Consider the following 115343-nt stretch of genomic DNA (forward strand, 5'->3'; position numbering starts at 1 on the left):
CATACACGACAACAATATTAACCTCAAAATCATAAACAAGTAATCCTTGCTGCCTTTTGTCCGAATTACGGTATGCTATCGCCCCTACAGCTTCCTCATCAACCGTATTTCCATAATAAAAAGAAAAGTTGGTTAATTCCACGTTTCCCTCCATACATTCCTTGGCGAATTTCAGCCATTTCAGTTATAATGTAATTCTACATGTCCATGTAAGTTCCTTCTTTTAGGAGATAAGATCTTATGAAGACGATAAACGAAAATACAAGATTTCATTTCTCGGTTCACGTTATTTCATAAACAACTATTTGAATGACAGGAGTTTTCGAGCCATGATCTTTAAAAACGCAAAAATCAACGCCTTCCGCACTTGGGGATTGCTGCTGACGATGCTGGGTATGGGCCTTATGGTGCTTGGTACAGCCGGAATCGTATTCTTCGGCCAAGCAGGCAAAATATTTGCCGGAATCGGATTGGTGTTTGGCCTGATTATGATGCTGGGGAGTCTCGGCATTTACTTCTGGGCAGGTATGTTATCCACGAGTGCCGTCCAAATTCAGTGCCCGGAATGCAATAAATTGACCAAGATGTTGGGAAAAACCGACCGCTGCATGTTCTGCCATACGATTTTGACACTGGATCCAGGTCAGGCCAACATCACAGCAGAAGAGCTTGAAGCCCAGCAAACCAAATCCTAAAGGGATTTGCAGAACCTGCATATTCAATAGGATTCGCAACTCGTAAGACGATTAAACACAAAGAACCCGGTTATCCTCGCGATAACCGGGTTCTTTATTATGATATGAAGATAAGTTCTGTTCATCCTTAATCATGTATCGTCTTCAGAACATGCCAGGTTTCCGGAATGGCAAAGCTTCGATTCCACGAAGCAACGCCGCCGAGCTTCAGCTTTTTGGCCATATTCACTCGGGACTGGAGAGAAGTGCCGTCCTCCATCCATATTTTCTTGATGGATTCTCCCTCTGTGAATTGAACATAGTTCTGCCCTGTACTGGCATCAAGTGTACCTTTCACTTTTTGTTCCTTAAGCAGGGTCTGCAGCTTCTCCATTCCAATCGCTTTCGAGGATACCTTCGTCTCTCCCGCTTCGCTTGTTTCCGTCCACACCCGTGTATATAACGGTACGCCCAACACCAGCTTGGACGACGGTACCGCGTCCTCCTCCATGATTCGCCTTACCGACTGCTCGGCCCATGGCAGCGAAGATACGGATCCCGCTTTCGGACTCGCGGCCCAATGCTCGTCATAAGCCATCACCATCATGTAATCAACCGTCTCTCCGAGTCGCTTCCGATCGAGAAAGAGCGACCACATCTCGCTGTTCGATTTTGGCGTAACATCAATAGAAACGATCAGCCCTCTGGCTTTGGCCAGCGGCTTCATTTCCCTCACGAACTGAACGACATGATCTTTATCCTTGGTGTGGACATTTTCAAAGTCGATATTGATTCCGTCGAGTTTATATTGCTTGGCATAAGACAGCATCTGCTTGATAATATGTGATCTTCTATCAAAAGTAGACAGCGCCTCGGTTGTCATATCAGGATCGAAGCTGTTGTCCATCAGACCCCATACCTCCATGTTCCTGTTATGGGCCCAGCTTACATACTGCTTATCAGCTTTGGATTTGACCGTGCCCTCACTATCCACAATGTTGAACCAGGTCGGACTGACCACGTTGACACCGGGCAGTTCGCCAATGCGATCCGTGCTGGGATTTTTGGTATAAACAGCTTCCCATGCCAGATTGACTGACTTATCCTTCCATTCCAGCTCTGCCCGCGAAGGAGTCTGTGCAAGCAGCGGAAGTTCCTTCACGTCCCCAAGTTTAATCTGCTCTTTAAGAGCATATCCCGTATACCCGTTATCTGCCTGGACGAATAACCATCCCTCTTCTTCACGCCATACGCGAAGCCGCTCACCGGCCGGCATGTCCAGTACAATCGGAGACCTTTTCTCCCCGCTCTCGCGCAGAGCCACGGTGTCCTCAGGGTTACCGGGTGCTGCCTCGGCAAGCTGAATCGAATCCCCCGCACGCATCAGAATGATGGCGCCTGTCGCCTTGTCCTCGTGAATGGCCACACCATAATGCTGTTTGAGCGGCTTAATCGGAACATAGGCAATGCCGTCAATCAGCTTAGGTGCGTAGGGAATAGTGACCGCCTTGCCGTTCAGCTCACCCTTCGTGCTGTCCATCTTCATGCGGAATACCGATTCCGAAGTCGTTACAATGACGGATTCCGTTTTCTGCTCATAACGGATGTTGGCATCCACGCTCTCCTGAATCACCGTTATCGGCAGCAGCAGCTCTTCCCCGGAGCCCTGTGCAGGCTGTTCCTTCAGTTCCCCCTGAACAAAAATCGGCTTGTCCATTCCACGCCAGTCCGGCACGGTATAGGTCTGGTTCGGAAATAATGTAGTAACAACCCACCAGACCCCGGCCGCAATCAACAACAACCCCAGAAAGAAAGAGCTTCCTCTCGTACGCCGCTTCTTTCCCCGATATCTTCTTCTTGCCAACCTACTCCCCCATTTCACTCTTGCTCATGACTAATCCCTTGATACAGAATAACGCCCTTAAAAATAAAAACGTGTGGAATGGTTCATTCCGCACGTTCATTTATAATAACCGGCGTCTATTGGCAGGACTTGCAGAGCCCATACAGCTCCATTCGTAGTCCCTTTACTTCAAACCCGGTGCTTTTCTCAGCTTGTATTCCAACATCTTCAAGGGACGGATAGCTGAAATCTTCGATTTTACCGCAACTCTGACATATAACATGATGATGATCCGATACGTTGGCGTCAAAACGACTCGAGTTATCCCCATACGTCAGCTCACGCACCATGCCGGCTTCAATAAACATTTTTAAATTGTTGTATACTGTGGCTACGCTCATACTAGGAAAATTAGGCTCCAGAGCCCGATAAATATCATCCGCTGTCGGATGGCCCATAGATTCCACCAGATACGTTAAAATCGCATGACGTTGCGGCGTGATGCGGACACCGGTCGTTTTCAGTTGTTCCAGCGCATGCTGTACGGACGTTCCCATGGTTGCCCACCGCCTTCAAGTTTAACTGGTTTTTACAAAACCTATACCGTTCTTAGACTTCATTGTACGGCGTTTCTTGGATTGTTGTCAATCCGGCAGAGGCGTCCAGCCCCCGCTGTTCCGGCCTTCCTCCTGCTCCGGATAGCTTCGGTAGATGTTCAGATTACTGTTTCCCTCAATACGAATGGAATGTTCGCCTGTACCGGATCCACCGGAGATGGTTTTCTGTTCGATCAAGAGATTGGGCAGCGTCGTCAGAATTCTGCCGTAGCTAATCGTCCCTTCTAGCTTGTAATCGCCCTCGAGCGGAATGTGAAGATTCATCTCGCCAACCGCACTGTATACATTCCAATCGCCACCAATGCGGGATGAACGTATAGCCACTCCACCATTGAGAGATTCAGCGTTTAATTGCGACTCTGCCCCGCTGATCAGAATATTGCCGTTCCTCGTCTGAGCCCGGATAAGATCGGTCGTTCGCTTTACCGTCATATTTCCTACTTGCGTGGTTAAATCCGTTTCGCCCGTAATGTCGACGGCCAGCATATTCCCGCGATTAGTGGACATTTTAATATTACCGGTAACGCCGCGCGCCGTAATTTCGCCATTTAAGGTCTTGCCCGTAACATTTCCGTATATCCGATCCATCGTAATTGGCCCACTACCGCTCTCCAGCAAAATATTCTCAATCGCTTCCACCCGGTTTAAGGTAATCGCTCCGTTCATCGTTCGTATCTCAAAATTGAATCGTCGATCATCCGGAACCGCGATGTTCAAGTTCATACGGGGCTGCCGCTTACCCGATTCTCCATAGGTCTTCCCCTTGGAACGAATCGTGATCGTCTTGCCTTCCCCCACTTCGATCGTCGACTGCTCGGCGATCGCTTCAGCTAAACCGGGCTGCTCATGATCGACCCATACTTCCGTCTCCACCTTGATATCGTCGACATCCTGCCGTGTGATGGAGATATCCCCGTTTAAGTGATCAACGATGACTTTCTCGGTTTCAAGCTCCACTGGAATCTCCAATGTGGACTTCTGGAACCGGTTATCTTCAGCTTCGCTGTAATCCACTCCCGCTGCCGTCAAGTTCAGGCTCACCCGGTTCCAGAGATGGAGAAAATGCTCCTGCTGGGAAATGACGAATACGGAGGCCGTAACAGCCACTGCCAGCAAAATCCCCCTCATGTCCGGCCGAAACCGAAATTCTTTGCCTTTGCCTAAGAGACGCGATAGCGTGTACCTGACTAAATATTCAACGCCGAGCAGGATAAATAACAGCGGCCACCAACGCTGGAGCGTAAATATATAATCCGTGCCTCTCCACTCGTCCAGCAGCAATAAAACGCCTGTACATACAAGCAGCAAAGCGGCTGTATATCGTCCCACTCTAATTTTATGTTTCATCCGTCTCCTCCCTCATCTGTTGGGCAGCTATCACCGTACACTGTGTGCATTATAGGAACTTGCCATTGTCTCTTCGGTGCCGGAGAGCTTCCCGGATGCCTGCCCATATCCCGATAACGATCAGCATGATGGCAGAGGCTTCCGCACCATAGTCGCGTATTCCTGTCTGCAGCCAAGGCGGCTTCTGATGAAACAAAATAAGCAGGGTCCCGGTAACAACCAACATGATGCCAAAAGCGATTCCCCGTTCACCCCGAAACGGATGGTTCCGTTCTCTTCCGTCCTCGGAAGCAGCGGCTACCTCACCACGTTTTTTCCGGGAAATAATATATTCTGCTGCCTGCAGCACGTCATACACGTTATAGAAATACCCTACCGGAATCAGAAGACCCAGGACGACAAGCAGCGGTACATTGATCTGCATACCGATGGAAGAGAAATATAAAAGCGCCGATATATCCAGCAGCAGCAACATAATAAATGTGATCCCCTTGCGATACATACCGAGGTATAAATGACCCAGGCCCGGAATGAGAGCGGCTAATAGAAGTGCATATAATTTCCGCTTTTTTCGCTGCAGCCCCGGGTGGCGCTTAACCTGGACCTGATGCCGTTTCTTCTTGCTGACTTCGGTTTGTGGTTCGGGTGTTGGATTCATAACCTTCTCGCCTCCTTCCAAACATCCTGGGACAGGCGTTGTTTTACGATGTTTTTCTTTGATAGTACCCCAACGAGGAGCCGAAGTAACTGGCAAAAAACTGGATAGACTGTCCGCAGAAGGCCGGCAAGCCCGCAAAAAAACGGCACCGCCGGTGGTTCAGCAGTTGCCGTTTGTTATGGTTCATTCCATATCCTATTCAGCCGTTACCATCGTTACATGACCGACTCCCCGTAATTGCCGGGTAATCTCCATCGGTTCGAATTTGCGATCGGTCAAGACGTGCAGCGAAATTTCGAGCCCTAATACCGCAGGCTGCAGCTCCCCGTATGCCACACTGCTTCGTTCGTTAACGATAAGCTTCTTGATCACGAATTCCTGTTCCTCCAGAACAGCGGATATGTCCTCCAAAATATTCGGCGTATTCGCTGCATGGACAGTGATGAGATGGAGTTTGCTGCCGCGGATGTAACGCTGCTCCAGCTTATTGAAGACAACCAGATTAAGAAGAATTAGTACGGTCGATACAATCGAGGCAAAGTAAAATCCAGCCCCGACCGCCAACCCCACGGCTCCCACAACCCAGATGGACGCAGCAGTGGTTAATCCGGTAATGGATTTACCCGTAAACAGAATGGTACCGGCACCCAAGAAGCCAATCCCTGTAATGACGGCCGTTGCCAAGCGCGCAGGGTCAATCCGAACGTTTATCTCGTCTACAAAATCGGAAAAACCGTAAATGGATAACAGCATAATAAGAGTAGAACCCAAGCATACCAATATATGCGTGCGCAATCCTGCAGCATGGTTGGAACGTTCCCGTTCAAAACCGATCAAGCCGCCAAGCAGCATAGCCAGCAGCAATCTTAATAAAATGGATACATTATCTATCACCCAAGGATTATTCAAAAGAACGATACTCCCCTCACGTCGCCTTCAATCGCTTATGCTATATCATTCATTGTATATGAAGATGGAACTCGGTCAATTCCACGCCCGGAGCAACCTCAAAAGCGTGATTCTTTACAAATCCGAATTTCTCATACAACGTTACCGCAGGCGTATTGCGCGTCCCTGTTGAGACCACGAACAATGGCGCTTCCTTGTAGGATTCCAACACATGTCGAATTAAAGTCCCCGCGATCCCTTTGCGAAAATGACCGGGATGGACCATCATCCGTGATATGGTGACCTGCTCCTGTTCCGGCTCTACCGCAATAGCTCCAATAAGGTCGCCTTCTTCATTTGTATAACCAAAAAAAGTTTCCCCGCTCGTACGGATCGTATCGAAAGTATCCTGCAGTGGGGGGATTTCGGAAAATCCGATTAATTCAGCTTCCAAAGGGTACGCCATGTGCTGCAGACTCCATATCTGCTGGACGGTATCCCTATCCTCCAAAGACAATGCTTTTATCATATATTCATCCCCTAACCAAGTTATTATTTCTGATATCTTAAAAAGGAACTTGCCCCTAAATACGGGACAAGCTCCCATTATCTAAATACATTTCGGGAACATGACGGATGAACGTTGATTATCCGTTCAGCACCTCAACCAGTAGTTTGTTGGCCAGCGCAGGATTAGCTTTTCCCTTGCTCTCTTTCATCACTTGACCAACCAGGAAGCCGATTGCTTTCTGTTTACCTGCCTTGTAGTCCTCTACGGATTGCGGATTGTTTGCAACCACCTGCTCGACAATACGCTTGATCGCACCTTCATCGCTGATTTGGACGAGGCCCTTCTCCTCAACGATTTGTGCAGGCAGCTTGCCGCTCTCCAGCATCTCTTTGAAGACGGTTTTGGCGATTTTGCTGCTGATGGTTCCCTTCTCGATCAATCCGATCATCTCGCCCAGGCCTTGGCCCGTGATCTTCACTTCAGACAGCTCCAGATTGTTCGAGTTCAAATAACCCAGCAAATCTCCCATGATCCAGTTCGATATGGATTTGGCATCCTTCGTATAGTTCAAGCTGTCCTCGAAGAAGTCGGCGAGCAGCTTGGACGACGTGATGACCGCAGCATCATACTCCGGCAATCCATACTCCGAAGCATAACGTGCCTTACGGGCATCCGGAAGCTCCGGAATCGTCGCACGAATCGCTTCTTTCCATTCCTCGCTAATATGCACCGATACCAGATCCGGGTCCGGGAAATAACGGTAGTCGTGCGCCTGCTCCTTCCCGCGCATGGAGAAGGTTTTTGCCTGTGCTTCGTCCCAGCGGCGGGTTTCCTGTACGATCACGCCGCCCTCATCAAGAATTTCCGTTTGCCGGTACTGCTCATATTCCAAACCGCGCTGTACGCCGCGGAAGGAGTTCATATTCTTCAGCTCGGCCTTGGTGCCGAATTCTTCCTGTCCCCATGGACGAAGGCTGATGTTGGCGTCGCAGCGAAGCGAACCCTCCTCCATCTTCACGTCGGAGACGTCGCAGTATTGCATAATCGCACGTATTTTCTCCAGATAAGCCTTGGCTTCCTCCGGCGTTGAGATCTCAGGTTCGGACACGATCTCAACAAGAGGCGTGCCTACGCGGTTAAAGTCAACCAGCGATGCATATCCGCCATCCACGTGCGTGAGTTTACCGGCATCTTCCTCCAGATGAAGCCGGGTGATCCCGATTCGCTTCGTCTTTCCGTCCACCTCAATATCGATCCAGCCGTTTTCACCGATCGGCTGATCGTACTGGGAAATCTGGTATGCTTTCGGAGAATCCGGGTAGAAATAGTTCTTGCGGTCAAATTTGCTGATATCGCCGATGGTGCAGTTCAGCGCCATGGCAGCCTTGATAGCATATTCCACAGCCTGGCGGTTTAATACGGGCAGGACGCCGGGATGGCCAAGACAGATGGGACATGTATGTGTGTTCGGCGGGGCTCCAAACGCAGTGGAGCAGCCGCAAAATATTTTGGAATTCGTATGCAGCTCTACGTGCACTTCCAATCCGATAACCGTTTCATATTTTGATGTAGACATCGATTGTTTCCCTCCTTCTCTGCCGCCGGTTTACAGTTCAGGGCGCCGTTTATGGTGTTCAGTATTTTGCTCGTAGGCATGCGCGACGCGCAGTACGGTCGACTCATCAAAGGCTTTGCCGATAATTTGCATGCCAACGGGTAGTCCGTCCGCAAATCCGCAAGGAACACTCACTGCCGGCACACCTGCCAAGCTGACAGGAATCGTCAGGATATCATTCAAATACATCGTCAGCGGATCGTCCACCTGAGCTCCCAGCTTAAAAGCCGTAGTCGGAGCTGTCGGTCCGATGATGACATCATATTGCTCGAATACTTTATCGAAGTCCTGCTTGATGAGCGTACGGGCTTTTTGTGCCTTCAAATAATAGGCATCGTAATAGCCCGAGCTCAGCGCATAGGTTCCCAGCATGATGCGGCGTTTCACCTCATCGCCGAAGCCTTGGCTGCGGGACTCATGATACAGGTCGATCAGGCTGCCTGCATTGTCGGAACGAACGCCATAGCGTACGCCGTCAAAGCGGGCCAGGTTCGAAGAAGCCTCCGAAGAAGCGAGCAAATAATATGTTGCTACCGCATAGTCGGTATGTGGCAGGGAAACTTCGTCCCAGGTAGCGCCCATTGCTTCGAGCACCTTCAGTGCGTTCAGGACGGTTTCCTTCACTTCAGCGTCAACACCCTCGCCCAGGTATTCCTTAGGCACGGCAATGCGAAGACCCGTAACGTCTCCGGATAACGCACTCAGATAGTCGGGCACGTCCACTTTGGCGGATGTCGAATCCATGGGGTCATAACCGGCAATGGCTTGCAGGACATACGCCGAATCTTCCACATTTTTCGTCAAAGGTCCGATCTGATCCAGCGATGATGCAAAGGCAACAAGGCCGAACCGGGATACGAGGCCATAGGTTGGTTTCAGTCCCACGACACCGCAATAAGAGGCAGGCTGCCTGATGGAACCGCCTGTATCCGACCCCAGCGAAAAGTATGCTTCACCTGCAGCTACAGCCGCAGCCGAGCCGCCGCTAGATCCACCGGGCACCCGATCTAAATCCCATGGGTTACGCACCGGGTAGAAGCTGGAGTTCTCATTGGAGCCTCCCATTGCAAATTCATCCATGTTCAGCTTACCGATTGTCACCGTATCCGCTGCACGCAATTTACCGACAACCGTCGCATCATAAACCGGTGTGAAATTGGACAAAAACTGACTTGCGCATGTAGTGCGAAGTCCTTCTGTCACGATATTATCCTTGATTCCGACAGGAAGCCCGAACAACAGACCGCGCGTCCCCTCTGAAGCCAGCTTCTCATCCAAAGCCTTGGCGGATGAACGAGCACCTTCTTCGTCCAAAGTAATAAATGCCTTCACCCGATCCTCACGTTCGGAAATACGAGTAAAAGCTTGGTCAACCAGATCGGTTACGGAAAGCTCCTTATTCTGCAGCTTATTATGTATCTCCGTTAACTTATAATCAAACAGACTCAAGTGTGTATCCTCCCTTCAGGCTATTCCAAAACAGCAGGTACTTTAATTTGATCGTCTTCTTCATCGGGTGCGTTAAGCAGCACTTTCTCGATGGGCAAGCTCTCGCGTACTTCGTCTTCCCGCATGACATTGCTGAGGTGCAGCACGTGCGTAGTCGGCTCAACGCCGTCTGTATCCAATTCGTTTAATTTCTCGGCATATTGTAAAATCGCATTCAGTTGGCCGGTAAACATCTGCTCTTCTTCAGGCGTCAAATTCAAACGGGCCAGCTTTGCTACATGCTGAACATCCTTATCGGTAATGCTCATGGCTTTACATCCTCCTTCATGCCCCTATCCAGTTAAAGGGGTAAAGTCTGTCACGACAACTTTTCTCATTATATTGTAGAAGCATGCAAGATTCAATCCAAACAGCTTGAAGCTTGCCGCTTCGAAGTCACTTTTCCATTCCATCAAAAAAGAGTCGGCCTCAGCCGACTCTTCTAAATCCAAGCACGAAGATTCACTTGTTTGATGAAATCCGCCTGGGATATTGCTTCCTTGGTCTCTTCTTCCTCTTCAACACTTTCCAACTCGCCGTTCATCACTTGATGAAACAGCTTCTCATTATATGTCGACAGGGCGAAATCGATGAGCGCTTCCCGCTCGACCCGCTCGGCTTCCTGCTTCAACACGATTGATTCCAGCTCTACATCATCTGCCGGAACAAAAAAATTACGGTTGAGGCTCGGAATCCGAATGACGTAATCGAACGCATTGTCCGGATTTCGGTCATAAGCGATGATATAACCGTATTGACCGATTGGAAGATTCTGCTCAAAGGCGTCCGCAACGATTGTAATCTTTTCCCCTAAACGCAGCATCGTCTACCTCCTGAGTTGTCTATCCTTTTTTAAGAGATAAGAAAATATAAACTTCAGAGGTTTATCATCCTTATCTCGCAAGAAAAACTTCCGCTAAATACGGTCTCTCTTCTGATAACGTACGTCGATAGACGTTTTTCTTGTCTTCATAGTCTACTAAAAAAAGATAGAGATGTCCATGTGATTCAGATAAAACCTGAATCTCCCATGGAAACTAGGATTGCGGGGATAATGGACTCCTTCTGAGCAGCTTGGCGGCAACGATAATCGACACCACCATAATCAGCATGGCAACGAGTATCGGTAACCACGCGCTGCTCCCTATACCAAGGATTCGCTCCGCGGCCATGCTGCTTAACCGGCCCGGGCTCCATAGAACGCGGGAGGGCAGCAAACCGGATAAGAGCGAAAGTACTCCGGCAACGGCCAAGCTGATGAAGGCCGCAGCTGGCCCGCGAAGGAAGGCGCCGAGCGGCAGTACAAGCGTTACGATCCAGGCCAGCCATACCGCATATAAACCTCCGCCGCTGGTAACCGCTCCCCATTCCAAAGGACCGATGAGCTGATACGTGTAATAAGCAGCACCGCCAAGCCCAAGCGCAAAAGAAACGACCATCAACGTCATCATGGCAGCCCATTTGGCAGACATCATGGGAATCGTGGATACCGAGCGGGCGAGAACAAGCTCAGCCGTGCCGGTGGCCCGCTCCCCTGCTACCGTGTTCATTCCGGCCAGCACAAGCACCAGCAGGCCGATGGTGCTGAATTGGCTCAAGGTTGATGCCATCACGCTCTCAGCGGACGGGACAGTAAATAATGCCGCTGCCTCCGGGGGCAACTCCCCGGCCATGGTAAGAATCTCCGGCAAATAATAAGTGGATACCGGCTGCATAATGCCAAGAAGCAGAAAGACCGCGGGGACCCAAATCCATTTATAGGTCCGACCTGCCTCGAGCATTTCTTTTTGATAATAAATCCAGAACGGCTTCATGAGCCCACCACCTTCATAAACATATCCTCGAGCGAAGACGTGCCCGCTTCAAAACGAAGCAGCTCGATTCCGTCATCGGCAAGCTCCTTGATTAACGCAGCACGCGCAACATCCATATCCGTCACCAACAGCTTGGCGCCTCGTTTGCCGAGCTCGATCTCATGCACATAAGGACGGCTCGCAAGACTGTCGAGCCAAGCAACCTCCCGCTCCCCCGGTTCAACCTCAATCGATAGGACCGGCTGGCGGTATTTCGTGCGAAGTTCACTAAGGGCGCCTTTCTCCGCAATTTCCCCGTCTACCATCAGTACCATGTCATCACAAATTTCCTCCGCATCGTGAAGCACATGGGTAGAGAACAGAACGGTGACTTCCCCGCGCAAGCGATCCAAAAGGTCCATTACCTCACGGCGTCCGATCGGATCAAGCGCCGATACCGGCTCGTCCAGCATAATCAGCTCGGGCTCATGCACAAGTGCCTGAGCAATGCCAAGCCGCTGCTTCATTCCGCCGGAGTAACCGGATATTCGGCGTTTAGCCGCCTGCTGCAGGCCTACCATTTCGATGACTTCCCGACTTCGCTTACTAGCCTCTCGTCCGGATAATCCCGACAGCTTGGCGCTGAAAGACAAGTACTCGATGCCCGACATCCAGCTATAAAACTTGGGGTACTGAGGCAAGTAACCAATACGGTTACGCCAACCGCTCGTTTGCGTATCGGCCGATCCGTATCGGATCTCCCCCCGGGTTGGAGGAATTAATCCAGCCAACATCCGCAGTGTGGTTGTTTTGCCGGCACCATTAGGACCAAGCAGGGCGGTGCAGCTTCCACGCTGCAATTCAAATGAGATGCCCTTGACCGGCGTGATGCTTCCTATGCTTTTGGTCAATTCATGAATGCTTAAAAGCTTCTCTATCAAACTTCTCGCCTCCCCGCAACGAAATAAGCAACGCTACCAATCAGGTTGCCCAGCAGTATAATGAGCACCCACATCCATCTCGGCCCACGTATGCTTGCTGGCTCTGCCCTAAACAGAGATACAAGTCCTGTCACCGCGAGAATCACTTGCAGTGCAAGAATCGGCCAGATCAATCCCCAAATCATATCCATTCTTAATCCCCCTAATTTTCCATATATAATGTAAGAACTTAAGACTAGTGGTCGTCTTCGTCTTTACGAATGACAAAAATCCAGTAAAAAAGCAGCGGCAGCGGCATTGTCGTAGACCCCCATATCCCCCAGAACCAGGCCATCTTGCCAAGCCCCCGTTTCCTGGCATCCAGGAAAAGCCATGTCCCTTGGATCAGCACAAGCACAACGGCAAGGATGATCACTCCCAGCGGGCTCTCGTTAACTTCATTCATCAGATTCCCTTCTTTCCGGCAGATCTCAGACTCTTGGAAAATACAAGAACGGAAATCCCGGCAACCATGCCGAACCCGTGAATAAACAGTAGGATCATCGGCGCCGCCAAGGCAGCCATCAATCCGCCACCAACGATAAAGATTGCAATCAGAAGAAAGAGTATCAACTCGTATTTCATCCGGCGCCGGCGCCGCTCCAAGGTATGAACGGCCAACTTGTGCATTCCTTCCAGAGAGGGCGACGGCACGTCCTCAAACAATTCATCTACTCTTTTCAACTCTTGAGTCAATCCTTCAATCCAAGCATCATCCTCATGCTCAGGCCCTTTGACCATCATCACCCATCTCCTTTCGCAGCTGCTTGATACCGTAGGCTGTTCGTGATTTTACCGTTCCCTCGGGAATGCCAAGCATGGTTCCGATTTCATCATAGCTGTAACCGTAATAATGCTTCAGCAGTATGGCAATCCGGTGATCTTCGGATAAGCGCGATAATCCATCCAGCATGTCTGTCCAATCTTCTCCCCGCCGCTCCATCTGCCAGCGCATCCGCCTTGCCGACTGAAGCGCCTCCTGCTCCAGCCATTTCTTCTCCCGCTTCCTTCGCCGGGTACTATCGATGAACAATCGAGTAGCAATGGTTATCATCCATGAGGAAAAAGATGACGTTCCGTTGTAGCGGTTCATATTCTCCATGCATCGAACAATGGTATCCTGTGCAGTATCTTCTGCAACCATCGGGTCCATCGTTACCTTAAGCAAATATTTATAAAGAAAGGAATAATGCTGCTTGAATAATAGCGCCATAGCCGCTGCATCTCCTAATTGCGCTTGTCGTATCAAACCCTCTTCATCAGGGATCATGATGAAATCATCACCTTCTTTCGCATTCCACCGTAATACGATTACCGACAGCTAATCGTTCAAATGGATATTTATATTTATCGTATACCGAATGATATTATTTATTTAAATTCAATCATGTCGGCAAGAAATTCATCGATATCTGTAAAAAAACTCAAAAAAAAGCAGCCGGTAAATAACCGGCCGCCCTCCCCAATAGAAAGAACACATTCACTTCATGATGAGGGTGTCATGTTCGTATGTCGATCTATTGATTAAATCTTATAACCTGCAGCCGATGATGCCATGGCTGCTGCGCTATCCCTTCATCCTTCACCAGCCTGTCCCAGACAACCGAGGATATTTCCGTCTGGGTCTGCCGGCGGGACTCCGATTGTCGATCAATCGCTTCGCCTCTTGTAGCCCTTCCGTTCAACAGCGATAGATGATCTTTCCTCACTGGCGCTTCCCCCTAATTACGTCCATGCCAAAAAACTCCCCATAAAATAAAAGAACGCAAACCGGGATAAATTCCACAGTCTGCGTGCTTCGCAAGGGTAACATTTAATTAACCGTATTGTATCAATGTTGTCTATGTTTGTCCAGACAAAAATTCCCGATTTATGTCGGAAGCTATCTTATCGGCTGGCAGGGACGTAAGGATTCCGCTGTTTTTCATAGCCAATGGTTGTCCGGGGACCATGGCCGGAGTACACAACGACTTCATCCGGGAAGCTGTACAGCGTATTTTGAATGGAATCAAACAAATCACGTTCACGACCTCCAGGAAGGTCCGTTCGCCCAACGCCTAGACGGAACAGCACATCGCCGGAAAACAGATCATTTCCACATTTGAAGCTCACACTTCCCGGTGAATGGCCCGGTGTATGAAAGACGCTGAAGGTATGTCCGATTAGCTGCAGCTCAAGTCCGTCCGCCAAATCGTACTCAGCCGGCTCGGTGGACAGCGGTTCCGTTACCTGTGGCCACATCATCGAGCCGTTAAGCTTCGGGTTGGACAGCCATTCACTCTCCAGGGTGTGCAGGTAAACAGGACAACCCTTTAGCTTACGGATTTCCTCGACACCGGCCATATGATCAAAATGCGCATGGGTCAGCAGGATCGCTTCAATTTCCAAATCGGCTATTCGCTTCAGCAGCGGCCCCGGGTTCATGCCAGGGTCGATGATGACTGCTTTGCCTTCTACAGGCCCTGTCAGTAAATACGCATTCGTCTGAAGCGGTCCTAAATTAAAAGTCTCAATATGAAGTGTCATGATTAGAACCCTGACATAAGTTCACGCAATTCCTTGATGATGGCAGCGTGAAACTCATACCCTTCCCCGTAGGCTTGAATAATGCTTTGTCGTGTGACTGCAAGGTTGTCCTGATAGTCCGGTGCTTCACGATCCGGATTGTTCTGCTTAAACTCAATCATAAACTTCTGCACATGCGCCGGGCGCGGTCCCCATGTACCGAGAACATGCCCTCCGGTATCTGAAATGATAACAATCGGAATGGAACGACCACCCATGGTCAAGAACTGATCCATGACATCCAGATTCTCTTCCATAATCAGCACTTCGGTCTCAATCCCGGCAGTCTCCATCGCCCGGAATACGACAGGCATATTGCGTGCAACATCACCGCACCAGTCCGCTGCCAGAATGAGGACCCGCAGGTCATCCCGGAAATTCAGACTTTCGAAGAACGCTTTATCCTCTTCATTCTCCCAGACAAACTGTTCATATCCTGCCTTGAACGTCTCCTGGTTCTTCTGCATGCCGTCCATAAATTGCTGTGGAGATATGCCTGTCCCCAAATGATTTGCCATATTCATGCTCATTCGTTATTTCGACCTCGCCTTCGATGATTTTATCCATTTTATCAAAAAATAAAGAATCATGACGGCCAATGCCCCCAGCAGAATTTCCTGCACGTATGGCCCTGCTTTCTCGTCAATATGCTCCCATTGATCACCCAGAAGCAATCCGAGGTATAAGAATAATGCCGTCCATGGAATAACAGCTAGTGTGGTCAGCAGCGTAAACCTTCCCACATGCATCTTGGATATGCCTGCCGGTATGGAAATCGCATGCCGTACCACCGGTACAAACCGTGCCGTAAATATAACGCCAGTGCCGTACTTGCTAAACCACTCCTCGGCGTAATCGATATGCTTCTTCTTAATCAATATGTACTTCCCGTACTTCTCTAAGAAGGGCCTGCCTCCATAACGGCCGATCCAATAAATAAACAACTGTGCGAGCACGCCGCCAGCGGTACCGAAGAGCATGGCTCCGAGAAAATGAACCTCACCCAAAGACACCAGATAACCGCCATAGGCGAGTACGATCTCGCTTGGGATGACCTCCACCATTAATCCGAGCATGATTCCGAAATAACCCAGCTGTTGGATCCATTCAAACAACCGGGCTACAACCTCGTAAAAGAATTCCACGCTTGTCCCCCGCTTTCCTCCTGCGCTGATTTCTAGTACTAGCCTATTCTAACACAGCCCGGGACATGCCTACTACTGCGCCCAATTATAGACGGCACAGTGACTTTCGCCCGTTTCGGGACATATGGTGAAGCAAAGGAGTGAGTCACGCATGCATTCTCCCCATGCCAAACAACCGGGCAGCAAGCCCCCCTCCCCGCGCGGGATACGGCGGGCCTGCAGCAAAGAATTATACCGCACGACCAAACGTCTCAAGCTGTACCTTCCTCCGGAAGCCTTGAAGCAAGGTGAAGAATTGTATTACCGGAAGGTTATCGGTAATTTGATCTGGATCCACGAAAACCACAGCAACAAGAAACTTTTGTGCGACTGGTGGGAAAAGGAAGTCTGCGGCGAACTGGCCGGGCTGTGGGAGGTTCCTGAACGTCAGTTGGCCTCGGCCTTCCGGGATGCCTTCGGCGGATAACGCTGCTCTTCCTTGTTTCGTTACCTGCTGTGAAATGGACAGTACGGCATGATTCGCGCTAGCGTCGGGCCGAGATATCTGCTTTCATGGGCTGCCTTGCCGCATGCTTTTCGTGTTCCCCATTCAGCATTTTTTCCAAACGGTTGGCCTGCCGCGCTGCAAGCATAGACAGATCGAATTCCCGGTCATTTCGATGATCATCCATCTCACGAAAATCGACCGCAAGGGCACGATAGCGCATCAGGATATCCATACCGGCCCGGGCTGCTTCAACCGATCTGGCGGGATCTCCTCCCGTCCGGTGCCAATCTGCGAGGGCAGCCAGCTTCAGCACGGCTCGGGTTTGTTTGACATCATTGAACCGATCCCGATCGATGGCCGCTATATACCAGGCTGTCGCTTCTTCCGATTCACCTCTGAGCGAGTAAGCCTCTGCCAGCTTCCAGCTCAGCCCCGGGTGATTCGGTGCATACACCAAACTTCGCTTCAGCAGCGGGATTCGCTGGCTTGGGGGAAGCCAATCCGCCAGGCTCAGTGCCGCCTCCGTGTTGGCAAGGTTCCACCTTAACGAGGATTGGAGGAGCGCGATCTGCCGTCCGGGCGGTTCCGATGCGGCCCATCGCTCTTTGACCTCGCTGATGCCCAGCGCGGCAGCGAGAAGAACCCAGCATACGAGCAGAACGATCGCTGTAACCCTGAGCAATGGCAGCAACGGCCGATTTCCCCGGTTCCCTTCATAAACGGCTAGCAGCTGCTTCCCTATTTTGAAGGGTTTGCGTCTTTGAGCTGCGATAGGTCCATTCTGCACTTCCCGACCAGAAGAGGCCGCAGCGAAGCCCATTACTGTAAGCCACAACAGCAGCAGCCATACCAGCCCAAAGCTCCAGTCAAAGTCCACCGCCGCGTGTCCGATCAGCACGAAAGCAGCGGGCATGAGTCGGGAGTTCACAGCAATGAGCCCCGCAACGATAAAGCTAACCAGAACAAGGACAAGCAGCAACCCGATCAGGCCCGCATTCAGCAGGATATCCATGTATCCGCTGTGCACCTCGGCACCCACGTAGGGCTGGGACTGAATGGCAAGGTAGGATTGCCGCCACGTCTCCCCTCCCCGTCCCAGCCACAGCGACGACCGGGCCAGCTGCCATGCGTCGCTGTACATGAGGCGGCGCGCGCTCAGCGTTGCCGCGCCGCCCAGAGTCCGATCCTGCACCTGATGCAGGATCACCGCTCCGGCTGCGGCAGCCAGCAGCGCCGCAGCCCCCAGGGTCCCTGGCGCGGCATACCGCCGCCACGGGTCCCCGCTGTGCCGCCAGCGGCACAGCAGCAGGCCGGCGAGGACGCCGCCGGCCCAAAGCCCGGCCAGCCATAGCAGGCCGGGCAGCACGGCTGGCGCCAGCTTGGCCTCAGCCAGCTGGCGGTACAGCAGCGCCGCGCTCTCCAATGGCGCGGCGGCAGCCACCAGGAGCGGCGCGAAAGCACGCCGCTCCTGGGCGAATCCGGCCGCGCACGCGAGGGCGGCCGCGAGCCAGGCGCCGCGCGACTCCGTCAGGAGCAGCGCGGCGGTGTAGGGCAGCAGCGGCAGCAGGGCAGCCGCTGCGCGGAGCGTGCCCGTCCGGGTCCGCAGGACGGACGGCAGCGCGAACAGCCGCTCCAGCAGGAAGGCGGCCATCACGGCCCCGAACACGTTCGGGTACTGAAGCAGGCCACCAAGCCTCGCGCCCGTCGCGCTGATGTCCGCATCCGCCGTATGATAGATCCCATACGGCAGCTCCAAAAGCCCATATACGGCAAGCAAAGCACTGCCGCACAGCACAGCACCCATCAGATGCCAACCCGCCTGCATCATACGTAAGCCATCACCTGCACGGCATATACGCCAGGCGACAGCTGCAAAGGAGCCGTAGCTTCCCCACAGGATGATCTCTTTCATCGTGCCTTCCAGAGAGAGTGGTCGCCCGATTGCATGAAGCACATACATGAGAATCATTCCGCAGATGCACCCAAGCACCACTCGCAAACCTTTATCCAAATTAACCAATCCAGGCATCATGCCAATGCCATGAATCTCCTGACCTTGGATTCCACCATGCCGTTTAGTTCCCATCATAAGCAGCAGAAGCACTCCAAAACAGGCTCCGACCCCATAGATATCTCCATCAAAAAACATTCCGCTCCGGATACCTGCCACCAAGACAAGTGCAATCAGCATCATCCCGCAATTACGATGTAGGGTCTTCCTTGCCATGAACCAACGCCCCCGTTCCCATGCATAACCATTCAACCTCGGCTGCTCCTTACACGGCATCCGTCCTTCTGGCCAAACCAGCTATTAGCCATTGTGGACAAGGACTTACGACGTTATTCTTTGAAGCAGCGTCTGTGATCTCATCGGGCTATAAGGCCGCTTGATCCCCTGGATTAAGGCTTCGAATGCCATCGCTTAGATGTTCCCCCGCAGAATCGGAATCACCGGCAATCGGGGTAAAGATATCTGCTCGATGCCAAACTTTCTTGCGATATCTGGAAGTCCAAGCTTCGAAGTTTATACGTTCTGATCTCTAAAAAAAGCGATGAAAGTGCAGTTGCACTTTCATCGCTTTTCCGGGATCAACATGATGTGATTTTACGTTTCCGGCAGCAAGTCCTTGCACGCCCGCTCAAGATATGGCGAGGCGCTTAAAAAATCGCGGAACGCGGTATATTCCTGCCACAGCTTATCCCGATCTCCGGCAGAACCGCTAACCGCACGGATCAATATGTTTTTCGGTGTATGTTCCATATCAATAAACTCCAGCAGCTGCGTCTTGTAGCCCATCAGATCGAGGAGCTTGGCTCGAATGGCGTCCGTGGCAAGCGCTGAGAATCGTTCCTTCAGAATACCGTGGGACAGCAGCGGCTCCATAACAGGGCTTTGGACTTGAGAGAACAGCTCATGCTGGCAGCAAGGCACCGACAGAATAACCGAAGCACCCCAACGGACCGCTTTTTCCAGCGCAGCATCTGTTGCTGTATCACATGCATGCAGCGTGACCACCATATCCACCTGCTCCAGCTCGTCATATTCCGCAATGTCACCGACAAGAAACTGCAACTGGGTGTAGTTCAGTTTTTTCGCCAGCATACTGCAGTGTTCGATGACATCCGCCTTGAGATCCAATCCGACAATATTCAGCTTTCTGTGCGCGGTTACCGCCAAATAGTGATATAAAGCGAAGGTCAGATAGGATTTGCCGCAGCCAAAATCAACGATCGTCAGTGGACGGTCCTCCGGCAGGTGGGGAAGCACGTCCTCAACCATCTCCAAAAACCGGTTGATCTGTTTGAACTTATCGTACCGGCGAGCAAATACTTTGCCGTCCTCACTCATGATGCCGAGCTCCACCAGAAACGGAACGGGCTCTCCCTCTTCAAGGATGTACGTCTTTTTCCGGTTATGAGACAAATCCGTCTTGGTCTTGGAGGCGGATTTGGTCAGAATCGAAACCTTGTATTTCTTCGAGATCAGTACCTGATAATCTGCTTCCGGCGTATACATCATCGCTTGCCGGAATACATTCTCAAACATGTCAACCAGCACCGCCTCCGCCTCATCCGCTGGCACGTTCTGATGGGTGACTTTGGTTCCGGAATAATAGGCGAACTGGTAGTGCAGCTTATTCTTGAGCTCTACAGGCTTAACCGTTACTTTGCTGTAAGTCATGCCTTCCCGCTTGCGAAGCTGGCTTAGCGTAGCCGTGATCAACGAGCCTTCTTCCATGATGTTATGAATCAATTTTCTTAATGCATCCAAAAGGCACATCTCGCTTTCTTTATGTGATAGACAGGTTAATCCCGCTTAGGTAAACGACTTGTCACCGTTTACCGCTGTATGTGGAAAACGACGGTTAAGCTCATCCATTCCTTCGTGGACTTCCTCCAGCGGAAGCCCGCCCTTCGCCAAATCCTCGGGCAGCTTCAGCTGCAATCTTTGATAGAACTGTACGGCTTCACTATATTCCATCTTGCCGTTATCCAGCAGTTGGTAAAGGGTGTTCTCCGCTTCCGCGTACATCCCCTGCTGCTCCGTATATGCATAGTAATCCCGCATCGCCGTCTCAGGCAATGCGTATGACCTTAAACGTTCTCTCACCATACCGATCCGTTCCGTCAACCCGATCAGTTTGAGATCCGCTCCTTGCAGGGCTGACTTCAAATATAGCTGAAAAACCTTGGTATAGAGCATAACAGCCTCTTCTTCACGCTCCAGGTCAAGCAGCAGGGATGCTTCCTCTTCCATAAGCCTGACGGCGCTTTGCAGCTTGTCCGCTTCCAAATAACCATGAATCCGAAATAACTGTTCAATATCGGCAGCGGACAATGAGCGAAGCAGATCCGAATTCAACCGGAACTGCCGTTTGAAGAGCTCATCCAGCTCCCATAGGGCTTCTGTGTGCTTGCGCTCCTGCTTCAGCGAAAACACCTTGGCAATCATCTGTGTCATATCCTCAATTAGCCGCACGAGATAATCCCTGCGAAACATTCGCCCACCCCCAACCTGCATCCATGACAAATGCAGTGTATTCTGATCTTGCCGGGTCCAGATCCCAACCGGATCACGATTAAATTGTAGGCTATCCGGGGCCAGAATTCCAGTAGCCGGCCCTCCCCCCCATTCTCGGCTCTATTTCAACGGCCGGACAAGCAAACGACGGAGAGTACGCTGGGCACAAAAATAAAACGGATATCCCGCAAGGGGGTATCCGTTCATTATAAACTATCGAAAGACTCTCATGCGTTTATTCATGCTCAAGCCGTCCCAAGAAAGAAGTGATGACTTCGCCGAGCTTCTCCGGCGTCTCCATCATACTCATATGTCCTGCGCCCTCGATTATGATTGGGGTCACGTTGTCATGATCTGTCGTAAAGGTACGCTCTGCCGGAATCAATCCGTCTTTCTCCCCGGCTACCAGCAGAATAGGCAGAATGGACGCCGAGAGCACATCGCGTCGGTCCGGACGCTCACGCATCGCCAGCGCCGCTCCGATCGCTCCCTGAGGTGGCGTTAGATAACCTATCTCCTTCGCGCGCTGAATACATTCCGGCTTGGTATCCTTCGTATCCGGAGCGAATAAGCCGGGCACCAATCCGTCAACAAAAGCCGTAATGCCCTCCCCTTGGATGGTGCTGACCGCCTTCACCCGCTTCTCCTTCGCTTCGTCCGAATCCGGGTAGCCTGTAGAATGAATCAGGCCGAAGGCGTTCAAACGAGAAGCGTAACGCTGGGCGAAGGAGAGCGTGATGTATCCTCCGAGGGAATGACCGAGTAATGTTGCCTTCGGGATGTCGAGCTCATCCATCAATAGCAGCACATCGTCTGCCATCTGTTCAATGGTATACGATCCCATCGGTGCATCAGACCGCCCGTGACCACGGAGATCCGGTACAATGACTCTGAAGCCTTGAAGAAATGGCAGGACCTGTTCCCAGTAGGCGGAGCTTCCGCAGAAACCGTGAAGCAGAATGACTGGCTCACCTTGTCCCTGATCAACATAACAAATCGTGCTGCCGTTGCATTGTACTTTTTCCATAGCGATACCCTTCTTTCTATTCAGCGGATGCCATGTGACAGACACCCATTATTTTATAAAGAATGATCTATTATTAAACAAAAACACCCCCGGCTGAAACGCCGTGTCTTACGGCCTAAGGCCAAAGGCTATAGCGGCTTGCTTCGCTATCTGCTCCGCCATCCCCATGACTTGGTATAGGGACGTCACTTGAAGAGTCCAATACGGTTTCGGTCCATGGACATTCACAACTGCTGCCACGCTGTAATCTCCCACTGCCGGAAGCCTCCCGCCGACGGACTGGGCAGGCGTCAGTGGACCCTCGCATGTAAAAAAATATCCGACTGACGAGGCTTGTCCCAGGCATGCATCAATGGCAATAATCGCCTTATCCTCAGGCAAACCTTGAAGCCTTGACTCAAGATTAAAAGCGTCGCACGGATCAGGCAGCGTCCCGATCACATGCGGAAAACCGTATTCCATGAGCCGGCTTCCTGTAAGCGGTCCGAGTGCATCTCCTGTGGAACGGTCGGTGCCTATACATAAAAATACAATGCTGTCCAGCGAATGCCGCTGCGAAATCGACCGAAAAAAATCCGTCAGTTCATGCCCCGACATTTTAGCTTTTACAGCCTGTACGCCTGGCGTCTTGCCGGCTTGTTCGCTCATGACGGCCCTCCTCCTTGATTACATCGCTTGAAACCTTGTCCCGCAGCCTGAAAAACCTTTTTTTCCTGATTTTAACCTATCTCTGTCTCCGATGGCAAAAACATTGGTCGAGCCACACGGTAACATGGTACAATACAGGGACGAAAATCGTAAATCAGCCTATGAGAGGATGGTGTTAATCCATGGATTTGAGTGAAAAATCCCAAGCCAATGTCGAGTATATGATTGAACAGATTAAAACCAAGCTTCGGATGGCTACAGGAGCTGCTATGCAAGCCTCCGCCTTCTCGGTTAACCAATATGATGACATTTATGATTTGTACGACATGGTCATAAATAAGCAAAACCTTAGTATATCGGAAGTGGAAGCTGTTGTCTCGGAGCTCGGGCAGTTGCGCGGGAACCAGTAGATCATCATTGCCCGAAAAGCTTGAAAAGATCAAAAAGAAGAGCCCTTGTATAGCTAAAAGCCCCCGGAACTTCGCTAATTTAAGCAAAGTTCCGGGGGCTTTCTGTCCTTCTCTACGGCATATCAATCATCACCACTTCTGAGTTCCCCTCACTTGAGTTCCCTCGGAATGTCAGCTCATGACGGCGCTGTATCCTGGCCGCGTCACCCGCTGTAATATCAAACATGCCGTCTTCCGATGATATTTCGACTTGACCGCTAATCACATACAAATGCATTCTCCGACCTTCGGCCAGGCTGTACGTCAGTTCTTGTCCTGTCTCCAGTATGGTACTGTACATTACAACATCCAGCGACTCGGGCAAGCTGCGTTCCCCGTGGCCCGGCCCCATAATCGGAAGCACCTGGTTCAATTGCTGTTCTTTTGTAAAATCGCCTTGATGATGACTGGTCTCAAGGTTCGGCTCCGGAGGTAGAAACCACATTTCCAGATAGCGTACGTCCTCGGAAGATGAGGCATTCTTCTCTGCATGGTACACGCCGGAGCCTGTATTCACGACATGAATCGAACCGGGCGTCAGCTCCATTTCTTTCCCTGTATCATCTTCATACGTTAACGTGCCTTCCAGCACCAAATGGACAATGACCAAGTCATGATGAAATCTTCGATCAAAACCTTCCATCGGTTTAAGCACATATTCATTATGTGCCAGCAAGCTTCCAAAATGCTCGTTATGTGGGTCTGTATAATCACCAAAGGAAAAGCTGAATTCACTATGAATCCCGTCTTTATGGGTCGTATGTCGTTCCGCTGCCGTCATGATTTTAATCATGGCCGGTCACCTCCGCCGTTTTTACTAATCAATACCCCGGCGGTTTCCGGTCTAATCAGTCATGCTTACGTATGAGTCAGCCTAAATGCGGTTTCCACCCTGCCTACTTTAAGGCCTTCATCGTTGTATAAATCCTTGGGATACGCGGCTTTCAAGCGATCGATGGTTGTTTTGTTGTTATACCCGATTTGCTCCAATATGGACTCCGCTACCCAGCCCCATTCTTCTTCAGAGCCATCTGCAATCTTGAACGAAATGCCTAGGTGCTCCTTCTTCAGACCCAAGCAGTACACACCTTTAAAGCCGCCCTTGGCCACAATATTATCATCTTCCAAAAGAAGGGTGTCCACCTTGTGATTTCCCGCCACCATATAAGGAGATGCATGCATGGCCTCCGTAATTCGGATGACCGCCCTTTGTGTTGGCTCATCCTCAATAAGTTCCGGGGATGCGAGCTTCATATAGGCTGTAGCCAGAGCACGAAGCGGCATGGCAAATACCGGCAGGCCGCAACCATCGGTTCCCAACCGGATATCTGAGGGAGCCAGTCCGGCCAAATCGGAAACCGTCTGAAGGATCTCCTGCTGCAGCGGATGTTCCGGCTGATCATATCCCGTCAGCGGATATCCTGCCATCTGGCAATAGGCCAGCATGCCATAATGCTTGCCGGAGCAATTATGGTACCATTTACGCTTGTCTCTCCGCTCTCGCAGAAGAGCTTCTTTATTTTCCTCATCCAGCGGCCAGCTGGACGCGCAAACCATGTGATCTTCGCTAATATTCACCTTGCGGGCAAAGCCTTCCAGCACTTCTATGTGAGCCGGCTCCGCCCGATGCGAGGCCGTCATGATCGCGATTTCCTTATCCGTCAGTCCATAATGGTCAGCAAGCCCGCCGCGGATGGAGGGGATCGCCTGCATCGGCTTGGCCGAAGAGCGCGTAAATGCGACATATTCCGGATCTCCCGCGTAAGCCTGAACGCTTCCTTGTTCATTAACAATACATATATGTCCATTGTGGACGCACTCTAATATGTCCGCCCGATATTCATTCACTAATACAGTGTCCATGTTGAATAACTCCTTCTATAACCGTCTGTGACCGTATTCCCGCCTTAGAAACCTCTTCATGCGTGGTACCTATATTCCTCGCTTATTCGAGGATTATTGCAAATCTGTATTCAGTATAGTACAAAAATCTGCAAATAACAGCAGGCTAAATTCCGCAGGGGACGGACACTCCATTTTATCTCCCGTTTCACGCTGTCCTGTTTCACGATGTGCCCTTAGGTTTAATTACGAGATAAGCAAGCCCACTCGAAAAACATTGCTCTTTAAAAAGGAGGCGATCGTATGTGGGGAATCATCATCAGCATCGTAATGGCAATCATCATCGGGATTATCGGGGATGCACTGGTTGGTCATGAAATGCCGGGCGGAATTATCGGATCCATGATCGCTGGTTTCGTGGGCGCATGGCTTGGACCATGGCTCTTCGGAGCATGGGGACCTGTCATTGGCGGATTTGCCATTGTGCCCGCTATCATCGGTACAGCTATCTTCGTATTCTTGCTCGGTCTTGTTGCCAAGCTATTTAGACGTACAGCCTGATTCTCGTGTCTATATTCTTTTTATATTAACTAAAAGGAGTGAAAGTTATGAATCACACAGAACAAGAACATCCAGTACAAAGCGGTTCCACATTCTTCAAAGGTGCTTTTATCGGTGCCTTGGTCGGAGCGGCAGCAGCTCTGTTGTTCGCTCCAAAGCCAGGCCGCGAACTGCGCGGGGATTTGTCCGAGAAACTGAGCATGGTAACGGATAAAACCAAGGAAGTTGCTTATACCGTAGGCGATAAAGCTTCTGAACTGGCCAAAACCGTGGGTACCAAAGCCTCCGATGTGATGGCCACCGTGAATGAAGGCCGCCAAAGCATTATGTCCAGCGTCAAGGAAGCATCGGCGGACGTGTCCAGCGAGGTTTCTAATGCTTCCAAAGACGTAAAGGATCAAGCGATGGACACTTCTTCCGATGTCAGCCGTGAAATAAAATCGACAACGAATGTTTAATTCGTGAGGTCACGAATAGCCAGCTGACACAGCTGGCTATTTTTGTGCCAGATCGTGACAGTCAGCTTATAAGCATCATATGGATTGATAATTGAAATGAAACGGCGCATTTGCCTAGAAAGCGGGGATAACTCATGAGTAAAGCGAACCCATATCATAGCGGCTCCAGCTTCTCGACCCGGAGCGGCAATCGTTCGACACGACGCGAGGAGCCACGAATGGAATCCGAAACTAGTAAAGAAAGGCGCTCCCGGGAGACGGATGATGTCCAGGAGCATCCCTTCGAACTGCGGCACGAGGTAAAGAAACTGAACACGCGGCTGGACAAAATTGCCACCATGCTGGAGAAATCCGAAATGAGGGACATGATCGATCATTACATGAATCCCAAGAAACGCATCATCGCCAACCTCACAGCCGGACTATCCCGGGGGCTAGGCTTAACGCTTGGCACGGCACTCGTGCTTGGTCTTCTGGGTTACATTCTCAGCTTCTTTGTCAACGTACCGATGATCGGGGATTTCATCTCGGATTTGCAAGGATATATCGATCAATCCAGATCATAGTGTTAACACATGAACACGCCCGGTGCCTTTAGGGGTCACCGGGCGTTGTGATCATTCTTGCTGCCATTCATGCATAACCTTTATGCCTCAAAGGTTTTTATTGCTGGACTTCACTTGAAGCAGGTCTCCCGTCCATCCCTTCGTGCGCATCCAAAGATACATGCCTCCGGTCCACAGCAGCGTAAAGCTGCTGACTACCGTAAATCCCCAAAACGTATTAATGGCGGGCAAATTTACAAAATTCATCCCCCATATGGCTCCGACCACGGTTGCCGGCGTGAATAGGACGGTAAAAATCGTCAGTGTCTTCATAATTTCATTGCCGCGGAACGCCGAGATTGCATCGTCTATCGATACCAGCGTATCGATTTCCCGCTCATAATGATAAATCAGCTTTTCCATTCTTTCCACTCGGTGCAGAAGCTGTTGAAACGAGCGGCTGCTATCCAGCTCGCCATGATACCCTTCCTTTGCAGCAGCGATCAGCTCCTGAAAAGGAATAAACAGATTGCTCCACTCCAGCAGCTCAAACCGGGACGAGAGAATGCTATCCATTAACGACCGGCTGTTGCGCGTGCGCATATCACGCTCGACAAGGCGCAGATTGTGCTCGAATTGATCCATTCCTGCATGGTAATAATGCAAAATGGCTCGAGCCAGCACAAACATCCCGTCGACAGGCTTTTGGCATTGATGAAGCATGGAAGCTCTATCGGACTTAGCCATCACGCTTCGGGTATGCTCATCCAAATTGATGGTGATCAGCACTTGGTGGTCTGTATAAAAATAGAATTGTTCCGACTTGTAATGATCGGCATCATCCGTAACCTTGTAAAGCATGGTTCCCATAATGACCGGCTCCACCCCATCCTTGAATCGGACGGATAAGTAGTTTCGTTCCTTTAACGTCGATGCCAGATCAAACCATTCGGCTGTATAAGGATAGCGCGTCCGAAGTTCACCGATCCAGGAGGATTGCCAGTCATCCGTTCGAACATCGTACCACTTCCATCCCCCTGCAATAGTATAAATATCCTGACCTTCCATCCTATCTGGCCCCAGCATGTTTCCCTGTCACTCCCTTCTATAAATACGAATCGTAGGTTCCAAAAAGGCACGCTTTCCTGTAATGGAGGAAGCGTGCCTTATGTTGCTATACGTCTGTTTCTACGAGGCTTGTCCATATCAGTAAGAAGAATTGGACATGATCTGCTTCAGTTTTTCCGTTGCCCGCTTCTGGATACGCGAGACACTCATTTGCGACACGCCTAACCTCTGAGCGATCGCTCTCTGGGACTGTCCCTCCTGAAATGCCAGCAATAGCACCTTCTGCTCTTGCTCCTTCAACTGGCTCATCGCCTGCTGAAGATCCATGCGCTTCTCAACGGAATCAAAATCATTTACATCCGAACTGATTAGCTCTCCAAGCGTCGCTCCGGTTTCTTCCTGAGATAAAGGGGAATCCAATGATACATAATGATAGCATTCACGTCCGGCTAGCACTTCAACCGTTTCCTCAACGGAAAGATCCAGGTAGGATGCGATCTCATTTACATCGGGAGATCTCTCCAGCTTCACCATCAATTCATCAATCGCTTGCTGAACCAAGGCACCCTTCTCCTTGATTCGTCTTGGTACTTGAATGTACCATGATTTATCACGGAGGAAGTTTTTCATATGCCCGATCATGCTCTTCATGGCATAGGGCTCAAACGGAATCCCCAGGCTGATGTCATATTGCTGCAGAAGGCGAATTAATGCCATTTGGCCAACCTGATACAAATCCTCATACAGGTCGGGCCGATTTCGGGCAATCTTGCCTGCCGCCATTTTAACCATCGGCTCATATTTCTTAATCAGCACCGTCGCGATATCGTTATCCTTCGTTTGCTGATACTGTTCAATTAAATGAACGGCTTCATCTCTGGACTCTTGGGGAGTCGCCTTATCACTCATACCGGCTCCTCGCTTCTTGCGAGCCGCTTTGTCAGCGTAACCTCGGTTCCCTTTCCAGCCTGGTTTGTCACGCTTACCTCATCCATAAGCGCCTCCATCAGGTAGAAGCCTAGTCCTCCGATTTGGACCTCGCTGAGATCTTTATCATGAAGTGTACGGTTGCCAACCGCTCCCACACTGTCGAAACTCTCCCCTTCGTCTCTGACCGTAATGGATAGCGAATCGCTGGTCACTTGAAATAAAACCTCTACCATTCCGCCTTCCTGACTATAAGCATACAAGACCGAGTTATTACAGGCCTCGGACACCGCGACCTTCATATCTTCGATCTCTTCATAGGAAAAGCCCATCTTGGAAGCTATCCCGTACAGATTCAGTCTTACAATATCCACATATTCAGCACTGGCAGGCAAATTAAGCGTTACTCTTTGTACATCTGAATTCATTCTTTTCGATCCTTTCCTATTGGGAATTCTTCTTACGACTGAAAGAACTTCGCAATACCCGTCATATCGAACAGCTTTTGAATTTGCGGCGGAACTTCCTCGACTGCAAAGCGTGCTTCCATGCCATGTCTTGCTTTCAGTATCGACAGAAGAATACCAATACCCGTGCTATCAATATATGTCATGTCCTTCATGTTGACGATCAAGTCTACTTCGGAATTGCCGACAAGAGGCTCCATGACTAACCGAAAATCCGGAGCGACGGACAGATCAAGTTCACCGCTCAAAAATACCGTGCATACGCCCTCGTTCATTTGGGTCTTAGCATTGAACTTATCATTCGTTTTTGTATTCATAGACACTCTCTCCCAATCATTTGTTTTCCCTTTACATAACCCGTTATCTCGCTTGTTGAAACAGGTTAGGTGGGTTGTAGACACGCTAATATATGGAAACCGATTGCTGCGCTAACCGTTGATGATGCGAACAGGGCTTGGGCTGATATCCCATCCTTCCGGTCCTACCGGTACATACCGGGATATCAGATGCTTCACACAGCTGATTTTGACCGGCTTGCTGATATATTCATTCATGCCCGCGTCAAAGCAGCGCTTCTGAATCCCGTCCATCACATTAGCCGTCATCGCAACCAGAACGGGAGGCTCAGCCTCCGGTTTCATCTGGCGGATCAGACGCGCTGCTTCAAGACCATCCATAACTGGCATCTGCAAATCCATGAAGATCATGTCGTAGACTTTAGGACCGGCAACCATATCAACCGCCTGCCTGCCGTCCTCCGCCATATCCGCTTTCATCCCCATCTTTGCCAGCATGCTTTCCATCAGTTTTCGATTAATTGGATGATCGTCCACAATCAGGATGTTTGGCTGCCTCTCCCCATGCACACGATATCTTGCCGAACGCTCCTCTTCCCGGAGTCGATGATACTCTTCCTCATGCGTATGAACGCAGATCGTAAATACGAAGGTGGCTCCCTTGCCTTCTATGGACTCAACCGCGATCTCTCCGCCCATCATCTGTACGAGCGATTTACAGATCGCAAGCCCAAGTCCTGTTCCACCATAGCGCCTTGTCATCGAGGAATCCAATTGAGAGAACGGCTTGAATAACCGATCAAGTTTCTTGGATGAGATTCCGATCCCCGTATCCTTCACTGTGAATTCAAGGGTTAACCGGTTCTCTTCAGCTTGGGCAAGCGAAACAACCAAATACACGCCGCCCTCATTCGTAAACTTCACGGCATTGGATACCAGATTCACCAACACTTGACGAAGGCGTCCCATATCCCCGAATATGATCGCAGGAATTTGATCCTCGATATAATACGTAAGCTCCAGATTCTTCTTGGAGGCTTCTCCAGAGAACAAACCAAACACTTCCTGAACGCAGGACTTGAGATCGAACGGATATTCCTCGAGCTCCATTTTGCCTGATTCCATCTTGGAAAAATCCAGAATGTCATTAATGATGTTAACCAAGGCATCCGCGCTGTTGCGGATAATCGTTGCGTATTCCCGCTGTTCATCCTGGAGGTCGCTGTCCATCAGCAAATCAATCATCCCGATGACGCCATTCATCGGCGTGCGGATCTCGTGACTCATCATCGCCAGAAATTCCGTTTTTGCTTTGGCGGCAATCTCCGCTTCTTCCTTGGCCAGCACAAGTTCCTGATTAATCTTTTCAAGCTCCTGGGTCTTCTGGTGCAACTGCATGGACTGAATTTTCAGCCTGTTATTGGTCCGGTACATATCGACAAAACCCTCGATCTTGGACTTTAAGATTTGAGGGATAAAGGGTTTAACCATATAGTCGATCGCCCCCGCGGAGTATCCTGCAAAAAGATGCTCCGCATCCTTGCTGTTCGCGGAAATGAATATAATCGGAATATCCTTTGTCTTGTCTCTCGCCTTGATCAGCCTTGCTGTTTCGATACCGTCCATGCCGGGCATTTGTACATCAAGAACAATCACGGCAAAATCATACTTCAAGAGATATCGCAAAGCCTCTTCCCCTGAAGTAGCTTTGATGAGCGTGTATTGTTCGCTGTCCAGAACAGCTTCGAGTGCAAGTAAGTTTTCAGGGCGGTCATCTACCAACAGAATATGAATCGGTTCGTGAAACCCCATGAGATCCTCCTACAAAACTTCTATTTAATCTTCCGGTATATTTTCTCCACCCGGTCCAGCGTCTCATAAGCTTCACTATAATTCGTAAAGTGAATAGACTCTTTAGAACCCAGTACGAGAATACCAAAATGGCTTAGACTCTCGTGAAATAATCCATGTACGTGATCCCGCAGCTGATCATTAAAATAAATCATGACATTCCGGCAAAAGATCACATTAAACTCGTTAAAGGAACGGTCTGTTGCCAGATTATGCTCGGCAAATATCATATTTTTCTTCAAAAACGGTTGGAAAATAACCGAATTGTACTTCGCTGTATAGTATTCGGAGAACGAGCGGGTACCGCCCGCCTCCATATAATTCTTGGTGTATTGCTTCATGCGTTTGATGTCGAATACGCCTTCCTTGGCCTGCTGGAGAGAACGTGAATTCATGTCTGTCGCATAAATCCGGGATTTCTCATACAGTCCCTCTTCATGAAGCAAAATAGCCATGGAATACACTTCTTCTCCAGTCGAACAGCCGGCATGCCAAATCCGTATATAAGGATACGTACGAAGCAATGGAACTACCGACTGCCTGAATGTCAGGAATAGTTTCGGATCCCTGAACATTTCCGTAACCGGAATTGATAGATTATATATGAGCCGTTCAAAACAAGAACGGTCGTGAAGTACTTTATCCTGAAGGGCTGAGATTGTGGATACGCCCTCGGCATGAACATGATGCCAGATTCTCCGCCTCAATGAGGGAATAGCGTAATTGCGAAAGTCGTAACCATAGAATCGATGAATTCCTTCCAAAAGAAGCTCAATCTCGATCTGTTCCAGCTCACGTTCGCTTTCCTCTGTTAACAACAGTTGTTCTGATTCCATATGGTCACTAGATGACATTACGCTTGCACCGCTTTCCCCGTGTTTATTTGCTACTTGTACTTTACCCACAAAAGCAGCTTACGAATACAACCAAACCCTCATAAGCGAAAGAAGTTGCTCCGTTTGTATCGGCTTCTTCATATAATCGGAAGCTCCCGCTTCAATACATTTCGCGCGATCCTCTTTCATGGCTTTGGCTGTCAGGGCAATAATCGGCAGTTTCTCGAATTCCGGCATTTCGCGTAAACGTCGCATCGCTTCATAACCGTCCATCTCCGGCATCATCATATCCATTAACACCAGATCATAATCCGGATGTTCCTGAAGCAGCTCGATTGCTTCCCGACCGTTCTCAGCGAAGGTAACTTCCATATGGTATCCCTCCAGCACGCTGGAGAGAGCAAACACGTTGCGGATATCATCGTCCACCAGCAGAATCTTCTTACCTTCAAACAGCTCTTCCTTGTTGTGCAGTTTCTGCAGGATTTTACGCTTATCTTCCGGCAAATCAGCCTCGACCCGATGGAGGAACAGTGTTGTTTCATCCAAAAGCCGCTCCGGCGATTTTACGTCTTTAATGATGATCGACTCCGCATATTTGCGTAGCTGCATCTCTTCCTTCGAATCAAGGTCCTTGCCTGTATAAATAATAATCGGCAGATCCACCAGTTTCTCATCGTCGCGGATCTGATCTAGCAGCTCAAAACCTGTCATGTCCGTCAGCATCAGATCAAGCACCATACAATCATAGTGCTGTTTGTGCAGCTCAGTGAGCGCTTCGGCGCCTGTGGATGCCGCCGTAATCGATACATCGTCATGACCAATCAATTCAATAATGGAATTCCGCTGAATATCATCATCCTCGACAATCAGCAGATGCTTCATCGATTTTTCCGTATAGGATTCGATATGCGTAAACGCGCCCTCCAGCGCTTCCCTGGATGACGGCTTCTTCAAGTAAGCGATCGCTCCCATCATTAATCCTTGTTTCACTTCATCCACGACCGAAATGACATGCACTGGAATGTGGCGCGTAACCGCAGAGCTCTTCAGCTCGCCCATGACAGACCAGCCATCAATAACCGGAAGCTGGATATCCAGGATGATGGCATCCGGTTTGTACGACTTGGCCATCTCCAGACCGATATCCCCCTGCAATGCAACCAACGCCTTGAAGCCGCGTCCTCTGGCCATATCCATAAGAATTCTGGCAAACTTCACGTCATCCTCAATGATAAGCAACACTTTATCTGTCGGTCCGAGCTGGTTGCGATCATCATCCACCTGTACGGATGGCTGAGCCTCTTTCGTAATCATCTTTGCCTTCGGCACGATCAGATTACGCTCCGGTGGTGCCTCAATTGCTGCGGCTGCTTGCTGTGTACCTTCTACCAAATCCGGAGGATTAGCTGGCAGGAAGAGTGTGAAGCAGCTTCCCTTGCCTTCTTCCGATTCAACCAGAATGCCTCCGCCCAGCAGACGGGAAAGCTCGCGGCTGATGGATAAACCAAGCCCGGTTCCCCCGTATTTACGGCTGGTTGTGCCGTCTACCTGCTGGAAGGCTTCAAAGATTAGATCCGTTTTATCAGCCGGGATACCGATACCGGTATCTCTGACAGCAAAGGCCACATAATCCGCTTCGGCATTCAAGTAAAGCGGAAGTTTCTCCTTGTCGGCCTTCTCCACATGCAGCTCGACAGAGCCGCTATTGGTAAATTTAAAGGCGTTCGACAACAGATTACGAAGAATTTGCTTCACACGATGGCTGTCCGTGACAATGCTCTGCGGAATATCTGCACCAATGTGCACACCCAGGTCAATATGCTTGCGGGATGCAACGGCGGCAAAATTCTGCTCCACGAAGGCTTCAATATCCGGAAGCTGAACATCCTCATAATTGATCTCCATTTTCCCTGCATCCACTTTGGACAAATCGAGAATCTCATCAATCATTTTCAGCAGATCGGAGCCCGACATATAAATAGTCTGTGCATATTCAATCTGCTTATTGCTCAGATTTCCATCCTTATTCTCCGACAACAGCTGTGATAATATCAGCAGGCTGTTAAGCGGGGTCCGTAGTTCGTGGGACATATTGGCCATGAACTCCGACTTATATTTGGTTGTAATCGAAAGCTGCTTCGCTTGCTGCTCAAGCTGCATTCTCGCCTTCTCGATTTCATCGTTCTTCTCTTCCACTTCCTGCACCTGTTCCTCAAGCGCACGCGTCTTGGCAACAAGCTCGGTATTGTAATGCTCCAACTCTTCCTGCTGGCGCTGCAGCAAGTCCTCGGAACGCTTGAGGGCATTGGTTTGCTCCTCCAGATTTTCGTTCGTACGGCGAAGCTCTTCTTGCTGGGTCTGCAGCTCTTCCGATTGAACCTGAAGTTCCTCGGTCATGGCTTGCGATTCGCGCAGCAGCTGCTCCACCCGCAGACGGCCTGTAATATTGTTCAGAATAATGCCAAGAGATTGACTCAGCTGAGATATTAGCTGCTGCTGTAATGAGGTTGTTTCCTCAAAGGCTGCCAACTCCATAACACCCATCACTTCATTTTCAAACAGAATCGGATAGATCATGACGGATACCGGCTTCGATGATCCCCATGCGGATTCCACCTTCATGTAATCCTCCGGTGCGCTTCTCAGTACGATCGGTTTCTTGTCGAATGCAACTTGACCAACAAGCCCTTCCCCGATCATGAAAGAAATCTTCGGTTCTTCGCCGCCTTCATGGGCGTAAGAGCCCTTCATCTCCAACTTATTCGGATGTTTGTCTTCTTGACGGATATAGATAGCTCCATAATGCGCACCCAAAATTGGCGTGAACTCGCTGATGAACCGCTGACCGACTTCCTCTAGGGAATTGATCCCCTCCAGCAGCTCCGTGACTCTGGCCATATTCGAGTTCAGCCAAGACTGATCACGCTGCGCCTGGAGATAGGTTTCCTCGATACGCTGCTTCTCAATAATGTCTTCCGACAGGTCTTTAAATACCCGAGCCACATCGCCAAACTCATCCTTGGACGTAACTTTAATACGACGGATCGCCTTCAATCTGCCTTCGCCAAAGCTCTTCAGCATCATGGAGACCACGTTGATGCCCCGGGTAATGCTTGGGAGAATCCATAGAATGACCAGCATTCCGATTAACAATCCGCCAGCCATGATATAGATGAACATTTGGACAGAGCGGTCATATGCCGCTTTTGCTGCTGTTATTTCATCATTGATCTTCTGGTTCTCATAACTGCTAAGCTCGTTCAAACTCGTCAGCATCTCTTCCTGGACAGCTTGTCCAGTCGAGCTGCGTAGCAGATTGGCCTCTGTTGCATTGCTCTTTGCCAATAGTTCCAATGTCTTGTTTTGATAAACGATATATTGATTCACCGCACGATCAATCCGGACTAACAATTGCTGCTCTTCGGCGGTATTTGCACTTTCCTTGATCGCTTTAAAATACGCCTGAGTTTGTGTTGTCATCGTTTCCAGTTCCTGTTCGGACACAGCGTACGTGGACTGGTCATTACTCAGTATCATATTCGTAAGCTCACGCGCCATATCGTTGACCTCTCCGCGCATTGCGCTGGAGTTTCGTACCTTTTGATAGCGCTCCTGATAGACCTGATCCATCTGGTCTTTCATATAAGTGATTCGGTCATAACCAATCAAGGTCAGAACCAGCATGAGCGCCAGTAAAGTCGTAAAACCAATGACTAACTTGCTCCTAAGCTTCATTGATTGGTTTCCTCTCCTTTTTTAAGAGATATCCAAACCAGGCATTTATCGTCCTCTCGCTCCTGCGATGGATCATCCACAAAATATTGCTCCTTCATTTCATCTTCTCGCCAATGATGAGGGCCGCCCAAATGTTCCTTCAAATACTCCAGCTTCTCGTCATGACCCCCCTCTACCAGCTCAAGCAGGCCATCCGTATACATAACCAAGTGTCCTTCGCCTTCATACTGAAAGCTTCTAGGCTCCATGTCTTCGATCCGGTCGAATAACCCCACTGGGCAGCAGCCTTGATCCAAGGTCATCACATCCCCGCTTTCCTGAAAGAAAAGAGCCGGAGGATGGCCTGCATTGACATAGTCCACCCGCTTCAAACGGGTGTCTACAACAAGATAGATCGCTGTAAAATAGTACTGTATCAGCTGTTCGCCGAGGTTTAACTGATTGAACCTGCGGTTCAATTCCTGAACCACCTTCTCCGGTTCGACATAAGTTGTCACCGTGTCCTTCAAAACCGAAGCGATGAACATGCAAAATAGGGACGAAGTAATCCCGTGTCCCATCATATCCAGCAGAATCACGCCATAACGGCCTTCGCCAAGCGGGTACCATGCATACAAATCCCCCGCCAGTTCCGCTGAGGGCTGGTATAACGCATGAATCTCAAGCTGATCATCTTCAATTGGTGAGCTCAAAACGGCATTCTGAACCATGGCCGCAAGCTTCAATTCAGCTTGGACCCGCTGTTCCCTCTCAATATGCCAGTCTTTCTCATGCTTCAACCGGAGCGCCAGACGAATCCGTGCCATAAGCTCCACCTTGTTGATCGGCTTCGTCACATAATCGACGGCTCCGGCATCCAGCGCTTCCGCCAGCTTCTTGGAATCCCCGACGGCAGTGACCATAATGATCGGTATATCTTTCAAATGCTCATATTGCTGTACAATACGGCAAGCTTCAATTCCATCCATCTCGGGCATCATCATATCGAGCAGAATCAAATCGATATCCGCTCTCCGGGGATGCAGCTCACGGCTGCGATCGCCAATCCCCAGATGTTCCAGCATTTCCAAGGCTGAAGATGCAGATAAAGTATTCTGATAGTTTTCCTTTTTTAAGATTTCTCGAATAATAATGACGTTAGTCGGATTGTCATCTACGATTAATATTCTCATTGCCCTCTCCCTTAACGTTACGGATTATACGATAGAAATCCTTTTCCTACTATTATACTATAATAACCTTCTGATCAATTGCCATAGAAAAAGGCTCTGTATCTTGAATCTTCCACCTTTACAAGGTTTATGGAACATTCTTTTAAAACATAGATAAGGAATGAGACGTCCAAGGTCTCATTCCTTATCTATGATTTAAGTCCTATAACGCATACCGTCGATGTTATGTCATTAATCTTTTTTAGCGATGACGAGTACTTTGCCTAGATCCAGCTGTTTCTCATAGAATCCAGCCTCGGCCTCCGTGAAGCCAAGCGATACGATTTTGGCGCGGAGCTCATCGCCGCGGGATCGGAATAAATTCGCAAAGGCATCAAACACGCCTTCTTCCTTGATGCCTACGTTGTTGGCATCGGATGCATCCACGATCCGGCTTGTCTTGTCCGAATCATGAGCCAATACATAAATTCGCTCCTGATCGTAACCGGACTGGCGCAGGTTCTGAACTTCCTGAACCGCTTGCGTACCGTTCTCAACGACTTTGGCATATGACTTCGTATTGGTAAATTCCATTGTGAAAACCTCCCCTAATAGTGTAAAACCTCAGTAGGTTGTAGTCCATTTGTTATTAACCTGATTTCTTAAGGTTGAAACAAATTTACTGGCTATAATCGAAAAACAAATCAATTCCTGTAATTTCACCGGAGTTCCGGTCAATAAACACCTTAAGCGCATGATGGTCCTCAAGGTACACATCCCCGTCCTCCGCTTTAAAATACGGCTTCCCCAGAGATGCCCGAATTTGATTGGTTGTCATACCTATACGCTGGTCTTCAACCTGAAAGGATGCGGCAGAGGGCTTCACATGAACATATTCCGTGTAGCCGTTGCGAACCCCAACCTCCAAATCTTTGTAATCCAGCTTGGTCATTCCGGTCAGCTCCTCATGCTCAATTTGAGCCGGCGCTCCCAGCTTGCGAATGACATCGCGCTTGTTATCCGTTAACGAAATCCCGTTTAAAGTTCGATAGCTCTCCGTAGAGTTGTCGCTGGTCTGTGCTTGTCCAACATCCGATGCGGCATGAATAATAGGCGGTGGCGACATCCCGGCAGAAGGCTGCGGCTCTGCCACAGCACCTCCACCTCCGGAGTAAATCAAGAGCCCTACCATCAACAGTGCGACATTCCACATGCGACCTCCTCCTTTCTTCAGCTTGCAGAGCTATACCCGGGCTTGGCTTTTTTACATTTATCTGGCTTTTTGACGACGAAAGCTGTTCCACAGACCAACCGCTGTATCCACGTAGGCTAACCAATTCCGGCCGCGTGACTTTTCTTCTTCTTCCGTATGCTGGTACACCGCATCATAGGACTGGAATGTACGATCCTGAGCCGTCAAAGGCACTTCCGTACGGGCAGGCTGCTCTTTCTTCTGTTCCATCCGGGATTGCTTAAAGCGGCTAACCATGCCGGAGGATACCTGCTTCACCGCATAGGTGACTTCGCTTAAAGCTTCTCCCAGATTCTTGACGGTATCCAGTACCGGATCGATCTGTCTCATCTTATGCTGAACATCCACCGTAATATCGTTCGTATTTCGAATGGTCTGCTTCACTTCATAAGTCAATTCGTCCACCGTCTTTTGGACATCCTGGAGTGTTTCTGTTACCTTTTCGAGCGATTGTGTCGCAGCCTTTAATGTCTTGATTAAAAAGAAAACCAGAACCGCAAATGCCACAGCAATAATGGCAACACTGATTTGGGTTAGCATACGTTGTCCCTCACTTTCAAGTATGTTGGTTTCGGATACGCAATAGTTACCCTATCCCCCAGCTCACGAAACAAAGGGACGATTGCTATTCCTGCCATTGTTCTGCAGCTTGTTTCATCCTCTGCCGCCCCGGTTAAAGAACACTACGAAGGGCGCTGTGGCAACAGCCGATAGCTCCCTACCGAGCTTCAAATTGGGTATATGCCGCTTCTTGAAGCCTCCTGAGACTGCTTGCTATATCCAATAAAATCGATAAAGAAAGCAGGGTGAATAGGATGTTAAAATGGTCCGTAATTTTTCTAGTTGTTGCACTGATTGCAGGGATCTTTGGCTTCTTCGGCATCGTTGAGGCTGCAGCCAGTATCGCGAAGGTGCTGTTCTTCATCTTCGTTGTCCTGTTTGTGATCTCTCTCTTCACCGGACGCAGACGAAGTATGTGACGCTGTAAGCCCATGCATTGAATATACACATTTGGAAATGAAAAAAAGGGTGTCCTCCGTTTGATAAACGGATTGGACACCCTTTTTATGCGTTATGCGCTGAGCAAAATCGGATCGGGTTACACGTTCGTTCCTGCAACCTCCTGATTTCCTGAAGTCTTCGGCTCTTCCGCCGGTCTCGTCTTCTTAATAAAGAAAGCCAAGATCAAAGAAGCGACGCTGATCCATGTGGCAATAACAAAGGCATAATTAATGCCGTAAATGGTTGCTTCGTTACCCAGCTTGAGCAGGTCAGCCTGATTCTTCGGATCAAATAGTCCCGATTGCATCAGGGCTTCCCCTTTGCTCTCGGCCTGGGTGGACATTACGGTAACAAGAATCGCCGTTCCGATCGAGCCGGAAACCATGCGGAGTGTATTCGACATGGCCGTACCGTGGGCGTTCAAGCTCCGCGGCAGTTGATTTAGTCCGGCCGTCTGGATCGGCATCATAAGCATCGACATCCCGAACATGCGGGCCGTATAGATGATCATGATGTGGTTGTAAGACATTGTTTCGGTCAAATTACTAAACTCCCACGTCGTAATGACCGTAATCGCCAGACCGATAACAGCCAGCCATCTTGCGCCAACCTTATCGAAGATCGCGCCCGTAATCGGTGACATGATCCCCATCAGAATAGCGCCGGGAAGCATGAGAAGTCCTGATTCCACCGGCGTGAATCCACGGATCTGCTGCAGATAAATGGGCAGCAGGATCATGCCGGCATACATTGCCATCGTGACAATGACATTGATTAGGGTCGTTAACGTAAACATGTTGTATTTGAATATCCGGAATTCCAGCATCGGATTGTCGGTCTTCATCTCCCGCCATACAAACAGGATGAGGGCGATCGCCCCGACCGCTAGGGTCGTAACAACCGGCGTGCTGGACCAACCGTCATTCCCGGCATCACTGAAGCCGTACAGCAAACCGCCAAAGCCCAAGGTGGACAAAATGATCGCGATCATATCCAGCTTCGGCCGGCTGACCTCGGTAACGTTTTTCAGGAAGAAAACTCCGATTAATGTAGCAATGATCGAGAAAGGCAGAATCATGTAGAACAGCACACGCCAATCATAGTGCTCCACAATATATCCGGAAAGCGTAGGTCCGATAGCAGGAGCAAATATCATAGCGATCCCCATCATCCCCATCGCCTTGCCGCGATTCTCAACAGGGAAAATATTCAGAAATACAACGGTCATAAGCGGCATCAAAATACCTGCACCCGCAGCCTGAACGAGGCGTCCGGTAAGCAGGAACGCAAAATTGGGGCTGATGGCACACAGCAAGGTGCCAATCGTAAACAGCGTCATCGCACTGATGAACAGCTGCCTTGTCGAGAAACGCGCGATCAGATAAGCGGTAACGGGGATCAAGACCCCGTTCACCAGCATAAAGCCTGTGGTCAGCCACTGGGCTACTGTCGGTTTGATGCTCAAATTTTCCATGATGCTCGGCAGAGCAACATTCATCAATGTCTGGTTAAGAATGGCGACGAAAGCGCCAATCATAAGTGCAGCAATGATAGGGCCTTTCTTAACAGGCTCGCCGGGGCGAACAACGGTATGGGTACTCATGTGCAGCCTTCACTCTCTTTCTAAGTAAAATCATATATATAGCTTGTTTGTTCTATGTGGACATCTGACCTTGGATGTGCTCAACATTCGTCAAAATTTTGCGATATAGGACACTCAACTGCTTAACCTCTTCGTCCGTTAGAAAACCGTATAACAAATCGCTCAACTCGGCACGTTTATTGGCCAACTGTTCGATCAGTTCCCGCCCAAGCGGCGTGATCTCCAGATGGATAACTCTTCGGTCGGCTGTATCCCTTATTCGGCGCGCGAACCCACCTTCGATTAATTTATCGGATATGCCTGTAACCGCTCCGCATGTCACATGAATGGAATCGGCCAAATCCGACAATCTCAAAGCTCCCTGTTCATGAAGCATCTCCAAAGCGGTATACTGGGTTCTGCCTAGTTTAGGAAATCCCTCCTTCTGCCATTCATGATGCACAGTCCGAACCATCTTCTTAAATAGCATCTCCAACTCCAGAATTTCATTCCGCATGGACATGTATTTTTACACTCCCTTAAAAGGTCCAGCACTCCTTCAACAGAGACAGCCATCTTCGCCTCTATATACTTTAGTACTAAAACATTTATTTCTAAACATTTATTGATTATAGTGGCGGATGATTATAGTGTCAATGTTTACATATGTATTTTCTTTATAGTTTTTTTCTGAAAATAATGACATCTCTTGAAAACACAAAAAAAGACCCAGACATTCTTCCCTTGTCTGAGTCTTTAGCCGATTCCCTTGCTTTACTTAAATAGCGACGGAATGGACATCCAATCCATGGTGAAGTTCAATTCCAAGCCATCAGACAGAAACTTCACATTTTTCACAGTTACCAGATCCGGTAAATAGTCCTTGAGCGAAATTTGAATCGGATCCAGGCGGAACATATTCAAAGGGATCTCAACTCCCCGAATCGTCGTCGATTCATGTATCAGGTGAAGATGGCTTCCCTCAGCCGACATTTGAAAGCGCAGCACAGCGCCAAAGGGAAGGATCCCCCATTGCCCGTTCATACGGGCTGTCATTGTGGTGCCATTCATCATGAAATCGGCGCCTGTAATATCTACGCCCAGGTCATGGGTGCTCATATATTTGACCATGTTCTTCTTGCTGAGTTCCCCGACTTCTTCTGTGCTCAGCAGCATGCGGGTATCCCGATTTGATACCATAGTCATCAACTTGTCCTTAAAATCAACGGAACGATATCGCATATCAAGAGATTGCGTAGGATAAACAAACCAGACCAACGCACCGATAATCACAAGCAGAAGGACAAATATACCCAGCAGGAAACGTCCGGCTCTTTTTTTTCGACGTACCATTCAAAGTCCCTCCTCCCATAGGATATTCCTGCAATAACAAGGCTTTTCCCATCTCCAAAGTATATAGGAATCCATGAAACTTGTCACGATTTGAGAAATGTACCCAACTTTCTTGGTTCAAAACATCCAAATCGTGGTTATTACGATAATGTGTTAAAATAATGTGTCAAATCATACTTCGGTCCCAAGGAGGAATTATTCCATGAAAAAAACACTAAGCATTACTGCAGCCCTAGCACTCACCCTGTCCCTGACCGCCGTAGCAAGCGCAGACCCGATTAACGGGACGGTATCCGAAACTTCGGGGACGGTAACTGAAACTTCAGGTCCGGCTCCCATCTCGACGACAGAGCCTATTATAAAACCGGAAGAAGTCGTGTTGGTGCCTACACCTATGATCGAGATTGCGGAAAGAACCTACTTCTATAACGCTCCAAACGGCGAAAAGCTTGGTGCCTTGGCTTCGCAAAAAATCGACACAACCGGTAATCGAACGGGTGTCGTGTTTGGCGGGGAATGGATTGAAGTTTATACATGGCTCGGTAAAGCTTGGATTTATGTAGCGTAATCGTGTATGACTGCCGGACTTCATGATCCTTCATGTATCCTAGCAGGTTAAATGGCAGGTCAAGACAATCTTGGCCTGCCATTTGTATACGTACCTCTTCGGTGCCTCTAGGACGATCCCTTAGGCTCCACATGAATGTGGACACTCATAATATTGTGAATCTTCTCCATCTGTTCTTCGATCCGGTCACTGATCTGATGACCCTCCAGAACACTGATATCCGGGTCGACCTCGATGACAACATCCACCAGCACATGATTGCCGTGAATTCGGGCCTTCATGTCCTTAATCCCCTCGACACCGGGCGTACGGGCAATCGTACTGCGCAAGTCCGACAAACGATTTTCATCAAAACCGTCCGTTAGACTATAGGTGCTATCTCTGAATATTTCCCAAGCCGTTTTGCAAATAATGACACCAACCGCTACCGCCGCTACGGTATCCAGCCAGGGCAGGCCGAATTGAGCGCCGATAATACCAACAGCTGCCCCCACACTGACAAGTGCATCCGATAAATTATCCTTGGCCGCTGCCATGAGTGCCTGGTTATCGATGCGCCGTGCGAGGTTCCGATTGTACCGGTATACGCCAAGCATGGCAACGGCACAGATGCCGGCCACGCCGGCAGACCATAAATTTGGTATTTCCTTAGAGCCTTCAAAAAATGAACGAACGGCTTCAACCAGCACTTGGATACCCACGACCGCCATGATAAATGAAGCAACCAGAGCCGCAATCGTCTCCGCCCTTAAATGCCCATACGCATGATCGGAATCCGGCGGTTTCTGGGAAATTCGCAGTCCGATCAATACGGCGAGTGATGCCACAATATCCGTCAGGTTGTTGAAACCGTCAGCAAGCAAAGCACTGGATGCAAATAAGTATCCACAGAATATTTTAAATGATGACAACACGAGGTAGGCTGCAATACTGATCCAAGCCCCGCGTTCCCCTTGTTTGATGTTTTCATAGGCGTTATTCACTTTATACGTCTCTCCTTTGCTTGCCCTTTTGCAGGCCTCAAGCGATATCCATCATTATCCATATTTAATCCTAGCAAAGGTCATTCGTGTGGGTCTAGAGAAACATAATTGCTTTCGGTCAAAGAACCATGGGCGTAGAAAATGGTATTAATCATTGTTACCCTTGCCGGGCGATTTAAAAACGAATAAAATGAGGACAGGCGAACACAAAGAGGAGGGTGATACTATGCCCGAGAATAATAATGAGTCACGTAAAGTGAATTTGGCTGATGCAATCCGGCAAAAGCTGGAACAAAAGAAACAGCAAAACTCATCCGCGAACAAACCCGGACAATTCCAGGCCGGTTCAGCGCAAAAAATGAAAAGCCAAAACAATAAAAAACCAAACAACCAGCGTCGTCGTACCGGCGGTTCGTAGAAGAGCCCGTCCGTGCATAACGCAAAAAATGCTGCACCTCCCATACTTGGAAGGTGCAGCATTTTTTAATGGATCGTGCGAGATGAAAGCTCGCGCCATCATCTTCGCCGTCGTATCTTATTTCTTAAGCTTCAACCGGGTACATGCTTTCGCGAAGTCCCTTGATCTCTTCACTCTCAAGATACTCATCATAACTCATGCTGCGGTCGATAATGCCATTTGGCGTAATCTCGATAATTCGGTTGGCAATCGTCTGAATGAACTGATGGTCATGCGAGGTGAACAGAATCGTTCCGTCGAAATCGATCAGACCATTGTTGAGTGCCGTGATGGATTCAAGATCCAAGTGGTTCGTCGGCTCATCGAAGATGAGCACATTCGCGCCGTTCAGCATCATTTTGGCCAGCATACAGCGAACCTTCTCGCCCCCGGACAATACGCTTGCTTTCTTCAACGCTTCCTCACCCGAGAACAGCATGCGGCCAAGGAATCCGCGCAAGAATGTCTCATCTTGATCCTTGGAATATTGGCGCAGCCATTCCACAAGGTTGATATCAACACCGTCAAAATAAGCAGAGTTGTCTTTCGGGAAATATGCCTGGGTGGTTGTTACACCCCAGCTGTATTCACCGGCATCCGCTTCGGTTTCTCCTGTAATGACCTGGAACAGCGTCGTTTTCGGCATACCGTTCGGTCCAACAAATGCGATTTTGTCGCCTTTGTTTACAACAAAGCTGACATTATCCAGAACCTTTTCCCCATCCATCGATTTGGTGATGCCATCAACCGTAAGCAACTGCTTGCCCGCCTCGCGTTCAGGCTTGAAATGAAGAAACGGATATTTACGGTTCGAAGGACGAAGATCCTCCAGCGTAATTTTATCGAGCTGTTTCTTACGGGAAGTCGCCTGCTTCGATTTGGAAGCATTCGCCGAGAAGCGTTGAATAAATGCCTGCAATTCCTTGATCTTCTCTTCCTTCTTCTTGTTGGCATCCCGTTGAAGTTCAAGCGCCAGCTTACTGGATTCATACCAGAAATCATAGTTGCCGACATACAGCTGGATTTTACCGAAGTCGATATCCGCAATATGCGTACACACCTTGTTCAGGAAGTGACGGTCATGGGATACCACGATAACGGTGCCTTCATAATCCATAAGGAAGTTCTCGAGCCACTGAATCGATTCCAGGTCCAAGTGGTTGGTAGGCTCATCCAGCAGCAGGTTATGCGGACGGCCAAACAATGCTTGCGCCAAGAGAACGCGTACCTTCTCATTACCGCTCAGCTCCGACATTTTCTTATCGTGCAGCTCACGTGGAATGCCGAGACCGATCAGGAGCGCTGCCGCATCCGGCTCTGCATCCCATCCGTTCAGCTCTGCGAATTCGCCTTCCAGCTCACCCGCACGCATGCCGTCTGCTTCAGAGAAATCGGCTTTCGCATACAGCGCATCTTTCTCTTTCATGATGTTATACAGCCGGGCATGACCCATAATAACCGTCTCCAGGACTGGATACTGGTCGTATTCATAGTGGTTCTGCTTCAGAACCGCCATCCGTTCATTCGGTGTCATATGAACCTCGCCTTGGTTCGGTTCAATCTCACCAGAGAGGATTTTCAGAAATGTAGACTTACCCGCCCCGTTGGCGCCGATGAGGCCGTAGCAGTTGCCCGGGGTGAATTTTATATTGACATCTTCAAATAGTGCTCGTTTGCCATAGCGGAGCGTTACGCCGCTTGTACTGATCATTAAGCATTACCATCCTTTATCACTATTGGTTTCAGCACATTATAGCATAAGTACGACGGTTATCGAAGCTTCTGGACGATATAAAACGGTTTTAAACAAATATAACCTCCTGCTTGCACTCTTTTCTCAAGCGCACAGGACAGGACGCCGTCGATCAAAAACTACTTTTTCTAGTTTAATAGAAAAAGTCTAACTGAAAATGGGCCCGAGAGGTTATAAAAAACCTTCCGGGCCTTCTTTTGCTAGTCTATGGTGTATGAATCTTTCCGTATTATGCATTTGCTTGATCAGAATCGTTTGTACGTTTCAGTTACGATGTCACGCTTCTCCGCTCAGGCTGAACCTTGAAGGTTTCTCCGTACTTTAATACGCAAATACGCTCCTTGGCGATCCCCAGCCGCTCGCGTTCCGCTTCCATCCTATCCAGCGCTTCTCTGGCCGTATCGTCTGCCAGCTTGAAAGTGCCATAATGCATCGGAATCATCGTCTCGGCCTTCACGTCCTGGAACGCCTGCAGCGCCTCTTCCGGATTAACGTGCTGTGACGTCATGAACCATTCCGGCTCATATGCCCCGATCGGCATCAGAGCAAGGTGAATGTTAAAGCGTTCTCCGATCAGCTTAAAGCCCTCGAAATAACCGCTGTCTCCGGCAAAATACAAATTCGGCGGAAGCAGGCGGGTACCATCCTCCGCGACAGGTTCGTTATAGCATAGCGATTCATCGGAAGAACCCGAATCCCTCTTCGCATCCTGCAGCACGGGCTCCATCACGAATCCTCCCCAATGGGATGTATTCGTATCAAACGGCGTACGCCGAGTCCAATGCTGTGTCGGCACGAAGGAGAATTTAACGCCCTTAATGGTTGCAGATTCCCACCACTGCAGTTCGATCACGCGGCGAAAGCCTTTGTTGATCATTTTGCGACGCAGACCAACGGGTACGATGATCGTGGTGTCCGCACGATACAGCTTGCGGATCGAGGCAACATGCATATGGTCATAATGGGAATGCGAGATCAAAATGACATCAATCGGGGGGATCTCATGAATGGGAAGTCCAGGTTCTCCAAGGCGCTTATTAAACCCCATTCTCCGCGCCCATACGGGATCAGTCACGATATTCAAGCCTTCATATTGGATGAAGAACGTAGCGTGCCCGATCCAGGTAACGGAGGTTTCGTGCCGGTTGCTATGCAAATACTGAAGATCCGGCGTCAGGTTCGGAATACAGTAGGAATAATCCTTCTTCTTCTGACGACGTTCGTCGCGCCACTGCTTGAATTGTTTAAGTGTTTTATCCGTGCTGACGTTATCGATATTGTTATAGCGAATTTTTGGCATGCAGCCTCCTCCTTCCATTACCCTGTATTTTACCCCGTATTGACCTCTCCGCTCAACTTTGCGTATGTTGTTCTTTTTACACCGAATGATTCGTGGCGAAACAACCCGTATTTGCCTTTGTCAGAATCAATCCGATGGATCTTTATACTTGACGACATAGATCGCCATAAAGGCTACAGCAGCCAGTACGGTGAGCAGCGGTGCTATGAAAATGGCGAAGTCCTCCACTTGCCTCACCCCTTCTTCGCGGATTTTCCACGAATGTAGTTCGCATCGAACAGAAACAATCGCATCAGCAGGATCAGGGAAGGAACCAATACGCAGAAACCCAGGATAAATGCGGTAATCAAAGCGATCGCCATCGTATCGTTGGTAATACTCTCATGAATATGGATGTAATCATAGAGAACATACGGCAGATGCGAGCGTCCATACCCATACCAGGCAAAGGCAAATTGGAGCATAACCATGATAAAAGCGATGCCGAGCCGGATTCGTTTCCATACAAGATACACCGCAATGACAAAGCAGATGAATGAGGCGATAAACATCCATGCGATATCCAGCATCTGCCCAAAATGCACCGGGTTCTGATGGTTGATCTGGAAAAACGCGAAAACCGAAGCCAGGATCGTCGGTCCGCTCCACCCCAGTGCATAGCCCCGGACCACGCCGAACGCTACCTCATCCCCCGCACGCTGCGCGTAATAAGACAGGAACATCGCCGAGATGTACAGAACGCTCACAAGTGCAAGCAGGATGACCGACCACGTGTACGGGTTCGTGAAAAACGTATACCAATGAAGCTCCACCTTCCCGTTGTCCATATAGATAATGCCACCTTCCGAGATGGCCAATATCGTTGACAATGCGGCCGGGATGAGAAGCCCCGTTGCCCCGTAGAGCCCCATATACACGATATTGTTCCCAGTCTGGCTGCCATACGTGTGATAGGCGTAGTAAGCGCCGCGGATCGCCAGCAGCACAAGGGCCAAGCTGCCCGGCACAAGCAGAGCGGTGCCATAATAATACGCAGCATCCGGAAAGAATCCGACAAGCCCAACCACAAAAAAGATCAGGAATACGTTGGTCACTTCCCAGACGGGAGATAAATACCGCTGGATGATGTTATGAATCTTGTTCTCGTGTCCAGTGAGCACGCTGTAATAGCTGAAAAATCCGGCACCGAAATCAATCGAGGCCACCAGCAAATAGCCAAACAGAAATGTCCACAGCACGGTTATTGCTACCATTGCATAGCTCATTTGCGGTCTCCCCCTTCGATTTTGAGTCCCAGCAGCCGGATTTCCTCTTCGGCGCTTTTATTCCGGAACAATTGGCTCAGCACGCGGATCGCGGATACGGATAGCACCAGATACAGGATAATAAACAGCACTAGCATCCAGCCGACGCTTGATGAAGTGGTTGCTGCATCCGATACCTTCATGTATCCCCGCACAATCCACGGCTGCCTTCCGATCTCGGCAAGGAACCAGCCCAGCCATATGGCTGACATCGAAAGAGGCCCCAAAGCCAATATACTGAGCAGCAGCCATTTTGGATAAGGCCTTTTGCCAGGAAGTTTCTTGCGGAACATATACAGGAGCGGAATCAGAACGATCACGGCGCCGCTGGTCACCTTCAAATCGAAAAAATAATGCACTGACATCGGCGGTCTCTCATTCTCCGGAAATTCATTCAGGCCAACGACTTCCGTGCTGGGGCTGTTTCCCGCTAATATGCTTAACGCATAGGGAATCTTCAATGCATACTTAATCTCGTTATTCTGATCCAGAAAGCCGCCGTAAATGAGCGGGGCTTGTGTCATCGTCTCAAAATGCCACTCGGCCGCCGCCAGCTTCTCGGGCTGGTATTTAGCCAGAAATTTGCCAGAGAAATCTCCGATCATCACGGTAGCCACTGCAAAAACAAAGGTGGACACGACAGTAAGCTTCAGCGCTTTCTTAAAGTAGATGTGCCTGCTTCCCCGCAATAAACTGAAAGCGGCTATGCTGGCCAGCGCAGCCGCACTGGTCGTATACGCTGATGCCAGCACATGGCTCACCTTGGTCGGCGTTGCCGGATTGAACATAGCCACAAACGGATTCACATTCGTAAATACCCCATCTACCAGTTCGAAGCCCTGGGGCTGATTCATAAAAGCATTCATGCTCGTGATAAAGAATGCTGACGCGGAGGAGCCGATCGCCACGGGAATAAGCAGCAGCAAATGGGTCCATTTATTTTTGAATCGATCCCATGTATAGAGATAAATGCCAAGAAAAATCGCCTCCACAAAAAAAGCAAAGGTTTCCATAAACAGCGGCAGCGCAATGGCTTTACCGGCTACACGCATAAAGGTGGGCCATAACAAGCTAAGCTGCAAGCCGATGGCAGTACCTGTCACAACGCCGACGGCCACCGTAATCACGAATCCCCGCGCCCAGCGCCTGGCGAGCAACGTATAATGGTTGTCCCCTGTCCGAATCCCCCTCCATTCCGCCAGGGCCAGCATAATCGGAATCCCAACGCCGATGGTTGCCAGAACAATATGTACAAACAGGGTCAAACCGGTCAGGATCCGGCTCATCAGTACGGGGTCCAGTGAAGACATCAGGTTCACTCCTCAGTTTCTTTATCCAAAATATTTCATATAGCGCAGATACCCTTTCACGGCGCCGTATAGCATTATGGCCGCAACAATAAAGCATAGAATCGCAAGCTTTCGCTCCTGCTTCCTGTGCATCCGTCAGCCTAGCCTCCTTTAGAGGTTGTTCAAAAAGCCCGCTTTTGATCACGAAGCGAATCAGGAAGCAGCTCGGCATCGAATCTTGAATTCAGCCGGGACTTCCGGTGCTCACGTACCCAAAACGTACGCTCCGCTCCTGACGTCCCTAGCTTCATCCAACCTTCTCGGTGCTGAAAATCGACCTTTTTGAACACGCACTTTAAGTATTCCAGCCCTTCTGCAAGGGCGCGGCCCTTCCACGCGTCATTCTCTTGAAACACACAAATGGCATATATCCAATCATTATCAGTTTTACAAACCTTCCCTCTTTTTATCCAAAGTCTGCTTATTTGGTTTGAATCCTTGCCATGATGTTTTTTCCTGCATGGAAAAGAGGTACAATAAGAGGATAAGGAGGCGAGATCATACCATGAAAATTACATTTATTGAACCAACCCCGAGCCCGAACTCCATGATGCTTCACCTTGACGAAACACTGGAGTCCGGGATTCGCAGAACATATACACTGGACAACGAACGGTCGGCTCCCCCCTGGATTAGGCAGCTGCTCCACATCCCAGGTGTAAAGAGCGTCTTTCATACCCTTGATTTCATCGCGCTCGACCGTAAAGGTAATGCCGATTGGCCTTCCATTCTGGGCGCCGTTCAGGAAATATTCGGTCAGGAGGGCCTTGCGGCCGGACTCCAAGAAGGTGCGGATGGTATCGCTTTTGGAGAGGCTCAAGTATTCGTGCAGTACTTCCGGAATATTCCGATGCAAATTCGTGTCAAAAGCGGGAATCAGGAAGAACGCATCGGTCTGTCGGAGCGCTTCGCCAAAGCGGTAGCCGCGGTGGGAACCACGACGCTCATCAAAGAACGCAAGCTCAAGGAGTACGGCGTTCGCTACGGCCAGCTGGAAGGCATCGCACGTGACGTAGAGCAGGAGCTTGAAGCTGCCTTCCCGCAGGAGCGCCTCGATAAGGTCGTTGCCCAGGCGATTGCCCACGGTGCCAGCGACGAGGATTTCGTCGAGCAGCGCCGGAAGCTGACTGACGAGGAAACCGAAGCCGCGCTGCAGAATGAGGACTGGCGCGTCCGTTATGCCGCGCTGGATGCACTGGAGCCATCCGAGAAGCATATTCCGCTTCTCCGCCAAGCGCTTCGGGATCCAAAGATGCAGATCCGCCGGCTGGTCGTCGTCTACTTGGGCGATCTTCGCACCCCTGAAGCGATGGAGCTTCTATATGAAGCCATGCGCGACGAAACACCGGCTGTTCGCCGTACCGCAGGCGATACGCTGTCCGATATCGGCGATGCTGCCGCTACCCCGGTCATGATCGAATCGCTCAAAGACAGCAGCAAAATCGTACGCTGGCGTGCGGCCCGTTTCCTGTATGAAGTGGGTACCGAGGAAGCCCGCTCCGCCCTGGAGGAAGCCGCCAACGATCCGGAATTCGAGGTTAGTCTGCAGGCACGAATGGCACTGGAACGCATCGAATCCGGCGAAGAAGCTGCCGGAACCGTCTGGCAGCAAATGGCCAAACGGAATCAATCGTAATCGTATCAACAGGACCACCTTCATACCGTAAAATTTAACCATTGCCTCTAACATGGAATGTGATTTATACTAGGACTCTCTTGTTAGAATTGAATATATAGATAGCCTCATCATTCCAAGATGAGGTAGAGGTTGCAGACATGATCAGTAGTTGTGCCGAGGCGAAGAGAAGCCGGTGAAGCATAGTGAAAGGCATGAATGCCGAAGTGCAGGGTATACTCTTGTATTCTGTGCTGGGGCCGTTGTCGAAAGAGACGGAACTGTCACGGGGATTTCCCCGTGTTGAGCTATCTTCATGGAGGGTATGGTGCGGATACGATAAAGACCGCAGGTATAATACCTGCGGTCTTTTTGTTTCAACAGGGTATATTTTAAATATCATTTCTTAATGTATAGAAGGAGTGTTCGATCTTGAATCGCAAAAAAGCACCAGCTGCTTCGCTGAAGCAGAGCTTTAAAGCCCGTCATATGACAATGATCGCCCTTGGCGGATCGATCGGTACTGGCCTGTTTCTGGCGAGCGGAACGGCCATCGCCTCTGCCGGCCCAGGCGGAGCGCTTATCGCCTACGCCGCGGTTGGCCTCATGGTTTACTTTCTGATGACCAGCCTGGGCGAGCTCGCTACGTATCTTCCGGATTCCGGCTCGTTCAGCACCTACGCCTCCCGGTTTGTCAGCCCTGCCTTCGGATTTGCAGTCGGCTGGAACTTCTGGTACAACTGGGCTGTTACCATCGCCGCCGAGCTCGCGGCGGCCACAGTTATTATTAAATTTTGGTTCCCGGACAGCCCGTCATTTCTGTGGAGTCTTCTATTCCTGGCGATTATGTTCGGCTTAAACTTTCTATCCGCCAAAGGATACGGCGAATCGGAATATTGGTTTGCTATCATTAAGGTGGCAACCGTCATTATCTTCCTCATCATCGGTGTCATGATGATATTCGGTATTCTTGGCGGTGAAGCCGTTGGATTCAGCACCTTTAACCTAGGCGATGGGCCGGTACACGGCGGGTTCTTCGCGCTGGTCGGCGTGTTCATGGCTGCCGGCTTCTCCTTCCAGGGAACCGAGCTGATCGGGGTCGCAGCCGGCGAGAGCGAAAATCCGAGAAAACATGTCCCTAAAGCCATCCGTCAGGTGTTCTGGCGCATCCTGATTTTCTATATTTTCGCTATTTTTGTCATCGGCATGCTGATCCCTTACACCCACCCGAGCTTGCTTCAATCCGGGGTCGATAATATCGGAGTCAGCCCTTTCACGCTGGTGTTTGAGAAGGCCGGGCTTGCCTTTGCCGCATCCGTCATGAATGCCGTTATTCTAAGTTCCGTGCTGTCGGCAGGCAACTCGGGAATGTATGCTTCAACCCGTGTCCTGTATGCCATGGCGAAACAAGGAATGGCTCCAAGATGGCTGAGCCGCCTGAACAGCCGCGGCGTACCGGTTGCGGCTCTAATCGTAACCTCTGCCGTAGGTATGCTGGCCTTCCTGGCCTCCTTCTTCGGCGATGGAGTGGTGTACGTGTGGCTCCTGAATGCCTCCGGGATGTGCGGATTCATTAACTGGCTGGCCATCGCCGTGAGTCATTACCGCTTCCGCAAAGCCTATGTCGCCCAAGGTAAAGACCTGAAGGAGCTGCCGTTCCGTGCACGCTGGTTCCCCTTCGGTCCCATCTTCGCCTTCCTGCTCTGTCTTGTAGCCATTATCGGTCAAGGCAATTTCAGCGGGGAGATCGATTGGTTAACGATCATTGCCACTTATGTCAGCATTCCGTTGTTCCTCTCCATCTGGTTCGGCTACCGCTTGATTAAGAAGAGCCGCGTCGTTCCATTGGACGAGTGCGATTTAAGCACGAACGTCAAATAATATAGATCAGACATACCAAAAGCAGCTTCCCTCCCATACTTGGGAACGGAAGCTGCTTTTTTTGATGCGGACATATTACCAAATAATCTGCACTCTCAGATCATCGGTGTTCTCAAACGCATGGTGATAGTATTTGATGGAGCCGAGATTGCTCTTCATCTGCACTTGCTGGAGCACATTCACAAGCTCTCGCTCGCTGCCGTCAAACCGGAACACCAGCTTCTGGCTGCCTTCAGCCTTTGCAGCTTTAACCAATGGTTGGAGCTGTGTATAGGAGCTGACGATGGAACGGGCATCATAGAGCTGATATTCCAGATCCCGTTTCAATTGTTCGTATACTCCGGCTCTCGAACGATCCTTTACGGCAAGCCCTGACAGCGTGTTGCGGTAAAGGGTGCTCGCCTTCGGATAGGATTTGACCCAGGTATGGTCACGGCCCATCTGTTCATCCGTCCGGAGGTAGTACGTATAGGATACCTCGTTGTCGCGATCCGGCACGGGATCGTTCCACGTCGTGTCCAGATGGTACCATTTGCCGTCCAGAAGGACCAGATTCCAGGCATGGAGCTGGCCCTTCGGATTATCGGAGGCATAAGCCGTGCCCTCCACAATTTTGTTCTGGATTCCGGCTTCCTTGAGCAGTTTATGCGTTAACAGGGAATAGCCCTGGCATACTGTGCTTCCGGTATAGAGCCCGTCATAGGCCGTATATTTCGTAAGCGTGGTATCGTATTTCAAGTTCCGGACAACCCAATCGTGGATGGCTTTCACCTTCTCATGATCATTCATGCCCGGCTTGATGATCTGCTTCAAAATGCTGTCGGCATTCTGGTTCACATAGTTCGTCTGCTCCGCAGTCTCGCGATAACTCAACCGAACCGTGACATTGGCGGAACTGGATGTCCCACGATAGTCGTAGCTATAACTAGCAATAGTGTAATGAATATAGGGATCACTGGCCATTGCCTGATCAAGTGCATCTTTAAGCTGCGATTTCAGCGATTGGGTCTCCCCCTGGTAAACAAATCGCACCGTCGATTGCCTATCGCTCATCGCTGTCAGCAGTTTCTGCTGAATCCCATTGACCGACTTCACGACCGCTTTGTTGGAGGTGGCATAGACATCACTGAGATTAGCTGGTTCAGGTACTGCTGCAACGGTTACCGCCAAAGACCCTATGAACAGTAATTTAACGATTGTTCCTCGGCTTCGTTTCATCGGTACACCCGCCCTTCATCTTCCTCATCCGTATGCACCATTATTGTAACACATAACATCAGGGCTTAAGGGTTCTAGTTTTGTCGACCGGGCACGAATATCAAATACTACCAATAAAATGAGGACAGGAAGGAATCGCTACGTCCCGCGAGCTTCGACATGCGAACCAGAACCTCTGCAGCCTCTGCACGCGTCACCTCACGCTCCGGCAAGAACTTGCCATCAACTGCAGGCAGAAGACCCAGCTTGAGAGCAATCAGGGCTGCTCCTTTGTTAGTGATGGCGTCGGCATCCGATATCCCTTGCACGTCAGTTGGAAGGATAAAGGCTTTGGACAGCTTCTCATAATTCAGGATGCGGGTCAGCGAGCTTGCCAGTTCATCCCTTGTCAGCTTGCCGTCCAGCTGCAGCGGGCTGTCCGGATCATAAGGGATCCAGTTCTGCCCAATCAGCACCTGAATGGCCTGGTAATACGGATGGTCCGGCTGTAAGCCTGCGTATGGATCCATTGTAGGTCTTCCATACAGCTGCTCATAGGACGGGCTTACCGAAGCCGCCACCAGCTGATACCATTCGCCAAGGGAAATCTGGCGATCCGGGTATACCTTTCCGTCCTTGTCCGGAACCAGCACCCGATATTTCACCAGCTCCTTAAGAGCCGCTTCCGCATAATGCCCCGCCGTATCGGTAACCGCCGGAATATCCTTGCGGCTCATTTCGGGCATGATATCGCGCCATTCCCCGCTCTTGGCATCAAGCGGCACCGTTATGCCGCCGAAGGCCGCCTTTTTGTGTGTCGGATAATAAATCAGCTTGATGAAAGGCTTCATAACCTCATTACCGGCCATTGAGTAGCCACCATAGTAACCGTATTTCAACTTCAGATCAATTTCTTCCAGATATTTAGCTCTTGCCTGCTCCGCACTGATGGCCGGTTTTGCATCCGTTGGCAGTTTGGACAGAACGGCGTCCGAATTCACGCTAAAGCCCTGGATCTGCCCGTTGGCCTCCATCGTGAGGCTCAGGGAATCGCCCATGACGCGAATATCACCGACATAGCGTTGGAATGAAAATTGGTAGCTGAGGGTTTTAGTGTCTTTGCCCATTTTTTCAACCGATGTCAGCTTCCATTCCTCTGCGGCATGCGGCACCAGCTTGCTTACCGTCTCGAATGCGAGATCCTGCGCAGCCTGCTGCGAAATCGGGTTCTTCACTTCCGCAGCCTCGGCCCGGTCAAAACGATATCGGTTGTACGAGTAAATCTGCCCGGTCCTGGCGTCCACCTCTGCGGATACCGTCTCCCCTCCGCCCATGGCGGAGAGCTTGTTTTCGCCCCAACTTATGTTCCACGTCTTAACCTCGCTGTTGTTCCATCTTGTACCCAGTCTCTTGGATTCGGTCTTTAAACCAGACGGGAGCTTGATCTGCGATTCCACCCATATGGCTGCTGCCTCTCCGCCAGCGAATGGAGCGGTGATTGGCTTAAAGGTTTCTTTGGATGCCGGAATCGCGCCATTCTCAACCGAGGTAAACCCGCTCTCTTCCCCTGAGAAACTAATGAACTTGCCTGTATTGGCATCCAGTGAATTGCCTGATTGATCATTAGGTATGTAACCTAAGAAATAATTGCCTTTGGCGTTGTTATATAAATTATCAGGTACATAGGCCAAGGATACCTGGAACTGATCTTCAAACACTTTACGGATGGAGGCCTCATTCCATTTCGGTGTGGATGAAGGAAACTCCTCATTGATTTGATTGCGGGAATAGTTCACGGTATTGCCCTGTCCGTCAAGCGTGATCGAGATGCTGTTCACATCCGATTCAATCCCGTTCACCGAGGTCTGGAAATAAAACTCAAACCGCGGCGGGCTGAACAATGCCGTCTGCATCCCGAGATAAGCCTCATTCTCCTTAAGCTCACTCGTCTTCACATCCGATACATGGCTGCCGATCCATTTCAGCGCCTTCTCCTTGGCTGCATCCCGGGTTAATACCGGTTTGTCGCTACCAGGGTTCATCAAAGAATGAGGGATATAAATGTTAAGAAGTTCCCCCGTGACCGCATTGACCTGGGCATTGAAGCCGGAGCTTGAATTCCCTTTGGTCAGTACCATTTGCAGATCCCAAGCTAGCGCGCTCGATCTCATGCCATCATTCTCCAGGAACTGCACGTTAGACACTTTCACGTTCTTGAGCTCCGGGAAAGCCTTCTTAATGATGTCTTCCGCCTGCTTGGATGAAATTTTTGCGCCATTCGGTGTTTCGTTATCCGTTACGCTCTCCGAACCGGTGTTATCGCTGCTAGTCACGGTAGTTACTGTATCGGATACAATGATTCCGCTGCCCGGAACGGAATTGTCTCCCCATACCGGCTGCGCCAAACAAAGCATGGCTGTAGCCGTAACCGCGCACACGGTCTTTTTTACCCTTACCTTCTTCTTACCCGATGGATTCACTTGATTCGCTCCCTTCCATTACTTGAACCTAACCATGCCTTACTTACACATGATGATATCCTTAACAAGTGCCTGTACACGGCAGCAATGACATAACCAAGCTACCTAAATAATACCATAACTTGTCTATATATTCCTTATGTAGTAAGCTTCCGAAACATAACCTGCATCGTTAAGGATGAACAAAGTGTAACTATTTCGATCCCTCTTCTTGCGAATTGGGAATTCCCTTTCGAACACATCTTAACCAAGCCGCGCCGCTTCAACAAAAGCCGCCGTGCGACGCTTGATCTCCTCCATATTGCCGGACACGAGGGCATCCTGCGGAAGCAGCGCGCTGCCTAAACCAACCGCTGCCGCGCCTGCATGAAAATAATCCGTAAGATTATCCAACGTAACTCCACCCGTTGCGAGCAGCGGAATGTGATTCAGCGGACCCTGAAGCTCCCGGATAAATGACAAGCCCAGACTGGCCATAGGAAACAGCTTCACGATCTCGGCCCCGGCTGCGTACGCCGCGACGATCTCCGTTGGCGTCATTGCCCCTGGCCATACATCAATTCCCTGCTCCAAAGCAAATTCGATGACGGAAAGATCCGTGTTCGGGGAAATCAGAAATTGAGCTCCGGCTGAGACCGCTTCCTTCGCCATCTCCACATCAAGCACGGTTCCCGCACCTATATATACAGCGCCATCATAGCGAGTACGCCAATCTTGGATCATATGTAAAGCACCTTCCGTATTCATGGTCACTTCCATGAACCGGATTCCGCCTTGGGTCAATCCTTCTCCTACGAAGTTCGCCTGTTCTCTCGTAATGCCCCGCACGATGGCAACAATTTTCTCGCGTTTGAGTTCAGCTGTCAGTTTCAATGTGTTCCCCCATTTCTATTTACACTTCCGGCACGTTCCTAAATCGCAAGGGCCGTAACTTCAGCCTGCTTCAAGTATATGCGGTCCGAAGCGTTCACGCAAAAAGAGCAGGCCCGGAAAACTGTCTTCCCGACCTGCTCTTTAACATCTATAAGGTTATCCGCGGAATTCAGACAGCTCTGCGCCGAGTTCACGCGTTGCTCCGTATACGCTTTGATAGAGTCCAAACAATTTATCATAGGCCTGAACCGCCTGCGGATTCGGAGAATACGAGCGTGCCGGCCGCAAAAACGCCTTTGCGCAGTCCTGAAGGTTCGGGAACCAGCCGCAACCGTAAGCTGCCAGCATCGCTGCACCCATAGCCGGGCCCTGTTCGCTTTCCAGCTTCACGATTTCAGCATTAAACACGTCCGCCTGCATTTGCAGCCAAGTTTCGTTCTTGGCGCCGCCCCCGATGGAAATAACGCGGTCGATCCGCTTGCCAGATGCGCGGAGGATATCGATGGATTCGCGGAGAGAGAACGTAATCCCCTCGAGTACCGAACGTGCAAAGTGAGGCAGCTTATGTCCGGCGTCCATGCCAATGAAGCTGCCGCGGATGGTGGCATCCGGATGCGGCGTGCGTTCACCGACGATATACGGCGTGAACAGCAGCCCTCCGCTGCCAGCCGGGATGCTTCCGATATCGCTCAACAGCGCGTCAAAGGAGATATCCGGCGCAAAGGTATCCTTGAACCAGGTCAGGCTGTATCCCGCTGCCAGAGTCACGCCCATGATATAGTAAGCGTCTTTCTCGCTATGATTAAAGAAATGAACCTTCCCTGCAAAATCCACCTCGCGACGCTCCTCATAGGACAAGACCACGCCTGATGTACCAATACTGCACATCGTCTGCCCTTCTTCGAGAATGCCGGCGCCGATGGCGCCGCAGGCATTGTCCGCCCCGCCGGCAAATACCTTCGTCTCTGGCAATAGAGCCGATTGCTTAGCGATCTCAGGAAGCAGAGTGCCGCACTCGTCGAAGGATTCGACCAGCGGTGGGCATAAGGTGTGCGGCAGCTGGAAGGCATCCAGAATATCGCTGCTCCAAGACTTGCCCGCCACATCCAGCAGCAGTGTTCCGGCTGCATCGGAATAGTCCATCGCGTATTGCCCAGTCAGGCGGAAACGCACATAATCTTTAGGCAGCAGGAACAGGGCAGCCTGTTCGAGCAGCTCCGGTTCAAACTCCTGTACCCATAGAATCTTGGGCAGGGTGAAACCTTCCAGCGCGCGATTGCGTGCAATCCCGAGTAGCTTCTCCTGCAGGGTCTCCTCGATGCGACGGCATTGTGCCGTTGTGCGCGTGTCATTCCACAGAATGGCCGGTCGCAGCACTGCACCCTCACCGTCTACCAAGACCAGACCGTGCATCTGGCCGGAAAAGCTTAACCCCTCAACCTCGGATGGGTCAATGTTGTTTCCGTTCATTAATTGCCGTAACGACAATACCGTTTTGTCCACCCAATCCTCCGGTCGCTGCTCGCTGTATCCCGGCTTCGGCTGGCTCAGCGGATACGACTCTGAATGCTCGGCGACAACCTTGCCGCTGCGATCCACCAGCACGGTCTTCACAGCACTGGTCCCCAAATCAACTCCGATAACGTAACTCATCTAAATCCTCCTTCGTCTCCTCATGAACCGAACATGAAAACATCGTTGGCATTTCTACCCCGGGCTCACGATGCGTGATCCGGAGCATGCTTGGATGACTGTCGACCCTAGCTCGCTATAGTTTGCTGTTTGAAATAAGTACACCGGCTTCCCTGAAGGGAGCCGGTGAAGGTTTGGATTTCATGATACAAGCACTAAAACGTGTATCGATTAATTGGCAAGAATGTACTGGTTCAGAATCGCTTTCAGCATTTCTTGACGTCCGGATTCGTTCTTGCGCGGAGACTCGTTGTTCAGCGCGTATTCTGCAAGAGAAGCCAGTGTAGCCTTGCCGGATACGACGTCTGCGCCGATGCCTTCACTAAAGCTGCTGTAGCGCTTCGCAATGAAGTCCTCGAATACGCGGTCTTCGATCAGCTTCGCTGCCACCTTCAAGCCTTTTGCGTAAGTATCCATACCAGCGATGTGCGCATGGAACAAATCTTCCGGCTCGAAGGACGGACGGCGAACCTTCGCATCGAAGTTCACGCCGCCGCGGCCGAGACCGCCGTTCATCAGCACTTCGTACAGTGTCAATGTCGCGTCGTAGATGTTAACCGGGAATTCGTCCGTATCCCATCCGATCAGCATATCGCCTTGGTTCGCATCGAGGGAACCGAGCATGCCGTTGATGCGTGCTACGCGAAGCTCATGTTCGAAGGTATGACCAGCGAGCGTGGCGTGGTTGGCTTCGAGATTTAGTTTAAAGTGCTTGTCGAGACCGTATTTTTGCAGGAATGCAATCGTTGTGGCCGCATCAAAGTCATATTGGTGCTTCGTTGGCTCCTTCGGTTTAGGCTCGATCAGGAATTGGGCGTCAAAGCCGATTTCCTTCGCATAATCAACCGCCATATGGAACAGGCGCGCCAGATTATCCAGTTCAAGGCCCATATCTGTGTTGAGCAGGGTCTCATAACCTTCGCGGCCTCCCCAGAACACATAGTTCTCGGCGCCGAGGCGTTTGCCGACTTCAAGGCCCTTCTTCACTTGCGCAGCCGCATGAGCGTATACATCCGCATTGCACGTAGTGCCCGCACCATGCATGAAACGAGGATTCGTGAACATGTTCGCCGTGTTCCAGAGCAATTTTTTACCGGTGGACTTCATGTGGTCTTCAATCGAATCCACGATTGTATCAATATTGCTGTAGAACTCACGCAGGCTGCTGCCTTCCGGTGCAATGTCCACATCGTGAAAGCAAAAATACGGAAGGTTCATTTTCTCCATGAACTCGAAACCTGCCTCAACACGTGCTTTGGCGAGGTCCATGCCGGAGTAATTCCCCCAAGGGCGAACCGCAGTGTCGGCGCCGAACGGATCCGAACCCCCTGCAGTCAATGTATGCCAGTAAGCCATGGCGAAACGGAGATGCTCTTCCATCGTTTTGCCGGCTACAACTTCTGTTGGATTATAAAATTTAAAAGCATAAGGGTTGGTTGATTGGCTGCCTTCGTACTCGACTTTGCTAATGTTGTTAAAATAGGCCATGAATAAATCCTCCTATACCTTGTTAAGGTGTGGTTAACGCTTACAAGGTTATCCTATCACAGGATTTCCACTTTGTCTATTGGTTAAACAAAGTTATTGCTTTACAACTTTTTCAAAACCGATGCCCCCTCCTATTAGGATTATTTTCTACTAAAGTTCAACATATCTCCGTTTGGCTTACTGCCTATGATTCTTCTAAATCCATATTCAAATGTTACGACGATGGAAACCACCGGGCTAAGGATTGTGAGTACCCGGGCAGCGTTACGGGCTGTTGCAATTTCGGGGCTTAGCCCCTAGACTATGAGCATATCAAGTCTCCAAAACTTATAATGATTAGAAAGCAAGACTAAAAGGATGAATACACATGGCGAATATTACCGGTGACCAGGCTCTGGTCAAAAAAATAAATACCTCCATTATTCTCGATACGATACGGCAGCACGCCCCTGTTTCCCGAGCAAAAGTATCCACGCTGACCGGACTGAACAAGGCTACCGTCTCCAATCTCGTACAGGAGCTGTGCAGCAACCACCTGGTCCAGGAGATCGGACCCGGCGAATCCAGCGGCGGCAGGAAGCCGCAGCTGCTGCTGTTTAACGGACAAGCTGGTTATGCCGTCGGCGTCGAGCTGCGCGTCAAGCAAATGACCGCCGTGCTTACAGATCTGGAAGGCCGGATTCTTTCCGAAGAGGATACCGCCCTTGAAGGACATGACGTGGAATCGGTGACGCGGCTGATGGTTAGCCTGATTCATGGCCTGATGCGGCAGGCTCCTCCCTCCCCATACGGCATCATCGGGATCGGCGTAGGCGTCCCTGGGATGGTTGACGGTGACGGCATCGTCCTCTTCGCTCCCAACTTGGGATGGGACATGGTGCCGCTGCAGAAGCAGCTCGAGCAGGAGCTGGGACTTCCCGTTACCATCGACAATGAAGCGAACGCGGGCGCCCAAGGCGAGCTGCGCTTCGGAGCTGGCCGGGACGCTCGCCATCTCCTCTATATCAGTGCTGGCAGCGGTATCGGCTCTGGCATTATCATCAATGGCGAGCTTTATAAGGGCGCCCGCGGATATGCCGGCGAAAGCGGCCATATGTCCATCGAAGCCGATGGACTGGAATGCACCTGCGGCAACCGCGGCTGCTGGGAGCTGTATGCCTCGGAGAAATCCTACGACAGCAAAGGCGCCGCTCTCCCGTCCAGGCGGACATCCGAGCTGATTCACCATGCAGAGCAAGGCCATGAGGAGACCATCCGGCATTTTGAAGAGCTCGGACGTTATCTCGGCGTTGGCATTACCAATCTTGTCAACGGATTCAATCCGCAATCGGTCATTATTGGCGGTCCGCTGTCCGACGCGCGGGCTTGGATTGAGGATACGCTGCGACAGGTCGTTGCCCAGCGCACGCTTCCCTACCACCGTGAGCTAATGGAGATCCGGTTCGCCGAGCTGGGCAGCCGCTCGACCATGATCGGTGCGGCTTACTCCGCCATCTCGCAATTTCTGGGGCCGATACGGGTCTCCATGCCGATTCATTAAAATTGACGATATTTTGTCGTAATTAACACCCTGCATATTAAGGAAATTCCCGCGATTTTCCGCTATAATTAATCTCGTCCTGTAATTTAAATCACGATTCTCCTCGTGGAGAAACGTGTGATCGTTATACAAAAGGGAGAGGAAACGCTCAAATGACCTATGTAAGCACTGCGGAAATATCGGCACAAATGTTTGTGACCATATTGCTGTTTCTCCTAGTTATCGCACCTTTGTTCAGTCTCGCCATCATGCGTTTTTTTCAAGGCAAGAAAAAAGTCGGTTTCATTCTCCTCGGCTCCGGCGTGGCTGCATACGTCGTATTCCAGATCATCATGAGTCTGTTTTTTAGCAAGTGAACATGATCTGAGCGAATGTTGGCAGCATAGGCTCGGAAGCTAAAAAAGCTCCTTCCCTGATTCAGGGAAGGAGCTTTTTATTCATATCATGAAGCAAGCGATCGGCTTGCCATGACGCCTGCTTAGATTAACCCTCCGGGTTCAACGCTTTGTTGAACTGGAGCTTGTTCATGCCAAGTATGCGGTGCTCGCCGATGATCGTGAGCGGTACTGCGCGAACGCCCATATCCCATACTTGCTGCGCGAATTCGTCGTTTTGCTCGATGTTGCGCTCTTCAAATTCGATGCCTTGATCGGACAAGAAGCCTTTTACTTGTTTGCAGTGCGGGCAGTTGTTCGAAGTGTATACAATCACATTTTCCATGGTTGGTCAGTCTCCTCTACTTATGATTTGGCTCTGCTAAAAGCCCGTTCGATCTCTATCTATCAGTTTACAACACGACAGCGTTGTGTTCCAAACTCTCGATATATTTCTCCGCATCCATAGCTGCCATACAGCCGCTTCCTGCCGCCGTGATCGCTTGTCTGTAACGAGTATCCTGAACGTCGCCGCAAGCAAATACGCCTTGGATATTCGTCTCCGATGTTCCCGGGGTCGTTACGATATAACCGTTCGGATCCGTCGTAATGTTTCCGTCGAGGAAACCGGTGTTCGGATGATGACCGATCGCCACGAATACGCCGCTGACCGTGATCGTCTCTTCTTCCCCAGTCTCATTGTTAAGCACTTTGATACCTTTGACGCCTGTCTCGTCCGCAATGACTTCCTGCGGTGTGCGGTTCAATGCCCATTCGATTTTTTCGTTAGCGCGGGCGCGATCCTGCATGATTTTCGAGGCACGAAGCTCCTCCCGACGGTGAACCAGCGTTACTTTGGATGCAAAGCGGGTCAGGAAGTTCGCTTCCTCCAGCGCGGAATCTCCGCCGCCGACAACAACGATCTCTTTGCCGCGGAAGAAGAATCCGTCACATGTTGCGCAGGTACTTACACCGCGTCCTACATTATCCTGTTCTCCCGGAATGCCAAGGTATTTGGCCGTTGCGCCTGTAGAGATGATCAACGTTTCGGCAACTACCTCGCCGATACCGTCTACGTCCAGCTTAAACGGACGCTCTCCGAATTCCACGCTGTTCACCCAGCCTGTACGAAATTCCGCGCCAAAACGTTCAGCCTGCTGACGCATATTGTCCATCAGTTCAGGACCCATGATACCTTCGGGAAAACCCGGGAAATTCTCAACTTCGGTTGTGGTTGTCAGCTGCCCGCCAGGTTGCGGACCTTCAATGACGAGTGGGCTCAGGTTCGCACGAGCCAGGTAGATTGCAGCCGTAAGGCCGGCAGGGCCTGTGCCTATAATAACGGATTTGTACATATCGTTTCCCTCCTATATATGGAACGCTTAATTATAATCATTATAAATTAATATTAATTATGGTTATATCAGAGCCGTCTGTCAATATGTCACATCACACCCCATCTGAAAATATTGTTAATCCATTCTTCATAAATCGCACTGAAATCCAATATTTTTGGGAATTGGACCCCTTTCTCCAATGAAGAAGACGGTCTTGATGTTCTGGAAACGTTTACTTCGAAAATAATCGTACGCTTAGAGAGAGTTAAATGAATATAAGGCTACCAAGTGCCTCCCCCACTCTTTCAACGAAAGGAAGATGAATGTTTGATGAAAAAAGGACAACGTAGGCACGAGCCCTAATGCCGAACCTAGCAGCGTAGAAGCTTGGGAGAAATCGAGATCGTTCACGGCCATTGAGAGCCAAACTCGGCAACTACAAGAATCCCCTGCACTCGCCATGCGAAGTCAGGGGGATTCTTGGTTAGGGCATCATTTCCCCAGATCCGATTATTCAATATAATCGATCCGGCGCTGATCCTGAGGACTTGTATTATACCGGTTATCCGACAGATTTACATATGGAAGTTCGGGCAAATGGGCAAATCCCCTATGAATTCCGGCTCGCTCAAGAGTTGGTTTCGACTTAAATCCAGGAACCTTAGATTTTGCAGCTGTCCCATCTCCACGGGCAGCTCCTTCAAGCCGGTATAATTAATGCTGAGTACTTCCAACAACTTCAACCGGCCGATCTCGGGCGGTACCTTTGTCAGCGAAACTTCCTCTCTCCTAATAATATCATTCGTAGGTCCATGATAACTCCCGCATGCGATATTCAAGCGTTTTAACTTGGTCAGCTGACTGATCTCCGATGGAATCTCCATCAAATCCGCCGTATAGACTGTCAAATCTTCTAATTCCGTTAGACTGAACAGGGCCGCAGGTAGACTGGTGATATAACTTTCGTGGATCATAAGTTCCTTCAGTCCCTTTAATTCTCCAATACTCTCAGGAATCTCTTTGATGCCAAACCCGAATATTTCTAGTTTCCGTGGCTTGTGAAACAAAACGTCCTGCCAGAATGCTTCAAACTGCTTATGTTCAGGCCGACTTAGAAATAGACCCGGAACCATGGCCGATATTCTCGCGGCTTCTTCTTTGTCAATCTGAAGCCCTCCCATTCTTTCATGAGCCACATTATAGAGGAAGTCTTGTCCGTTGCTATCCCAAAAGTTTAAATCTTCCGGCAGAAGGGGATGCTGCCAGGCAAACAGATCATCCGCAGCCTCCTTCAACACAGCAGCAGCTTCCTCGCAGCATTCATAGATATAGTAGGTGCCTGCTCCGTATTCAATCCCGTTGCCTCGCTCGGTTTCCTCTTCAAACCGCTTCATGATTTCTTCCTCGCTAATCGAACGTTCTTCGATCAGATAAGGTTCGAGTAGCGAAAATATGCGCTCGGCTTCCTCCATGAGTTGGAACTCTCCACGCCTTGCTAGCACGAATACCGCCGACCGCTCTATCGCATAATCAATCAGCCAGGAATAAGCCTCGCCTCTCGGAGCGTCGTAAAAGGATGCCATATTGCTGATCACCTCTCATCTTTCACTAATTCCAGTAGCCTGTTATTTCGCTCCCCAAAAAGAAATCCCCTTCTTCTCCACCAAGGAAAAGAAGGGGATGCTTTGTCATAGCAGATGATGCTCAGTCGATTAATGGTTGGAACGCAGCAGACGAAGCCCGTTCAGTATAACCAGAATGGTGCTCCCCTCGTGACCGATGACGCCCAGTGGCAGCGCAACGCCTTGAATGAAATTGGCTGCAATCAGCGTCAAAATCACGGTGATGGCAAATATCATATTTTGCTTCACGATGCGCTGAACCCGGCGTGCCACCTTGACGGTGCCGGCAATTTCATCGATGTTATCATTCATAAGCACCGCATCCGCTACCTCCAGCGCCGTTCCGCTTCCCGAAACGCCCATGCCGATCCCGACGGTCGCGGTAGCCAGTGCCGGCGCATCGTTCACACCATCTCCAACCATGACCACATGGCCGTAACGGGACCGAAGCTCCTTAATATGTGTAACTTTATCTTCCGGAAGCAAGTCGGAGAACACCATGTCTACGCCGCTTTGCTTCGCAATCACGTCCGCCGTCGCCTTGCGGTCCCCCGTCAGCATCGCTACCTTGATGCCCAACTGCTGAAGCCGCTTAACGGCCATCGCCGCTTGAGGCCGGACCGCATCCTGCAGAGCGATCATGCCCGCGATACGGTCTCCCTTCAGAATAACGGATACCGTCTTGCCTTCGGATTCCAGCGTGTTCCGGATGGACAGCCAGTGCTGGCGATTCTCTTCAAGCACGCTCAAATCTTTTTGCGCGTAAGCTTCACCCGAATACTGATCTGCAGTCGGTTGATCCAGAATATCACTTTTTCCTATTTTCCAGGTGATTCCTTCCACTTCCGCCTGCATACCCCAGCCTGTTATGGACTGACCGTTCTCCACCTGCTGCAGCTCGGCCCCCTCTTTCTGAGCCGATTGGACAATCGCCAAGGCCAGAGGATGCTTCGACATTCTTTCGATAGAAGCACTGATGCCAAGCAATTCATGCCGATCCCAGCCCTCGCCTGCGATAAAATCCGTAACCACTGGCGTACCAAGCGTCAAGGTACCGGTCTTATCAAAAGCAACAACTGCCGTGCGTGCCATATTCTCGATATGGGCGCCGCCTTTGAATAGTACGCCTTTTCTGGCGCGATTGGAAATCGCCGACAGCATCGCAGGCATGATCGAAGATACCAGCGCGCAAGGGGATGCCACGACGAGAAACACCATCGCTTTGTAGAAGGTTGTATCCCAGTCCCATCCCAGAACGGGAGTAGCCAGAACAATCAGGGCCACGGTCGCAATGACAACGACACGGGCATAAATCGATTCGAACCGCTTGATGAACCGCTGCGATTCCGGTACTTCGTTCTCCGCTTCTTCCACCAGTTTGATAATCTTGGCGAACAACGTGGATTCCGCCGACTGGGTGACCTCAATGTACAATACGCCCTCCCCGTTCAAGGTTCCGGTAAATACTTCATCGCCTATGGACTTATCGACCGGTACGGATTCGCCGGTAATCGAAGCCTGGTTGACCGAGGAGCTGCCGCGATAAATTTTGCCGTCTGCAGGAATAAGCTCGCCCGGCTTTACCAGAATCAGGTCGCCGATCTCCAGCTTGCTGATGGATACCGATACCATCTCCCCCTTCTCGATACGCAGGGCCGTCTCCGGCTGCAGCTCCATCAAGGACGAGATATCCTTGCGGCTTCTCTCCATGGTATAACTCTCAAGCGCCCCGCTGAGGGCAAAGATGAAGATCAGCATTGCGCCTTCATTCCAGTACCCTATCGCTGCAGCTCCCATAGCGGCAGCAATCATCAGCAGATTCACATCCAGATCGCGCTCCTTCAGAAGGGTCTCCACACCTTCTTTGGCTTTTACCCATCCGCCGACGGCGTAGGATATCACATACAACACAACGGAGAGCGGCTCAGACCATTGGCTGGTCAGCCAAGCCACCAGCATCAGCAGGCCACTGCCCAGTGCAGCCACGACCTCCGCGTTGCTCAGCAGGCTGCGTATATCCCACTTCCCAGGCTGCCGCGGCTCACGTGGATCCGCTCCATTTTCTATTGTCGATATGCGTCCAGTCGTCGTTTGACTTTGTATCCATTGCATAACCAATCACCTTCCTAGTTGAGAATGAGATCCATTATTACTACCCTTAAAATGACACATGCTGCCCCGGCTTGGCCGGAGCAGCATGCTAAATGAGAATGAGAATCATTTTTGAACTTATACAATTTATTTTCCTTCGTACAACTTTATATGTATCATACTCACTTCATCCTCATTTGTAAACCATATTTTTCACATTTTTTAAATGCTGAAGAGTGCCTATTGGTGTTCCCTGATGGTGAAGATGAACCTTCAACACGTAAAAAAGCCCTTGCGATCTCTCGCAAGGACTTCTCTCTATACAATCACTTATTTCGTAAAGCGCTCACATTCCATCACTCGACAATCGTCGAACATCTGCGGCGCATCTCCAGCCTCGCGCCGGTTATTCGAATGGCTGCAATCTCTGAGGGCTGACAGCACACCTCATGTATGCCCTGCCGGTAAACCATCCGTAAATCCGTGGCAGCCACCCCATTGATCCGGAGCGTTAATTGCGGCTTCGTTCGCCTAATTCGATGGATCATCTCTGAGAAAGCCGCAACCCTGTGTCCTGCCTCATCCGAGGATTCGAAATTCTCCGTACCCTCCGAATCGAATACAATCACATCGGCCAAACGGGCAATCTCCGCTCCCGCTGCTGGTTTCATCCCTTCTCCGAACAGCGCCCCATAGCGAATACGCACAAAACGCCTTTGATCCATAAGGGTCTGCTCTGCCACTTCTTCGATAAAATTATGAATCGATATAAAGTCATCCGCGTGTGCCGGACGTACAGCCAGGAGCTCTAATTGGCAATCTACGCCTTCCTCGCTGCACTGCTCCACAGCTCGGAACAGCGACTCCAGCTGAGCATCCTGCACTTCACGTAACTCCATCGTGTTGGAAAGCCGGGCATCATGCAGCAAGCTGACCGCACATCGGGCTCCACCCGCCGCCTGAAACACCGACACCCAATAGGTCTTCCATAGCATAATGAGTCTCCGCCTTAACAGGGCGCTCTTCTCTGCGCTCCGCGAATTCAACCACGCCGTGTAAACCTCCTGCAGCAGGCCATGCTGCAGAGCATCCTCCCCGCGTATCAGCCCAATTCCCTGAGCACCTTGCCTGATATCTCGTGCAATGGATTCAGGGTCTGCGGATCGGCTCATGACTTTCAGTCTTCTGTTCCTGTCACTCCACCCCAGCAGTCGGGTCAAGGAAGGTCTGTCCGTGCCGTTATGCCGGATCCCGGAAACCCTGAGGGCTTCTTCAATATCGTCAGGCGATGCCAGTAACAGCAATACCTCCTCATGGGTGACTCCTCCTGCCATTGCAAAATGCTTCAGCAGATCCGTCTCGGGAGAAATCTCGTTTGCCATAATCTCCTCTGCTCTGATGAACTCTTCATCTTCAAATCGACGCTGTCCCAATTCACTGCCAGCTCCCCATTGCCTTTCCGTCATGGTTATCCTTCTACTCCCTTTCACCTTGAATTGGATAAACGCCTCCTTACAGATTATTATGAAACAATTGGAAATATACAGCGCATGGGATAAACACCGGCTGAAAAATATCGGGTGAGAACGAACCATGCCCCTACTCTCTTTATGCAGGATGCCTGTGCAAAGGCGGGAAAGCTTGACCTATCTATTTATCCTCATTTCACGGACAGGATAAAACCTATACAATGGAGGAATGAATCGAAGACGCAAGAAAACGTAAGGGAGAGTTGAACATGAGAACTGATTATGATCATTGGGAACCGATCAGCGTATCGGATACCGTCAGAATTTTTGCTGATATCCCTGCTCGTTGGTATATCGCCGGAGGCTGGGCTTTGGATTTATATTTGGGAGAGCAGACCCGGGAACACGGCGATATCGATATCCTGATCCTTCGCGAAGAGCAGGCCGCCATTTACGCTGCATTAGCCAAAGAATGGACGCTGTACAAAGCGGATCAAGGAACCTTATCAATCTGGGAGGAAGGCGAATATTTGCATTCGGTTGGCGATGTATGGGTAAGCCGAAATGATGAAGCCCCATTTTCATTCCAAATCATGTTGGTAGAAACCGAACAGGACCGCTGGGTTTATCGAAGAGAACCGTCGATCCGAAGACCTCTCCAAGATATATCCTTAAAAACAGACCAAGGAATTCCCTATCTGAAACCGGAGATACAGCTTCTATATAAGGGTGGCAGTAAGAACATTCGGGAAAAAGACGAGCAGGATTTAATCAAGGTGCTCCCCTTCCTTCACCCGCAAGCTAAAACATGGCTTACCCATGCGCTCCGTACGCAGTTTCCATCGGGTCACCCCTGGATCGATTACATCGCATCCTCGTTATAGCCGCCGAGCGGACACCCATCTCCATAAAAAAGACTGCTCCATGGTTTAGCCAAAATAACCGGAGAGCAGCCGCTGTCATATCATTGCTTTATCAGAATATGGAATTCACATTCAGCTCGTTTCACTTTTTATACTTGTCCTCACCGAAATCGATGTTCATTATCCGAGCGACCAAATGCGGTAAGTCCGTATTATTGTGTAGTCCGCGAAATAACTCAGATCCCGGTCCAAAAGCATACAGCGGAACATCCACACCCGTATGCAGATAGGTATTCCATCCCACGATGGAACGTTTGCTGATGACATGATTTATAGCTTGCATAGCGTCAGCAGCATTGATAATTGCGATTTCCTCCTCAGGCGTCACATCGATGCCGGCATAAGCTTTGAGCACCTCTTTGACATTGCTTCTATCCGTCTTCAGCTCTTTAGTCATATAGAGTCCGGATGCTTGTACCTGCCGCAGCACCTCCAGTTTGGCGTCCGTTTGATCATATCCTCCGACCGCCATTCCTCCGGTGTCGTGATCACCGGCTATAACGACTAGCGTGTTCCCATCCTCTTCTGCAAACTTTCTTGCCAGCTCCACTGCTTCTTCGAACGATTCCGTGTCCTTCATGGCCCATGCGGCATCATTGTAGTGACCGGCCGAATCAATCTGGCTTCCTTCCACCAGCAGGAAAAAACCGTCTTTGTCTCTATGGAGAATATCGATCGCTTTTCCCGTCATTTCTTTCAGGCTTGGTTCGTTCGTATGCTCCCGGTCCAGCTCAGGCGCCATATCTCCGTCCGCGAACAAACCGAGAATTCGGTTTCCACTTGCTAATTCCAGTTGAGTCCGGTTCTCAACTACACGATAACCTCTCTGTTTCGCTTCTTCCAACAGATTGCGGCTGCTTTGCTTCCCTCCCATAGTCTCAGGAAGAAAGAAGGCCTTACCTCCCCCTAGCAAAACATCCGCAATTTGCAGTTGCTGCTGCGCAATAAGGCTTTCATCTTTCCTTGAGAAAACATGCGATGAGAACGCAGCTGGGGTCGCATCGGTAATGCTCGAAGTAGCTACGAGACCGGTTGCCTTCCCCTGTTCGCGGGCCGCCTCAAGAATCGTCTTGCGCTCAATCCCATCGGGAGTCCTCCCGATCATTCCGTTATTCGTCTTGTATCCCGTGGCCATTGCAGTCGCCGCTGCGGCTGAATCGGTGAGCGCGGAATCAGCTGAATATGTCCTTACCATGCCTACAATCATGGAGTCCATCACAGAGGGCTCACCCTTGTACAAACGGTAGTTGGCTGCATAGGCAGGTGAAAATCCATCCGGAATCATAAAGATTACGTTTTTGGCCTTTGTACGAGAATTGGAGGCGGCTGCCTCCGCCGATTGGTCAGCCTGCAAACCCAACATGCAGCATACCAGCATAAGAGTCAATATGGCAGCAGCTGAAAGCTTAATTTTCACAGTTCCTCACCTTCCTTAATGGGTATTCTGAAGCTGGAACCAAATATGAACGGGGCACATGCTGTGCCCCGATTCGCCCACTGTTGTCTCAGATGAATTGATACATGTCCTGTTTGCTACAGCAGCAGCTTGCTCAGCACGTTGTCACTGATACGGACTACATTGTTGTTATAATCGTTCCAACCTAGGCTGCCGGCCCAGTTAACCGAACCGACAGAGAACACAGCGCCGCCGCCATGAATATCAAAATAAGTCATGTCCGCCCGCACGAGCGGATTTTCGGTTCCCCCCTGACCTGGTGCAGTATGAAGTTGATCTTCATGCACGAATTGGTAGTTATCGTCATGACCGGTCGATGTTGCCAGACGCAGCGTGTGCGGAGGTGTTCCGAAACTCAGATCGTAACGGTCGATCTCATCGCCAGCGGCTCCTCCGGCAGCATGTCCGAAATCACCAATGATCTCGTTTTCGCCGATACCGTCAAAAATAAACCCGGCTTCCGGTTTGAAGCTGTCGTCTAACCGCCGGTAGCCGGTAGCAGACCCGCCACCCAAAGCGCTAGTTCCTACACCGACTAGACGCTGGGGCATATAACCATGGTGACGCCATAGACCGCCGGACTCCCCCGTCGTGCTGTGGAACAGTTCACCAGGAGGAGAATCCGAAGCACGTGAACCGGCGTTACCGCGCCTTACTTCCAATAGGGATGGCCGGTCCGGATCAAGACTCGTCACCCAATAAAACCCGTTCCCGCCTAAATACATGACCCGCCCGCCGTTCGCTAAATATTGCTCCAGCGCCTTCATCATCGGTCTCGTCCAGTATTCGGGATGGCTCCCGGTGATCAGCACCTTGTAAGGGCTCAATAGATGAACTCCCTCATGATGCAAATCCTCGTCCGTAGCAACGTCATAGCTCTGACCCCGTTTTTCCAGCCACCCTGTAATGTACAAATCGGCGGAAAAGTGGCGTACAGCCCGCCAATTACGGTAGTGAGGCCGGATATTCAGAAGCGGTCGCAGACGGGATGAGAATTGCACGCCGCTGCCATCGTTATGCAGGTCGTAGATGGAGCTGCCCACCTCGGGATGTTCATCCAAATAAACGTCCTGGGAAGGAAGAACGTAGTCCTCACCCAGATAGTCTTTGGCAAATTTAAACAGCCGTTCGTTCCCGTAAGCCAAATAAGTATTAGTCGGCGCAAGAAACAGAACGGGTGCACTTACGGTTCCTTGAAGAGGGCGAACAAAGAAAGGAATAAAGTCTACGCTGCCTTCAGCTTCAAGTTTGAGCGCGTATATTCCGCTCGGCAGATCGCCCGGGATCTTCCAGGAAATATCAATCTCCCACTCGGCATCGACAAGATCATTATCATGAAAGTGAACAGCCGCATATTGTTTAGGCGCGTGCCGGTAGTCCAGGTGTTCCCCAGTCCAGTTGTGACTGGTTACCGCTCTTGTGCCCCCCTGATGCAGGGTGCCGTGATAGCCGCCTGCCGACAGGTCCTCAAGGCGTGTTGAAGCAATATCGACGCTGAAATCGTAATCCGCTAGGGGAACAACGCCAATTCCGTCTGTGCCAAGCAGTACGTCCGGTAACAACTCCTCGGGTAGAAGCTCTCCCCAGAACCGGGGATTGCCGATTTTACCATTGTAATGATGAATGGTGCGTCCCGGAGCGGCAGGGTCGGAATCCGCAGCGATCAGGACGCGCGCTAAGGCGACATTGCTGTAATCCAGATTTGCAGCAGCGGTATGAACTTGTAGGCCGTCATCCGCCTTCCACCCGTCCCGGCTGTTGACAAAAAGCTTGACTGTCTGTGTGCTTGCCGCATACTGAAGGACTACGGAATACCATATATTCTCCTTAAGCGGGATATCGGTGCGGACTGTAACGGATTGCCCGCAGCCCCCGGTTAGGGATAACGCCAGACGTCCGTCAGTTTCCAATGCCAGGGCAGCACCGGATGTGCCATCTGCAGAGCGTGCGGACCAGACGGTCTGAATATAGTCATATACGGGAACCGTCGGGAAAATCCACAGCTGTGCCGAGAATTCGCCGCTCTGCATCCAATTTCTCGGCAGGGGCAGCTCGGCATAGGAACCTGGAGCCGTTATCTGCCGCCGCCCGGGATATTCACCTGCACAATCTGCCGACACCGGTTCTGTCGGCAAAAAAGTCGAGTTGTCCGGATCAGGCATTCCTCCGATTAAACGCACAATATTAGCCGTATATACCGAGCTTCCGGTATCAATCATAAAGTGCAGATCTTGACCGGGCTGGACGCTGAATTCATTCGTATACCCGATAATAGTTACAGGATTTGGCGCCTGCGGATCGGTCACATTCGCCTTCACATCTTCTTTGGACATTCTTACATTCCTCCCGTAGTTCAAAGTTTTTCTTTGTACAACGTGAATCGGTTCTGTTATGCCTGCCATGAATAAGATGAGAACAAACACCTGGGTTCCTTCCTCTTATACCGCATACAAGTTTTCGGAATTCTTCCATAAGTTGTATGAGATATAATAGAATTATAGCATGTAAATATTATGGTAAGAAGGCAAAACTTGTTATAATAAATAAAATCTACTGAATATTGGCAGTGATATCAATTGATCCTTGCATGATTATCCACCTGTTTTATTCAATAAAATGAAAAACACCATGACGAAGCAGGAATAATTCCCGCTTCATCATGGTATTGTGAGGATCCTATCTTCTGATGCCTGCTGTAATTCAGGAGTTCTCCCGTTTGCTTTTAATCACCCATTCCGTCAGGTTCTTAACACTGCTGATGGAATCCAGAGTCAAATCATCCTCGTCCACCGTAAAGTCAAACCGCTTCTCTAACTCCGCAAGCAGTCTAATAAATGTCATAGAATCCAATACTCCGGCCGTGCCGATTAAGACGGTATCATTATCAACAAATGACAACTGAAGCATTTTCTTAATTATGTCCGTAATCTCTTGTTCGATCGCATCGCGGTTCATCGTTCATTCTCCAATCTCGAGCCAATTAAATACTTTGTGCGGAAGCGGCAGTTGCAGTATGTAAGTGGATGCCAAGTCATCCGCAGCGGATTTCTTGAAGCCCAGCATTTCCAATAACAGTCTGGCCGGTAAATTTCGTTGTTTGCGCACCAATCGGCACCGTACAGCTTTCGCCATCGGCACCTGTTGTCCCAGCCGTTCAAGAACCGTATACAAAAATGCCGAAGCGATGCCACGGCCTTCGATCCGACAGGAGATGCAAAAGAGATCCAGATTGATTTCTGCGTCGACGATATTCACAAAACAGGTCCCGATAAGCCCGTGCGCGCCGAACCGATCCTCAAGCTTGGCCACATACAAATAGCGGCCGTCCTGCTTGCAATAGGAATCGACGAACGTCATGTCAATTCTCTCCAGCAAATTGTTCATCTGATTCGTACGATGGGACAATTCAACAACCCGGGGGTAATCCCTCTCCTGCGCTAATCGGATCTGCAGCTTCATACCGCATTCCTTTAAAAATTGCTCACGGCTTCCCTTGTGCTCTTTTTGGGCTTCTTCTCTCCTAGATCGCGCCTGCATATATTGACGCCGGTTCTCCGATTCCTCGGTCGCATGGCCGATCTGAAATTCGGGGTACTCAGGCAAATCCCGATATTGACGGGCGTCATATGTACGTATCTGAGGAGCATAGTAGTTTATTTCAAAGCGTTCGAACGGATCATTGTCGATCAAAGCCAGCGTATCCAATCCAATGTTCAGTTCCTTCGCTATCCGTTCCATACTGAGCGCTTTTGAGTCAAAATGACACTGTGGATACAGAAAATATTGACCGACGCCCAGCTCCTCCAGCTTGCTTTTCACCTGGTCCCAGTTGTTGCGGCTGGCTATGCTCTGAACAATTCCGCGTCGGTCCAACGTATCGAGGACGTTTATTATCCCCGGCAGCAGTTTAATGCCTGCTTTGTCTTCTTTAAGCGTTCCCTGCCACAACGTATCGTCTAAGTCCCATACTAGACATTTAATCTTGGGGTCCATTAGGAAAGAGCTCCATCGTCAAATGTGTCGGCTTGAAGCCGTATTTCTTATAGAGAAGCCGCATTGGCAAGTTGCTCACATGCACCTTACCTACGATCTGCGTAACTTCCTCGCTTCTGCAGTAGTTCATTCCCGCCTCGAAGAGCTCATCGACATAGGCGGTTCCCCGGCAGGATTCAGCAATATAGAAACTTTTGAAATTCGCATACGTCTCTTTGGTAACCGAGTTTTTACGCGGGGTTATCCACATCCAGCCTGAGACTTCCCCATCCACATCGAGAACAAGCATTCCTTCCCTTTCATATCGAAGAGCCTTTTCTAGCTTTTTCGTATGAAATAGAGGATCGGTAATCGCATCTTCTCCGAATGAAATCATGGAGATTTCTGTCTCGAATATTGTAATAACAGGGATATCCTGGGGCTCGATTTCTCTAATCGGCATCGTGCTGTAACTCCAATCTGTATTCTTATGCGTTCTTTTTTTGAATGAGCTCGAAAGTCTCATAGCGGCAGCCCGGGCAGCCCTCTTTCTTCAGGTGCTCAATCGTTTGCCACTCCATTTGGAAACCTACTTCGGTCACGCGATTACAGCGTTTGCACTCGTATAAGCGAACCGTACGTTTGACTTCCCCGGTATACAGCGCTTGCCTGTATTCACGTTCGATACTTTCGTGGGTCTCTTCAGTAGATTGTAACACAATCATCTGGCTTGTGTTACCAATAATTTCCGCACCGATATATTCATTGAAGCGAGGCAAGACACTCGTCACTAACAAGCCCATATTGGCAAATTCGCGCTGCATCGCCAAGGTGAAGTCAGGCGATTTGTGGGCGAACGACAGGAAGATAGGCAGTCCTACATCCCGCTTCAGCAATTGAATTCCGCGGGAGACGAATAACGACATCCCCTGCTGTGTATAAGGCGGATCGGTGAATACGCAATCAAAGCGGTTCAGAAATTCAGACGGAAGCTGTTCGCGAAAATCCATTTCGTAGCAGACGATCGGCAAATCTTCGGTTTCCGCCAGATAGTTCACATAGCTGGTAATACGTTTGTCAATTTCGAATACGTAAATACGGGTGTTCGACTTGGAGGCATCGTTACGATAAAGCTGCTTCAGCAGAAACGCCAGCGACACGCTGACGAGATCATCGTCCCCCAGACAAACGATGTCCCTGCCGATTAGAGCCTCGTGACGAAGCGCCAGAACAGCCCGGTTCATGCTCGTAGCCAGAGTGCAGCTTGACTGATCAATCGTAACATCGACCTGAGGACGTCCCTCAAAGACGCTCTCCAGCTTGGTCATCATGTCCTTCAGTTCGTCAGGCTGCCACTGCTCGTACTTCAAACGCTGATACAGGTCATGATCCAAATCGCCGAACCCCATCACTTGCTCGACAAAACGGCTTCCTCTTGCCGTGCAGTTCACCCCCCGCTTTTGTTCAATGAGGCCAACCTTGATTAGCTCTTTCTTAATTGCGGACACCAGCGGCAGGGGCAGCAGCGTTTTTCTGGCAATCTCTTTGGTGGAAATGCCCGGTTTGAAGTAAATATCCAGAAGAATATTCTCAATTACTTTTTTTCCTTCTTTCATTGACACTTGAGAATAAACGTAATCTATCAGTTCCTCGTTCATATATTTACCACCATCCCCTTTAATAAATATATTATCCAACACAATGCACAATTGTATATTATTGTATTCCCATGAAGTTCAATCATTATCCTATATTTACCATAAAAAAGCAAGGCATCCGTTGACAGGCGATAGCCTTGTCTCATGATGCCTTGCAGGTAAAGTTGCCTCGTATTATTCCATGACAGAGATTCGAATGAACGGACTTAATTGATGAATCGTGCGATATTTGAATAATTGCTGTCCTTCTGCCGATAAACCTTGTTTCTCCATTTCGATCTCAACCCGAACAGCATGAAGGGACGTTCCGCCAAGCCGGAAAAAATCGTCATCAATTCCGATGCCGCCGATCCCGAGCACCCGTTCCCAAATTTGTACCAAGGCTTCCTCTGTCTGATTGGACGGAGCCCGGTACGGAGCTCTCAGAGCTGCGCTATCTTCTACTTCCTTTACCGGAATCTGGAGCATCCTTGAAGCGTCAGAATACTGCAGCGGAAGCAAATGACGGCGATGCTGCTGATTTTCACGGCCAATGAGAACTTCTTCCCAGCCCGTTCTCTCTAAACTTTGCGCCGGCCCTGTGGCGGTGCCCGCTTCGCTGCCGGTGAGCTGAGGCTGGGTCAGTCCCACGCCGGGCAGTGGCTCGTTAAGGACTTCAATATGCTTGATGGAATCAGGGATATCCTTTACTGCAATCCGGAAACACACCTTGCGGCCGGACTCCTCCGTGATGCTCCACGGTCCCGATCTCAAAAATGCGAGCAGCGGCTCATTTTTCCCGGTAATTGTGCACACAGCCTCCATATATTCGGCCTTCCGTTCATGGCAATAAGCCTTTAAAGAACTGATTACGGCCGACTCGATCCCTCTCCCAAGAATGCGGCAGCTGAGTAGGAATACATCCAGATGAACAATATCGTTTTCGAAGCGCGTTATGACCGCCCCTGTCAGTCCGTAATGCCCGAACCGGTCTGAGGCTTCAATCGCCCAGCATTTCGTATCCGGTTCAGCCCGCGTAGCTTCCAGTTCACTCTCTGACATTATATCTGCGTTTAGCGTGAATTGATTGGTGCGCTGTGTCAGCTGGGCTATGCGGGGCAGTTGTTCAGCAGTTGCTTCGTAAATGCCCAGTCTAAGCTCCAATTCGTCGAGAAAAGTCTGCAGAGAGGGAGCCGAAGAACGAATTTCTCTGCGCTTGCGCTCTGAGACATACATTTCGGTTCTCCGTTTATCCTCTTCTGTCACGCGCAGGCGATCTGTTGCCCAGATATGCTCCAGGAATGCCGGGATTAGCCGCTCTTCAGGAAGCTGAAGCGTAAGGACTTCCGGACACTGTGACTGTACTTCGGAACATTCCAGCAAACTGTCATCGATGAAGATAAAACTGTCCAGTCCTAATCCGAGTTCTTCCGCCAATGAAAGCAAGTTTTCGGATTTTAAGTTCCAATTGATCCTCGTTCCCGCAAAATGCTCTTTTTTAAGCAGCATGTCTGGGTTATTGTCCAGTACATTCCATACATCTGCTTCATTATTCTTGCTGACCAGCACCAGCAGCATGCCCTCTTGCTGCTTGCTCAGCAGATACCGCTGGAACTCGCGGTAGGGACCGGAGGCTGTTACCCCTGCCGCTCCATCCTCCCCGCATACCCCATGCCAGAGCGTGTTATCGCAATCCACCGCAATAACTTTGAAGGGATGTCCTTGCCAAGCGAGCAGCCGACGTGCAATAAGAGTACCGATTGCCGCATAAGATTCCGGTGTGAACGGCATATGTGCAGCTTCATCGGCAGTGGAATCGTGGATGTGTTCAATACCGAACATGGAGCTAAGCTCTCTGAAATCGATAACCTGAACATAATCCAGCCTTTCCAATTCGCGCTTCCAACGATTCCCGAGCTCTTCCAGGTAGCTCTCCATGACCGGAGAAGCCCCTAATGAAGCGGATACGGGAAACACTCCGGCGAATATCGGGCCCGTTCTCCGGCCAGCAGATAATGTCTGCAGCATATCGGCCAGTGCTCGTTCTAGCTTTTTAATCTGCTGGGCCTCCGGAGAGCGGTCATCCCGCAACCAATCTTCAAAGCGGACGAGCAGCAGTCCCGCAGCCTCTTCGGACGAGAAGGAGCTGTCCGGGTTCAATAGCTCCTGAAACACTTGTTGATATGGTGCAAAACGGATATCGACACGTGTTCCGAACTGCTCTCCCCACCAGCTGACATAAGAACGGATCGGGTCCGCAGTAAAGGTAGAGACGGCCGTTACGGTAAAGACACGCTCCGGCAGTGAACTGCTTCTTTTTGCCGCCGCTTCAGCCTCCTGCTCTTCGGTGAACAGCCGGATTTCGCTCAATTCAATAGCCGGGTTGTCCAGAGCCAGTTCAATCAGATCCGTAAAATGCCCCATGAGTCCCGCCATGGTTGCTTCCGCGAACAAAGCGGTATTGTACTGCATGACACAGAGCAAGCCGCCATGATCCGCATAGCCGATATCGAGTTTGAAATCGAGCTTGGAAATTCCCTTCGTAATTTCAAAATTCTCGAAAGTGAGTCCTTCGGCGGTAAGCACGGTGTCACCATCAAATTCATTGTGAAAAATCATCATCGTATCAAACAGCGGATTACGTCCGCGCGGTAGTTTCGCCGAGAGCTTCTCGACCATCCGGTCGAACGGGAAGTCTTGATTCTCATAGGCATTCATCATCGTGTCATTCAGAATAAGCAGTTGATCGAGAAGACTGAGCCGGGCTTGGAAGCGGACCCGGATCGGCAGGAAGTTCGTGAACATGCCTATTAAAGGCTCCACATCGGCATGCCTTCTGCCTGCCACCAACGAGCCGACCGTAATGTCGTCCTGACCGGTATATTCATGCAGCACAATCGTGTATAGATGAAACAAGAGCACATTAATCGTAACATTCTGGGATTTGGCCAAAGCATTCAGCCGGTCTGCGGTTTCCTTGGACAGGCTGATCTTGTGCGCTCTGCCGACAAACGATTGAAATTCAGGTCTCTCGAAGTCATACGGCATGTTCAGCACAGGGATTGTCTGCCGGAACTGGTTCATCCAATAATCCTCTTGCTTCCGAATAACATCCCCGCCCAGCAGGCGGTGCTGCCATTCCGCGAAATCCTTATATTGAATGCGCAGAGGCGGGAGATCTTTTCCGGCATACAGATCGCTGAATTCCTTAATAAACACATTCATTGAAGCGCCGTCCGAAACAATATTGTGCATATCCATAAACAGCACATGTTTCTCCGGCTCTATTCGAACGAAAGCGGCGCGAATAAGAGGGGCTTTGCCCAGATCAAAAGGCCTGATAAACTTCCGCATGATTTTCTTTAAATCTTCCTCGTCCGCTTCCATGCGTTCCACGGTAAACGTGAAACTCTCATGAATTTGCTGAACCGGTTCTCCGTCTACCATATGAAACGAGGTGCGCATGTTCTCATGACGGTGAATCAATTGAATGAAAGCCTGCTCAAAACGATCCGCTTCCGCTTTTCCGTGTACCCACAAAGCCATCGGCATGTTGTAAGTCGTTACCGAACCGATTTGCTGATGAATGAGGAACGTGCGTTTCTGTGCAGAGGACAAGCGGTAGTAAGGTTTGCTCTCTGCCGGTTCGATTGCAAAATATTTATTTTTAGCTTTCTGTCCGATATAACGGGCAAGCGCACTTATTGTCGGCATGTTGAATATATCCGACAAAGCCAGCTCCACATCAAGTTCCTTGTGAATCTTTGTGATCAGACTGGTCGCTTTCAAAGAATGCCCGCCTATTTCGAAGAAATCCTCATGAATTCCGATGTGCTCTAAGCCGAACAGATTGCGCCATATGCCGGCCAGCGTCTCTTCCAGCGGGTTGCTTGGTTCAGATAACCCTTTCTCTTTCTGGGTCTCTATCCGGTCATCCCGCTCCGTATTAGCTTGTTGTCCTGGCCTCTTCGCTGGCAAATCGGAGTGGACGATCTGGATTCCTTCCTCATCAAGCCAGAAACGGCGACGGTCAAACGGATAAGTTGGCAAAGGAATACGATTTCTTTTCCCTTCCCCGTAGAAACGGGTCCAATTTATTTTTATCCCCGCATTCCATAGACGCCCCACTTGAAGGAGCAGGTAAGCGACATCAGAGGTATTCTGCTTCGGATGACGCAGGAGGTTCACCATAACACGCTCTTTAGGGGCCCCGGCTGAGTTTTTGGAGAATTCATGATGACTCTTCGCAAATACGGTCAGGGCATTGCCTCCGCCAACCTCTACAAACGCAGCGTCCATTTCGTTCATCAGGGTACTGAGCCCGTCTGAGAACCTTACCGTGCCGCGCAGGTGCTGTGCCCAGTAAGCGGGACTAATTGCCTGCTCATCCTGAATCCAGGTTCCGGTGACATTGGAAATAAAGGGCAACTGCGGTGCTTTCAGCACAAGCTTGCCTACCTCGCGCTCATAGGCTTCCAGAATGGGTTCCATCATGGCAGAATGGAAGGCGTGTGACGTGTGGAGACGACGGCATTCGACTCCCTTCTCTTCCAAGGAACCAGCCAATGACTCGACCGCTTCCGAAGTGCCTGAAACAACGCACATGGAAGGAGCATTCACCGCAGCCAGCGATACGCCGCCGGACAACAGTGGAAGTATCTCCTGCTCGGTCAGCGGTACGCTCAGCATGACACCGCTTGGCAGACTCTGCATCAATTGACCGCGAAGGGTAACGAGCCGCACGGCATCCTCCAACGAGAAGACGCCTGACAGACATGCAGCGACGTATTCACCGATGCTGTGCCCGATCATGGCTTGCGGCTGTACTCCCCATTTCATCAGCAGTCTGGCAAGCGCATATTCGACTGTAAACAGAACCGGCTGGGCAATGTCAGTCCGGTTAATAAGTGACGTATCCGGCTCATTGGCGGAGGGATATAGTACCCGCTTCGCCTCATGGCGGATCTCATCCGGCATCAGCTCGAAGCAGCGGTCCGCCTCCTCGCGAAACACCGGCTCCTGTTCATACAACTCCCGGCCCATTCCGGTGTACTGCGAGCCTTGGCCGGAAAACATGAATACGACCGGCGGCTCATCGACAGAGGCAAATCCGTTCTGAACTTCGGGCGAACCTGGTTGAGCCAGCAGCATGACCGCTTCATCCGCGCTTCCGCAGACCAGTGTCCTGCGGTACGAGAAAGCTGCCCTTCCCTCATGGAGCGTATAGGCCATATCTGCGAGGCTCACGTCAGGATGCTCCTGCAAATGCAGTGCTATCCGCTCCGTCAGTCTGTCGAGCGAAACTTCCGTCTTGGCCGACAGAGAGATAAGCTGCGCCGACCTGCCCCGTGAGGAAGCGGAAGCAGGCGGCGCTTCCTCCAGGACAACATGCGCATTCGTGCCGCCGATGCCAAAAGAGCTGACACCAGCCCGGAGAGGGAAGGCATCGTTGGTCCAGTCTTTTAACCGGTCGTTAACAAAGAACGGACTGTTCTCAAAATCGATTTTGGGATTCGGACGTTCATAGTGAAGGGTAGGCGGCAGTTGTTTATGGGCCAGGGCGAGCACGGTCTTAATGAATCCGGCTACCCCTGCGGCGTTGTTCAGATGCCCGATGTTCGATTTAACCGAGCCGATGCCGCAGTATCTCTTCTTGTCCGTTTGAAAAGCGGTCTTCAATGCTTCGATTTCGATTGGATCGCCAAGTGTCGTACCTGTACCGTGCGCTTCAATATAGCTGATGCTTTCCGGCTCCACTTCAGCTACATGGCGAGCGGCACGGATTACGGACGCCTGACCTGATGTACTAGGAGCGGTATAGCCTACTTTTCGGCTGCCGTCGTTATTGATCGCCGAGCCTTTAATTACAGCGTATATATGGTCGCCGTCTGCAAGTGCATCCTCCAGCGGTTTCAAGGCGACAATCCCGGCGCCTTCACCAAAGACGGTACCCGCCCCTTTCTCGTCGAAGGCCCGGCAGTGGCCGTCAGGGGAATTAATCATCCCTTCCTGATAGAAATAACCGGCTCTCTTGGGCAGTTGTATCGATACGCCGCCGGCCAGCGCCATGCTGCATTCCCCGCTGAGCAGACTTTGACAAGCAAGATGAATGGCAACAAGCGATGTCGAACAAGCTGTCTGCACCGTAAAGCTTGGTCCCTTCATATTGAGTTTATAAGAAACAAGTGTGGCCATATAATCGCGTAAATTCAGCATAGCCGTCTCCAGGGTGGCGGATTCTTCCGCTGTTCCCAGCCCCTTGAACGCGCGCATGAACCAGTTGGAATTAAAAGCCGCGCCTACATATAACCCGATCGAGCCTCTATATGTCTTAGGATCATATCCCGCTTGTTCGAGCGCTTCCCAGGAACATTCGTGCATAAGACGGAACTGCGGATCCATAAGCTCGGCCTCGCGAGGCGTATAATCGAAGAATTCGGGATCGAAGTACTCGAGATCATCGAGTACTCCCTTGGCCTTCACATAATTAGGGTGAGTCACCGTCTTCACATCGATGCCTTCTTCCAACAGCTCTTCATCACTGAAAAAAGAGATGCTCTCCTTGCCGCTGCAGAGGTTATCCCAATATTCCCGCAAGTTTTTGGCTCCCGGAAACCTGCCGGACATGCCGATTACGGCAATTTCCGAACCGTTATACTCCCTACCGTTCGATATGCTCATAGCAAGACCTCTCCTTTGCGTCTCTTTTCTTTTTGCTGCTGCTGCCGCTTTCTTCCCTTCGCGGCGGAGTCGATCATTTGATGTTCCATCTCCGCCTCTTCCGCCTCGTTTTCTTCGCTGTGGGTAAGGCGCTGAGCTAGGGCATGAATGCTGGGATAGGTGAACATATCAACAACGGCGATACTCTCGTCTAACGCTTCATTCAATTTGGCGGTCACCTGGATCATATCCAGCGAGCTGGCTCCCAGATCGAAGAAATTATCGTGGATACCTACCTCGTCAATACGGAAAAATTGTTTCCACACCTCGGCTATCGTCTTCTCAACCCGATTGCGGGGCGCCGCATAAGGTGTGGTTAGATCCGGCCTGCTGAATGAGACGCCGCCTGCCGCGTGACTGTCTTCTTTCTTGCCTGCGCGCCGAATCCATTGATCGATCCGCGTCTGAAGATCACCGGTCGATACAATAATTTGGTTGCTGCCGCACGGACTGTAGACGTACCGGAACAGATCAGGCGCTTCGGCTGGCGTTATCGCCAGTTCGACAAGCGACTCTCCGATCGTCGAGCGGTGTTCTTCCCAGAATTCCCACGCATCCCAATTGACGCACAGCCACTTCGTCCCGCCAGCCCGGTTCTGTTTGCGGGCAAAAGCATCCATGTACAAATTCGCGGCCGAATAAGCGCTGAAGCCGAGTCCCCCGAGAATGCTGGCGATGGAGGAGAACAGGATGCATATCTCGGCCTCCCTGTCGGCAATTAGCCTGCCCAGCGTCTGCAAACCCTGGACTTTGGCCCGGAACTGCTCGTCGGACTGGTCTCCGCTAATATTCTCGATCGCGCGGAAAGATTCGCCGCCAGGAAGTCCCGCCGCCTGCACGACGCCATGAAGGCGGCCGTACTCACGATCAATAAACTTGAAGACATGGCGCATCTGTTCTTCATTAGACAAGTCGGCCTGCATATAGGTAACCTCAGCGCCGAGTTCTTCCAATTGCAACACACGTCTGATTTTTTGAGAAAGCGGATGCTCCTCTCCATGTTCAGCCAGACAACGCGTATATTCCTTCTTGTCGGGAAAGCTTGAACGTCCGGTAAGAATGAGCCGTGCACCATAATTGCGCGCCAGGAACTCTGCCGTCAGCATCCCGATTCCTCCCAGCCCTCCCGTAATGAGATATACACCCTGCTGCCGAAATGGAGCTGCCGATTTCTCCGCCTGGCGCAGTCCTACCGGCTTGAAATTCTGAACCCATCGGTAATTTCCCCGATAAGCGATAAGCCGGTCCGAGGGCGGAGACGATAATTCCCCGATAAGATTATCAGCGATTCGCCGCTTTTGCTTGGTCTCTTCCTGTACATCAATATCAATGCTCACACATGTAATTCCGCTGTATTCCTGCTGAATGACCATACAGGGTCCGAGCAGCGTCATTTTACCCGGAGACAGCGGCTCCATCCCCGTTACTTCCTGCATTCCTGAGGACACGACTGCTATACGGATATCCTCTACCTTATGCTTGCGCAGCGCCTGAGCCAAATAGATCAAGCTGTAGTAACCTTCTTGTTGCTGGCGGCGTTCAACCGCTTCCACATCGAAAGGTTCCATTTCCTCTTCTTCCTTCCCGGAGGAGGAAACATTCCACAGATGAGCGACTTTGTCGGGAACGAAATCCCGCTTTTGCAGTTCCTCCAGCAGCCGGACGTATTGCTCTGCAGAGCCCGGGACAAGCGTGAACGTTCCGTTCTCATGCGCGATGAAGGCGCTGCCCGCCTTAACCATTACAGTCCGCTCACCCATATTTTGAACACTTGCGGCAAGTTCGTCCGCGATCCCGCAATCATCCTTGAATACAAGCCAGTTATGACCGTTCTGACGGCTTTCTTCCGGATGCTCCTCCAGCAGGGCGCGTTCCCAGGAAGGATAATAGAACCAGTCCGCCATGTCAGCGTTTTTACCGCCTCTTGGGGCTGAGGATGGCCGTGCTCCCGGTAATGGCTGCTGCTCATCATCGAGCCAATAGCGCTGACGCTCCATCGGATAGGTTGGCAGCTCGATGCGCCTGCGCCGCTCATGGACGTAATAGCCCGTCCAATCGATGTCGATACCCGCCAGCCAGAGGCGTCCGATTTTGTTCAACAAGTGCGCGGTATCAGAAACAGCTTCCTGGGGATGTCTCAGCATATTGACAACGATCCGGTCACGCGAACCAGCTTCATGCTTGCGCACGAATGTGCTGAGCGAATTGCCCGGTCCGGCTTCTATGAATACAGAGCGCGGATTATTCAACAGTTCGTAAAGCCCGTCCGCAAACCGCACGGTTGACCGCAAATGCCTAACCCAGTACTCCGCATCCGTAGCCTCTTCAGGTGTGATCCAAGTGCCGGACACGTTGGAAATAAAGGGCAGCTCAGGCTCATGCAGCCGGATCGAGCGTACTTTATCCGCGAATGCCGCAAGTATCGGATCCATCATATGAGAATGGAAGGCATGAGATGTGTGGAGAAGACGGCAGGCACAGCCTTTGTCTTCCAGCAGCCGTGAGAATGCATCAATCTCAGCCGATGTGCCGGATACGACGCACAAGGAGGAGCTGTTGACTGCCGCCAGCGCAATATGATCAGGCAGCAATGGGCGCAGTTCCGCTTCTGACATCGCCACGCTGAGCATAGATCCCGCCGGCAGCCCCTGCATGAGCCGGCCGCGAAGCGCTACGAGCTGCAGCGCATCTTCCAGCGTGAATACACCAGCCAGGCATGCTGCCACATATTCACCGATACTGTGACCCAGCATCGCTTCGGGCCGGATGCCCCAGCGTATAAGCAGTCTGGCAAACGCATATTCGATCATAAAAAGCACGGGCTGGGCGATATCCGTCCGCATCAAGATTTCCTCTCGATGATCTTGGTCCGATTCGCCAGCGGCATAAAGGACAGCCTTTAAGTCAAGCTCTACATACGGTTGAACGAGCTCGAAGCAGCGATCAAGTTCTTCTCTGAATTCAGGTTCGTTGAGATAGAGCTCCCGTCCCATGCCGACATATTGTGACCCCTGGCCCGGAAACATGAATACTACAGAGCGTGTTTGCGTCCCCGTTTGGCCTTCGGCAATTTTATCGGACCCTATCGATGTCAAGATGGCGGTCGCTTCTTCCGCATCCTTGCACACAAATGCGGCTCTCCACTCAAAAGCCTTCCTGCCTGCTTGCAGCGTATACGCCGTATCTGCCAGATTCACTTGCGGATGCTCTGTCAAAAATGCGGCCAGACGTGCTTTCGCCTCCGTCAATGCTGTTGGCGTTCTTGCTGACAAGATCAGCAGCTTCTCTGCACGACCTTCGTCGGATGGTTCCCTAGGGGGAGCTTCTTCCAGAATGACGTGCGCATTCGTGCCACCGATGCCAAATGAGCTGACTCCGGAGCGCAGGGGATGCTGGCTGCCTTCCCAAGGCACCAGTTCCGTATTGACGACAAAGGGACTGTTAGCGAAGTCAATGTTGGGATTTCCCCGTTCATAATGCAGGCTCGGCGGAATTTGCTTCGCTTTGAGCGCCAGTACCGTTTTAATGAACCCGGCCGCTCCGGCTGCGCTGTTGAGATGGCCGACGTTCGTCTTGACCGACCCGATACGGCAAAATCCCTTTTTATCCGTGCCGAAGGCTTCCTTCAAAGCCTCGATCTCAATCGGATCCCCCATGTTTGTGCCTGTTCCGTGCGCCTCTACATAAGTGATGCTTTCCGGATCCACACCCGACATCCGATGAGCGGCACGGATGACCTCGGCTTGTCCCTTTGTGCTCGGAGCGGTAAAGCCTACCTTGCGGGTACCGTCATTGTTCAAGCCAAAACCTTTGATAACGGCGTGGATAACATCTCCATCCGCAATGGCATCACTCAGACGTTTCAGGACAACGACACCGACACCGTCTCCGAAAACAGTTCCTGCCGCCTGCTCGTCGAAGGCTCGGCAATGCCCGTCCGGCGACTGAATCATACCGTCTTCGTACAAATAACCGGATTTGTCGGGTACGCTGACAGTGGAGCCGCCGGCCAGAGCGATATCGCACGCGCCCGCCAATAAACCTTGCGAGGCCAGAACGATATTAACCAGGGATGTGGAGCAAGCGGTCTGCATCGAGATGCTGGGGCCCCGGAGATTGAGTTTATACGACAGCTGGGTGCTGAAAAACTCCCTATCGTTAAGGAGCATGGCGCTGAATCGTTCCGTTCCGCCCAAAGCAGGCGCAAAGCGGGAAACCCACTCCAGATTCGGGGTCGCGCCAGCATAGACGCCGATAAGTCCCGGATAAGTGTCGGGATTGTAGGCGGCGGATTCGATCGCTTCCCAAGCGCATTCGTGAAAAAGCCGTAACTGCGGGTCCATTAGCTGCGCTTCCCGAGGTGAATAGCCGAAAAACGCGGCATCGAACTGATCGATCCCGTTCAAAGCGCCTTTGGCTTTTACATAGGAAGGATGAGATACAAGCTGCGGGTCGACGCCTGCCTGTACCAGCTCTTCGTCCGTGAAGAACGTTATCGACTCGACGCCGTCGCGCAAATTGCTCCAGAACTGGCCGATGCTGTCCGCACCCGGAAATCTGGCGGCCATACCTATGACCGCTATCTCAAGCCCATTCTCCCCCACGGCTTCACGTTCCGTTTGTTCCTGCCTTCCCGTCAGATCTCTATCTTGGACCGATATGGTCCTCATCCGCTCGGAACGCGCCATTCCCTCGTTAATGGCATTCTGGCGCTCTGCTTCTTCTTCAACCGCTGCCTCATCGGACGCTGAGCTTCCCTGTCCGTTTCCACGTAAGAATGCCGCTAAGGTACGAACGGAGGGATAAGAATACAAGGTAACCACGGGCACTTCCATCCCCAGCACTTCCGCAAGCTTATCAGCCAGCTGGGAAATATCGAGCGAGCTTGCTCCGATTTCAAAAAAGTTGTCATTGATCCCAAGATGCGCGAATCCGAAGTGATTCTGGACAAGTTCTGCAACCGTCTGTTCTATAGAGGATGCAGACCGCATACGCGCGGCTACTTGGGATTGTTTAACAGCTTCGTTCCCGGTCTCCGTTTCCGTAGCTCCCATTCTCCGCTGAGCTGTTTTCTCCTGCATGTTTCGCAATGACCATTGTGCGCCCTCTACGGAGTACCGCTGGCGTTCGAACGGATAAGTCGGCAGAGTAACCCGCCGTCGGCGTTCCGAGCTGTAGTACCCCTTCCAATCGATCTGCGTGCCTGCAATCCACAGTTTGCCGATCTTCTCTAGTAAGAAAGCATCATCTGCGGCCTGCTCGTGCGGATGACGGACGAGATGGAACACTTCATGCTTACGCTCCGTTTCCTTCCCCTGTTGTTTACGGATGAAGCTGCTGAGAACATTGCCAGGTCCGATTTCTATAAATACGGCCTGCTTCTCCTTAAGCAGCTCGGCCGCCCCGCTTGCGAACCGCACCGTTTCCCGAAAATGCCTAGTCCAATATGCGGGATCGGCGACATCTTCCGGCGTTATCCATGTTCCCGTTACATTGGACACATACGGAATTGACGGGGCGGATAGGACCACCTGCTTGACTTTTGCCTCATATTTCTCCAATATCGGCTCCATCATGGCCGAATGAAACGCATGTGACGTATGAAGCTTTCGATGCACCACCTGCAGCCCGGTAAGTTTGGTTTCAAAGGAAGCGATGTCCGCATGCGGGCCGGAAACAACACAGAGCTCCGGTCCATTAACGGCTGCAAGCGCCAGTCCTTCCGGAAGAAGCTCTAATAAACTTGCCTCGTCAAGGGAGACGCTCAGCATCTCTCCGGCAGGCAGGCTCTGCATAAGCTTGCCGCGCAGTGTGACGAGCTTCAGCGCGTCCCTAAGTGATAGAACACCCGACAGGCACGCAGCCGTGTACTCTCCGATACTGTGCCCGATCATGGCATTCGGCTTAACGCCCCATGACATCAGGAGCTGCGCGAGCGAATATTCGAACGCGAACAAAGTCGGCTGTGCCGCTTCCGTCTGGTTAATCCTATCAGCAGCTGCCGCACTGTCCGAAGCCCCGTACAGCACATGCCTTGGATCGGTGCCACCCTCTGCTGTAATGATCTCGCAGCAGCGGTCCATTTCCGCCCGGAACAAAGGCTCCTTGCGGTATAAATCAGCTCCCATGTTCACATACTGCGAGCCCTGCCCCGGGAAGAGGAAAACAACCCGGGTCTGATCCCTCTCCGACTCGCCCGTTTGCAATTTGCCTTCATCGATAGCATCCAGACGCTCCAAAGCTTCACGGACATCAGCGCAGACCAGTGTTCGGCGGTAACGGAACCGTTTGCGGCCTGTCTGCAGCGTATAAGCCGCATCAGCCAAATCAGCTTCGGGACAAGTCCGCAGAAACTCGCCGAGATTGCGAGTCGCCCGTTCTAACCCTTCCTCCGTCCGGGCAGAGAGTACGAGCAGTTTCAGATCGCGTCCCGCCGAACTTGCCGCGCCAATCGGGGCCTCCTCCAGAATGACGTGGGCATTCGTCCCCCCGATACCGAAGGAGCTGACTCCTGCTCTCCGAGGTCCTTCTGTTTTTCTCCAATCGCTAAGCTCCGAATTGACTTTGAAAGGAGAGTTTTCAAAATCGATTTTGGGATTCGGTTGATGAAAATGAAGGCTTGGCGGGATTTGCTGATGCTTAAGCGCCAATACGGCCTTGATGAAACCCGCGACTCCTGCCGCGGCGTCCAGATGACCGATATTGGATTTGAGCGAACCGATTTTGCAAAAGCCCCTTTTATCCGTGGCGAAAGCAGCTTGCAGCGCCTCCACTTCGATCGGGTCCCCCAGTGTAGTCCCTGTTCCGTGGGCCTCGATGTACCCGATACTTTCCGGATCAACTTCTGCCATTTGGTGGGCTGCGCGAATAACTTCCACCTGGCCGTTCGTGCTTGGCGCCGTGTACCCTACTTTCCGGCTGCCGTCATTGTTAACCGCCGAGCCTTTGATAACCGCATGAATAACGTCTCCATCCCTAGCGGCGTCTGCGAGCCGCTTGAGCACGACGATTCCGATTCCGTCGCCGAACAAAGTGCCGCTTGCGCCTTCGTCAAAAGGCCGGCAGTGTCCGTCGGGAGATTGGATCATTCCTTCCTGGTAGAGATAGCCGGTTGTGCGCGGCAAATTGACCGAAACCCCTCCGGCCAAGGCAAGATCGCATTCGCCGGCCAGCAATCCCTGGCAAGCCAGATGAATGGATACAAGAGAGGTAGAGCAAGCCGTTTGCACGCTTACGCTTGGGCCTTTCAGATTCAGTTTGTATGAAATTCGCGTCGTAAACGAAGGATTATTTAATTGCAGAATTTGAAATTGATCACTGGCATGTACAGCATTCATGGCTTGGCTTGCGACCCAATAGGTGTTAGGAGAAGCCCCTGCATACACCCCGATGAGTTGATCCTCGGTTTCGGGAAGGTGTCCCGCATGCTCAAGCGCTTCCCATGCACATTCGTGGAACAGACGGAACTGTGGATCGATTAGCTCGGCTTCTCGTGGCGTGTATTCAAAAAACGGCGCATCAAACGACTCCACGTCCTCTAGCTGAGACTTTGCTTTGACATACTGGGGATGCCTGAGCATTTCCGGGGCAATCCCTGCTTTCTCCAGCTCTTCATCCGTAAAAAAAGTGACCGACTCCTTGCCGGCACGCAAGTTTTCCCAAAACTCCGTGAGGTTCTTCGCACCCGGAAATCTTCCTGCCATTCCAATAACGGCAATTTCCAAACCGGTTTCTCCGTACTTCTCGTTCTCGGCACTCATCTTGCCACCTCCTTCACGTTCTATTCCTTTTTTGCAGCCGCTTCTGCAGCCTGTGCTTTCCGTCCTGTATCAGTTCTGTGCGGTCCGCTGTCTCTTCCTGCTGACCGGTTCCCGCTTGTAATCTTCTCAGCAACCCAGCGAGTGCATAAATGGTCGGATGGCTGAACATGTCAACCACTGACACTTCCTGCTGAAGTGAACGTTGGAGCTTGGAGTTCATTTGAATAATATCGAGCGAGGTAGCCCCCAGCTCGAAGAAGTTATCATGCAGGCCGACTTGATCAATACCCAGATAGTCCTGCCAAAGCTGGGCTAAAGTCTGCTCCAGTTCGTCCTCCGGAGGCGCAAACGACGTGCTGACCTCGGAACGTGCCGTTGTGCGGGATATGCCGCTCATCTCCCCGTCCACTAGGGATTGCAGGGATGAAGTGCGGGCGGCATGCAGCCGCAAGCTCAAATCCGTCGTCGATACCGTTACCTGAGGCAGACCGCAAGCCAGTGCATACCGGAAAACAGCGATTCCTTCCTCAGGGAACAACCGGGTCTGCTTGTCCGGGCCTTGTGTGGACACTCCCGCTTGCGCTGCAGCAATGGCGACTTCTTGCTCAGCCGCAGCGGCCATTCCGACAGTCTGCCACCCGTCCCAATCAATCGCGACGACATGCGTATTGTCCAGCGAGCGTTTACGGTAGGCGTAAGCATCGAGAAACGCATTGGCTGCGCAGTACCCCGCTTGGCCCAAGGCGCCCAGCACACTGGTCAGAGAAGAACACAATACGAGGAAGTCCAGCTTCCTTCCCGCCAGCACTCGCTCGAGGACACGCGTACCGTTCACCTTGGCCGTCAATGCACGTTCTTCAATCTCCCAAGTCCGCCGCTGGATGAGCGCACCATCCGCCGTGCCGGCCGCGTGGATAACGCCATGAATCGTTCCGAAGCGGTCGACCGCCCGGGCTACGGCCTGCTCCATTTGCTGCTCATTGCTTACATCCGCTTTGCAGACCAGTACCTCGGCCCCGTACAACTCCAGCTCCTCGAGCTTTTTCAGCTGAATCGCCTGAGTTTCGTCTGCCGTATGTTCGACGCATTGACGCCAGTCCGCTTCTTCCCCTATTCCCGATCGGCTGACAAGTATGAGCTTAGCCCTCACACTCTTCGCCAGATGCTCCGCCAAGGTCATTCCTATACCGCCCAAGCCTCCGGTAATCAGGTATACCCCCTCTTCTCTGAGACCGAAATTCTCTTCGACAGCGGCAGGAACCGGAATTGGAATGTATGTCTGCACCCAGCGGTTCCAACCGCGATACGCGACGAAAATATCCGCTGGAAAAGCGGTTAATTCGGCTTGTAATCGGCCCAATAGCGCTTGCTGCCGATGTTCAGAAACCTCCTGCCCGAGCGAATCCGCAATATCGATGCTGCGACAGCGCACATTGCCGTATTCCTGCGGAATAACCAGACATGCCCCAAGCACCGCTGCTTGTTCCGGCAGCAGCCGCTCATCTCCTGTCACCTCTTGCATACCGGACGTTATGACCGTAAGCTGCAGCTCTTCCTGCAGTCCGCAAGTCCCAATCGCCTGAGCCAGTGCAATAAGGCTGAAATAACCATTAGCCAGTACCCTTGCGCTGCGGGAAGCGGTCCACCCTTCGGTATGTACGCTCTCCCCCGTCAGCCAGGCATGAACAATGCGCTCCGGCATGGTGCCGGCTTCCTTCAAATTCTGCAGCAGTCGGGTATAATGCTCTTGCTGCCCCGGATCGATCCCGTACGCTTGATCATCCAGCTTAGCAAACGAATCGGATGGATAAACCGAAACGATGCCATGACCGGCTTGCTGTAACCCCGCTGCCAGCCGGGAACAAATGCCATGCTCTGGCGCAAAAAATAGCCAAGAGGTCTTGGGTTTCATGCCCGCAGCCGCAACTGCCTCTTCGTTTAACAGGGAACGTTCCCAGATTGGCGTGTACAGCCACTCCCGTACAGCATTCTTTTTAACTCCGGCAACGCTTTGGGGTCTTGATTCCTTCGCTTCCTTGCGGACAAGACCTTGCTTTAGAACATCCGTATCAAACGGCGGATCAACCCAATAACGCTTGCGCTCAAACGGATACGTCGGCAGAGCTATCCGCCGGCGCTGTTCATGCGCATGGAATGTTTTCCAATCAGGGCGAGCTCCTTCCAGCCACATGCGTCCCACCTGCTGCTGCAAATAATAGTCGTCACGCACTTGCTCCTTCACATGCCGAACAAGATTGATGACGGCGTGCCGCTCCTTCTTGTCGGGATGCCGACGCACGAATGCGCTTAATGTGTTGCCGGGACCGACTTCCACAAATACGGCCTTATCGTCATGCAGCAGCTCGCGAAGACCGTCGGCAAAGCGTACGGTCCCGCGCAAATGCCGGACCCAGTAATCGGGATCGACTGTTTCTTCCTTCGCAATCCAGCCTCCGCTTACATTTGAAATATATGGTATGCCCGGGGCCTGCAGCTCCATCCCTCTTAACTTCTGGCGAAACGGCTCCATTGCCGGTTCCATCATGGCGGAGTGAAAGGCATGTGACGTATGCAGTCTTGTGCAGGCCTGCCCTTTCCGGGTCAGCTTTTCTTCCAAAAGCTCTATCACCTCATGAGATCCCGATACGACGCACATCACCGGACCGTTAACTGCCGCAATCGATAAGCCTTCGTTCATGAACGGTATGAGTTCCTGCTCAGGTAAGGGTACGCTTAACATCGCTCCCTCCGGCAGGCTGTGCATAAGTTTACCCCGCAGCACGACCAGCTCCAGCGCATCTTCTACCGTCAATACTCCTGCCAGACAAGCGGCCACATATTCTCCGACGCTGTGTCCGATCATGGAGGCAGGCTTCAGCCCCCATCCGATCAGCAGATTTGCCAGCGCATAGGAGAATATAAACATGACCGGCTGTGTCACGTCCGTCTGCTTCAAGCGATCACTATGATCACCGGCCGCTTCGCTACCGGCGGGATACATCAAATCTTTTAAATCAACGTCCATCAACGGACGGATAATGGCAAAGCACCGGTCGGCTGCTTCGCGGAATTCCGGCTCATGGTTGTACAGATCCAGTCCCATGTTGACATACTGCGCGCCTTGTCCAGGGAACATAAATACGAGCCTGGGCTGTTCATTATCGCCAACAAGGCTGTAAACCCGTTCCGGAGGCAGGCTGCCCAACAGCTCCAGCGCTTCCTCCGCAGAAGAACTTACGAGCATGCGCCTATGCTTATATGCCCTGCGGCCGATCTGCAGTGTGTAGGCCGCATCGGGTAGAGAAAGACCTGGATTAGCCCGTAAATACTCGCGTAAGCGGGCTGTAGCTTGTTCAAGTCCTGATTCCGTTTTTGCGGACAATAGGAGCAGCTGTGAATCTCTCCCTTTCGTTTCTTCCGCCCGGGGAGGTGCTTCTTCGAGCACCACATGCACATTGGTTCCACCGATACCGAACGAGCTCACGCCGGCTCTCAGCGGGTGCTGCTCGCTCGTCCAGCTCGTGAGCTCTGTATTGACGATAAACGGACTGCTGGCAAAATCGATTTTGGGATTAGGCTTATCGAAATGTAAGCTCGGCGGAAGCTGCTTGTGCATAAGCGCCAGCACCGTTTTGATGAACGCCGCAACCCCGGCGGCGCTATTTAAGTGGCCGATGTTCGTCTTGACGGAGCCGATCCGACAGAACCCTGTTTTGTCCGTCTGGAAAGCCAGCTTAAGCGCTTCGATCTCGACCGGATCGCCCAGCGCTGTACCGGTACCGTGCGCTTCGATATAGCTGATACTCTCCGGAGTGACCCGGCTCATCCGCTGCGCCGCGCGGATTACCTCAGCCTGTCCCTCTACACTGGGAGCGGAGTAACCCATTTTACGCGTACCGTCATTGTTCGCCGCCGAGCCCTTAATAACCGCATAAATAGCGTCTCCGTCGGCTAATGCCTGCTTAAGCGGCTTCAGCACAACGACACCCGCCCCTTCGCCGCCGACGGTTCCCTTGGCATTTGAAGCGAAAGCACGGCAATGGCCATCCGGCGAGCTCACCATACCTTCCTCGTATAAATAACCTTCCGTCCGGGGTACCGTTACGGTAACTCCGCCGGCTAACGCTATCCTGCATTCGCCCGTAAGCAGTGCTCGGCAGGCCAGGTGAATGGCCAGCAGGGAGGTGGAGCAAGCAGAATCGACGTTCACACTCGTGCCTTTTAAATTCAGCTTGTGGGCAATACGCGTGCTCAAGAAATCTTTGTCCGACAAAGCCAGTGCGGCGAACTGCTCGGCTGTGCTCTCGCTGCGCGAGAGCATGGCCACTAGCTGCCAGTAAATACTCGATGATGCCCCTGCGTACAGACCGATAGCGCCGTTTGTCTGCTCCGTGTCGTAGCCCGCATGCTCCAACGCTTCATAGGCGCACTCATGGAAGATCCGCAGCTGCGGATCAATGACTTCAGCCTCGCGCGGGGAATAATCAAAAAAATCAGAATCAAACCATTCCGCATCCGGTACGAGCCCTTTCGCTCTTACATATCTGGGATTTCGAATCAGTTCGGGATCGACGCCTGCCGCCTCAAGTTCGCTATCGGAGAAGAAATGGATCGATTCCTTGCCGTTTCTCAGATTATCCCAGTACTCCTCTATATTTCGCGCTTCGGGAAACCGGCCCGCCATGCCAATCACAGCGATTTCCAGCCCGGTAGCCGTTTGTGAATGTTTGCTTTTAGTCATCATGCGCTCCCTCCAGAATCAGCATCGTCTGTTCCATGGTTTCGAATCCCGCATCCATCTCTTCGTTGTCGGCCATATCTTGGGGCATTGGAGCCTCCCCATTGTCCATCCTCTGTAGATAGCCGCCGAGCGCCGAGACCGTAGTGTACTGGAACATAACGGGTACTGGAATGTCATGCCCGAAGGTTTCCTTCAGCATATTGACTACCTGGACCAGCTGAAATGAGTTGCCTCCCAGGTCGAAAAACGTATCCTGTACCCCGACTTTGTCTTCGCTAACCGCCAAAACCTCGGCCCAGATCCGGACCAGTGTGTTCTCTGTTTCACCCTGTGGTGCCACGTATTTCTTGCCAGTATGAACATGAGCTTTCGGATCAGGTAATGCTTTCATATCCAGTTTGCCGTTTGCCGTTACAGGAAGCTCATTCAGGTAGACAAAATAGGCCGGAATCATATAAGCGGGCAGCTGCCCGGAGAGATGCTCCCGAAGTTTAGCAGCGGAGAGATCATCCGGCCCGGTATAGTACGCGCATAAGAAGTTCTGCCCGCTCTCATCTTCCATGATGCGGATTACAGCTTCGCGAACTTCCTCGTGACGCCGCAGCAGAGCTTCGATCTCACCGGGCTCTATGCGATATCCCCGTACCTTGACCTGGTCGTCCTGTCGGCCCAAGTACTCCAGTGTTCCGTCTTGAAGCCAGCGTCCCAGATCACCCGTCAAATACAGGCGCTCTCCGGGAGCGAACGGGTGAGGGACGAATTTCTCTGCTGTCAGCTCCGGTCGACCGAGATAACCGCGAGCCAGACCCGCACCCGAAACGCAGATTTGGCCAGGCAATCCTGGTGGAAGCAGCTGAAAATTAGCGTCTAATATATAAACCTTGGCATTATCGACCGGCCGCCCGATCGGAATGCCTCCGTTGTCCGGCTTAATTTCGGTGAACGTAGTCACGACCGCATTCTCAGTAGGACCGTAATTGTTGAACAGCCTGTAGTTGCCCGGCTTATACCGCTTCAACCGATCGCCGCCTGTTAACAAGATCCGCAGTGGGGTCTGTTCCCGGTCTGGCAAATCCATGAACTGCTCGCACATCAGAGTCGGCAAGAAGGCGATGGTAATGCCGTTCTCTGTGAAAAAATCATCCAGTTTGTTTGCATCCAGTCTGATCTCGGATGGCACGATGTGAATGCATGCCCCTGCAAGCAGATAGGGAAACACTTCCCACACCGAAGCGTCAAATCCGAAACCGGCATACTTAATGCTGCGATCCAATGTTGTTACACCAAAAGTGCGATTGTGCCAGAAGGCCAGATTGACAAGCGAACGGTGCTCAATCATGACACCTTTCGGCTGTCCTGTTGACCCGGATGTATAGATAACATAGGCCAGATCATCCGATGTGCTCTCTAATGCCAAATTACCTGCTTCGTCGGCAAACAACTCTTCATCATCCAGACACAGCGTCTTGCGGCCTCTCATTCTGCCGATAAAAGCCTGTTGTGTCAGCACCACTTGTGCGCGGCTGTCTTCCAGCATGTACGTTATGCGCTCGTCGGGATAATCCGGGTCTATCGGCAGGAAAGCACCGCCGGCTTTAAGGACGGCCATCATACCAAGCATCATGTCAGCGGAAGGCGCAAACAGCATGCCTACGATGTCACCCGCCCCGATTCCTTCAGTCCTCAGTACCCGGGCGAGCTGGTTGGCCTTCTCATTCAGCTCACCATACGTCATGTACTGCCCCTGGTTAACGATGGCAGGCGCATGCGGGGTCCGTGCAGCCTGCTCTTCAAACCATTGCTGAACGGTCTTATGTTCAAGAAACTCGGCTGGACTGCCGGCCAGAGGGCCGAGAAGATCCTCTCTCTCCCCCGGCAGCAGTATGTCGATGCTGTTCAGCGGAAGATCCGGATTCGCCAGCGTCTCCCGCAGCAGAAGTGTGTAACGCGAGACAAGTTTATCTATCGTGTCGCTGCGGTAGAGCTGTGCGTTATATTGAACCGTACCGCTGATGCGGTCTTGCTCCCTGCAAAAAGAAAACAACGTAGTCCATTTCACATTCCGGAAATAACGCTCTTCATGAATGTTGTCGAGCAGCAATGCCGCCTCGAATAACGGATGTGCGATGGGATCATCCGTTTGAAGCGCCAACTGTTCCGCCACCATCTCCATCGGATAGCTCTGATGATCCACTGCTGCCACAACCGTATCTTGCGTGTGAAGAAGACATTGTCTGAACGAGAGTGAGTGATCGATCTTAATCCGCAAAGGCAGTACGGAATTGATAAATTCGGCCTCTTCCTTCTGCTTATAGATCGGAGTCCCTAGCGTAACGACACTGCGATTGGACATTTTGGCCAGCAAAACGGCGAGTGCAGCAGATAGTACGACATGAAGCTTTGAATCCGATCCGTTGCTGACTTGCAACAGGCGGTCCGCCAGCTCCTGCGGGAAGGAAAACGAAGCATATTCAACCGTCACCCCTGTTCCGCGCGTATAATCGCCAGGAAACCCGCTTTTGTCATATTCTCCGGACAATGCGGACAACCAGTAATCCCGTTCCTTGCTCTTTTGAGAAGCTGCCACTGCCAGTCGGTCCAAACGATTTTCAAGCCCCATCCCTATTCCTCCCTTTCTTCCTCCGGCTTTCACTCATAGTCCGAAATCTCCCCGGGCTCCGGCAAGATAGACAGGTTCGGGCTCAGATAAATGATGAGCAATCGTGATGTCCTTCAGCTTCTTGTCCGGATCTGCCAGAACACCGGATATAATATCCTGCATATAACCTGCATAACGCACAATCGTGTCTCTAAGGAATAAGCGTGTACTGTATTCAAACTTGAAGGACAGTCTTTCCCCGTCCTCCTCCGCAATCAGAGATAAATCGAAATGAGAGGCATCGTGAACGAACGGGAATGGCTCCATCTTCAGGCCCGGAATGCTCATCTCAGGGTTCTGCATATTCTGAAGCGCGAATACAACATCAAATACTGGATTACGGGCCAAATCACGGTCCTGACCCAACTGCTGAACCATTTCTTCAAACTGGTAGTCCTGATTAGCAAATGCATCCAAGGTTGTGCTCCGCACAGTTTGGAGAAGAGCACTGAAGCTCATTTCTTCATCCAATTGATTACGCAGCGGAAGCATGTTAACGAACTTGCCGATAATAAGATGCAAAGCCTGCTGTTTGCGGCCGATAATCGGGGTCCCTACAACGATGTCTTGTTGTACACAAACTTTGGAGAGAAGCAGGTTGTAAGCGGCGAGCAGCGTCATGAACAACGTTACATCTTCCTTCAGGCAGAGCGACTTCAAAGCTTGGGTCTGCTCCGTACTCAGATCAAAATGGACTCGACTGCCAGCGAAATTTCTTGCCTCTGGGCGCGGATAATCCGTGCGCAGAGCTAGCCGGGGAGCTTCCTGCAGCTGATTTAGCCAGAATTCTCCCTGCCGTTGCTGCTCTTCCGTTTCTTTCATCCGGTTCTGCCATTCTGAAAAGTCCTTATACTGCAGCTCAAGCTCGGGCAAGTCACGGCCAGCATACAGGGCCATAAAATCGTTAACGAATATGTCCTGTGATAAACCGTCCGACACGATATGATGAAGATCCACCATCAACACATGCCGCTCATCCTCAAGCTTGATCAGTCCGGCGCGCATCAAAGGCGCCCGGGTTAAGTCAAAGGGCCGCACGAACTTCGCCACTATTTCGCGGATTTTCGCAGCCGTTTCCCCTTCCTCATCAAGGAGTCCAGCGTCCGATGTCCCCGGCTCAATTTCGCCGCTGAAGTCCGCATATTCAACCTCGAACTCGACGGTTTCGTTGATTTTCTGCATGGGCAAGCCGTTAACCAATTCAAATGAAGTACGCAAGCTTTCATGACGCTTTATCAGCTGCCGGAGTACCGCTTCCATACGAGCTTTGTCCAGCTTGCCTTTTAAAATGCCGGCGACAATTTCGTTATATCCCGTATGTCCCTTCTCCATCTGCTGGATCAGATACAGACGCTTCTGCGCAGAGGATAACTCGTAATATTCGCGGATTGAGGCCTTTTCGATATCATGGTAGGTACTCTGTTCCGCCTCATCGATAAAGGCGGCAAGCTGCCGGATCGTCGGCATATTGAAAAAGGCGGGCAAGCTGATTTCCACCTTCATTTCTCTATGAATCCCGGTTACGACTGTAATTGCCTTGAGCGAATCTCCGCCCAATTCGAAGAAATCATCCAGCACCCCGATCCGGTCTATCCGAAAGAATTGCTCCCACATTCCGCAGAGCTTGCGTTCCGATTCAGTTACGGGAGCGATATATTCACCGGACAATGCGGGACGGGTATAAAAGCCGCCGTCTCCCTGTGGTAGGGATGCCTCTTCTTGAGCCGTCCGTTTCACCCACTTGTCGATCCGATCCTGCAAGCTGCCGGTCGACAGGACGATCTGGCCTGCTTCCCGGACCGACAACACGCGCCTCAGCAGCTCGATCCCCTCTTCTGGCGCAATGAGCAGCTCGGATATCGAAGCGCCCGCCTGCCCATGAATCGTCTGCTCTTTCTCCAGCTGCCAACCGTCCCAGTTGACACTGGTCCAAGCCGTGCTCAGACGACGGTTGCGATCGTGTACATAGGCATCCATAAAATGGTTCGCTGCTGAATAGGCGGTAAAGCCTAATCCGCCCAGCATCGGAGACAGCGACGAGGCCAGCAGGCAGAAATCAAGCTCCTTGTCAGCCAACACTCGATCCAGAACATAGAGTCCATACAGCTTTGCTTGGAAATGCTGTTCGCTTAATTCCTCGTCTGTCTCCTCCAGCATCCTAAATGCCGCTTCCCCAGTCATACCCGCTGTATGGATAACTCCGTTTAAGGAACCGAACACTGACTCGATTTGCCGGACAGCCTCCTTCATTTGCTCTAAGTCCGACGAGTTCGCCGTTAACACAAGTACCTCGGCTCCCTGGGATTCGAGCTGCTTCAGCTTGCCAATCTGGACACTGACGGTATTCTCAGGGCCGTGTTCGGCAAGCCACTGTTCCCATTTGTCATTGGTCGGGAATGATGAGCGGGTGGTGAAGACAAGCTTCGCCTGTACGCTTCGGGCCAAATGACCTGCGAGAACCTGGCCGATATATCCTAATCCGCCCGTGATCAAATAAACGCCGCCTTGACGGAGTCCCGATGCTTCCGCTTCAGGTTCCGCTATTTTAACGGGCTCATAACCGAGAACCCAGCGTTCGTTATCGCGATAGGCAGCCGCCAATTCAAACCGGGCAGCGCCGAACTCGTCCAGCAGGCGGCGGATCAGCCTGTCTCTCTGCCAGCTTCCCGCTTCCGGCAGGTTAATATCGATACTGTGACAATGAATGTTAGGTAATTCTTGCGGAATAACCCGGCATGGTCCAAGTACCGTCGCTTTCTCAGGATACAGGACAGATTCGCCGGCAATAGCGTGCATATGATCCGTCAGCACCCACATGTGTATTTCATGACCTGAAGCTTGTTTTTTCAGTGCCTTGCCCGTGTATAACAAGCTGTAGTATCCACGTTCCTGTGTGGCAGTCAGCCAAGATGCACCGCTGTCACAAGAGGATGGAGCGGAAATTCCCCAAGCGTGAAGCAGCAGGTCAGGCGAGGTTCCCCCGGCTTCCAGATCCGCAAAAAGTTTCATATAATGATGTTCATTTTGCGGATTCACGATATATTGATGAGCTGTGACCCGTTCGTAGTGCTCGCCCGCTCTAACGAAAACAATTTGCCCTCCGTACTCGGCTATAGACTGCATAATATCGGCGGACAAGCCGTTTTCATCGGCAAATACAATCCAGTTTCTGGCAATTTTTGCGTTCATGCCGGAGGAGCAAGGAAGCAGCTGTTCTTTTTTCCATGTCGGTACATAGAACCAGTCGGACATGTCGGGCAGCTTGGCCACCTTCCCGCCCGCGCCCTGAATCTTGTTCTTAGCGCTGCCCACCGGCAGTGAAGTACCGGCAGCAGACTCGATCCAATAGCGCTGCCCGGCAAACGGATAAAGAGGTAGAGAGATACGCCGTCGCGGTTCTTCTCCATGAAATGCTCTCCAATCGACGGACTGGCCGTAGAGCCACACTCTCCCGATCCGGTTAACGAGCAGGGAGGTGTCCGGTATACTGCTATGCTCAGGCGGCATAAGGTTTAGTGCCTGCTGTCCGCGCTCTGTATCGATGTAGCGACGCGCCAAGAGTGTCAAATCCTGCCCCGGACCGATTTCCACGAACAGCCTGCCCTGCTGCTCTGCAAGCCGCTCAATCCCATCCGCAAAACGAACGGTATCCGTCATGTGCCGAGTCCAATAACCCGGGTCTGTCGCTTCTTCATCCGTTATCCAATTGCCCGTCGTTGTAGAGATATACGGTATTTGGGGCGGATTCAAACGGACCTGTCGGACGGCTTCGGCGAACGGCTCCGCCACTTCGTGAAGAAGCGAAGAATGAGCAGCCGTTGACATCGGCAATCTCATACAAACGAATTTGCCCGCCTTCATCTGCTGTTCGAATGCGGCGATTTCTTCTTCTGGGCCGGATACAATGCAGGAAGGCCCGTTGACGACCGCCAGTGATATGGAGCCGCTAAGAAGGGGTTTGATATCTTGCTCAGGAAGAGGCACGCTGAGCATCCCGCCTGGCGGCACCTGATGCATAAGCTCTCCGCGCAGTATGATGAGACGCATCGCCTCTTCCAGTGACATGACGCCGGCGAGGCAAGCGGCAGCATACTCGCCGAAGCTGTAACCTATCATCGCATCCGGCTTCACTCCCCATGACAGGAGAAGACGCGCGAGCGCAAATTCGAGCATAAGCATGGCAGGCTGGATATGTTTAGTCTGATTTAATTGAAGGGACGCTTCCGCAGTCTCTGCGTCTGCATCCGGGTACAGCATTACCTTCATATCAGAGCCGGTAATGTCGAGATACAGACGGAAGCAGTGGTTCATCTCTTCTCGGAACACGGGCTCGGTCTCATACAAGCCCTTCCCCATGTTGATATATTGCGATCCTTGCCCGGAGAACATGAACACGATTGAACCGCGCTCCTCCCCGGTCGTGCCGGAGATTACTTTCCGTGCATCGAAGCTTGCCCTGTCAGCAGCAGGCGTCAGTGCTGCTATCGCTTCCTCAACCGTGCTGCAGGAGAGCAGGCGCCGGTATCTGAAGGGACGCCGGCCGGTCTGCAAGGTATACGCAATATCGGCCAGATTCTCTGAAGGATGCTCCTTGAGATAGACGCCTAGATTGGCTGTCATCGAATCGAGTGCATCCGGTGTCTGTGCGGACAATACCAGCACCTGATGGGTCCGTCCCTTCCCGGTGGCTCCCTGTATAGGCGCCTCTTCCATGACGACGTGGGCATTCGTTCCACCTATTCCGAAGGAACTGACTCCCGCGCGCAGCGGATAATCATCGTTGCGCCAATCGGCCAGGCCGGTATTGACTACGAAAGGACTGTTCGCGAAATCAATATTCGGATTCGGGGTCTCATAATGCAGGCTGGGCGGAAGCTGTTTATGATGAAGCGCCAGCGCCGTCTTGATCAAACCCGCCACCCCTGCTGCGGCATCCAGATGTCCTATGTTCGTTTTTACGGAGCCTATGCGGCAGAAGCCGGTCTTGTCCGTCCGGAATGCCTTCGTCAACGCCTCGATCTCGATCGGATCGCCAAGCGTAGTTCCCGATCCGTGCGCCTCAACGTAAGTGATACTTTCGGCTGGAACTCCTGCGGCTTCTTGAGCTCTGGCGATAACATCAGCTTGGCCCTGTACGCTTGGCGCCGTATAACCGACCTTGCGACTGCCGTCATTGTTGATAGCCGAGCCTTTGATTACCGCATAAATCCGGTCACCATCTGTGATAGCTGCCTCGAGCGATTTGAGCGCCACGAATCCGACACCATCTCCGCCTATCGTTCCCTTTGCTTTGGCATCGAAGGTGCGGCAATGACCGTCCGGTGACTTTACCATTCCTTCCTGATACAGATAACCCGATTTATGAGGGAGCACGATCGACGCGCCTCCGGCCAGAGCCAGATCGCAGTCCCCGTTAAGAATAGACTGGCAAGCCAAATGTACAGCTACCAGTGAGGTAGAACAGGCCGTTTGCAAACTAATCGCAGGACCTTTCAAATTCAGCTTATGCGAAATACGAGTGCTGACCGTATACGAATCATTCAGCGAATCAACCTCAAACATATCCGATAAACTCCCGTGCAGGCGGTCAGACAGCTGCGACAGCCAGTGGAAATTGTTCGTAACCCCGGCAAACAGCCCGATAGACCCAACATGTCGCTGCGGGTCACAGCCGGCATCCTCCAGCGTATGCCACGCGCATTCGTGCAGCAGGCGAACTTGAGGATCCATCATCGCCGCCTGATCCGGAGTATAACCAAAGAAGGCCGGATCGAAGTGGTCCATCTCATCCAGCACGCCCTTTGCTTTGACAAACTCAGGCCGCTCCAAAAGCTGGCGGTCAAATCCATACTCTGCCAGTTCGTCATCCGAAAAAAAGGAGATCGACTCTCTGCCCTGCTGCAAATTGCTCCAAAACTCACTGATATTTCGTGCGCCAGGGAATCTGCCGGCCAAACCAATAACTGCAATATCCCGGCTGCCTTCATTCTCGTGCTTCGTACGGCCGGGTTGTGCCGGGGAAGGCTGCTCGTTCTTCCTAGTGGGTGCTGCACTCTCGCTCTTCCGTTCTGCTGATCGTTCCGTTTCGCCTGCCAAATGCACAGCCAGTTCATACACGGTGGGGTATTGGAACAGCGTGACGATTGAAATCTCACGCTTAAGCTGTCTTTGCAGTCTGCTCTGCAGTTGGATGAGGCTAATCGAATTGCCGCCTACTTCAAAATACTTATCGTGGATACCGATGCGGTCCAGCTCAAGCACGGCTTTCCAGGCGTCTGCAATCAGATTCTCCAGCTCTGTCCTCGGCATCGCAGCTTCCTGAACCTCGCGGGGAGCCTCCGCAAGCGCAGGCAGTGCCTTGCGGTCCAGCTTTCCGTTAGGTGTAAGCGGTATCTGTTCCAGATGGACAATGTGAGACGGTATCATGTAATCGGGCAATTTTGCGGAAAGATATGTCCGCAGGTCAGATATAGACACCGTCTCACAAGCCGCTATGTAGGCGCATAACTCAGTCTGAGCGCCCCGTTGTTGCACCGTTACCGCTGCTTCTTGAACTGATTTGTGCTGCAGGAGCATCGTCTCGATTTCACCGATTTCGACGCGGTGGCCGCGGATTTTCACTTGCTGGTCCATTCGTCCCATATATTCAATGGTTCCGTCTTCCAGCCAGCGCGCCATATCGCCTGTCCTGTAGATATTCCCGCTTAAGCGGAAGGGATCCGATACAAATTTCTCCGCCGTCAGATCCGGCCGATTCAAGTACCCGAGCGCAACACCGTCACCTCCGACGATCAGCTCGCCGGGAATGCCGATCGGCAGCAGGTTATCATAGCGGTCGACGATATAAGCCGTAGAATTGCTGATAGGCGGCCCGATCGGAATATGCTCGTTAAATTCACGGTCGATACGGAAGCAGGTGGAAATAACCGTGTTTTCGGTAGGACCGTACGCGTTCCAAATCGTCAGTCCAGGACATGCTTGCCGAACAGCCTCAATGTGCTTCGGAGAGAGTACATCGCCGCCTACGACCAGGTTCCGCATCCCGGCGAACATGTCTGGACGCTGCTGGGCCAACTGATTGAATAATGCCGGAGTCAGCAGTCCGCCCGATATTGCGCGCGTACGCAAAAAGGCATCCAGTTTGGCATTGTCAAGCAGCGTATGCTTGTCCGCAATATGCAGACTAGCCCCGTTCAAGAGCGCCCCGAACACCTCGAATGTTAGAGCATCAAAGCCGATTGCTCCTGCCTGAAGGACGCAGTCATGCGCTTCGAACTGGACGTGGTTCGTGTTCCGAACCAGCCTCACAATTCCTCGGTGCCCGACAATGACACCTTTGGGCTTACCGGTCGAACCGGATGTATACATGACGTAAGCCGGATGTTCCGAACTGCCTGCCTGAGGCAACTCGGACGCTTCGCCGAGATGAAGCAGCGCCTCGTCCAGCTTCAGCACCTGGGCATGTTCCGGTATCAGATCCTCAAGGCCCGGTGAAGCCAGCACTGTGCGCACATTGCCATCAGACAGCATATAGGCGATCCTTTCGGCAGGATGCGCGGAATCAATCGGCAGATAGACCCCTCCCGCTTTCAGAATGCCGAAGATTCCGGCAACCAATTCTGTGGATCTGTTCGCCATCAAGCCCACAATCTGGCCGCTTTCCATGCCTTTCGCCTGCAGCGAACGAGCAATCCGGTTAGCCTGCTCATTCAGCTCGCGATAGGTATAGGATATATGCTCATCTGTTACAGCCGTACTCTCAGGGGACAACAGCACCTGTTCCTCGAACAGCTCATGAACCATTTTCTCACTGGGATAATTTGAAGTTGTCAGGTTGAATAACAGAATTTGCTCCCGCTCTTCATGGGTAAGAATCCCGATATCCTTAAGCCTGGTCTCCCGGTATGTAGTAACCTGGACTTGGGCTTGTGTGATTTGTTCAAGAATATAGAGATAATGATGAGCAAGCTTCTTGACCATATCCTCGTGATACGCCTGTTTATTATATGAGAAGGTTAATTCCAGCTCTTCGGCCACGGTAATGCGGAGTGTCAAATCGAACTCGGTCTCTTCCTCAATGTGATGGGGTTCAATAATAAGCGGTCCGTCGGTGCTTGTAACCACTTCATCCAGCGGATAATTCTCCACTACGACTAGGGTATCGAACGGACTACCTTCAGCTCGGAGCCCTCCGTATGTTTTAATATCCGTCAAGGAAGTGTTCGCATGCTCTTCGCTTGCTTGAATCGATGCATTCACCTCGGCCAGGAGCTCGGGGATCATTTTATCCGGACCCGCCGTTATGCGAAACGGCAGCGTGTTAATGAATAAGCCGACCATGTGCTCCATTCCGGGAATAATCGTATTGCGTCCTGACACCGTAGTACCGAACAATACGTCGTCACTATTAGTATAGTGCTGAAGCAGAATGCCCCACGCCGTATAGAACAGAGCGGCCTGCGTCACTTCCTCGGAACGGACCCACTGATGCAGTCCGGCAGTGAAGGTGCTGCCCTGTTGTTCTGTGTATACAGCCATGTCCGGCATTCCTGAAGCTTTTGCACTCCTCGTAACGATGGGCCGGTTCTGCATGTCATGCAAGTACTGGCTCCAGTAGTTCTCTTGTGTTTGCTTGTCCTGCTGCTGCAGCAATGAGATAAACTGCTTCAGGTGCGGCTTGTACTGCCGCTTCGGCTCCTGCCCCTGCGCCAGCATCAGGTAGGCGCTCCGCCATTCCTTCAACAGGATTCCGGTGCTCCAACCATCGAACAAGATATGGTGAAAGCTCATTAGCAGGGTGTGTTTGCGCTCGGTCTGCTTACACAGCGTCAAGCGGAAGGGCACCTGATCCAGCTTGAATTTTTCCTTTTTATCGGCGGCAATCCGGTCTGCAATCAGCCCAGCCTGAGCATTTTCGTCATAATCGGAATAGTCCTCATAACGAATAATGGGACGGTGCTCCCGCAGCACGATTTGAACAGGCTGGTTCACCTCTTCCCAGCGGAACAAAGACCGCAGCGCCTCGTTGCTCCGCACAACGTAGGCCCAGGCCTGTTCAAACAACGAGGGCTTCAGCTCCCCGCTGACGGCAAGTGCGATCAACTCTACATACTGCGTAGTTTCGGGATCTCTCAAGTATTGAAGCAGCATCCCGGACTGCATAGGAGACAATGCCAAAATATCTTCAACATTGCTTTTGTCCAGCTTCTGAGGTTTCTTCACACTCTCACCCATCCTTTTCTATTCGAACTTCCCCTGCTTCTTTACCGCATATTTGCGAAGTCCGTATTGAGAAATGACCTGCTGCTGAATTTGGCTGGTGCCTTCAATGATTTCCAGCACTTTGGCTTCCCGAAATAACCGCTCGGCAGGGAAGCCGCTGCGGCAGCCGTTGCCGCCGTGAACTTGCACCGTATCGTTCGTGACCTCAACAGCAACTTTCGATGTAAAATATTTGGCGATCGCTGTCTCGTCAACCGCTTCCGCCGCCCCGCCTTTTCGCATTTCACCTGCGGCTATACAAAGCGTACGGGCGGCATGAACCTTGGTGACCGCGTCCCCAATCATTCCTTTGACCAACTGGAACTGGTGCAGCTTCTCTCCGAATTGGGACCGCGACATCGAGTAGGCTACCATCGCTTCCAGCGCCTCGCCTGCAATTGCCGCTCCTGCCCAAGCAATGCTGTATCTGCCATGATCAAGCGCGGTGGATACGATATAAGTAAAGCCTCCGCCTACGATGCCGAGCACGTTCTCCGCCGGAATTCTCACTTCATTGAGCTGAACCTCCGCAATGTGAGCCCCCCGGTTGCCGAGCATGCCTTGCATAGGGATTGTATGCACTCCTTCACGTTCGCGCTCTACGATGAATGAGGTGATTTGCCCGCCCGAATCAGCTGCGATCACAACGAAAAAATCAGCGATTGCGGCGAATGAAATCCACTTTTTGCTGCCATTCAGAATATAATGGCTTCCTTCTTTACGGTAGGTGGTCTGTACGCTTTTAGCATCCGAGCCCACATTTGGTTCTGATAAGGCGAACGCGCCCAGCTTCTCCGCCCGCGCCATCTGTGGCAGCCAGTATTTTTTCTGTTCCTCTGTGCCGAATCGCAGCATGGTCTCTCCGAGCAGTGAGGTTTGAACGGTTATCAGAGCCCTCGTGTTGCAGCAAGCTTTGCCGATTTGCTCTGTAAACAGTCCGTATGCCACAGGATCCAGCCCCAGACCGCCATATTCCTCCGGCCAGCTGGCCGCCAGATATCCCAATTGCCCCATTTTGTTAATCAAGGTGCGGGGCAGCTCGCCTTTGACATCGATTTCTCCTGCGAGCTGCCGGATTTCCCGATCGGCAAAAATTTTAGCCTCCTCTACGACTTGGGCAGCAGACGCGCATGTCTGTCCAATCATCGCTTAGGCCTCCTGCTTATGCTTTTCGATTAGCTTTACGATATTGTTAAGCGTGCTGAAATTAGCGATATCCAAATCCTCATTGCTGACCGTGAATCCGAATTCTTGTTCGATGTAGCTGAGGAGTTTCATCGCGAACAACGAATTGACGAAGCCCTTTTGAAAAATATGATCATCGTCAGTGAACACGGCCTCGTCTTCAAATACAACCAGATTGCTTTCAATAAAACTGCGGATTTTTTGTTTGATTTCCATCTAGTTACCCCTCTTCCCAGCAACCGTTACCAACACATCAATGTAAGGCGGAAACGGTTGAATATGATTTAAATCGTTCTCGAACAGAATGTTTCCTTCTCCGTCATTGGAGATTTCCGTGAAACTAGCGAAACGGTACGTGACATACATCATCTTGTTGCGGTCCGTCTGTTTAAAGTCGGCCCTAAGTACTTTCCCTTCATTCTTCGCCTGCTGCATGATATACGTGAGCATGACGGTACCGACTCCGCGAGACATCACTCTGCAGGACATGAGCAGCATTTTCAGATGCCAGCAGCTTTCCTTCAATTCGATCAGAGCGAGCCCGATCTTGCCGTAAGAGCCGTATTTGTCCGTCAATTCGCACACGAGCAGGATATGATTATCCGACCGTCTGATCTTGTCCAATTCCTCATAACTGTACGTATAACCCGTCGCATTCAGCTGATTCGTGCGAATGGTCAGTTCCTCCGCCCGTTTCAAGTCCTCCTCTCTAGCCTCGCTAATGACAAAGCGCATGCCGAGCGAGCTGAGAAACGCTTCTTGGGGGCCCTCAAACGATTCTTCCTCGTTTTTGCGCAGTATGTCTTCCAGATACATGGCCCGCCTACGTCTTGAATCTTCCGTAATGAACCGGGGATTGAGACGCGGGTGACCGAGCAATGTCTCGTATGGCGTCACATCCAAACACTCTACCTCTGGATGGACGCTTAGGACCTCATCCCGTTCGAAGGGCTGATCGTCGATGAATAGGATCGTGTCCATCCCGATGTTCAAGTTCAAGCGTATTTTATCGATCGACGTTGATTTGGCATTCCAGTTGATTTCGGGGTACAGGAAATAGGTATCGATGCCGAACTCCTTCAGCTTGTCCAGCGCATGCTCCGTATCATTGCGGCTTGCGATGGATTGCAGAATGCCGCGAGAATCCAGTTCCGCGAGAAGCTCGCGCATGCGCGGCTTTAGCTTAACCTCATCGGACTCCAGCAAAATACCGTCCCACATCGTATTGTCCAGATCCCAGATCACGCATTTGACTTCCTTTAGCTTGTCCGCTGCTTTGTTCATCGTTATCCCTCCCTACTTGCTGTAATCGAAAAATCCTTTTCCTGATTTTTTGCCCAGGTAACCGGCATCCACCATCTTGACGAGCAGCGGGCAGGGCCGAAACTTCGGATCCTTGTAGCTGTCCTGCAGAACTAGCAGCGAATTAAGAATGGTGTCCAGACCGATCAGATCACATGTAGCAAGCGGCCCCATTTTGTGGCCGAAGCCCTGGCGGAAAATCTTATCAACATCCTTCGGCTCTGCGACTCCATCCTGCACGGTCCAAACGCATTCGTTAATCGTCAGCATGAGGACTCGATTCGTTACGAAACCGGGAAAATCATTAACCACTACCGGGACTTTATCGAACGATTTTAAAAACTCCTCCCCGCAGGCAACGGTCTCGTCCGATGTATGCTCGCCCCGGATGACTTCGACCAGTTCCTTCATCGGGACGGGGTTCATGAAATGCATGCCGATGACATTCTCCGGTCTTGGCATTAACGAGCCAACCTTCGTAATGGAAATGCAGCTTGTGTTAACGGCATAGGTGGTTTGTAAGGCGCACACCTCGGACAGTTCCGTAAACACCGCCTTTTTCAGTCCCCATTCTTCTGTCACGTTCTCAATAACAAACTGGACGCGTGCGAAGTCATCATAAGCCGTGGTAAAGGTAATCCGGGACAGAAGGTCCTCCACGGTAAGCTGTTTCGCCTGAGGCTTGACCAGCTTTAATAGCCGGAAATCCGTCTTAATTTTCTCCTTAGCTTGATGCAAGACATCTTCGTTAATATCTTTGAGCACCACTTCGTATCCATAGCAAGCCAGATCCAAAGCAACGTCACTGCCCATTACACCCGCACCGACTACTCCGACGGTTCGTATCATGAATTCACGACTCCTTTTTGGTGGACATTAGCTCAACAGAGCTGCTTAGCACATCGTTGATGAGCGACACTACTTGCTCGGTATGTTCGTTTATGAAGAAGTGACCTCCTTCGAATTCATAAAGTTGACAGTCTCGGCTGCCATATGCGGACCACTCCATCAGATTGATGCCTTCTGTCGCTTTATCCTCTTTTCCGTTAAGCACGGATATATCACAGGGAATAAGCTCCTCTCTGCTCTTAAAGCAATGCGTTTCCACCAGTTCCAGATCTCTCCGCAGACCTGGCAAAAACAGTCTCAGCAGCTCCTCACGTTCAAACACTTCATCCTCGGTTCCGCCAAGCAGCTTAATTTCTTGCTGCAGCCTTGCATCAGATAGCAGATGCAGTGTAAGATTCCGGCGGGCGTGAGGGGGATAGGTCCCCGAGACGAATAAATGGATGGGTTCGCTCCCCTTCTTCTTCCTTACGGCGTGCGCCAGTTCGTAAGCGACGAGGGCTCCCATGCTATGGCCGAAGAAAGCAAAATCAGCTTCGTCCAGTTGCGGTTCCAAATATCCGTATAAATCCTCAATCATTTCGTCCATGCTGCCGTAATGAGGTTCGAGTAATCTTCTTCCTCTGCCAGCCAGTTCAACGGGATGCAGTTCAATATGGCTGTGCAAATGGCGTTTCCATCTCATATAGTTGGTAGCGGAACCTCCGGCGTAGGGCAGGCAGAACAGCTTGCATTTCATTTAGATCACCTCCTCTGCAGGAGCTGGAAGAATCAGCCCGGAACGTCGTTTCACGGATGGAAACAACCAGACTGCAAGAAAGAACAGGAACGCGATTCCGACGAATAGATAGAGTGCATAGACGAGCCAGATGATCGTGGAAGGCGACCATACTGCGACTACAGCAAGCGGAAGACCTGCAAATGCAGCCTCAAGCAGCAGACCGATCCCCCACAAGCAGACTCCGGTCAGTACAAGCGCAGCTCCAAGGCCGATGAGCCTTCTTCCTTGGGGCGGAACGAAAATGCGCCGCTGACGACGTAATTGTCCGGGAATACCGATGGCCTTACCTGCCAGTACAATCATTAAAATGCTGATGAGACTAAGCGAGATCATCGCAATCCGATCAAGCTGCGGATAGAAATCCGCTTCAGCGGGTGGAAGCTCTTGCTCCCGCAGCAGGCTCATCAGACCTTGGCCGATATGAAACGTATAGGCTGAGTTGATGTTGGCGAGTACTCCTACGCCGAGCTGCTCTTGCGGACGAATGATGAAATAGGACGAGAAATTGGGATTAGAGCCTTGGTGAGAGAGTTCTTTGCCGTCCGGCGTTACAAACCACCCCGAGGCATAGTAGGTTCCGTTGGCGTCCGGCCCTACGCTCGTATCGGGTATATGGGAACGTTCGATGATGATCCGGTCCGGCTCGGAGATACTCTTCGTCCCGAGCTGGAGCAGCAGCCACTGTCCAATATCGTCAGCACTGGAGATTAAGTAACCGGCGGGCGTGTTTCCCCTGTAATCGGGCGCTTCATATAAACGAGGCGAACCGAATCCAATCTTATATCCCCTGGCGAGCCGCTGTGGGTCCTTCAGCTGGGCCGCAGGCACCGTGTTGTTCATACCAAGCCGCTGCAGCAACCCCGACATGTAATCCTCATACGACATACCGGATACTTCCTGGATGACCAGCCCCAGAACATCATAATTAATGGTGGCATATTGATACTTATCTCCGGGAGGGGCGTCCAGCGCCGTACCCGATAATGCCCGTACAGTCAGTTCCAATGCCTGCTCTTCGGAACTGATCGGGATGGAAGCTAGCGAAGCGAAAGGCACGCCACTCGTATGGTGCAGCAGTTGGGCCAGCGTCACCTTGGCCGGCTGCCCTTGATAGATTAGCGAGAGCCACGGAATATAGCGGGTGACCGGATCGTCAAGGCTAAGCGCATCTTCACGCTCCAGTTCTAACAAGGCCAGGCCTGTGAATGCTTTGGAAGTCGATCCCAATTCAAATAATGTAGTGTTTGTTGCCGGAATCCCCAATGCACTATCGGCTAGCCCGAATCCCTTCGTATAAACCACCTGATTCCCGCTTACAACTACAACTGCGGCTCCCGGGCTTTGCGCCTTCACCAGTTGTGCCTGCACGAATTGGTCGATGGCAATCTCATCTATATTCGGCTGTTTTTGCGTAGAAGGGGCTCCGCCTTCGGCGGCTGCAGCTGGTGGACTGACTAGCAGCAGTATCATCAGTACGTAGAAAACAAGTTTCTTTACCACGATTGTCCGCCCCTTTATGAATTGAAGAGTACGTCAAGTTCTTCTTGTGCGAGCTTGACAGTCTCAAAATCAGAGGGCGTAAAATCAGTCTGTCCCCTGTCTGAGCCTAACTGAATAACTTCAGCCAGCCGCTGCATAAAAACTTGAATAAACGCGTCCATTGTATCCCGGCTGAACATAGCCTTGCTGTATGTCATGCGGACCTGGAGCCTCTTATCCGTAATCATGGCTACCACATCGACCAAACAGGACAACCTGTTGCTCGGGCATGTATCTCTTCCGGTATCGTCCCCGGCAATGGCGAGCACAGGGCTGTGTAAATGATTATCGATTTCGCCCATATAATTGAAACGGAGCAGGTTGCATCCCGTCTTCGGAATGCTGCCGGAACCGTATGCCAAGATACCATAGTCGATTCCTTTGTTTGGAATGGAGCGAAGCTGGCCCTTTATGCTCTTGATGATTCCCGCTGTTCTGGTTTCAGTCATCTGGAGATTAACGGGATACAGCGAAGTGAACCACCCGATGGTTCTGGATACATCCATGTTCTCGAACAGCTCTTCGCGTCCATGTCCCTCTAATTCGATCGTGATTTTCTTCTTGCCGGTAATTTCGCTCACGGCCATGGCCAACGAGGCGATCAGCAAATCGCTCGTTTGAGTTCGGAAAGCGGTATTCGCCTCCCCCAGCAGCCTGCTCGTCTCCTGCTCTGAGAGCTCCCGGACCAGCGTGCCGCATACGGCAATCCGGTCGTCATTCGAAGGGTAATCAGCATCCAGGCTGTCTTCTACGTTCTCTAAGACCGAATACCAGTAGTCAAGGTGTTCCAGCGCCTTCTCGGAGCCGTAAGCATCAATAGCATCTGACCAAGTTTGAATGGAATGCGTCTTATTCGGCAGGGTCCAAACCGATCCGGTCAAAACCGCTTGCAGCAGCCGGTCCAAGTCTTCCAGCATAATTCGCCAGGAGACTCCATCTACAATCAAATGATGTGCTGTCAGCAAAAGACGCTGTCCCTGATCTCCTTCATCAAATGTAAGA

Annotated in this window: 89 protein-coding genes and 1 riboswitch (2 of these 90 only partly in view); of the genes, 14 read left to right on the top strand and 75 right to left on the bottom strand. The window is 51.1% G+C overall.

Annotated elements, in window-relative coordinates:
- Positions 1-142: the start of a nucleotidyltransferase-like protein gene (locus NYE54_RS29270; RefSeq protein WP_339268039.1), read on the bottom strand. The gene continues 737 nt to the left of window position 1, outside the view; 142 of the gene's 879 nt are visible here — the first part of the coding sequence; the start codon lies at positions 140-142; its stop codon lies beyond the left edge, outside the window.
- 187 nt (positions 143-329) lie between these two features.
- Here NYE54_RS29270 and NYE54_RS29275 point away from each other — a divergent pair, with 187 nt between their 5' ends.
- Complete coding sequence (locus tag NYE54_RS29275) at positions 330-695, top strand: YgzB family protein (protein ID WP_076325456.1); 366 nt, start codon at positions 330-332, stop codon at positions 693-695.
- Positions 696-822: 127 nt separating this feature from the next.
- On the opposite strand, the gene NYE54_RS29280 is transcribed toward NYE54_RS29275, so the two are convergent.
- From NYE54_RS29280 to NYE54_RS29375, 20 genes are all read right to left on the bottom strand, one after another.
- Positions 823-2538: a glycosyl hydrolase family 18 protein gene (locus NYE54_RS29280; RefSeq protein WP_339268041.1), complete on the bottom strand. Its 1716-nt coding sequence runs from the start codon at positions 2536-2538 to the stop codon at positions 823-825.
- A 116-nt stretch (positions 2539-2654) separates the two neighbouring features.
- On the bottom strand, positions 2655-3074 hold the full coding sequence (gene perR / locus NYE54_RS29285; RefSeq protein WP_071219580.1) for a peroxide-responsive transcriptional repressor PerR: 420 nt from the start codon (positions 3072-3074) through the stop codon (positions 2655-2657).
- Positions 3075-3161: 87 nt separating this feature from the next.
- Positions 3162-4481 carry a DUF4097 family beta strand repeat-containing protein gene (locus tag NYE54_RS29290; RefSeq protein ID WP_339268043.1) on the bottom strand — a complete coding sequence of 440 codons (1320 nt, stop codon included), beginning with the start codon at positions 4479-4481 and terminating at the stop codon, positions 3162-3164.
- A 49-nt stretch (positions 4482-4530) separates the two neighbouring features.
- On the bottom strand, positions 4531-5139 hold the full coding sequence (locus tag NYE54_RS29295; RefSeq protein WP_339268044.1) for a hypothetical protein: 609 nt from the start codon (positions 5137-5139) through the stop codon (positions 4531-4533).
- 195 nt (positions 5140-5334) lie between these two features.
- Complete coding sequence (locus NYE54_RS29300; RefSeq protein WP_076325452.1) at positions 5335-6048, bottom strand: MgtC/SapB family protein; 714 nt, start codon at positions 6046-6048, stop codon at positions 5335-5337.
- Between the two features lie 49 nt (positions 6049-6097).
- A complete protein-coding gene (locus NYE54_RS29305; RefSeq protein WP_339268045.1) occupies positions 6098-6556 on the bottom strand; it encodes a GNAT family N-acetyltransferase in 459 nt (152 codons plus the stop codon).
- 118 nt (positions 6557-6674) lie between these two features.
- Positions 6675-8114 carry an Asp-tRNA(Asn)/Glu-tRNA(Gln) amidotransferase subunit GatB gene (gatB, locus tag NYE54_RS29310; protein ID WP_339268048.1) on the bottom strand — a complete coding sequence of 480 codons (1440 nt, stop codon included), beginning with the start codon at positions 8112-8114 and terminating at the stop codon, positions 6675-6677.
- Between the two features lie 30 nt (positions 8115-8144).
- Positions 8145-9602 (bottom strand): Asp-tRNA(Asn)/Glu-tRNA(Gln) amidotransferase subunit GatA, encoded by a 1458-nt coding sequence (gatA, locus tag NYE54_RS29315; RefSeq protein WP_339268050.1) that lies wholly within the window; start codon positions 9600-9602, stop codon positions 8145-8147.
- A 20-nt stretch (positions 9603-9622) separates the two neighbouring features.
- Positions 9623-9910 carry an Asp-tRNA(Asn)/Glu-tRNA(Gln) amidotransferase subunit GatC gene (gatC, locus tag NYE54_RS29320; protein WP_009594109.1) on the bottom strand — a complete coding sequence of 96 codons (288 nt, stop codon included), beginning with the start codon at positions 9908-9910 and terminating at the stop codon, positions 9623-9625.
- A gap of 173 nt (positions 9911-10083) precedes the next feature.
- Positions 10084-10464: an ATPase gene (locus NYE54_RS29325; protein WP_071219588.1), complete on the bottom strand. Its 381-nt coding sequence runs from the start codon at positions 10462-10464 to the stop codon at positions 10084-10086.
- 214 nt (positions 10465-10678) lie between these two features.
- A complete protein-coding gene (locus NYE54_RS29330) occupies positions 10679-11455 on the bottom strand; it encodes a hypothetical protein (protein WP_339268052.1) in 777 nt (258 codons plus the stop codon).
- Positions 11452-12375: an ABC transporter ATP-binding protein gene (locus tag NYE54_RS29335; RefSeq protein WP_339268054.1), complete on the bottom strand. Its 924-nt coding sequence runs from the start codon at positions 12373-12375 to the stop codon at positions 11452-11454. Before NYE54_RS29335 ends, NYE54_RS29330 begins: the two co-directional genes overlap by 4 nt.
- Entirely contained in the window at positions 12372-12566 is a 195-nt protein-coding gene (locus NYE54_RS29340) for a PLDc N-terminal domain-containing protein (RefSeq protein WP_339268056.1), read from the bottom strand. The genes NYE54_RS29335 and NYE54_RS29340 overlap by 4 nt, the downstream gene beginning before the upstream one ends.
- A gap of 44 nt (positions 12567-12610) precedes the next feature.
- Entirely contained in the window at positions 12611-12820 is a 210-nt protein-coding gene (locus tag NYE54_RS29345) for a hypothetical protein (RefSeq protein WP_076325445.1), read from the bottom strand.
- Entirely contained in the window at positions 12820-13158 is a 339-nt protein-coding gene (locus NYE54_RS29350) for a YxlC family protein (RefSeq protein WP_339268058.1), read from the bottom strand. Before NYE54_RS29350 ends, NYE54_RS29345 begins: the two co-directional genes overlap by 1 nt.
- Positions 13139-13684 (bottom strand): RNA polymerase sigma factor SigY, encoded by a 546-nt coding sequence (gene sigY / locus NYE54_RS29355; RefSeq protein ID WP_076325443.1) that lies wholly within the window; start codon positions 13682-13684, stop codon positions 13139-13141. Before sigY ends, NYE54_RS29350 begins: the two co-directional genes overlap by 20 nt.
- Before the next feature lie 247 nt (positions 13685-13931).
- On the bottom strand, positions 13932-14123 hold the full coding sequence (locus tag NYE54_RS29360; protein WP_076325442.1) for a hypothetical protein: 192 nt from the start codon (positions 14121-14123) through the stop codon (positions 13932-13934).
- A 178-nt stretch (positions 14124-14301) separates the two neighbouring features.
- Positions 14302-14940 (bottom strand): MBL fold metallo-hydrolase, encoded by a 639-nt coding sequence (locus NYE54_RS29365; RefSeq protein WP_339268060.1) that lies wholly within the window; start codon positions 14938-14940, stop codon positions 14302-14304.
- A 2-nt stretch (positions 14941-14942) separates the two neighbouring features.
- Positions 14943-15509, bottom strand: coding sequence for a thioredoxin family protein (locus tag NYE54_RS29370; RefSeq protein ID WP_339268062.1), 567 nt, complete (start codon positions 15507-15509; stop codon positions 14943-14945).
- Between the two features lie 3 nt (positions 15510-15512).
- Complete coding sequence (locus NYE54_RS29375; RefSeq protein ID WP_076325439.1) at positions 15513-16124, bottom strand: DedA family protein; 612 nt, start codon at positions 16122-16124, stop codon at positions 15513-15515.
- A 151-nt stretch (positions 16125-16275) separates the two neighbouring features.
- On the opposite strand from NYE54_RS29375, the gene NYE54_RS29380 reads away from it, so the two are divergent.
- On the top strand, positions 16276-16590 hold the full coding sequence (locus tag NYE54_RS29380) for a hypothetical protein (RefSeq protein WP_076325438.1): 315 nt from the start codon (positions 16276-16278) through the stop codon (positions 16588-16590).
- Positions 16591-16648: 58 nt separating this feature from the next.
- Here the strand turns inward: NYE54_RS29380 and NYE54_RS29385 are convergent, their stop codons facing one another.
- The 5 genes from NYE54_RS29385 to yyaC form a co-directional block, all read right to left on the bottom strand.
- Complete coding sequence (locus NYE54_RS29385) at positions 16649-18838, bottom strand: O-antigen ligase family protein (RefSeq protein WP_339268064.1); 2190 nt, start codon at positions 18836-18838, stop codon at positions 16649-16651.
- A 378-nt stretch (positions 18839-19216) separates the two neighbouring features.
- Positions 19217-20392, bottom strand: a complete 1176-nt coding sequence (locus tag NYE54_RS29390; RefSeq protein WP_339268066.1) for an SAM-dependent methyltransferase — start codon at positions 20390-20392, stop codon at positions 19217-19219.
- A 36-nt stretch (positions 20393-20428) separates the two neighbouring features.
- The gene (locus tag NYE54_RS29395) at positions 20429-21112 is read right to left on the bottom strand and encodes a DUF6483 family protein (RefSeq protein WP_339268067.1); all 684 of its coding nucleotides are present in this window, start codon (positions 21110-21112) and stop codon (positions 20429-20431) included.
- A gap of 256 nt (positions 21113-21368) precedes the next feature.
- On the bottom strand, positions 21369-22160 hold the full coding sequence (locus NYE54_RS29400; RefSeq protein WP_339268068.1) for an alpha/beta hydrolase: 792 nt from the start codon (positions 22158-22160) through the stop codon (positions 21369-21371).
- A 108-nt stretch (positions 22161-22268) separates the two neighbouring features.
- Positions 22269-22808: a spore protease YyaC gene (yyaC, locus tag NYE54_RS29405; protein WP_339268069.1), complete on the bottom strand. Its 540-nt coding sequence runs from the start codon at positions 22806-22808 to the stop codon at positions 22269-22271.
- Positions 22809-22990: 182 nt separating this feature from the next.
- Between yyaC and NYE54_RS29410 the strand changes: the two genes are divergently transcribed.
- On the top strand, positions 22991-23218 hold the full coding sequence (locus NYE54_RS29410) for a DUF1128 domain-containing protein (protein WP_339268070.1): 228 nt from the start codon (positions 22991-22993) through the stop codon (positions 23216-23218).
- Between the two features lie 112 nt (positions 23219-23330).
- Here the strand turns inward: NYE54_RS29410 and NYE54_RS29415 are convergent, their stop codons facing one another.
- Positions 23331-24050, bottom strand: a complete 720-nt coding sequence (locus NYE54_RS29415; RefSeq protein ID WP_339268072.1) for a pirin family protein — start codon at positions 24048-24050, stop codon at positions 23331-23333.
- 65 nt (positions 24051-24115) lie between these two features.
- Positions 24116-25120 carry an asparaginase gene (locus NYE54_RS29420; RefSeq protein ID WP_339268073.1) on the bottom strand — a complete coding sequence of 335 codons (1005 nt, stop codon included), beginning with the start codon at positions 25118-25120 and terminating at the stop codon, positions 24116-24118.
- Positions 25121-25402: 282 nt separating this feature from the next.
- Here NYE54_RS29420 and NYE54_RS29425 point away from each other — a divergent pair, with 282 nt between their 5' ends.
- From NYE54_RS29425 to NYE54_RS29435, 3 genes are all read left to right on the top strand, one after another.
- Positions 25403-25660, top strand: coding sequence for a GlsB/YeaQ/YmgE family stress response membrane protein (locus NYE54_RS29425; RefSeq protein WP_006212694.1), 258 nt, complete (start codon positions 25403-25405; stop codon positions 25658-25660).
- A 47-nt stretch (positions 25661-25707) separates the two neighbouring features.
- Positions 25708-26118 (top strand): YtxH domain-containing protein, encoded by a 411-nt coding sequence (locus NYE54_RS29430; RefSeq protein ID WP_076325431.1) that lies wholly within the window; start codon positions 25708-25710, stop codon positions 26116-26118.
- A gap of 134 nt (positions 26119-26252) precedes the next feature.
- Positions 26253-26684, top strand: coding sequence for a DUF5665 domain-containing protein (locus NYE54_RS29435; RefSeq protein WP_339268074.1), 432 nt, complete (start codon positions 26253-26255; stop codon positions 26682-26684).
- A gap of 87 nt (positions 26685-26771) precedes the next feature.
- Here the strand turns inward: NYE54_RS29435 and NYE54_RS29440 are convergent, their stop codons facing one another.
- The 11 genes from NYE54_RS29440 to NYE54_RS29490 all read right to left on the bottom strand — a co-directional run bounded on the left by NYE54_RS29440 (position 26772) and on the right by NYE54_RS29490 (position 38789).
- Positions 26772-27749 carry a magnesium transporter CorA family protein gene (locus NYE54_RS29440; protein WP_339268076.1) on the bottom strand — a complete coding sequence of 326 codons (978 nt, stop codon included), beginning with the start codon at positions 27747-27749 and terminating at the stop codon, positions 26772-26774.
- Between the two features lie 120 nt (positions 27750-27869).
- Positions 27870-28640: a sigma-70 family RNA polymerase sigma factor gene (locus tag NYE54_RS29445; protein ID WP_009594120.1), complete on the bottom strand. Its 771-nt coding sequence runs from the start codon at positions 28638-28640 to the stop codon at positions 27870-27872.
- Positions 28637-29086, bottom strand: a complete 450-nt coding sequence (gene rsbW, locus NYE54_RS29450; protein ID WP_076325428.1) for an anti-sigma B factor RsbW — start codon at positions 29084-29086, stop codon at positions 28637-28639. The genes NYE54_RS29445 and rsbW overlap by 4 nt, the downstream gene beginning before the upstream one ends.
- Before the next feature lie 32 nt (positions 29087-29118).
- Positions 29119-29442 (bottom strand): STAS domain-containing protein, encoded by a 324-nt coding sequence (locus NYE54_RS29455; RefSeq protein WP_009594079.1) that lies wholly within the window; start codon positions 29440-29442, stop codon positions 29119-29121.
- A gap of 111 nt (positions 29443-29553) precedes the next feature.
- Positions 29554-31233 (bottom strand): response regulator, encoded by a 1680-nt coding sequence (locus NYE54_RS29460; protein WP_339268078.1) that lies wholly within the window; start codon positions 31231-31233, stop codon positions 29554-29556.
- 20 nt (positions 31234-31253) lie between these two features.
- Positions 31254-32126 (bottom strand): protein-glutamate O-methyltransferase CheR, encoded by an 873-nt coding sequence (locus NYE54_RS29465; protein WP_076325426.1) that lies wholly within the window; start codon positions 32124-32126, stop codon positions 31254-31256.
- Positions 32127-32186: 60 nt separating this feature from the next.
- Positions 32187-35846, bottom strand: a complete 3660-nt coding sequence (locus NYE54_RS29470; protein WP_339268080.1) for a response regulator — start codon at positions 35844-35846, stop codon at positions 32187-32189.
- Positions 35843-37018 (bottom strand): SpoIIE family protein phosphatase, encoded by a 1176-nt coding sequence (locus NYE54_RS29475; RefSeq protein WP_339268082.1) that lies wholly within the window; start codon positions 37016-37018, stop codon positions 35843-35845. Before NYE54_RS29475 ends, NYE54_RS29470 begins: the two co-directional genes overlap by 4 nt.
- Positions 37019-37249: 231 nt before the next feature.
- On the bottom strand, positions 37250-37591 hold the full coding sequence (locus NYE54_RS29480; RefSeq protein WP_339268083.1) for a general stress protein: 342 nt from the start codon (positions 37589-37591) through the stop codon (positions 37250-37252).
- 85 nt (positions 37592-37676) lie between these two features.
- On the bottom strand, positions 37677-38210 hold the full coding sequence (locus NYE54_RS29485; protein WP_339268085.1) for a hypothetical protein: 534 nt from the start codon (positions 38208-38210) through the stop codon (positions 37677-37679).
- A 57-nt stretch (positions 38211-38267) separates the two neighbouring features.
- Positions 38268-38789, bottom strand: a complete 522-nt coding sequence (locus tag NYE54_RS29490; RefSeq protein WP_339268087.1) for a DUF948 domain-containing protein — start codon at positions 38787-38789, stop codon at positions 38268-38270.
- A gap of 275 nt (positions 38790-39064) precedes the next feature.
- Between NYE54_RS29490 and NYE54_RS29495 the strand changes: the two genes are divergently transcribed.
- Positions 39065-39229, top strand: a complete 165-nt coding sequence (locus tag NYE54_RS29495) for a DUF1328 domain-containing protein (RefSeq protein ID WP_006212708.1) — start codon at positions 39065-39067, stop codon at positions 39227-39229.
- 119 nt (positions 39230-39348) lie between these two features.
- Here NYE54_RS29495 and NYE54_RS29500 read toward each other — a convergent pair whose 3' ends face one another.
- The 3 genes from NYE54_RS29500 to NYE54_RS29510 form a co-directional block, all read right to left on the bottom strand.
- Positions 39349-40854 (bottom strand): DHA2 family efflux MFS transporter permease subunit, encoded by a 1506-nt coding sequence (locus NYE54_RS29500; RefSeq protein ID WP_339268089.1) that lies wholly within the window; start codon positions 40852-40854, stop codon positions 39349-39351.
- Positions 40855-40906: 52 nt separating this feature from the next.
- Positions 40907-41356 (bottom strand): MarR family transcriptional regulator, encoded by a 450-nt coding sequence (locus NYE54_RS29505; protein WP_076325419.1) that lies wholly within the window; start codon positions 41354-41356, stop codon positions 40907-40909.
- 251 nt (positions 41357-41607) lie between these two features.
- A complete protein-coding gene (locus tag NYE54_RS29510) occupies positions 41608-42186 on the bottom strand; it encodes a hypothetical protein (protein ID WP_076325418.1) in 579 nt (192 codons plus the stop codon).
- A 202-nt stretch (positions 42187-42388) separates the two neighbouring features.
- Between NYE54_RS29510 and NYE54_RS29515 the strand changes: the two genes are divergently transcribed.
- Positions 42389-42754, top strand: coding sequence for a hypothetical protein (locus NYE54_RS29515; RefSeq protein WP_339268092.1), 366 nt, complete (start codon positions 42389-42391; stop codon positions 42752-42754).
- A gap of 107 nt (positions 42755-42861) precedes the next feature.
- Here the strand turns inward: NYE54_RS29515 and NYE54_RS29520 are convergent, their stop codons facing one another.
- Positions 42862-43737 carry a cation diffusion facilitator family transporter gene (locus NYE54_RS29520; protein WP_339268094.1) on the bottom strand — a complete coding sequence of 292 codons (876 nt, stop codon included), beginning with the start codon at positions 43735-43737 and terminating at the stop codon, positions 42862-42864.
- A gap of 226 nt (positions 43738-43963) precedes the next feature.
- Between NYE54_RS29520 and NYE54_RS29525 the strand changes: the two genes are divergently transcribed.
- Positions 43964-44155 (top strand): hypothetical protein, encoded by a 192-nt coding sequence (locus NYE54_RS29525; protein ID WP_076325415.1) that lies wholly within the window; start codon positions 43964-43966, stop codon positions 44153-44155.
- Between the two features lie 124 nt (positions 44156-44279).
- Here NYE54_RS29525 and NYE54_RS29530 read toward each other — a convergent pair whose 3' ends face one another.
- The 4 genes from NYE54_RS29530 to NYE54_RS29545 form a co-directional block, all read right to left on the bottom strand.
- Entirely contained in the window at positions 44280-45905 is a 1626-nt protein-coding gene (locus tag NYE54_RS29530) for an ATP-binding cassette domain-containing protein (RefSeq protein WP_339268096.1), read from the bottom strand.
- Positions 45906-46215: 310 nt separating this feature from the next.
- The gene (locus tag NYE54_RS29535; protein WP_339268097.1) at positions 46216-47247 is read right to left on the bottom strand and encodes an MBL fold metallo-hydrolase; all 1032 of its coding nucleotides are present in this window, start codon (positions 47245-47247) and stop codon (positions 46216-46218) included.
- Between the two features lie 233 nt (positions 47248-47480).
- A complete protein-coding gene (locus NYE54_RS29540) occupies positions 47481-48512 on the bottom strand; it encodes a cytochrome d ubiquinol oxidase subunit II (RefSeq protein WP_076325412.1) in 1032 nt (343 codons plus the stop codon).
- The gene (locus tag NYE54_RS29545; protein ID WP_339268098.1) at positions 48509-49861 is read right to left on the bottom strand and encodes a cytochrome ubiquinol oxidase subunit I; all 1353 of its coding nucleotides are present in this window, start codon (positions 49859-49861) and stop codon (positions 48509-48511) included. The genes NYE54_RS29540 and NYE54_RS29545 overlap by 4 nt, the downstream gene beginning before the upstream one ends.
- 544 nt (positions 49862-50405) lie before the next feature.
- Between NYE54_RS29545 and NYE54_RS29550 the strand changes: the two genes are divergently transcribed.
- Complete coding sequence (locus NYE54_RS29550; RefSeq protein ID WP_339268100.1) at positions 50406-51536, top strand: virulence factor; 1131 nt, start codon at positions 50406-50408, stop codon at positions 51534-51536.
- Positions 51537-51654: 118 nt separating this feature from the next.
- Positions 51655-51834, top strand: a riboswitch (Lysine riboswitch).
- Positions 51835-52004: 170 nt separating this feature from the next.
- Positions 52005-53396, top strand: coding sequence for an amino acid permease (locus tag NYE54_RS29555; RefSeq protein ID WP_244879126.1), 1392 nt, complete (start codon positions 52005-52007; stop codon positions 53394-53396).
- Between the two features lie 75 nt (positions 53397-53471).
- Here the strand turns inward: NYE54_RS29555 and NYE54_RS29560 are convergent, their stop codons facing one another.
- The 5 genes from NYE54_RS29560 to xylA all read right to left on the bottom strand — a co-directional run bounded on the left by NYE54_RS29560 (position 53472) and on the right by xylA (position 61126).
- Positions 53472-54614, bottom strand: a complete 1143-nt coding sequence (locus tag NYE54_RS29560; protein WP_339268102.1) for a transglutaminase domain-containing protein — start codon at positions 54612-54614, stop codon at positions 53472-53474.
- A gap of 107 nt (positions 54615-54721) precedes the next feature.
- Positions 54722-57073, bottom strand: coding sequence for a YcdB/YcdC domain-containing protein (locus tag NYE54_RS29565; RefSeq protein ID WP_339268104.1), 2352 nt, complete (start codon positions 57071-57073; stop codon positions 54722-54724).
- Positions 57074-57316: 243 nt separating this feature from the next.
- Positions 57317-57946: a bifunctional 4-hydroxy-2-oxoglutarate aldolase/2-dehydro-3-deoxy-phosphogluconate aldolase gene (locus NYE54_RS29570; RefSeq protein WP_076325406.1), complete on the bottom strand. Its 630-nt coding sequence runs from the start codon at positions 57944-57946 to the stop codon at positions 57317-57319.
- 156 nt (positions 57947-58102) lie between these two features.
- Positions 58103-59599: a xylulokinase gene (gene xylB / locus NYE54_RS29575; RefSeq protein ID WP_339268105.1), complete on the bottom strand. Its 1497-nt coding sequence runs from the start codon at positions 59597-59599 to the stop codon at positions 58103-58105.
- Between the two features lie 210 nt (positions 59600-59809).
- Positions 59810-61126, bottom strand: coding sequence for a xylose isomerase (gene xylA, locus NYE54_RS29580; RefSeq protein WP_076325404.1), 1317 nt, complete (start codon positions 61124-61126; stop codon positions 59810-59812).
- Positions 61127-61493: 367 nt separating this feature from the next.
- Here xylA and NYE54_RS29585 point away from each other — a divergent pair, with 367 nt between their 5' ends.
- Both NYE54_RS29585 and NYE54_RS29590 read left to right on the top strand, forming a co-directional pair.
- Positions 61494-62666, top strand: coding sequence for an ROK family protein (locus tag NYE54_RS29585; protein WP_339268107.1), 1173 nt, complete (start codon positions 61494-61496; stop codon positions 62664-62666).
- Between the two features lie 152 nt (positions 62667-62818).
- Positions 62819-63022, top strand: a complete 204-nt coding sequence (locus tag NYE54_RS29590; RefSeq protein WP_076325402.1) for a hypothetical protein — start codon at positions 62819-62821, stop codon at positions 63020-63022.
- A gap of 127 nt (positions 63023-63149) precedes the next feature.
- On the opposite strand, the gene NYE54_RS29595 is transcribed toward NYE54_RS29590, so the two are convergent.
- From NYE54_RS29595 to NYE54_RS29615, 5 genes are all read right to left on the bottom strand, one after another.
- Positions 63150-63386 carry a glutaredoxin family protein gene (locus NYE54_RS29595; RefSeq protein WP_076325401.1) on the bottom strand — a complete coding sequence of 79 codons (237 nt, stop codon included), beginning with the start codon at positions 63384-63386 and terminating at the stop codon, positions 63150-63152.
- Between the two features lie 67 nt (positions 63387-63453).
- The gene (gene trxB, locus NYE54_RS29600) at positions 63454-64395 is read right to left on the bottom strand and encodes a thioredoxin-disulfide reductase (protein ID WP_339268109.1); all 942 of its coding nucleotides are present in this window, start codon (positions 64393-64395) and stop codon (positions 63454-63456) included.
- Between the two features lie 557 nt (positions 64396-64952).
- Positions 64953-65960, bottom strand: a complete 1008-nt coding sequence (locus NYE54_RS29605) for a leucine-rich repeat domain-containing protein (protein WP_339268111.1) — start codon at positions 65958-65960, stop codon at positions 64953-64955.
- Between the two features lie 129 nt (positions 65961-66089).
- Positions 66090-68111 (bottom strand): heavy metal translocating P-type ATPase, encoded by a 2022-nt coding sequence (locus tag NYE54_RS29610; protein ID WP_339268113.1) that lies wholly within the window; start codon positions 68109-68111, stop codon positions 66090-66092.
- A gap of 335 nt (positions 68112-68446) precedes the next feature.
- On the bottom strand, positions 68447-69556 hold the full coding sequence (locus NYE54_RS29615) for a PEP-utilizing enzyme, TIM barrel domain protein (protein ID WP_339268115.1): 1110 nt from the start codon (positions 69554-69556) through the stop codon (positions 68447-68449).
- 272 nt (positions 69557-69828) lie between these two features.
- Between NYE54_RS29615 and NYE54_RS29620 the strand changes: the two genes are divergently transcribed.
- Complete coding sequence (locus tag NYE54_RS29620; RefSeq protein ID WP_339268116.1) at positions 69829-70443, top strand: hypothetical protein; 615 nt, start codon at positions 69829-69831, stop codon at positions 70441-70443.
- 121 nt (positions 70444-70564) lie between these two features.
- Here the strand turns inward: NYE54_RS29620 and NYE54_RS29625 are convergent, their stop codons facing one another.
- The 18 genes from NYE54_RS29625 to NYE54_RS29710 all read right to left on the bottom strand — a co-directional run.
- Complete coding sequence (locus NYE54_RS29625; protein WP_339268118.1) at positions 70565-71899, bottom strand: alkaline phosphatase; 1335 nt, start codon at positions 71897-71899, stop codon at positions 70565-70567.
- A gap of 116 nt (positions 71900-72015) precedes the next feature.
- A complete protein-coding gene (locus NYE54_RS29630; RefSeq protein WP_339268119.1) occupies positions 72016-74271 on the bottom strand; it encodes a N,N-dimethylformamidase beta subunit family domain-containing protein in 2256 nt (751 codons plus the stop codon).
- 367 nt (positions 74272-74638) lie between these two features.
- Positions 74639-74893 (bottom strand): acyl carrier protein, encoded by a 255-nt coding sequence (locus NYE54_RS29635; protein WP_076325395.1) that lies wholly within the window; start codon positions 74891-74893, stop codon positions 74639-74641.
- Between the two features lie 3 nt (positions 74894-74896).
- Positions 74897-75931, bottom strand: coding sequence for an HAD-IIIC family phosphatase (locus tag NYE54_RS29640; protein ID WP_339268120.1), 1035 nt, complete (start codon positions 75929-75931; stop codon positions 74897-74899).
- The gene (locus NYE54_RS29645) at positions 75915-76373 is read right to left on the bottom strand and encodes a GNAT family N-acetyltransferase (RefSeq protein WP_098748974.1); all 459 of its coding nucleotides are present in this window, start codon (positions 76371-76373) and stop codon (positions 75915-75917) included. The genes NYE54_RS29640 and NYE54_RS29645 overlap by 17 nt, the downstream gene beginning before the upstream one ends.
- A 25-nt stretch (positions 76374-76398) precedes the next feature.
- Positions 76399-77568, bottom strand: coding sequence for a bis-aminopropyl spermidine synthase family protein (locus NYE54_RS29650; protein WP_339268122.1), 1170 nt, complete (start codon positions 77566-77568; stop codon positions 76399-76401).
- A gap of 174 nt (positions 77569-77742) precedes the next feature.
- Positions 77743-84228, bottom strand: coding sequence for an HAD-IIIC family phosphatase (locus tag NYE54_RS29655; protein ID WP_339268123.1), 6486 nt, complete (start codon positions 84226-84228; stop codon positions 77743-77745).
- Positions 84225-92027 carry an SDR family NAD(P)-dependent oxidoreductase gene (locus NYE54_RS29660; protein WP_339268125.1) on the bottom strand — a complete coding sequence of 2601 codons (7803 nt, stop codon included), beginning with the start codon at positions 92025-92027 and terminating at the stop codon, positions 84225-84227. Before NYE54_RS29660 ends, NYE54_RS29655 begins: the two co-directional genes overlap by 4 nt.
- Positions 92028-92040: 13 nt before the next feature.
- A complete protein-coding gene (locus NYE54_RS29665; protein WP_339268127.1) occupies positions 92041-96768 on the bottom strand; it encodes an SDR family NAD(P)-dependent oxidoreductase in 4728 nt (1575 codons plus the stop codon).
- The gene (locus NYE54_RS29670) at positions 96761-99388 is read right to left on the bottom strand and encodes a non-ribosomal peptide synthetase (RefSeq protein WP_339268128.1); all 2628 of its coding nucleotides are present in this window, start codon (positions 99386-99388) and stop codon (positions 96761-96763) included. Before NYE54_RS29670 ends, NYE54_RS29665 begins: the two co-directional genes overlap by 8 nt.
- Before the next feature lie 33 nt (positions 99389-99421).
- The gene (locus tag NYE54_RS29675; protein ID WP_339268130.1) at positions 99422-108649 is read right to left on the bottom strand and encodes an amino acid adenylation domain-containing protein; all 9228 of its coding nucleotides are present in this window, start codon (positions 108647-108649) and stop codon (positions 99422-99424) included.
- Between the two features lie 18 nt (positions 108650-108667).
- On the bottom strand, positions 108668-109834 hold the full coding sequence (locus NYE54_RS29680; RefSeq protein WP_339268131.1) for an acyl-CoA dehydrogenase family protein: 1167 nt from the start codon (positions 109832-109834) through the stop codon (positions 108668-108670).
- A gap of 3 nt (positions 109835-109837) precedes the next feature.
- Complete coding sequence (locus tag NYE54_RS29685) at positions 109838-110089, bottom strand: acyl carrier protein (protein ID WP_053491437.1); 252 nt, start codon at positions 110087-110089, stop codon at positions 109838-109840.
- The gene (locus tag NYE54_RS29690) at positions 110090-111157 is read right to left on the bottom strand and encodes an HAD-IIIC family phosphatase (RefSeq protein ID WP_339268136.1); all 1068 of its coding nucleotides are present in this window, start codon (positions 111155-111157) and stop codon (positions 110090-110092) included. It lies immediately after the preceding gene.
- A 12-nt stretch (positions 111158-111169) separates the two neighbouring features.
- Entirely contained in the window at positions 111170-112024 is an 855-nt protein-coding gene (locus NYE54_RS29695; RefSeq protein WP_339268138.1) for a 3-hydroxyacyl-CoA dehydrogenase family protein, read from the bottom strand.
- A gap of 4 nt (positions 112025-112028) precedes the next feature.
- On the bottom strand, positions 112029-112760 hold the full coding sequence (locus tag NYE54_RS29700; RefSeq protein ID WP_339268139.1) for an alpha/beta fold hydrolase: 732 nt from the start codon (positions 112758-112760) through the stop codon (positions 112029-112031).
- Positions 112761-114302 carry a serine hydrolase domain-containing protein gene (locus NYE54_RS29705; RefSeq protein ID WP_339268141.1) on the bottom strand — a complete coding sequence of 514 codons (1542 nt, stop codon included), beginning with the start codon at positions 114300-114302 and terminating at the stop codon, positions 112761-112763.
- A gap of 14 nt (positions 114303-114316) precedes the next feature.
- Positions 114317-115343: the final stretch of an amino acid adenylation domain-containing protein gene (locus NYE54_RS29710; protein WP_339268143.1), read on the bottom strand. It continues 3455 nt past the right edge of the window; 1027 of the gene's 4482 nt are visible here — the last part of the coding sequence; its start codon lies beyond the right edge, outside the window — the gene reads right to left on this strand; its stop codon occupies positions 114317-114319.

Origin of the sequence: Paenibacillus sp. FSL K6-1330 (assembly GCF_037976825.1) — a bacterium.
Lineage (GTDB): Bacteria > Bacillota > Bacilli > Paenibacillales > Paenibacillaceae > Paenibacillus_AQ.

Bases quoted from the DNA above. Each gene is read 5' to 3' on its own strand.
- NYE54_RS29325 (WP_071219588.1), bottom strand. From the start codon at position 10,464: ATGCTGCGTTTAGGGGAAAAGATTACAATCGTTGCGGACGCCTTTGAG.
- NYE54_RS29645 (WP_098748974.1), bottom strand. From the start codon at position 76,373: ATGCCGATTAGAGAAATCGAGCCCCAGGATATCCCTGTTATTACAATA.
- perR (WP_071219580.1), bottom strand. From the start codon at position 3,074: ATGGGAACGTCCGTACAGCATGCGCTGGAACAACTGAAAACGACCGGT.
- NYE54_RS29340 (WP_339268056.1), bottom strand. From the start codon at position 12,566: ATGGATATGATTTGGGGATTGATCTGGCCGATTCTTGCACTGCAAGTG.
- NYE54_RS29430 (WP_076325431.1), top strand. From the start codon at position 25,708: ATGAATCACACAGAACAAGAACATCCAGTACAAAGCGGTTCCACATTC.
- NYE54_RS29605 (WP_339268111.1), bottom strand. From the start codon at position 65,960: ATGGCATCCTTTTACGACGCTCCGAGAGGCGAGGCTTATTCCTGGCTG.
- NYE54_RS29595 (WP_076325401.1), bottom strand. From the start codon at position 63,386: ATGGAAAATGTGATTGTATACACTTCGAACAACTGCCCGCACTGCAAA.
- NYE54_RS29585 (WP_339268107.1), top strand. From the start codon at position 61,494: ATGGCGAATATTACCGGTGACCAGGCTCTGGTCAAAAAAATAAATACC.
- NYE54_RS29495 (WP_006212708.1), top strand. From the start codon at position 39,065: ATGTTAAAATGGTCCGTAATTTTTCTAGTTGTTGCACTGATTGCAGGG.
- NYE54_RS29505 (WP_076325419.1), bottom strand. From the start codon at position 41,356: ATGTCCATGCGGAATGAAATTCTGGAGTTGGAGATGCTATTTAAGAAG.
- trxB (WP_339268109.1), bottom strand. From the start codon at position 64,395: ATGTACAAATCCGTTATTATAGGCACAGGCCCTGCCGGCCTTACGGCT.
- NYE54_RS29640 (WP_339268120.1), bottom strand. From the start codon at position 75,931: ATGGACCCCAAGATTAAATGTCTAGTATGGGACTTAGACGATACGTTG.
- NYE54_RS29400 (WP_339268068.1), bottom strand. From the start codon at position 22,160: ATGGAAAAAGTACAATGCAACGGCAGCACGATTTGTTATGTTGATCAG.
- NYE54_RS29345 (WP_076325445.1), bottom strand. From the start codon at position 12,820: ATGAATGAAGTTAACGAGAGCCCGCTGGGAGTGATCATCCTTGCCGTT.
- NYE54_RS29515 (WP_339268092.1), top strand. From the start codon at position 42,389: ATGAAAAAAACACTAAGCATTACTGCAGCCCTAGCACTCACCCTGTCC.
- NYE54_RS29615 (WP_339268115.1), bottom strand. From the start codon at position 69,556: ATGACGGAAAGGCAATGGGGAGCTGGCAGTGAATTGGGACAGCGTCGA.
- NYE54_RS29555 (WP_244879126.1), top strand. From the start codon at position 52,005: ATGACAATGATCGCCCTTGGCGGATCGATCGGTACTGGCCTGTTTCTG.
- NYE54_RS29330 (WP_339268052.1), bottom strand. From the start codon at position 11,455: ATGAAGCCGTTCTGGATTTATTATCAAAAAGAAATGCTCGAGGCAGGT.
- NYE54_RS29630 (WP_339268119.1), bottom strand. From the start codon at position 74,271: ATGTCCAAAGAAGATGTGAAGGCGAATGTGACCGATCCGCAGGCGCCA.
- NYE54_RS29525 (WP_076325415.1), top strand. From the start codon at position 43,964: ATGCCCGAGAATAATAATGAGTCACGTAAAGTGAATTTGGCTGATGCA.
- NYE54_RS29465 (WP_076325426.1), bottom strand. From the start codon at position 32,126: ATGTCATCTAGTGACCATATGGAATCAGAACAACTGTTGTTAACAGAG.
- NYE54_RS29500 (WP_339268089.1), bottom strand. From the start codon at position 40,854: ATGAGTACCCATACCGTTGTTCGCCCCGGCGAGCCTGTTAAGAAAGGC.
- NYE54_RS29700 (WP_339268139.1), bottom strand. From the start codon at position 112,760: ATGAAATGCAAGCTGTTCTGCCTGCCCTACGCCGGAGGTTCCGCTACC.
- NYE54_RS29650 (WP_339268122.1), bottom strand. From the start codon at position 77,568: ATGAACGAGGAACTGATAGATTACGTTTATTCTCAAGTGTCAATGAAA.
- sigY (WP_076325443.1), bottom strand. From the start codon at position 13,684: ATGATCCCTGATGAAGAGGGTTTGATACGACAAGCGCAATTAGGAGAT.
- NYE54_RS29550 (WP_339268100.1), top strand. From the start codon at position 50,406: ATGAAAATTACATTTATTGAACCAACCCCGAGCCCGAACTCCATGATG.
- NYE54_RS29620 (WP_339268116.1), top strand. From the start codon at position 69,829: ATGAGAACTGATTATGATCATTGGGAACCGATCAGCGTATCGGATACC.
- NYE54_RS29590 (WP_076325402.1), top strand. From the start codon at position 62,819: ATGACCTATGTAAGCACTGCGGAAATATCGGCACAAATGTTTGTGACC.
- NYE54_RS29305 (WP_339268045.1), bottom strand. From the start codon at position 6,556: ATGATAAAAGCATTGTCTTTGGAGGATAGGGATACCGTCCAGCAGATA.
- NYE54_RS29685 (WP_053491437.1), bottom strand. From the start codon at position 110,089: ATGGAAATCAAACAAAAAATCCGCAGTTTTATTGAAAGCAATCTGGTT.
- NYE54_RS29660 (WP_339268125.1), bottom strand. From the start codon at position 92,027: ATGAGTGCCGAGAACGAGAAGTACGGAGAAACCGGTTTGGAAATTGCC.
- NYE54_RS29290 (WP_339268043.1), bottom strand. From the start codon at position 4,481: ATGAAACATAAAATTAGAGTGGGACGATATACAGCCGCTTTGCTGCTT.
- NYE54_RS29455 (WP_009594079.1), bottom strand. From the start codon at position 29,442: ATGAATACAAAAACGAATGATAAGTTCAATGCTAAGACCCAAATGAAC.
- gatC (WP_009594109.1), bottom strand. From the start codon at position 9,910: ATGAGCATTACCGATAAGGATGTTCAGCATGTAGCAAAGCTGGCCCGT.
- NYE54_RS29295 (WP_339268044.1), bottom strand. From the start codon at position 5,139: ATGAATCCAACACCCGAACCACAAACCGAAGTCAGCAAGAAGAAACGG.
- xylB (WP_339268105.1), bottom strand. From the start codon at position 59,599: ATGAGTTACGTTATCGGAGTTGATTTGGGGACCAGTGCTGTGAAGACC.
- NYE54_RS29275 (WP_076325456.1), top strand. From the start codon at position 330: ATGATCTTTAAAAACGCAAAAATCAACGCCTTCCGCACTTGGGGATTG.
- NYE54_RS29365 (WP_339268060.1), bottom strand. From the start codon at position 14,940: ATGACACTTCATATTGAGACTTTTAATTTAGGACCGCTTCAGACGAAT.
- NYE54_RS29695 (WP_339268138.1), bottom strand. From the start codon at position 112,024: ATGATACGAACCGTCGGAGTAGTCGGTGCGGGTGTAATGGGCAGTGAC.
- NYE54_RS29670 (WP_339268128.1), bottom strand. From the start codon at position 99,388: ATGGGGCTTGAAAATCGTTTGGACCGACTGGCAGTGGCAGCTTCTCAA.
- NYE54_RS29535 (WP_339268097.1), bottom strand. From the start codon at position 47,247: ATGCCAAAAATTCGCTATAACAATATCGATAACGTCAGCACGGATAAA.
- NYE54_RS29530 (WP_339268096.1), bottom strand. From the start codon at position 45,905: ATGATCAGTACAAGCGGCGTAACGCTCCGCTATGGCAAACGAGCACTA.
- NYE54_RS29665 (WP_339268127.1), bottom strand. From the start codon at position 96,768: ATGACTAAAAGCAAACATTCACAAACGGCTACCGGGCTGGAAATCGCT.
- NYE54_RS29560 (WP_339268102.1), bottom strand. From the start codon at position 54,614: ATGAAACGAAGCCGAGGAACAATCGTTAAATTACTGTTCATAGGGTCT.
- NYE54_RS29470 (WP_339268080.1), bottom strand. From the start codon at position 35,846: ATGAAGCTTAGGAGCAAGTTAGTCATTGGTTTTACGACTTTACTGGCG.
- NYE54_RS29610 (WP_339268113.1), bottom strand. From the start codon at position 68,111: ATGCAATGGATACAAAGTCAAACGACGACTGGACGCATATCGACAATA.
- NYE54_RS29425 (WP_006212694.1), top strand. From the start codon at position 25,403: ATGTGGGGAATCATCATCAGCATCGTAATGGCAATCATCATCGGGATT.
- gatB (WP_339268048.1), bottom strand. From the start codon at position 8,114: ATGTCTACATCAAAATATGAAACGGTTATCGGATTGGAAGTGCACGTA.
- NYE54_RS29490 (WP_339268087.1), bottom strand. From the start codon at position 38,789: ATGCTAACCCAAATCAGTGTTGCCATTATTGCTGTGGCATTTGCGGTT.
- NYE54_RS29480 (WP_339268083.1), bottom strand. From the start codon at position 37,591: ATGGAATTTACCAATACGAAGTCATATGCCAAAGTCGTTGAGAACGGT.
- NYE54_RS29460 (WP_339268078.1), bottom strand. From the start codon at position 31,233: ATGGGGTTTCACGAACCGATTCATATTCTGTTGGTAGATGACCGCCCT.
- NYE54_RS29690 (WP_339268136.1), bottom strand. From the start codon at position 111,157: ATGAACAAAGCAGCGGACAAGCTAAAGGAAGTCAAATGCGTGATCTGG.
- NYE54_RS29655 (WP_339268123.1), bottom strand. From the start codon at position 84,228: ATGAGCATATCGAACGGTAGGGAGTATAACGGTTCGGAAATTGCCGTA.
- yyaC (WP_339268069.1), bottom strand. From the start codon at position 22,808: ATGAGCGAACAAGCCGGCAAGACGCCAGGCGTACAGGCTGTAAAAGCT.
- NYE54_RS29380 (WP_076325438.1), top strand. From the start codon at position 16,276: ATGCATTCTCCCCATGCCAAACAACCGGGCAGCAAGCCCCCCTCCCCG.
- NYE54_RS29415 (WP_339268072.1), bottom strand. From the start codon at position 24,050: ATGATTAAAATCATGACGGCAGCGGAACGACATACGACCCATAAAGAC.
- NYE54_RS29440 (WP_339268076.1), bottom strand. From the start codon at position 27,749: ATGCTGGGGCCAGATAGGATGGAAGGTCAGGATATTTATACTATTGCA.
- NYE54_RS29545 (WP_339268098.1), bottom strand. From the start codon at position 49,861: ATGTCTTCACTGGACCCCGTACTGATGAGCCGGATCCTGACCGGTTTG.
- NYE54_RS29510 (WP_076325418.1), bottom strand. From the start codon at position 42,186: ATGGTACGTCGAAAAAAAAGAGCCGGACGTTTCCTGCTGGGTATATTT.
- NYE54_RS29475 (WP_339268082.1), bottom strand. From the start codon at position 37,018: ATGAGAATATTAATCGTAGATGACAATCCGACTAACGTCATTATTATT.
- NYE54_RS29350 (WP_339268058.1), bottom strand. From the start codon at position 13,158: ATGATGGTCAAAGGGCCTGAGCATGAGGATGATGCTTGGATTGAAGGA.
- NYE54_RS29395 (WP_339268067.1), bottom strand. From the start codon at position 21,112: ATGTTTCGCAGGGATTATCTCGTGCGGCTAATTGAGGATATGACACAG.
- NYE54_RS29385 (WP_339268064.1), bottom strand. From the start codon at position 18,838: ATGGCAAGGAAGACCCTACATCGTAATTGCGGGATGATGCTGATTGCA.
- NYE54_RS29445 (WP_009594120.1), bottom strand. From the start codon at position 28,640: ATGAGTGATAAGGCGACTCCCCAAGAGTCCAGAGATGAAGCCGTTCAT.
- NYE54_RS29370 (WP_339268062.1), bottom strand. From the start codon at position 15,509: ATGAGCATGAATATGGCAAATCATTTGGGGACAGGCATATCTCCACAG.
- xylA (WP_076325404.1), bottom strand. From the start codon at position 61,126: ATGGCCTATTTTAACAACATTAGCAAAGTCGAGTACGAAGGCAGCCAA.
- NYE54_RS29390 (WP_339268066.1), bottom strand. From the start codon at position 20,392: ATGTGCCTTTTGGATGCATTAAGAAAATTGATTCATAACATCATGGAA.
- NYE54_RS29680 (WP_339268131.1), bottom strand. From the start codon at position 109,834: ATGATTGGACAGACATGCGCGTCTGCTGCCCAAGTCGTAGAGGAGGCT.
- NYE54_RS29410 (WP_339268070.1), top strand. From the start codon at position 22,991: ATGGATTTGAGTGAAAAATCCCAAGCCAATGTCGAGTATATGATTGAA.
- rsbW (WP_076325428.1), bottom strand. From the start codon at position 29,086: ATGAATTCAGATGTACAAAGAGTAACGCTTAATTTGCCTGCCAGTGCT.
- NYE54_RS29435 (WP_339268074.1), top strand. From the start codon at position 26,253: ATGAGTAAAGCGAACCCATATCATAGCGGCTCCAGCTTCTCGACCCGG.
- NYE54_RS29420 (WP_339268073.1), bottom strand. From the start codon at position 25,120: ATGGACACTGTATTAGTGAATGAATATCGGGCGGACATATTAGAGTGC.
- NYE54_RS29485 (WP_339268085.1), bottom strand. From the start codon at position 38,210: ATGTGGAATGTCGCACTGTTGATGGTAGGGCTCTTGATTTACTCCGGA.
- NYE54_RS29635 (WP_076325395.1), bottom strand. From the start codon at position 74,893: ATGAACCGCGATGCGATCGAACAAGAGATTACGGACATAATTAAGAAA.
- NYE54_RS29540 (WP_076325412.1), bottom strand. From the start codon at position 48,512: ATGAGCTATGCAATGGTAGCAATAACCGTGCTGTGGACATTTCTGTTT.